The organism is Pseudomonas sp. SZ40, from assembly GCF_052958135.1.
Genome location: NZ_JBQWIF010000004.1, coordinates 55794 through 168524, shown reverse-complemented (window position 1 = coordinate 168524; position 112731 = coordinate 55794). Strand labels below are relative to the sequence as shown.

Sequence of the window (112731 nt, the reverse complement as noted above, 5' to 3'; positions counted from 1 at the left end):
GGTCAGCGGGGCTTGCAAGGAGTTGAAGTGATGAGCGATCTATCCGGTGCCGGCAAAGGCCTGTACGCCTCCTGGCAGGCGCTGCGTGTTGAACAGCCGCACCTGCGTGCCCGTGATGCGGCAGCGCAGCTGGGTGTCAGTGAAGCCGAGCTGACGGCCAGCCGACTGGGCGTGGATGCAGTGCGCCTGCGCCCCGAGTGGGCAACGCTGCTGCCTGCGCTGGGCGAGCTCGGCCAGGTCATGGCGCTGACCCGCAACGAGTCCTGCGTGCACGAGCGCAAGGGCGTCTATCGCGACGTGACGGTGACCGGCAATGGCCAGATGGGCCTGGTGGTATCCGCGGATATCGACCTGCGCCTGTTTCTCGGTGGCTGGGCCAGCGTGTTCGCCGTCGAGGAGCAAAGCCCGCGCGGAGCGATGCGCAGCGTTCAGGTGTTCGATCATCAGGGCATGGCGGTGCACAAGGTGTACCTCACCGAGTACAGCCAGCTGGCGGCCTGGGAGCCCCTGGTCGAGCGATTCCGTGCTGCGCAGCAACTGCCTGAACTCGAACTGAGGGCTCTGCCGGAGCCCGCGGCGCCGCGGGCGGACGAGCAGATCGATGTCGAGGCCCTGCGTGTCGGCTGGGCGACGCTCAAGGACACCCACCATTTCTTCGCCTTGCTGAAGACCCACGCTGCGACCCGCACCCAGGCCCTGCGCCTGGCAGGCGGCGAGTGGGCCGAGAGGTTGGCGCCCGATGCCCTGGCGGGCGTGTTCGAGCGCGCTGCGGCTGCCGAGGTGCCGATCATGGTGTTCGTCGGCAACCGGCATTGCATCCAGATCCATACCGGCCCGGTGAGCAACCTGCGCTGGATGGATACCTGGTTCAACGTGCTGGACCCGCAGTTCAACCTGCACCTCAAGGCCAACGACGTCCATCAACTGTGGCGCGTGCGCAAGCCGAGCAGCGACGGTGTGATCACCAGCTGGGAAGCCTTCGATGCCAATGGCGAGCTGATCCTGCAGCTGTTCGGTGCGCGCAAGCCGGGTGTGCCGGAACGCGAGGACTGGCGCCGCCTGGCGGAGGAAACCCCGGCCCTGCAACCCTGAAAGCAGAGGCAGCCGCCCTGTCTGCGGCTACACTGCCAGCCCTGGCCACCGACGTTTTGCAGTGGCTGGGATACGAATCGTGTTTTTCTGGAGCCTGATCCATGACCCGCCCTATCGCCGTATTCGCCCTGTTCGCCAGCCTGCTGTCGCCGCTGGTGGCGAGTGCCGACAACCTGCCTCAGCGCTGGGTCAGCGCGGGGGGCTCGCTCAGCGAGTGGGTCGTCGAGTTGGGGGGTGAAGGCAAGCTGGTGGGGGTCGACACCACCAGCCTGCACCCGGCCTCCCTGAAGGCATTGCCGAGTGTCGGCTATCAGCGCCAGCTGGCTGCCGAGGGCATCCTCGCGCTGCGTCCCGAGGTGCTGCTCGGCACCGAGGAGATGGGCCCGCCGCCGGTGCTGGCGCAGTTGGCAGCAGCCGGAGTGAAGGTGGAAACCCTGTCGGCTGAAGCCGACCTGCAGGCCCTGCATGGCAACCTGCAACGTATCGGCTCACTGCTCGGCGACGAAGCGCACGCCGAAAGCGTTTTCAACGCCTACCAGGCGCGCTTGAGCGAACAGGCCGACTGGGTCGCCAAGGCCCAGGCCGACGGCAAGACGCCCAGCGTATTGCTGCTGCTCGGGCATGCAGGCAGCAGCCCCATGGCGGGCGGGCAGGACACGGCTGCGGCCTGGATGATCGAGCACGCTGGCGGTAAGAACCTGACCAACCACGATGGCTACAAGGCGCTGTCCACCGAGGCGTTGCTGGCACTGGACCCCGAGGTGGTGATCTTCGCCGATCGCCGCCTGAGCGGTGACGAGGCCAAGCAGGCACTGCTCAAGCAGAACCCGGCGCTGGCTTCGACCAAGGCGGGGAAAGAAGGGCGCCTGGTGGCCATCGATCCTACCTTGCTGGTCGGCGGCCTCGGCCCACGCATTCCCGCCGGTCTCGCCGAGCTCTCGGCGGCCTTCTACCCTGGCCGTACGCCGCTTACCCCCGCGACCCCATGAGACCGCTGATCAGCCCGCGCTCACTGTTTATCGCACTGGGCCTGCTGCTCGCGCTCGCGTTGTGGCTGTCCTTGGCACTCGGGCCCGTCAGTCTGCCGCTGGGTGACACCTTGCGTGCCGCGCTGCGCCTGAGCGGGTTACCACTGGAAGGTGACGGCCTGCAGCAGGCCGAGCTGATTCTTGGCCAGATCCGTATGCCGCGTACGCTGCTGGGCCTTGCGGTCGGCGCCGTGCTGGCGCTGTGTGGTGTGGCGATGCAGGGGTTGTTCCGCAACCCGTTGGCCGATCCCGGTCTGATCGGCGTCTCCAGCGGTGCGGCGCTCGGTGCGGCTGTCGCTATCGTCGGTGGCGCGGCACTGGGCGGCATTCCCGAGCTGTTCGCGCCCTATCTGTTGTCGCTGTGCGCCTTTCTGGGCGGGCTGGTGGTTACCGCACTGGTCTACCGTCTGGGGCGGCGCAACGGCCAGACCAGCGTGACCACCATGCTGCTCGCCGGGATCGCCCTCAATGCGCTGGCATTCGCCTGCATCGGCCTGTTCACCTACCTGGCCGACGATGCCACCTTGCGCACCCTGACCTTCTGGAACCTCGGCAGCCTCAATGGCGCCAGCTACGCGCGCCTCTGGCCCCTGTTGCTGGTGACCCTCGCCGTGGCGCTGTGGCTGCCGCGTCGGGCCCAGGCGCTGAATGCCTTGCTACTCGGTGAGTCGGAGGCCCGCCATCTGGGCGTTGCGGTCGAACGGCTGAAGCGCGAGCTGGTGTTCTGCACCGCGTTGGGAGTCGGCGCGGCAGTGGCGGCGGCCGGAATGATCGGTTTCATCGGCCTGGTGGTGCCACACCTGGTGCGCCTGCTGGTCGGCCCGGACCATCGCGTTCTGCTGCCCGCTTCGGCGCTGGCCGGTGCCAGTCTATTGTTGCTGGCCGATCTGTTCGCGCGGCTGATCCTGTCGCCTGCCGAACTGCCCATCGGCATCGTTACCGCATTGATCGGTGCCCCGTTCTTTCTTTATCTGCTGCTACGGGGGCGCACCTGATGCTCAGCGCACGCAAGCTGTCGATCAAGCGCGGCGACAAACAGGTGCTGGCCGATATCGATCTGCAGTTGCAGCCCGGAGAGGTGCTGGGCGTGCTCGGTCCGAACGGTGCTGGCAAGAGCACCTTGCTCGGTGCCCTGTGTGGCGAGCTGGCGGCGGCAACGGGCGAAGTGTCGCTCGGCGATCGTCCATTGAGCGCCTGGCAGGGTGGGGAACGGGCACGACGCCTGGCGGTGCTGCCGCAGAGTTCGTCACTGAGCTTCGGTTTTGCGGTCCGTGATGTGGTGATCATGGGACGCATGCCCCATGACACTGGTCGTGACCGTGATGCGCAGATCGTCCGCGAGGCGCTGCAGGCAGCCGATGCCGAGCACCTTGCCGAGCGCAGCTATCTGCAATTGTCAGGTGGCGAGCGTCAGCGCGTGCACCTGGCTAGGGTTCTGGCCCAGCTGTGGCCTGGTGGTGCCGAGCAGACGCTGTTGCTCGACGAACCCACGTCCATGCTCGACCCTCTGCATCAGCACACCACGCTGCAGGCCGTGCGCCGTTTTGCCGAACAGGGCGCTGCGGTGCTGGTCATCCTCCATGACCTGAATCTGGCGGCGCGCTACTGCGACCGTCTGCTGCTGCTCAACGAAGGGCGAACCCACGCCATCGGCCTGCCCGCCGAGGTGCTGCGCGCCGAGCCGTTGCAGGCGGTGTTCGGTCTCGAGGTGCTGGTGCAGCAGCATCCCGAGCGGGGGCATCCGCTCATCGTTGCCCGCTGAAGGAAATTTTCATGCGTAGTCTTCTGTTGCTTGCCCTGTTGGTGCTCGCCGCCTGTCAAAGCCAGCCTGTTCTGGCGCCGCTGCCTGCGTGGCAAAGCCCGCAGGGACACGGGCATGCCGAGCTGGGGCAGATCGTCGATCTGCACAGTGGCGAGCGGCTGACGCCCGAGCAACTGGTGGCGCGGCTGGCCACGGCGCCCCGCGTACTGGTCGGCGAGCAGCACGACAACCCGGATCATCATGCCCTTCAGCTGTGGTTGCTGCATGCGCTGGAGCAACGCCGCGAGCAGGGCAGTTTGCTGCTGGAAATGCTCGCCTCGGGCCAGCAGCACCTGGCCGACGAGGTCGCGCAGCAACTGAGAGAAGGCAGACAGATCGATGATTTGCCCAAGGCGCTGGAGTGGAGTAACGGCTGGCCCTGGGCGTTGTATGGGCCGATCGTTCGTCATGGGTTGGCACAGCGCTACGGCTTGAGAGCTGCCAATCTAGACCGCGCCGAGATCATGGCCATCTACCGTGAGCAGCCTGTTCTGCAGGGCCAGGCCTCGACTGCCGCAGCGGTGCGAGAGCCGCTGCTGGAGCAGATTCGCGAATCCCACTGCGACAAGCTGCCGGTGAGTCAATTGCCGGCGATGCTGGCGGTGCAGCAACAACGTGACCGCCGCATGGCCGAACAGTTGCTGGCCGCGCCGCAGCCGGCGATGCTGTTCGCAGGCGCTTTTCATGTGCGGCGTGACTTGGGTGTGCCGCTGCACCTCGGTGACCTGGGCGCACCCGCTAGCGCCCAGGTGCTGATCCTGTCCGAGGTGGGCAAGTCGGTAACGGCGCAACAAGCGGACTACGTGTGGTACACCGCAGCGCTACCCGCCGAGGATCATTGCGCACGATTTCAGTAGCGCAAAATCCTCGTAGGGTGGATTAGGTGCTTGTTGCAGGGCGCAAGCGGCGCGTGGGGATCGTTGCGTCGTAGCCCACCATGGGCGTTACGGCGGATATCGTTTGGTGGGTTACGCGACGCGCCGAGATAGCGGTACTTGATACGGCTATACCTTGCGTCGCTAACCTGCGCGGCCCGACCCACCCTAAGGGCGTCGTCAGAAACCTTCCAGCACGATCTTGCCCTTCGCCTTGCCGCTTTCCAGCAGGGCATGGGCGCTGCGCAGGTTGTCGGCGTTGATGGTGCCGTAGTGTTCGCCCAGCGTGGTTTTCAGGGTGCCGGCGTCGACCAGATCGGCAACGCGGTCGAGCAGGCGGTGCTGTTCGATCATGTCGGCGGTTTCGAACAGCGAGCGGGTGAACATCAGTTCCCAGTGCAGGGAAATGCTCTTGCGCTTGAGTTTCATCACGTCCAGCGGCTGGAGCGGATCGTCGATCAGTGCCAGACGGCCTTGGGGCGCCAACGCTTCGACCAGTGCATCGTAGTGCTGGTCGGTCTGGGTCAGGCTGGCTACGTGTGTGACCTGAGGAATGCCGATACGCGCCAGTTCCTCGTTCAGTGGTTTGCTGTGGTCGATCACATGGTGAGCGCCCAGCTCCTGTACCCAGGCCTGGGTCTCCGGGCGCGAGGCGGTGCCGATCACGGTCAGCCCGGTGAGCTGCCGCGCCAGTTGCACCAGTATCGACCCGACGCCACCCGCAGCGCCGATGATCAGCAGGCTCTGGCCTTGGTCGACACTACCGCTGGTGACCTGCAAGCGGTCGAACAGCAGCTCCCAGGCGGTGATCGCCGTGAGCGGCATGGCGGCGGCTTCGGCGAAGGGCAGGCTGCGTGGTTTACGCCCGACGATACGTTCGTCGACCAGATGCAATTCGCTGTTGGCACCAGCGCGATTGATGGCGCCTGCGTAGGAAACCTCATCGCCGACCCTGAACAGCGTGACGTCGCTACCGACCGCCTTGACCACGCCGGCGGCATCCCAGCCCAGTACCTTGGCCTGGCCTTGCTCGGGGGCCACGTTACGACGGATCTTGGTGTCCACCGGGTTCACCGAGATGGCTTTGACCTCGACGAGCAGATCCCGTGGGCCGGGTGTCGGCGCATCCAGTTGCACGTCCTGCAGGGCTTGCGGGTTATCGATGGGCAACGACTGGTGATAGGCGACGGCTTTCATGGAGGAGTCCTGTAGGGGCGTGAGATGAGCGCAGCTTGCGCCATTCCATTGCTAGGAAAAACCAGATGAAGGTAGAGTCTCTTTCAATATTTTTTTGAAGATCGACGCCATGCTGCGTTTTGACGACCTGCAACTGTTCGTGCGCATCGCCGGGGAAGGTAGCCTGTCTGCCGCAGCCCGCCAGCTCGCTATCTCGCCTGCGGTGGCCAGCGCCGGCCTCAAGCGCCTGGAGCAGCAGTTGCAGGCGCGTCTGTTCGTGCGCTCGACCCGTAGCCTGCGGCTGACGGCCGAGGGGGAAGGTTTTCTCGAGCATGCCCGGCAGGCGTTGCAGAGCCTGGAGGCCGGACGCCAGCAGCTGGCCGGGAGCAAATCCGCCATCAGCGGGCCGCTGCAGCTCTCGGTGCCGTCCGATTTCGGCCGCAATACCCTGCTGCCGTGGCTCGAGACCTTCATGCAGACGCACCCGCAGGTGCAGTTGCGGCTGCTGCTCGGCGACCGGGTTACCGATCTGTTCCGCGAGCCCGTGGATATCGCCCTGCGTTACGGTGAACCGGAAGACTCGAGACTGGTGGCCTTGCCCGTGGCGCCAGGCAATCGCCGGGTGTTGTGCGCCGCGCCAGCCTACCTGCAGCGCCACGGCGAGCCGCGGCAGATCGGTGACCTGCGCGAGCATAACTGCCTGATCTACATGCTCGGCGGTCGCGCCTACGAGCGTTGGCGTTTTCATGAGGGGGACGCCGAGCACAGCCTGCAGGTCGCCGGCGACCGGCTCAGCGATGACGCCGATGTGGTGCGGCGATGGGCCGTGGCCGGGGCGGGCGTGGTGTACAAATCCTGGCTGGATGTGGCAGGCGACGTGCACGCCGGGCGCCTCACGGTCTTGCTGCCGGATCTGCAGGGGGAGCCGACGCCCCTCAATCTGATCTGCACCCACCGCGAGCAACTGAGCAAGCCGGTGCACCTGTTGCGCGATTTCGTCCAGGCGCGCTGCGCCGAACTGCTGGCGCAGGCTCCGTGGGCTCGCTAAGCTCTGCGGCAATCCACCGCAGCACCTGACACGCTACAGGCCCTAAAATCGCCGCCCATGAACCTGTCCCGCTCTGATCGCTCGTTGCTTGCCTGGGTGCTGTATTTCAGCGTCCTGTTCAGCGCGTTCGCCTGTGCCATCGGCCACGGGCAGATGACCGGTCTGCAGCTCAGCGGCATGGACGGCGGTTACTGCGCCCTGGCTGCCAGTGGCAGTGCTGGCATGGACATGGGCGGCGTCGATTCCGGCATGCCCATGCCCTCGACGGGCTCCGGTTGCCCGCTGTGCTCCACCTTCGTCGCCCTGGCGCTGGCTGCCTTCTTCGGCCTGCTGGGCTTGTTGCCACGCCAGCGCCCGACCAACCCTCGCCCCACTGCCGAACCCGGCGGGGCCGTGCGTTATCTCTGGCCATCGGCCAATCCTCGCGCTTCTCCGCTCACCGCCTGACTTCGTTTAGTTGTCTTTGCCTGCCGCGCGCTTTGCGTCGTGGGCAATTCGCTCATGCACAAGATCGGGCTCCCCATGAGAAACGCGACACCCTCGTTCTACAACCTGGCCTGGCGCTGGCATTTCTATGCCGGCCTGTTCGTCATTCCCTTCATGATCATGCTATCGGTGACCGGCATCGTTTACCTGTTCAAGCCCCAGCTCGATCAGTTGATGTACGCCGACCTGCTGCAGGTGCAGGCTGGCGGCCAGTCGCTGACAGCCGATGAAATGCTTGCTCGGGTGCAGGCGGTCTACCCCCAAGGCAGTGTCAGCCAATACCTGCCGCCGGTGGATGTCGACCGTAGCGCGCAGTTCGTCGTCGGGGTTGGCGAGCGCACCCGCAACGTCTTCGTCGACCCTTACAGCGGGGCCATCCTTGGTACTCAGGATGCCCACGACAATCTGCAGGCGCTGGCCCGTGCGGTGCACGCCGACCTGCTGATCGGTACGCCGGGAGATCGTTTGATCGAACTGGCGGCGGGCTGGGGCGTGGTGCTGGTGGTTTCCGGCCTGTATCTCTGGTGGCCGCGGGGGAGCAACAAGGCCGGTGTGCTGTGGCCACGGTTGTCGGCCCGTGGTCGCCTGTTCTGGCGCGACCTGCATGCCGTCACCGGTTTCTGGGGCGCCTTGTTGCTGCTGTTCATGCTGCTCACCGGGATGACCTGGACAGGCTTCTGGGGCAAGCAGTTCGCCGGTGCCTGGAACCACTTCCCGGCGGCCATGTGGGACGAGGTACCGACCTCGGACCGGCAGGCCGGTGAGCTCAACCAGAGTCATAAACAGACCGTGCCCTGGGCGCTGGAAAATACCCCGATGCCGGAGTCCGATCCCCATGCGGCGCACAATGGCGGTGCCATGCCGGCCTCCACGGCCAACCCGAGCGTCAGCTTGCAGCAGGTGGTCGATATCGCCAGCGAGCGTGGTGTTCATCCGGGTTACAGCATCACCTTTCCGGCCACCCCCACCGGCGTTTACACCATCGCGCTATTCGCTGACGACCCACGCCACGACGCCACGCTGCATATCGACCAGTACAGTGCCGTCGTCCTGGCCGATGTACGCTGGCGCGATTACGGCCTGGCGGCCCGCACCGTGGAGAGCGGGGTGATGCTGCACATGGGCAAGCTCTATGGTCTGCCGCATCAGTTGTTCATGTTCGTCGTCTGCCTGCTGATTCTGCTCAGTTCGGTCAGCGGGTTGATCATGTGGTGGCGTCGGCGCCCCAGCGGCAGCCTTGGCGTGCCGCCGTTGCGCCATGACCTGCCGCGCTGGAAGGTCGGCGTGGCGATCATGATCGTGCTCGGTGCGCTGTTTCCGCTGGTCGGTGTCTCGCTGCTGCTGATCTGGGCGCTGGACTTTCTGCTGCTGTCACGCCTTTCGGCACGTCGGTTGGCCTGATTTCAAGAGCGTGCCTGCGGGTACGTTCATTCATTCAAATCGCTTCATGGAGAGTTGCCATGTCACTGAAGAAAATCGTTCTAGCCGCCGCTTTGCTGGGCACCAGCCTGCTGGCCAACGCTCACCAGTACGATGCCGGCGAGTTGCATATCGATCATCCCTGGTCGCGGGAAATGCCGCCGGTGGCGCCGACCGCCGCCGCCTATTTCGTGGTGCACAACAAGGGCGCTCAGGATGATCGTCTGCTGTCGGTCGAGACGCCGGTAGCCGGCAAGGCGGAGATTCACGAGCATGCCCACGTGGGCGGCATGATGAAGATGCAGCAGGTTCAGAGCGTGGTGATTCCCGCCGGTGGCGAAGTCAAATTCGCGCCCATGGGGTATCACGTGATGCTGTTCAACCTGAAGCAGCAGGCGAAGAGCGGGGAGCGTTTTCCGCTGACCCTGACCTTCGAGAAGGCAGGCCAGGTGCAGGTCGAGGTGGCGGTACAGAAGGATGAGCCGGCCGCCGAAGGCGGGCATGACCATAAGGGGCATTGATCACACCTGCCGTGCGTGGCAACTTGCCTAACGGTTCTCGCTACGCCGTACTGAGGTGCTTTTTTCCACAAGGCTCACAGGCAACATCAATTGCCCCTTCGCGGCGTGCCCTCGGAGCAACGATGTAGCGAGGGAACCCCGGCGAAGCCGGGGCCGGATGTCGGGGCTAGACCTTTTGGTTTCTTTTGGGGCAATGCCAAAAGAAACCCGCTCGTCAGAGCGGAACTGAAGGCAAAAGCAACACGGTAATCCTGACTATCCACAGTGGACGGATAAAAGCGTCGTCCACCCTACACGGCGGCTGAGCGACGTTTCACACCAGTCGAGCGTCCAGGCTGTTCTGCGCCAGGCGCTTGGCCTGGTCTTCGCTCATGCCCAGACCCTCGTGCAGGGCGGCGAAGTTTTCGGTGACGTAGCCGCCGAAGTAGGCCGGGTCGTCGGAATTGACCGTGACCTTCACGCCACGCTCGAGCATGTCGAGGATGTTGTGCTGGCCCATGTGCTCGAACACGCAGAGTTTGGTGTTGGACAACGGGCAGACGGTCAGCGGGATCTGCTCGTCGATGATGCGCTGCATCAGGCGCTCGTCTTCGCTGGCGCGCACGCCGTGGTCGATGCGTTCGATCTTGAGCAGGTCCAGCGCTTCCCAAATGTACTCGGGCGGGCCTTCCTCGCCGGCGTGGGCCACCGCGTGCAAGCCTTCACTGCGGGCCTTGGCGAACACCCGCTCGAACAGCCGCGGCGGGAAGCCTTTCTCCGAACTGTCCAGGCCGACGCCGATGAAGGCGTCACGAAACGGCATGGCCTGCTCCAGAGTCTGGAAGGCCTGCTCTTCAGGCAAGTGGCGCAGGAAGGCGAGGATCAGACCATGGCTGATGCCCAGTTGCTTCTCGCCATCGACCAGCGCCTGCTTGATGCCGCGCAGCACCACTTCGAAGGGTATGCCGCGGTCGGTGTGGGTCTGCGGGTCGAAGAACGGTTCGGTGTGCACCACGTTCTGTGCCTTGCACTTGAGCAGGTAGGCCCAGGTCAGGTCGTAGAAATCCTGCTCGGTGCGCAGCACGTCGGCACCGCGGTAGTACAGATCCAGAAATTCCTGCAGGTTGTTGAAGGCGTAAGCCGCGCGTAGCGCCTCGACATCGTTCCAGGGCAGGGCGATGCGGTTGCGCTCGGCCAGGGCGAACAGCAGCTCGGGCTCCAGAGAGCCTTCCAGGTGCAGGTGCAGTTCGGCCTTTGGCAGGGCGTTGAGCCAGTCGTACATGGGACAATCTCGTTCATCAAACATGGCCGCGAAGTTTAACCCCACGGGCGCGGCCTTGCGGCATCGAGACGCCCGAGCGGTACGTGGGTTGAATTATTTACAGGATGTTGCAGTCGGAGCAGGATCGATCTGCCCCTCTCTGAAAGGAATCGCCCATGTTCAATGCCATCAAGCAGGAATACTGGCTGCTGCTGGCCGTACTCGCCGCGCTCATCGCGCTGCCGTTGGAGCACGCGCTGTTGGGGCATGGCCAGGGTGTTGCCCTGATCGCTGCGATCGCGCTGATCGGTGCCATCGTCTGCGCGTCTCTGCGCGTCGCTCACCACGCCGAGCAACTGGCGGAACGGGTCGGCGATCCGTACGGCACCATGATCCTCACCCTCTCGGCGGTACTGGTCGAGGTGGTGATTCTGGCGATCATGATGAGCAATGAGGCGTCGCCGACGCTGGTGCGCGACACCATCTATTCGGCAGTGATGCTCGACATCAACGGCATCCTCGGTCTGGCTGCGCTGATGGGAGGCATCAAACACGGCGAGCAGCCGTACAACGACGACTCGGCACGTAGCTACAGCGTGATGATCCTCACCGCCATGGGCATTTCCATGGTCGTGCCCGAGTTCATTCCCGAGTCGGACTGGAAAGCGTACTCGGTGTTCACCATCGGCGCCATGCTGGTGCTCTACGCCGTGTTCCTGCGCATGCAGGTAGGCCCGCACAGTTATTTCTTCAGCTACAGCTACCCGGAGAAGAAGAACCGCGGCGGCGGCGACGGCCACGGGGCCGGCGAGTCGCAGGTCAACGTCGCCTGGTCGGTGGGCGTGCTGGTGTTTGGCGTCGTGGTGATCGGCGTGCTTGCCGAGGTGATGTCCCAGGCCCTGGACGTGGGCCTCGAAGGTACCGGCGCACCACCGGTGTTGACCGCCATCGTGGTGGCGGGGATTTCCGCAGCGCCGGAAATTCTCACCGCATTGCGGGCAGCGCTGGCCAACCGCATGCAGTCGGTGGTCAACATCGCCCTCGGTGCGTCGCTGTCGACGGTGATTCTCACCGTGCCCGTGATGGAAGCGATGGCGCTGTACAGCGGCCAGCCGTTCCAGATGGCCATGACCCCCGTGCAGACGGTGATGGTGTTCATCACCCTGATCGTCTGCGCCATCAACCTCAACGACGGTGAAACCAACGCCATCGAGGGCATGACCCACTTCGTGCTGTTCGCCACGTTCATCATGTTGGCGATGTTGGGGCTTTAGGTTGGTGTCTTTGTCGCGGTATTGATGGATCGCGCCCCTGAAGCCAGCCTCGTATCCCGCGGGAGCGGGCCATGCGCGCGATAGATTCGCGGGCATGGCCCGCTCCTACGGTCGAAATACAAGGATGGGCGCCAGCCCCATCAAGTCATGGTCATTACCAATCGATCTTCTGACCCTGATAGTCGACGAAGTGGTGGCCGCCCTGGCCGGCAAAGCGTTCTACCTGCTCGATCAGACCGCGGCAGCTGTCGACCACTTCAACCATGGCACCATCGCCGCCCATGTCGGTCTTCACCCAGCCCGGGTGCAGTGACAGCACCGTCGGGCGCGGTTCCGGCAATTCGCAGACGAAGCTGTTGGTCAGCGAGTTCAGCGCCGCCTTGCTGGCCTTGTACAGCGCCAGGTTATTGCCCTCCGGATTGGCCACGCTGCCCAGCCCCGAGCTCATGAACGCCAGCACCCCGGTCTGTGGTCGCAGCTGACCCACCAGCTTCTCGGCCAGGCGAATCGGCGCCACCACGTTGGTCAGGAACAGCTGGCCCAGTTCTTCAGCCGTCGCGGCCGCAGCGCACTGGTGGCTCGGGCCGAGAATCCCGGCGTTGACGAACAGCAGATCGAACACCTGCCCGCTCAGCCGCTGCGTCAGCAGCCGCAGCGCGGCCGCGTCGTCGATATCCAGTGACTCGATCTGCACGCCTTGCAGTGCCTGCAGATCGATGGCCCGGGCGGGATCACGCACCGTGGCGGTGACCTGCCAGCCGTCGGCGTGCAACTGGCGCACCAGGCCCAGGCCGATGCCGCGGGAGGCACCGATGATCAAGGCAGTCCTGTTAGAGGGCATGAGGAAACTCCACGGGTTGGCAAGGGCGTCCAGCTTAGCAAGTACAGTGAAGTGTTACCTCTGGTTGCTACATATTCACTGACAAATCATGGGCTTAGATAAGCCGATCATAAAGGTTCGCGAAAGGTTGGCTTTCTAGAGTCCGCGCCTCGTGTCCGTGCCCGCACCGACTCACACAAGAAAAAGAGGAGAAATCGGTTTGTTGACCCTGATTGGCCTGTTGACCATCTTCAGCCTGGTTGCACTGCTGCTGAGTGGGCGTATGTCGCCCGTACTGCCATTGATCGTGGTGCCGCTGCTGGGGGCTTTCTGTGCCGGCTTCGGGCCGACGGAAATCTCGGTGTTCTTCACCGACGGCGTAGGTCGAGTGATCACCATCGCCACCATGTTCATCTTTGCCATCACTTTTTTCGGCGTGATGCAGGACACGGGGCTGTTCCGGCCCATCATCGGTTTCATGGTCAAACTGACCCGCGGCAATGTGATCGCCGTTGCCGTCGCTACCGCCATCATTGGCATGCTCGCGCACCTCGATGGTGCCGGGGCGACCACCTTCCTGCTGACCATTCCTGCGCTGCTGCCGCTGTACAAGCAGTTGCGCATGAGTCCGTATCTGATGCTGATGCTGCTGGCCATCGGCGCCGGTATCCTCAACATGGTGCCCTGGGCGGGCCCGCTGGGGCGTGCGGCAGCGGTCACCGGTATCGAGGTCACCGAACTGTGGCGGCCGCTGATCGCCGTCCAGGGCGTCGGGGTGGTGCTGCTGGTGGTGATGGCGGCTTTGCTGGGCTGGCGCGAGCAGCGCCGTATCGCCAGCACTGGCGGCACCCTTATCGAGGATGGCGAAAATGATCACACCGGCAACCCCGGCGAGATCAGCGCAGAAGAGCTTGCCCTCGAGCGACCGGGGCGCATGTGGATCAATGCCGGTCTGTTCCTGTGCGTGCTGGTGTCATTGTTCACCGGCATCCTGCCAGCAGGCTACGTGTTCATGATCGGCCTGAGCCTGGCGCTGCTGATCAACTACCCGAACGGCAAGCTGCAGATGCAGCGCATAGCCGCGCATTCCCCGGCGGCGTTGAGCATGGGCATGATCATTCTGGCAGCAGGCTCGATGCTCGGCATTCTGGCTGGCACCGGAATGCTGTCTTCGATCGCCCAGGATCTGGTCAAGGTGCTGCCCGAGCCCATGGTCGGGCAACTGCACCTGATCCTGGGGTTCTTCGGCTTGCCCATGGAGTTCCTGCTCAGCACCGACGCCTATTACTTCGGCCTGCTGCCCGTGGTACTGGAAGTGGTCGACAGCCATGGCGTGGAAGCCGCCAGCGTGGTCTACGCGCTGATGATCGGCAACATCATCGGCACCTTCATCAGCCCGTTCTCGCCGGCCTTGTGGCTGGCACTGGGCCTGGCTCGCCTGGAGATGGGCCAGCACATCCGCTATTCCTTCTGGTGGATGTGGATCTTCTCGCTGTTGTTGCTTGGCGTTGCATGGGTGCTGGGATTGTTCTGAGGGAATGTGGCGCCGCCTGTGCGGCGCCATCCCATCCAGCCGGTCAGCGGCCGAGACGCTGCAGTTCGTCCGACTCGACCACTCGCAATCCTTCACCTTCTTCGAGAGCCAGGCGCCACAACGCGCGGGCGAGGGCGGTCACTTCGATGGCGCGGTGCTTGCCTGGCAGCCAGCGCATGAAGGGCGCCGCCAGGCGTTCACCGAGGCGGAACTCGTTGCGTGGGCCAAGCAGCAGGGAGGGGCGGGCCAGGGTCAGTTGCGGCCAGCCCTGGGCCTTCAACGCTTCTTCGGTTTCGCCCTTGATGCGGTTGTAGAACACCGACGAGCGCGGGTCCGCGCCAATCGCGCTGACCACCACTAAGTGCCGCGCGCCCAGTTCAAGGGCGCGCTTGCCGAAAGCCACAACCAGGTCGTGATCGACCGCCCGGAAGGCATCCTGCGAACCCGCCTGTTTGATGGTGCTGCCCAGGCAGCAGAACGCCGTTTGCACGGTGCCATCCAGCGTGGGCAGCAGCTCGAGCAGTTCCCCGACCGGGTTTTCCAGGTGGGGATGTTCGGCCAGCGGCCTGCGACTCGGGGCCAGCACACGCTCTACGGTCGGTTCGTTGAGCAAACGGTCGAGCAGGTGTTCGCCGGTCATGCCGGAGGCGCCTGCCAGAAGAATGTGCTGGGGGGTCAGATACATGGTCGATCCTCGACTGCTGTTCGATACGTAGTTTAGAGGGCGGCGGCGGATTTATCGTTCAAGGCCGCTTCGCTTTGCTGTCGACGCAGGGCATTCCAGTGCTCCAGTACGGCAGGCGGCGCCCATATCTGCGGCTCGGACGGCTCGAAACCGTCGGCTTGCTCGCGTTTGGCGACGGCAGCGCTGGCCAGCTCGAAGGCGCGTTGCAGGTCGTCTGTCTCCTGCAGGGCTTCGGCGAACAGCGCGCGGCCGAAATAGGTGAAGTCGGCTTCTTCCGAGCAGCCGAACGACACCCGGTCAGCCCGTGCAGCGGTCATCAGCATGGTTTTGTCGTCCTTCAGGGCGGGGATGAAGCCCCCGGAGTAGCAGGCGGAAATCACCACCACCTTGTGGCGATCGGCCAGCGGTTGCAGCAGTGTCGCCAACTCGTCGGCGGGCAGGTCGGCCAGTTGCAGGCGTGGCTGATCCAGGTTCAGTTCATGGCCCCGCGAGCCGTGGCTGGTCAGGTAGATGAACACCAGGTCTTCCGGACCGCTGCGTTCGGCGATGGCGCGTACCGCGCGGCGCAGGTTTTCCCGGGTTGCCAGCGGGCGGTCGGCCAGGTGATCGCGGTGGTTGGCCAGGGTGATGCGGCCATAGGCGGAAAAGCGCCCTGCGAGCAGGTCGGCGACGTAGTCGGCCTCGCGCAGGAACACGCTCTGCTTGCCGTCGCCGGCCAGGGTCAGGGCGTAGAGTTCGCTGCGTGGAGTGGACGCTGGCAGTGCGGCGATGGCCTGGTCGAGCAATTCGCCCTGTTTCAGCAGGCCGATTTCCAGCGGGTCCGGCAGGGCCTGGCCGTTTTCGTCACGCACGCGCAGGCCGCGCCGCCAAGTGCCTTGCTGGCGGCTGCCGTCGGCGAGGGTCAGGGTGCCTTCGCCATGGAAGCGGCCGTTGGCGAAGCCGCCGTCGAAGCGGCTGCCATCAGGCTGCTGCAGGTGACCTTCGCCCTGATAACGCCACTCCTTGAACTGCCCGTGGTAGCGCTCGCCATCGGCGCCGGTGTACTCGCCCTTGCCGTTGAGCGCGCCCTCAGCGAAGGTGCCACTCCAGACATTGCCCGCTGCGCTCTGGTAGCGGCCTTTGCCGTGGAACAGGCTGTTGCGCAGTTCGCCGTCGTAGCTGTCGCCGTCGCTGCCCTGGTAGTTGCCGTCGCCCTTGAGTTCTCCACTCACGAAGTGGCCAGAGAGCTGATTGCCGAGTTCGTCCTGATGCACGCCCTGGCCGTCGGGCAGGCCTTTTACGAACTGGCCCTGAAATCGGCTGCCGTCGGCTTGTTCGAGCGTACCCAGACCGTGAAAGCGGCCATCACGGAACTGCCCACGGTAAGTCTGTCCGGCTTCCTCCAGCGTGCCTTCGCCACTGAAGCGACCCTTGGCGAAGCCGCCGCTATAGCGGCTGCCGTCTGCGCGCTTCAGCGTGCCCTGGCCCTCGAATGTGCCTGCGACGAATTCGCCGACATAATGCTCGCCACTGGCGCCGTGCCATTCACCGCCACCGTGGCGCAGGCCGTCGAGGAAGTATCCGGTGAACCAGCTGCCGTCGGGGTAATCCAGACGGCCCTTGCCTTGTAGCAGGCCGTCGACCACATTGCCGTGATAGCGCGAACCGTCCGGCAGCGTCGCATCGGGGGGTAGAAGGGGCGTGCTCTGGCTGCAGGCGGCGAGGGAGAGAACCAGAGCCAGGGGCGCGAGGCGAAACATGCGGGGACGTCCAGGTCGGATGAGCGATGCGGCCAGTATGCCGCAAAGCGTCCGCCCACGCCCAGGCAGCCAGGGCGCCCCTGCCGATGAGTCACGGCCACTGTTAAGCCGCCGCCGTTACCTGCCTATAATGGCCGCCTTGTAGGGTGGTGCGTCCCGCTTGGGGCACCTGCCCAGCGTCTGAGGGGAGTCTTCATGCTGCTTCGTGGCCTGTTCTGGCTGGTGCTGTGCCAACTGCTCGGCACGGCGATCAATGCGCTGTTCCTGCCCATGCTGCCAGGGCCGATTCTCGGCATGCTGCTGCTGGTTGTGTTTCTGCTTTGTCGTGGTCAGGTCGACGAGCCGATCCAGCAGGCCGCCGGCAGCCTGCTCAAATACCTGCCGCTGTTGCTGGTGCCGCCTGCCGTCGGGGTGATGGCCTACGCGGAGGCGATCGTCGCCGACTTCTGGGCGGTGATCGGTGCGCTGGTGCTTTCCTTGATCCTGTCCCTGGTGTTCGCCGGCTGGATGATGCAGAAACTGATCGAGCGCCAGACGCGCCGCCGGGGGGAGGGATGACGCTCGACTGGCACGGCGCCTGGATGGCCGTCACCCACCACCCGCTGTTCGGCGCCGGCATCACCCTCGGCGCCTATCAATTGGCTATCGCTGCTTACGAGAAAACCCGCTGGGTATTCCTGCAGCCGGTACTGGTATCGACCCTGCTGGTCATCGCCATTCTGCTGCTCTGTGGGCTGACCTTCAGCGAGTACAAGAGCGGTGCCGAGGCGCTGACCATTTTCCTGGGCCCTGCCACCGTCGCGCTGGCCGTGCCGCTGTACCTCAACCTGCGACGTATCCGTCAGGTATTCTGGCCCACCGTGCTGACCCTGCTGATCGCCGGGGTGGTCGCTACCGTCCTTGGTGTCGCGCTGGCCTGGATGCTGGGTGCCGAGCACAACATGCTGATGAGCATGGCGCCCAAGTCGGTGACCTCGCCAATCGCCATGCTGGTGGCCAGCCAGATCGGCGGCTTGGCGGCGCTGGCCGCGGTGTTCGTGATGATCACCGGCGTGCTGGGGGCGATCATCGGGCCGTCGCTGCTGCGCTGGTGTGGCGTCCATCACCACGCCGCCGTGGGCATGGCCCTGGGCATGACCGCCCATGCGGTCGGCACCTCGCGAGCCATGCAGGAAAGCGAGGAATGTGGCGCCTTCGCGGCTCTGGCCATGAGCCTGATGGGCGTGTTCACGGCCATCCTGCTGCCATTGGCAATCGTCTTCCTGAATTGAGAACCGCAATGACCCTACCCCTGTTTCCGCTGCATACCGTTCTGTTTCCCGGCTGCGTGCTGGATCTGCAGATATTCGAAGCACGCTATCTGGACATGATCAGCCGCTGCATGAAGCAGGGCGAAGGCTTCGGCGTGGTGTGCATCGTCGAGGGGGCCGAGGTGGGCGACGCTGCCGAGCGCATCGCGCAGGTGGGCTGCGAAGCGATCATCAGTGATTTCCAGCAGCGTCCCAATGGCCTGCTGGGCATTCGCGTGCAGGGCGGCCGACGGTTCCGCGTCAATCAGGCTCAGGTGCTGCCGGACAAACTGACGCTGGCTCGGATCGAGTGGCTCGAAGAGCAGCCCCAGCGCCCGCTGGACGAGGAACACGCCGACCTGCAGGCACTGCTGGGCGCCCTGGCCGAGCACCCGATGGTCGCCAGCCTGGACATGGGCGGCAGCGCCGACAGCCAGGCCGAACTGGCCGACAAGCTCGGCTATCTACTGCCGTTCAGTGCTGAGCAGAAAATCGCCTTGCTGGCCGAGCCAGACGCCACTCGGCGGCTGGACATGCTGCAGGAACTGGTCGAGCAACTGCAGGGCGACGGTCCGGCTCAATAACGGTAGATCTCCACACCTTCCGACATTCGCCACAGCGCCATGCTGGTGAGCAGCAGGGCGCAGCTTGGCACGATCATCCACCAGACCTTGGCTGGCAGCGGAGGCAGCGAGGCGAAACGCTGCATCAGCGCCAGGCTCATTGCGCACAGGCTGCTGGCCAGCAGGGCGCCAGCGATGATGTCGCTCGGCCAGTGAACGCCCAGATAGACCCGCGACAGGGCGATGCTGAGTGCCGGCAGGCAGGCGAGCAGTATCCAGGTCAGGCGCAGGCGCGCAGGTTGCCCACGGCCAGCGAGCACGGCGGTGGCCAGGAAGAATGCGAAGGCCGCCGAACTGTGTCCGCTGGGAAAACTGTAGGTGTGCAGGGGCTCGAGCAGGATTTCAGGGCGCGCGCGCTCGAACAGCCCCTTGAGGGTGCCATTGGCCAGGGCGGTGCTGAGCATGGCGCCGCCTGCGAACAGCAGAGCCTGCCATTTGCGGGCAAGCAGCAGCAACACGCAGAGCAGGGCGGCGACCGCCAACTGCACGTCGAAGTCGCCGAAGTGAGTGATCGCCACCGCTACGTAGTCGAAGCGCGGGTTGCGCTCTTCCTGGATCAGCGTCATCAGGCCCTGATCCAGCTGGATCAGATGCGGCCAGCCGATGAACAGGGCGATCAGCAGAATGGTGCCAAGGCCCGCCGCGATCAGGCTGGCCTGTCGCTGTTCGCGCAGGCTGCTCTGGATGGTCAGTACCAGCAGCAGTGCCAGGCCTGCGGCGACCACCGCGGCCTGGGGCCAGAAGCCCTCGGGCAGCGGCAGGCGCAGGGCGGCGCCGGCGGCCCAGCCCGGCACCAGGTAGGCGACTGCCCAGCCTGCGGCGGCGAGCATGCTGACGGCGATGAAACGGCCGATCGGCATGCTCAGCATGCCAGCGACCATCGGCAGCATCGGCCGCAGCGGGCCTATGTAGCGGCCGAGCAACAGGCTGGCGACACCATAGCGTTCGAAGTAGGTTTCCGCGCCGCTGAGCCACTGCGGATGGCTGCGCAGGCCCGGCAGGCGCCGGATGTCCTGGTGGAAGTAACGACCCAGGGCGTAGGAAATGGCGTCGCCAAGCAGGCCGCCGAAGTACGCCAGCGCCAGGGTTTCCCACAGGCTCAGGGCGCCATTGCCGGCCATCACGCCGACGGCGAACAGCAGTACGGTGCCGGGAACGATGATGCCGACGATGGCCAGGCATTCGATGCAGGCGATCAGGAAGATCGCCAGGCCCAGCCATTGCGGGTTGGCCGCAAGCCAGGTAGTCAGACTATCGAGCCACTCGCCCATGTATGGACACCTTATAAATGAGAAATCGCAGCCTTCGACCCATCCATCCGAAAAGCGGTTCCTTCGCCATGTACGTCATGGTTGGCCGGGCTGGCGCGGGCGATCATAGCAACAAGGCCCGGCAGAGAGGCAGATGCGCGTATGTCGCAATCGGCTTCGGCTCGCCGCTTGCAGCTGGAAACAACCATCTGCCAGGCGCCGCTGTGCGCGGAGCGGCATGACCGCTATAATCAGCAACTTTTTCCAACTGCCAGACCTGAGTTGCCATGACCGAGTCCGTGCTTGACTACATGACCCGCCTGGGCCGTGCCGCCCGCCAGGCTTCGCGCGTGCTCGCGCGGGCCAGCACCGCACAGAAGAACCAGGCCCTGCAGGCCGCTGCCGACGCACTCGACGCCTCGCGCGCCGAGCTGGTTGCCGCCAATGAACGGGATCTCGCCGCTGGCCGTGCCAACGGCCTCGAGCCGGCCATGCTCGATCGTCTGGCGCTGACCCCCAAGGTCATCGACAGCATGATCGAAGGCCTGCGTCAGGTTGCCACGCTGCCCGATCCCATTGGCGAGATCCAGGGCATGCGTTATCTGCCGTCCGGCATTCAGGTCGGCAAGATGCGCGTGCCGCTGGGCGTGATCGGCATCATCTACGAGTCGCGGCCCAATGTGACCATCGATGCGGCCAGCCTGTGTCTGAAGTCCGGCAACGCCACCATTCTGCGGGGCGGCTCCGAGGCCATTCATTCCAATCAGGCCATCGCCCGCTGCATTCAGGCTGGCCTGGCAGAAGCCGGCTTGCCGGCCAGTGCGGTACAGGTCGTGGAAACCACCGACCGCGCCGCCGTGGGCGCGCTGATCACCTTGCCGGAATTCGTCGATGTGATCGTGCCGCGTGGCGGCAAGGGGCTGATCGAGCGCGTCAGCCGCGAAGCCAAGGTGCCAGTGATCAAGCATCTGGATGGTGTCTGTCACGTTTATGTCGATATCGCCGCTGACCTCGACAAGGCCATCCGCGTCTGCGACAACTCGAAGACTCAGCGCTATTCGCCGTGCAACACCATGGAAACCCTGCTGGTGCATGCCGATATCGCTGCACGCGTGCTGCCGCCGCTGGCGGCCATCTATCGTGACAAGGGCGTCGAGCTGCGTGGCGACGCGCAGACCCGCTCGCTGCTGGGCAACGACGTACTGGAAGCCAGCGAAGACGACTGGTATGCCGAGTACAACGCACCGATCCTGGCGATCCGCGTGGTCGATTCGCTGGAAGCGGCCATCGAACACATCAATACCTACGGCTCGCAGCACACCGACGCGATCATCACCGAAAACTTCAGTGATGCCCGGCGTTTCCTTACCGAGGTGGACTCCAGTTCGGTGATGGTCAACGCCTCGACGCGTTTCGCCGATGGTTTCGAGTACGGCCTGGGCGCGGAGATCGGCATTTCCACCGACAAACTGCACGCCCGTGGTCCGGTTGGTCTTTTAGGGCTGACCAGCGAGAAGTACGTGGTATTCGGCGACGGTCACGTGCGCACCTGATGGCCAACCGCAAACGCATCGGGCTGTTGGGCGGTACCTTCGATCCGGTGCATATCGGCCATCTGCGCGGCGCGCTGGAGGTGGTCGAGTTCATGGGGCTGGATGAGTTGCGGTTGATCCCCAGTGCGCGGCCGCCGCACCGGGAAACCCCGCAGGTCGGGGCGCAGGACCGCCTGGCGATGGTCGAGCACGCCGTGGCGGGATTGCCATCGTTGCGGGTGGACGATCGCGAGCTGCAGCGTGACAAGCCGTCCTACAGCATCGACACCCTGGAGTCGCTGCGTGCCGAGCTGGCAGCGGACGACCAGTTGTTTCTGATTCTGGGCTGGGATGCCTTTTGCGGCTTGCCAGCCTGGCACCGTTGGGACGAGTTGCTGCGCCACTGCCATATTCTGGTGTTGCAGCGCCCGGATGCCGACAGCGAGGCAAGCGAACCGCTGCGTGACCTGCTGGCAGCGCGTAATATCGCCGACCCGCTGGCGCTGCACGGGCCGGCGGGGCAGATTTCTTTCATCTGGCAGACACCGCTGGCGGTGTCTGCCACGCAAATCCGTTCGCTACTGGCGAATGGCCGGTCGGTGCGCTTTCTGGTGCCCGATGCGGTGCTGGCTTATATCAATGCCCATGGACTGTACCGTGGGTAAATCGAACACGAGGCAAACGAGTTAGTTATGACGAAGCAAACCATGCACAGTGAAGACCTGGTCAAAGTGGCCATCGCAGCACTGGAAGAGATCAAGGCGCAGGACATCACCACCATCGATGTGCGCGAGAAGACCAGCATCACCGATTACATGGTGATCGCCAGCGGTACCTCGAGCCGTCACGTCAAGTCGCTGGTCGACAACGTGCTGGAAAAGACCAAGGAACAGGGCGTGCGGCCGATCGGCAGCGAAGGCCTGGACAGCGGCGAATGGGCACTGCTCGACCTGGGCGATATCGTCGTTCACGTGATGCTGCCGACCGCTCGCCAGTTCTACGACCTCGAGCGTCTGTGGCAGGGTGCCGAGCAGAGCCGCGCGCAGCAAGGCGTCGAGCGCGAGTAAGGTAAGCCGGTCGTGCGTATCAAACTGATCGCTGTCGGCTCGCGCATGCCGCGCTGGGTCGAAGATGGCTGGCAGGAGTATGCCAAGCGCATGCCGTCCGAGCTGTCCCTGGAGCTGGTGGAAATTCCCCTGACCACGCGTGGCAAGAATGCCGACGTGGCGCGGATGATCCGTCAGGAAGGTGAAGCCATGCTGGCCAAGGTGCAGCCCGGGGAACGCATCGTCACCCTGGAAGTCGAAGGGCGACCCTGGAGTACCGAGCAGTTGGCGGTCGAACTGGACAAGTGGCGTCTCGATTCACGCACCGTCAACCTCATGGTCGGTGGCCCGGAAGGGCTAGCGCCGGAAGTCCAGGCGCGCAGCGAGCAGCGCTGGTCGCTGTCGCCCCTGACCTTGCCCCACCCGCTGGTACGGATACTGGTCGGCGAACAGATCTATCGTGCCTGGACGGTGTTGTCCGGTCACCCTTATCACAAGTAGTCAGCAGTCCCGATGCCCCAGCCGATTCGCCTAAAAGACCACGAGAAGGACGCGCGCCTCATTCGCAAGCGCGCGCTGGTCGGTGGCGCGGTGTTTCTGGCGCTGACGCTGGTGCTGATCGCCCGCATGTATTACCTGCAGGTGATCCAGTACGAGTATCACTCCACGCTGGCCGAGAACAACCGTATCCACGTGCAGCCGATTCCGCCCAACCGGGGGCTGATCTACGACCGCAACGGGGTGATCATCGCCGATAACCGGCCCAGCTTCAGCCTCAGCCTGACCCGCGAACGGGCGGGTGACTGGGAGCAGGTGCTGGACGTGATCGTCGAGGTGTTGCAGCTCACCCCCGACGATCGCGAGCTGTTCGAACGGCGCGTGCGTCAGGGCCGTCGGCCGTTCGAGCCGGTGCCCGTGCTGTTCGAGCTCAGCGAGGAGCAGATCGCCCGGCTGGCGGTCAATCAGTTCCGCCTGCCCGGCGTCGAGGTGGTGGCGCAACTGGTGCGGCACTATCCGCAGCGCGAGCATTTCGCCCATTCGGTCGGTTACGTGGGGCGTATCAACGAGCGTGAGCTCAAGGAGCTCGACCCGGTCGAGTACAGCGGCACTCACCATATCGGCAAGACCGGCATCGAGCGTTTCTACGAGGACCAGTTGCACGGCAAGGTCGGCTACGAAGAAGTCGAGACCAACGCCCGCGGCCGCGTGCTGCGCGTGCTCAACCGCACCGACCCATTGCCTGGCAAGGATGTGATGCTGACCCTCGACGTGCACTTGCAGGAAGTCGCCGAGCAGGCGCTTGGCGGTCGACGCGGCGCGGTGGTGGCGATCCAGCCGTCCACCGGCGAGGTGCTGGCGATGGTCAGTCAGCCGAGTTTCGACCCCAACCCCTTCGTCACCGGGATCAGCTTCAAGGCTTATGCAGAGCTGCGCGACTCCATCGATCGGCCGCTCTATAACCGTGTGCTGCGTGGTCTGTACCCGCCGGGGTCGACCATCAAGCCGATGGTGGCGGTCGCCGGCCTGGATGCCGGGGTCATTACCCCGACCTCACGGGTGTTCGACCCGGGCTTCTATCAGTTGGCCAACCACAGCCACAAGTACCGCAACTGGAACCGTACCGGCGATGGCTGGGTGGATCTCAACCTGGCGATCATGCGGTCCAACGACACCTACTTCTACGACCTTGCCCACAAGATGGGCATCGATCGCCTGCACGACTACATGACCCGCTTCGGGATTGGTCAGCGGGTGTCTCTGGACATGTTCGAGGAGACCGCCGGCCTGATGCCCTCGCGGGACTGGAAGCGAGCGCGTTATCGTCAGCCCTGGTATCCGGGTGAGACGCTGATCCTCGGCATCGGCCAGGGGTACATGCAGGCCACCCCGTTGCAGTTGGCCCAGGCCACCGCGCTGGTGGCGACCAAGGGCAAGTGGATTCGCCCGCACCTGGCGAGGACCATCGACGGCAGTCTGCCCCATGATCCGGATCCGATTCCTGATATCGTGCTGCGTGATCCCAAGTACTGGGATTACGCCCGTCTCGGCATGGAGGCGGTGATGCACGGTGCACGGGGAACGGCGCGCAAGGTCGGCGATGCCGCGGCCTACCGGATCGCCGGCAAGAGTGGCACGGCGCAGGTCGTGGCCATCAAGCAGGGCGAGAAGTATGACCGCAGCAAGGTGCAGGAACGCCATCGTGACCACGCCCTGTTCGTCGGTTTCGCCCCGGCGGACAATCCGCAGATCGTCGTCGCGGTGATGGTCGAGAACGGTGAGTCCGGCTCCGGCGTCGGCGCGCCCGTGGTCAAGCAGGTGATGGATGCCTGGCTGCTGGACGAAACCGGTAAGCTCAAGGCCGAATACGCCCCGCCCGGTGCCACGGCACCGCTCAACGTAGAGGTGAAGCATCCATGAGCCTGACCGGTAGCTTCGACCGCACGCTTTCCACCGACGACGTTCTGCGTCGCCGCTCCAGCCTGCTGCAGCGTCTGCACATCGACGGCATTCTGTTGCTGCTGCTGTTGCTGCTGGCCACCGGCAGTCTGTTCATCCTCTATTCGGCCAGCGGCAAGAACCTGGATCTGCTGATGAAGCAGGCCAGTTCCTTCGGTATCGGGCTGGTGGCGATGGTAGTGATCGCCCAGTTCGAGCCACGCTTCATGGCCCGCTGGGTACCGCTGGGCTACCTGTGCGGCGTTGGCCTGCTGGTGGTGGTCGACGTCATGGGCCACAACGCCATGGGCGCCACGCGCTGGATCAACATCCCCGGGGTCATCCGCTTCCAGCCGTCGGAGTTCATGAAGATCCTGATGCCGGCGACCATGGCCTGGTACCTGTCAAAGCGCACGCTGCCGCCGAACCTCAAGCACGTGGCCGTGAGCCTCGGGCTGATCGTCACGCCCTTCGTGCTGATTTTGTTGCAGCCCGACCTCGGCACCTCGCTGCTGATTCTCGCGTCCGGTGCCTTCGTGCTGTTCATCGCCGGGCTGCAGTGGCGCTGGATCGCGGGTGCCGTCGCAGCCATCGCGCCAATTGCCGTGGCCATGTGGTTCTTCGTCATGCATGACTACCAGAAGCGCCGCGTACTGACCTTCATCAACCCGGAGAGCGATCCGCTCGGTGCCGGCTGGAACATCATCCAGTCCAAGGCCGCGATCGGCTCTGGTGGGGTGTTCGGCAAGGGCTGGCTGCTCGGCACTCAGTCGCACCTGGACTTTTTGCCGGAGAGCCATACGGACTTTATCATTGCCGTTCTGGCCGAAGAATTCGGACTGATTGGTGTCTGTCTGTTGCTGCTCTTGTACATTCTGTTGATTGCACGCGGTCTGGTGATTACCGTGCAAGCGCAGACACTGTTCGGTAAGCTGCTCGCCGGTGGTTTGACCATGACCTTCTTCGTCTATGTCTTCATCAATATCGGCATGGTCAGTGGTTTGTTGCCGGTAGTGGGTGTGCCGCTGCCGTTCATCAGTTATGGCGGCACGTCATTGATTACGTTGTTGTCGGGTTTCGGAATTCTGATGTCCATCCACACGCACCGTAAGTGGATCGCTCAGGCTTGATTGGGGTTATGAATTCAATGCAGATTTTGCGTGGCTGGGCCGCACGACATGCACAGTGGCTGGCGGTTGCCGGCCTGTTCGGGGCTCCACAGGCGATGGCTGCCAACGAGTACGCGAATTCGCCGCAAGTCGGCGAATTCATCACCGAGATGACCCGTGACTACGGCTTCGCCAGCGAGCAACTGAGCACGCTGTTCACCGGTGTGGAACGCAAGCAGGCGATTCTCGACGCCATTTCGCGTCCGGCCGAGCGGGTCAAGCCGTGGAAGGAATATCGCCCGATCTTCATTACCGACGCACGCATCAACAAAGGTGTGGCGTTCTGGAACGAGCACGCTGAAGCCCTGTCGCGTGCCGAGAAAGAATACGGCGTGCCTGCCGAGATCATCGTCGCCATCATCGGCGTGGAAACTTCCTACGGTGGCAATACGGGCAGTTACCGGGTGATCGACGCGCTGTCGACCCTGGCTTTCGACTACCCGCCACGTGCGCCTTTCTTCCGCAAGGAGCTGCGCGAGTTCCTCATGCTGACCCGTGAAGAGCAGGTCGACCCGGCCAGCCTGAAAGGCTCCTATGCGGGTGCCATGGGCCTGCCGCAGTTCATGCCGAGCAGCTTCCGCGCCTATGCGGTGGACTTCGATGGCGACGGGCATATCAATATCTGGAGCAACCCGACCGATGCCATCGGCAGCGTTGCCAGCTACTTCAAGCGTCACAACTGGCAGCCGGGCCAACCGGTGGCTAGTCTTGCCACGGTCAAGGGCGATCAGGCCGAGCAGGGCCTGAGTGCCGGCCTCGATCCGGAAAAGAACGTAGGCGAGCTGCGCGCGCTGGGCTGGTCGAGCAATGACGTATTGGCCGATGATCTGCCGGTAACCGCGTTCCGCCTCGAAGGCGCCGAGGGTGCCGAGTACTGGATCGGCCAGCCGAACTTCTATGTCATCACCCGCTACAACCGCAGTGTGATGTACGCCATGGCGGTCAATCAGTTGTCCGAGTTGCTGGTTCAGGCCCGAGGTGCCAATCAATGACGGGTTTGCCGTTCAAGCTGGCTGCGTGCGGCATCCTTGCGCTGATGCTGGCCAGTTGCTCTTCCAGTCGCGCGCCGACAGGCACGTCGCCGGTGCAGGCTTCAAGTGGGGGAATGTCCGGTCCAAGTGATTTCAACCGCCCGCACAAAGACGGCGCGCCCTGGTGGGACGTTGACGTCTCGAAGATTCAGGACGCCATCCCGATGCCGCATTACGGCCCGGTGAAAGCCAGCCCTTACGTGGTGTTCGGCAAGCAGTACTACCCGATCTCCGATGCCCGTCGCTACAAGGCGACGGGCCCGGCTTCCTGGTACGGCACCAAGTTCCACGGTCAGGCCACCGCCAACGGCGAGGCCTACGACCTGTACGGCATGACCGCCGCGCACAAGACCCTGCCACTGCCCAGCTACGTGCGAGTGACCAATCTGGAGAACGGCAAGTCCGTGATCCTGCGGGTCAACGACCGCGGCCCGTTCTATTCCGACCGCATCATCGACCTGTCTTTCGCTGCGGCCAAGAAGCTCGGTTATGCGGAAAAGGGCACCGCCCAGGTGCATGTCGAAGGCATCGACCCGGCGGAATGGTGGGCTCAGCAAGGCCGCCCGGTGCCGATGGTGCTGGCGCAGCCGCAGATGGCCAAGGTCCAGCCCGCACAGGTTGCCCAGTTGCAGGCCGCCAGCGCACCGGTCGAACAGTATTCGCCGCCACCGCAGCAGCATGCCGCCGTCACCGTGCCGGTGCAGATCGACTCAAAAAAAAACGCTTCAGCCGCAGCGTCTGGCCTGTATCTCCAAGTGGGAGCCTTCGCCAATCCCGACGCTGCGGAGCTCCTGAAGGCCAAGTTGAGCGAGTCGGTGAGTGCCCCGGTATTCATCAACTCAGTGGTGCGCAACCAGCAGATACTGCACCGCGTGCGACTGGGCCCGATCAACAGCCAGGGCGAGGCTGACCGAGTGCGAGACAGCATTCGCGTCGCCAACCTCGGGCAAGCGACTCTGGTCAAGGCGGACTGAGGGGCGTAGCCCTTCGACACTGGCAACTAATTGGCCAGCCGCCTGACTAAGCAGTGAATCGCCGCCACCGTGCGGCGATGACAGTTCATATTTGCCCGCAAGGGCCTGTTCGACCATCAGCGATTTAGAGAGACGGATGAAAATCACCAGCTTCGCGCAACACATCTTCCTGTCACTTACGTTGCTCGGCGCCTCCAGCGCTTGGGCCAACCAGGCGCCGCTGCCGGCTCCGCCGCAGCTGGCAGCCAAGTCCTACGTGCTGATGGATGGTGCCAGTGGCAACATCCTGGTCGAGAACAACGGTGACGAGCGCCTGCCGCCAGCCAGCCTGACCAAGCTGATGACCGCCTACATCGCCACCCTGGAAATCCGCAACGGCAAGATCGGCGAGCAGGACATGGTCACCATCAGTGAGCATGCCTGGCGTACCGGTGGTGCCGCTTCCGGTGGTTCCACCATGTTCCTGCCGGTGAACAGTCAGGCCACGGTCGACGACCTGCTGCATGGCATCATCATTCAGTCCGGCAACGACGCCAGCATCGCCATCGCCGAGCACATCGCCGGTAGTGAGGACGCCTTCGCGGACATGATGAATGCCACCGCCGAACGCCTGGGCATGAAGAACAGCCACTTCATGAACGCCACCGGCCTGCCGCACCCGGAGCACTACTCCAGTGCCCATGACATGGCCATCCTGGCGCGCGCCATCATCAATGAAGATGCCGAGCACTATGCGATCTACTCGCAGAAAGAGTTTCTCTGGAACAACATCAAGCAGCCCAATCGCAACCTGCTGCTGTGGCGCGACCGTACCGTCGATGGCCTGAAGACCGGCCACACCAACGAAGCTGGCTTCTGCCTGGTAGCTTCGGCCGTGCGCGATGGTGCGCGGATGATCACATCGGTATTCGGTACCGACAGCGAACGTGCTCGTGCCGCTGAAACCCAGAAGCTGCTGACCTATGGTTTCCGCTTCTTCGAAACCCGCACCTTCTATCAGAAGGGCGCCGAGCTGGCCCAGGCGCAGGTCTGGAAAGGCCAGACCTCTCAGGTCAAGGCTGGTCTGGCTCAGGATCTGACCCTGACCCTGCCCAAGGGCCAGCTTGAGAAGCTGCAGGCCAGCATGACCCTCAACCCGCAGATCACCGCTCCGATCGCTCAGGGCGACGTGATCGGCAAGGTCGAGGTGAAGATGGGTGACCAGGTGGTGCACAGCGCCGATCTGGTGGCGTTGGAAGCCGTCGAGGAAGGTGGCTTCTTCCGCAGCCTGTGGGATAGCATTCGGCTGTTCTTCTACGGGTTGTTTAACTGACGGCTCGCCCCCATGTTGCGATGAACGCCCTCGATCCGAGGGCGTTTCATTTTGGATCAGTGAACATCATGACCGATACCGACGTACAAGCTCCGAAAATCGAATTCCCCTGCCCGAACTACCCGATCAAGGTGATCGGCGAGGCCGGTGACGGCTTCACCGACATGGTGATCGAGGTCATCCAGCGCCATGCGCCGGATCTCGATGCTGGCACTCTGGTCACGCGGGACAGCCGCAACGGCCGCTTCCTGTCCGTGCAGGTGCTGATCACCGCTACCGGCGTCGAGCAGCTGCAGTCTATCCATGTAGACCTGCGCGCCACCGGCCGCGTGCAAATGGTGCTGTAGTGGCGGCAGCCGACCTTATCGTGCGTCATCTCGGGGTGGTGGATTACCTGCCTACCCTGGAAGCGATGCGCACCCTGACTGCCGAGCGCGACGATGCCACGCCGGACGAGATCTGGCTGCTGCAGCATCCGCAGGTGTTTACCCAGGGGCAGGCGGGCAAGCCCGAGCATCTGCTGGCGCCTGGTGACATTCCGGTGATCCAGGTAGAGCGCGGTGGGCAGGTGACCTATCACGGGCCAGGCCAACTGGTGGCCTACCTGATGCTGGATCTGCGTCGTCTGGACCTGGGCGTGCGTGAGTTGGTCAGTGCCATGGAGCAGGCGCTGGTCGACGTTCTGGCGAGCTACGGCGTCGAGGCGGCGCCAAAGGCAGATGCGCCGGGTGTCTACGTCAATGGCGACAAGATCGCTTCGCTGGGGCTGCGTGTGCGCCGTGGCTGCTCATTTCACGGCCTGGCGCTCAACGTCGATATGGACATGCGCCCGTTCCAGCGCATCAACCCGTGCGGCTATGCAGGCTTGAAGATGACGCAACTGAGGGATCAGTTGGGCACGCCGCCGACTTTCGGCGAGGTCGCCGAGCGTCTCGAGCAGGCTCTTCGTCAGCGCCTGGGGTATGGGTGTTAAAGGGCGGCTTTTGCTCTAGCGCAGCTGTCGTAGATCGATCTGCCTGGGTATCGCTGCGCTCAACGCCAGGCCATGGACGATTGAGCGTGGCGATAGCCGGGTGATCAGTTGACGTTCAGCGCCGGAATCAGGCTGGTGTCGACCTGTTGGCCAGGCACCGGTACGGGTGCTGCAAGGCCCAGGTTGTTCTTCTCGAACACCTTGTCTGCCCGATAGCTAGAACGCACCAGAGGGCCTGCCGCCACTTCCATGAAGCCCATCTGCAGGCCGATCTCGCGGAAGCGGTTGAATTCGTCCGGGCTGACCCAGCGTTTTACGGGCAGGTGATTGCGGGTGGGTTGCAGGTACTGGCCAAGGGTGAGGATATCCACACCCACGGCGCGCATGTCCTGCATCGCCTCGAACACTTCGTCGTCGGTCTCGCCCAGGCCGAGCATCAGGCTGGTTTTGGTGAGCACGTCCGGACGATGGCGCTTGGCGTGGGCCAGCACGTCGAGGGTCTTGCGGTAACCGGCGCGGGGGTCGCGTACTTCACGGGTCAGTCGATTGACCGTCTCGACGTTCTGGGCGAACACTTCGAGGCCGGAGTCCACCACGCGCTCGATGGAGGGCAGGTCGCCGTCGAAATCGGGGGTCAGCGCTTCCACCACCACTTGCGGTGTGTTGGCCTTGATCGCCTGTACACAGGCGGCATAGTGCGCGGCACCACCATCTGGCAGGTCATCGCGATCCACCGAGGTCAGCACGATATAACGCAATGCCATCAGCTCCACCGACTTGGCGGTATTCTGTGGCTCTTCCTTGTCCAGCCAGCCATTCGGGTTACCGGTGTCCACCGCACAGAAGCGGCAGGCGCGGGTGCAGACCGAGCCCATCAGCATGATCGTCGCCGTACCGTTGGACCAGCACTCACCCATGTTCGGGCAGTGGGATTCCTGGCAGACGGTGCTCAGGCGGTGCTCGCCGACGTTGCGCTTGACCGCTTCGAAACGGCTGCCGCCCGGCGCCTTGACCCGCAACCAGCTCGGCTTGGGCTCATAGACCTTGGCTTCAGTCGAGGCGCGGCGCTTCTGGCCGTCCTTGATCGCGGTAATACCCTGTGCAGTACGGAATTTGTCGCCGCTGGCAACGGGTTTGGTCGGGGCAGTATCGGACATCGAAAATCTCGGCTCCGGTAGGGGCTGCGGTGGCGGATGGGCAGCTTTTGGCTGCCGCAAAGTGTATCACACACCGCTGCGGCGAGCGCCTGACCGTCCGCTCCGTTACCGGCCCCGGCCCCCTCGATCAGGCTGTTGGCAGCTTGGCGATGACCTTGATCTCGAACTGGAAGCCATACAGCCAAGTCACGCCCACGCAGGTGATGTTCGGATGCGGTGCCTCGCCCCAGTATTCTGGAACGACCTCCCAGATGGTCTCGAAGCGTTCTTCGGGATTGACGATGAACACCGTCACATCGACGACGTCATCGAAAGTGCAGTCGGCCGCTTCGAGAACCGCGTTGAGGTTCTCGAAGGCCAGGCGAACCTGAGCTTTCAGATCCGGCTCGGGGGAGCCATCGGGGCGGCTGCCAACCTGGCCGGATACGAACAGCAAACCATTGGAGCGCACGGCGGGTGAATAGCGGTTGCGTTCATAAAGGGCCTGACGGCCGGCGGGGAAAACCACGTCGCGAGTAGTCATGTTGTCTCCTGTGGGCAATCGCCCCGTTGAAGTGATGGGTTCACTCTAGGCATGCTGCTGCGCTGGATAAACCGGCCAGTTCGATCAACACTGTTTGGCAAACCCAAACAATCAGCGGTGGCAGAGTGGATCGATTCGACGCGATGAGGGCCTTCGCACGGGTAGTGGAGGCCGGTAGCTTCACCAAGGCGGCCGATACGCTGCACATGAGCAAGACCAGTGTCACGCAGTTGGTGCAGCAGCTCGAGGCGCGGCTGCGGGTGCGGCTGCTGAACCGTACGACGCGCAAGGTCAACGTCACTGCCGATGGCGCCGCCTATTACGAGCGGGTGGTGCGCCTGCTGGCCGATATGGACGACGCCGAAACCAGTCTCTCTGATGCCACCAGCATGCCGCGCGGGCGGCTGCGGGTGGATGTGCCCAGCCCGTTCGCGCGGATGATTCTGGTGCCGGCATTGCCGGCCTTCCATGCGCGTTATCCAGATATCCAGCTCGATCTCGGGGCGAGCGACCGTCTCGTCGATCTGCTGGGCGAGAACGTCGATTGCGTGATCCGCGGCGGCGAGATCACCGACCAGTCACTGATGGCGCGCCGCATCGGCGACCTGCAGTCGGGAGTGTATGCCGCTCCCAGTTACCTGCAGCGATATGGCACGCCCCAGCACCCGCAGCAACTCGCCGGTAGCCACCACCGTATCGTCGGTTTCAAGCGGGCGCGGGCCGGCAAGCTGTTCTCCTACCGGATGCACCGCGAGGGTGAAAGCGTCGACGTGGAAGGCCGTTATGTACTGGCGCTCGACGATGGTAACGCCTACCTGGCTGCCGGGTTGGCGGGGCTGGGCGTACTTTGGCTGCCGAACTACATGTCGCGCGAGCATGTGCAGCACGGCGAGCTGGTCGCCGTTTTCGAGGGCTGGCAGTTCGAGCCGATGCCGATGTACATCGCCTATCCGCCGAACCGTCACGTCAGTGCCAAGTTGCGGGTGTTCATGGATTGGGTCGTCGAACTGATGGCGCTGCATGCCCCGGTCATCGATCGAAGTGGGCGCGCTGATCCTTTACGTTAAACTGCGCGCTTCGCTTTCTCGATGGCCTCGCTGCATGTCCCGACCTTCCCGCCCTGCGTCCCGTCCGTATCGTGTGCCCAAGGCACCGCCTGCCGAGTCGCGCCTGATCGTGCTGAACAAGCCATTCGACGTGCTCACCCAGTTCAATGACGATCAGGGGCGCGCCACGCTCAAGGACTTCGTCGCGGTGCCGGGTGTGTATCCGGCTGGCCGTTTGGACCGCGACAGTGAAGGGTTGCTGCTGCTCACCAACGATGGTCAGTTGCAAGCGCGGATCGCCGATCCCCGGCACAAGCTGGCCAAGACCTATTGGGTGCAGGTCGAAGGCGAGCCCAGTGCCGAGCAGTTGCAGCAACTGCAAGCGGGTGTGCAGCTCAACGATGGGCCGACCCTGCCAGCCGACGCCCGTCTGCTCGATGAGCCTGAGTTGTGGCCGCGCAACCCGCCGGTGCGCTTTCGCAAAAGCGTACCGACTGCCTGGCTGGAGCTGGTGATCCGAGAAGGGCGCAACCGTCAGGTACGGCGCATGACCGCTGCCGTGGGGTTACCCACCCTGCGTCTGGTGCGCGTGCGTATCGGCCCCTGGTCGCTGGAGGGTTTGCAGCCGGGCGAATGGCGGGAAGTGCCGGCGACGCTCACGCACTAGACCTCTGTCAGCCATCGTATCCGGCCCTGATGACGCTGATGCCCTTGATCAGTACCTCGCGCCAGCCCTGCAGGGTTGCCGTGTCAGCCTGTCTGTCATGCTCCATGATGGTCTTGAGCAGCGACTCCAGCCACAGATCGTAAAGCTCCGGGCGGATGTCCATGGCTGCCCGCGCATGGGTGCAGCCCAGGGCGCGCAATTTGCTGTCGGGCATGCCGCGGGCGTGCATCACTAGGTTGAGAATGCCCTGTCGCAGGAGCAGCTTCTGCGCTGCCATGTCGGTATTGACGAATTTCTCGCGAATCGCCGGCGAACTGTCGAGGAAGTATCGGTAGAAATCGTCGAAAAAGGCGGGGCTGGCACAGCAGCGTCCGTAACTCTGCATGACGCGATCTGTAGCGTTCATGTGTTTCTCCATGGGGGCGAGGCAGTAAGCGGTGTGGCGGCGTGCGCCTAGTTCCTGAGCGTGTGGGTAGTGGTGCATTCTTGCTGGTGCGCCGATGGGGCTTCGTCAACGTCCAGGCCGCCGATCAGCAGGGGCATCATCCGTTCTTCGAAAGCTTCCGATTCCATCGCGGCCTTGTCGCCGTGGGCGCAGGCGAGCCGTACCGCGGGCTGTCCTAGGCACAAAAAGCGTGTGGATATTACACGCTGGCAGGCCGCGATGCGTAGTTCCCTATTGGTCGTAGGGTTTTTAGCTGCGCAAGTGCTGGAGCGGCAGTTGGGTACTGGACAGGATCTGCTGCAGCACGAAGCTCGAGCGCACGCTGGAAACGCCATCGATGCGCGTCAGGGTGCCGAGCAGCAGCTTCTGGTAATGATCCATGTCGGGTACCACCACCTTGAGCTGGTAATCGGCGTCCATTCCGGTGACCAGACAGCATTCCAGCACTTCAGGGCACTTGCGGATTTCTTCCTGGAAGTGCTCGAAACGCTCGGGCGTGTGGCGGTCCATGCCGATCAGCACGTAGGCGGTCAGGCTCAGGCCAAGTTTCTTGCGATCGAGCAGGGCGACCTGCTGCACGATGTAGCCGTCATCCTCCAACTGTTTGACCCGTCGCGAGCAGGGGGAGGGGGAGAGGCCGATACGTTCGGCCAGGTCCTGATTGGACAGGGTCGCATCGCGTTGCAGTTCGGCAAGAATGTTCAGGTCGTAGCGGTCGAGTTTGTTCATGCTCAGGCTTATTTGTCGTTTGATTGCGCTAGATATTGATCGATTAACGTAAAATTGCGCAAGTGATGCTTATGCGAGCAATATTTGCAATTTATGGTCGTGCTGTCGGGCGTAAGCTTTATCTCAGTTTCAAGGCCCGGACGACACGTCCACCCGGCTCGCCCAATCAGGAGAGCTGGCGCCGCCGACCCCACCGGGTCGTCACGGCACCCGGGTCCGCACTGCCCAACCAGGCGGGCGAGGAAAGCGGCGACAGAATTGCCAGCACAGGACATCTACGAAAGGGGAGGCCGAGAGGTCTCCCCTTTCTTCTTCGCGTGTCTCAATGACCGCCGCAGCACTTCTCCCAGTGTTTCTTTTTCGATGTCTGGCCGATGCCCGGGTTGAAGGCGTTGGTCGGATCCAGCTCGCGGTAGAAATCCGCCAGCGCTGGCTTGGCGATATACAGGTGACCGACGTTGTGCTCGGCCGGGTACTCGGCACGGCGTTCATCGAGGAGCGTCCACATGGCGTGCTCCATGGCGATCGGGTCGACGCCCTTCTTGACGATGTAATCCTGATGGAACACGTGGCAGAAGAAGTGCCCATAGTAGAGCTTGTGGATGATCTGCCCTTGCATCGCTGCCGGCAGCGTCTCGACCCAGTCACGGTCATTGCGACGCAGGGCGATATCCAGGGCGAGGATGTCTTCGACGCTGCTGCGGTGCGCCTCGCGGTAGCGGATCGCCGCGCCAGCGATGGCGAAGCGGTGCAGGAATGCCTTGCGGCCCTCGTCGGCGTCGCATTCGAAAAAGGCACCGCTGCGGCGTTGCCCGAAGTATTCGCTCAGAAAGGCGCGGGTCTGCTCCAGGCTGTCGTTGGCAACTCGGACGAGCAGGTGATGCTCATAGCGGTCGCGGTATTGGCGCATGCGCAGTGGCAGGTGGCTGGGCAGCAGATTCATCAGCAGCTGAATCGCCCGGTCACTGATGCCTCGTAGGCCGAAGCGCTCGAAGAAGCCATCGACACGGCTCTTCAGCGCGAAGGCCGCAGGGACCTTGGCAGTGCCGAACCTGTCGATGAGCAGAAAGGTGTCCTTGCCATACTTTTCGCCGATGTCGAAGGCGGTGCGGTGGATGTACTCGCCGGCAATGGGCAGGCTTGGCAGCTGGCTGAGCAGGTGGCGGCGTATCTCTGTGAGGTCGTGCGGGTCGTTGCTGCCGATATAGAAGACGGTGCTCGGCTCCTTGGCGAAGGTATCCAGGCGCACGGCGAACAGGCACAGCTTGCCGGCCGAGCCGGAGGCCTCGAACAGTCGTGAGGGGTCGGCATTGAAGCGTGCCGGTGTATCGGCGTCGACGTCGCGTACGTAGTCGCCATAGCTGCCGTCGGAGGCCCTGCCGGTACCGTCATTGCTGACCTGAAACGGGCTGTAGTCGCCACGTTGCAGGCGGGTGAGGATTTCCTCGGGGCTGTTGCCCAGGTCGATGCCCAGGTGATTGATCAGCGCCAGCGTACCGTCTTCCATCACCTGTGCGTACAGTGCCTGTTCGGTGTAGGCCGGGCCGCGGCGGACCAGCGAGCCTCCCGAGTTGTTGCACACGCCACCCAGAACCGAAGCGCCGATGCACGAGGAGCCGATCACCGAGTGGGGCTCGCGGCCAAGCGGTGCCAGTGCCTGCTCCAGGCGATCCAATGTGGCGCCGGGCAGGCAGACCACCTGCTCGCCGTCATTGATCAGCTGCACACCGGTTATGCGCAGGGTGCTGATCAGTACGATCTCGCGATCGTAGTCGTTGCCATCCGGTGTCGAGCCTCCGGTCAGGCCCGTGTTGGCCGCCTGCATGATGACGATGCGATTGGCGGCGACCGCCGCCTGCAGGACCCGCCACTGCTCCAGCAGCGTGCCCGGCCGGACCACGGCCAGCACGCTGCCGTCGCCAGTGCGATGGCCCTTGCGAAAGCGCCGGGTGCTTTGCTCGTCGGTGAGTACATGCTCGCTGCCCACCGTTTCACGCAGAGTCGCCAGCAGGGTGTCTCGGCTGATCGATGGCATTGCTCAGCGCTCCCGAACCAGTGACTCGGCGCTGATCTGCGCAATCGATCTGGCACCGGTCAGCACCATGGCCACGCGCATTTCTTTCTCGATCAGGTTCAGCAGGTTGCTCACACCCGCGCCGCCAGCGGCAGCCAATGCATAGACGAAGGCGCGGCCAAGCATCACGGTATCGGCGCCCAGGGCGATCATGCGCACCACGTCCAGGCCGCTGCGAATGCCCGAGTCGGCGAGGATCTTCAGATCGCCCTTCACCGCGTCGGCGATGGCCGGCAAGGCGCGGGCGCTGGACAGCACGCCATCGAGCTGGCGACCACCGTGGTTGGAGACGACGATGCCGTCGGCGCCGAACTTGACTGCATCGCGTGCATCTTCCGGGTCAAGAATGCCCTTGATCACCATCGGGCCGTCCCAGAACTCACGGATCCACTCCAGGTCCTTCCAGGAAATCGACGGGTCGAAGTTGGCACCCAGCCAGCCGATGTAATCGGCCAGGCCGGTGGGGCTGCCCCGGTAGGCGGAAATGTTGCCCAGGTCGTGGGGCTTGCCCAGCAGGCCAACGTCCAGCGCCCAGGCGGGATGAGTGAAGGCTTGCAGCATCCGGCGCACGGCCGCGTTGGCGCCGCTCATGCCCGAATGGGCGTCGCGGTAGCGCGCACCCGGTGTCGGCATGTCGACGGTGAATACCAGGGTGGTGACGCCGGCGGCCTTGGCGCGCTCGAGGGCGTTCTTCATGAAGCCGCGGTCTTTCAATACGTACAACTGAAACCACATGGGGCGGTTGATCGCTGGTGCCACTTCCTCGATCGGGCACACCGACACGGTGGAGAGCGTGAAGGGAATGCCCTTGTCGGCTGCCGCTTTGGCTGCCTGCACTTCACCACGGCGGGCGTACATGCCGGTCAGCCCGACGGGGGCCAGGACTACCGGCATCGACAATGTCTCACCGAATAGCTGGGTTTCCAGGCTCAGCTCGGACATGTTCTTCAGCACGCGCTGGCGCAGGGCGATGCTGGCGAGGTCCTCGACGTTGCGCCGCAGCGTGTACTCGGCATAGGCGCCGCCGTCGATGTAGTGGAACAGGAATGGCGGCAGGCGTCGCTGGGCAGCGGCGCGATAATCGGTGGAGGCAGAAATGATCATGGGCTTGATTCCGTATCTGGGCTGACGCGTCAACCTGTTGTCAGCGCCAAGGCCCTGGCTCTGCCGAGGGCTTTGGAGTTGTTGCGCTGTGTTCGGTGGATCTATCGTTTTGCTGAGTTCCAGAGGATAGGGCAGCACGCCATGTGCTGCCCTGTGCGCGACTCAGTGGACGATCATGCCGGTCAGCCAGTAGGCCTGAGCCAGTGTGATCAGGCCGACGAAGGTGGCGAAGATCAGGCTGTGCTTGAGGGTGAAGCGGAACAGATCGGACTCCTTGCCGACCATGCCGGTCGCAGCGCAAGCCACGGCGATGGACTGCGGCGAGATCATCTTGCCGGTCACGCCACCGCTGGTATTGGCAGCCACCAGCAGGGTGTCGCTGACGCCGATCTGGTGCGCCGTGGTGGCTTGCAGCGAGCCGAACAAGGCGTTGGAGGACGTGTCCGAGCCGGTCAGGAACACCCCCAGCCAGCCGAGGAAGGGCGAGAAGAACGGGAATGCCGCACCGGTGCCGGCAAGTACCAGCGCCATGGTGGTCGACATGCCCGAATAGTTGGTGACGAACGCGAACGCCAGCACCATGCCGATGGACAGGATAGGCCAGCGCAACTCGTAGAAAGTTTCTTTCAGTGTGGTAAGACCAATTCTGAAATTGATCTTCAACACCAGCATCGATAGCACCGCCGACAGGAAGATGGCCGTACCGGTAGCCGACACCGGATCGAGCTTGAACACCGCCGCGATGGGGGTTGGATTGGCAACGATCGGGGCGACCTTGATCACCAGTTGATCCAGGTACGGGATTGGCAGCATGAACACCAGGTTGTCCAGCGCGCCACCTGGGGCGAACAGTGCCTTGAAGGGTTTCAGGGTCCACACCGTGACCATGGCGGTGAGGATCAGGAAGGGCGACCAGGCCTTGAGGATCTCGCCCAGGCTGTAGGGCGATGGCGTGGTGCTGCGTACGCCGCCGAACCCGCCAGCCACTGCTGCACCACCGGAAACGCCAGCGATCTGGCTGGCGGCGGCCCGCCTGGGCTGCCAGACCTTGAGGAACAGGGTCAGGCACACCAGGCTGACCAGTGCCGAGGTGATGTCCGGCAGTTCAGGGCCGATGTAGTTGGAGGTGTAGTACTGGGTGATGGCGAAGCTCACGCCAGCGACCAGCGCCGCCGGCCAGGTTTCCCTGATGCCTTTCCAGCCATCCATCATCGCCACCAGCCAGAACGGCACTATGATCGACAGCAGTGGCAGTTGGCGACCGGTCATGGCGCCGATCTTGAAGGCGTCGATGCCGGTGACCTGGCCAGCGACGATGATCGGAATGCCCAGGGCGCCAAAGGCCACCGGTGCGGTATTGGCGATCAGGCACAAGCCAGCGGCGTAGAGCGGGTTGAAGCCCAGGCCGACCAGTAGGGCAGCGGTGATGGCCACCGGTGCGCCGAAGCCGGCGGCACCTTCGAGGAATGCACCGAAGGAGAACCCGATCAGCAGCACCTGCAGACGCTGGTCGTCGGTGATCGACAATACCGAGCTGCGGATGACTTCGAACTGGCCGCTCTTGACCGTCAGTTTGTACAGGAACACGGCAGCGACGATGATCCAGGCGATGGGCCAGAGGCCGTAGGCGAAGCCGTAAGCGGCAGCGGCCAGGGCCTTGTCTACCGGCATGCCGAATGCGGCGATGGCGATGATCACCGAGAGTCCCAGGGTGATGCTGCCCGCCACGTGGCCCTTCATGCGGAAGACGGCCAGGGCGAGAAAAAAGAAAATGATCGGAACGACCGCCGCCAGCGCGGACAGGCCGAGGCTGCCGAGCGGGGTGTACAACTGTTGCCATGTTTGCATGGTGAAGGCTCGCTGATTGTTGTTGGTATCGCCGGGTCGCAAGCTGCCATTGGTTATCGGTGACGGCAGGTGTGGCGCTGCAACCGGATCGTTATTATTGGTAAGACCAATTTACAAAAGAGGCGAGCCAGGATAATTTCTTTCCTTCGGGTGCGTCAATTTGTGTCGCTGCTACTTTGGTAGAAGGCGCGCTCCAAGCGTTGAGCTTGTGATGACGCAGGGCTCTGGTTAGGCTGCACAGGTTTCCTGGCGGGCAGCCGATCTGCCGCCGTCTTCGCGATGCAATGGAGCATTGAACGCATGAATTTTGGTCCGTTGCGGCAGAGGCGTTTGTCAGACGACATCGTCGAGCGTCTCGAAGCGATGATCCTCGAGGGCACCCTGAAGGCCGGTGAGCGGCTGCCTGCAGAGCGCGTGCTCGCCGAGCAGTTCGGTGTCTCCCGCCCCTCACTGCGTGAAGCCATCCAGAAGCTCGCCACCAAAGGCTTGCTGAGTAGTCGGCAAGGTGGCGGCACCTACATTTGCGAGAACCTTGGATCGACCTTCAGTGATCCGCTCATGCACCTGCTGGAAAGCAATGCCGACGCTCAGCGCGACCTCCTCGAGTTCCGGCATACCCTGGAGGGCTCCTGCGCGTATTACGCGGCGTTGCGTGCTACCGATGTGGATCGCCAGCGGCTGAGTGGCGCGTTCGAACGTCTGCAGGATTGCTATGGGCGTGCTGGTGAAGTGACGCGTGCCGAGGAGGGGGCGGCCGACGCCAGCTTCCATCTGGCCATCGCAGAGGCCAGCCACAATGCCGTGCTGCTGCACACCATTCGGGGCCTGTTCGACCTGCTCAAGCGCAACGTGGTGACCAATATAGGCGGCATGTATGCCCTGCGCGGGGAAACCCGCGGCATGCTCAATGCCCAGCACCGGGCGCTTTACGAAGCGATCATCGAGGGGCGGGCCGAAGAGGCGCGAGCCCTTTCGAACCGGCATATCGATTACGTTCAGGAGGTCCTGGCCGACGTGCTGCAGCAGGAAGTCCGCGAGCAGCGCGCGCAGCGGCGCCAGGGGCTCTAGGGCGCATCATCCCCGGGGGGCGGTAGCGTTTCGCGCTCGTGGGGTTGGTGGCGCGAGGCGTCTAAGGCAAGTCGTCACTGTTATCCGGGCGCCATCTAACCCACCAGGCGATATCGGCCATGTGCCGGCAGGTGATGGGGCGTATAAAGCGGCGGATGGGTGGGGATGACCCACCCGGCAAGCCGTGCGGGTGGGTCGACAAGGCGGTACCGCAGCTCGGCGCTGCGCTTACTCGTCTTTGCCCTTGCTGCGCATGGCGCGCTGCACTTCGCGGTCGGCGTCGCGTTCTTTCTCGGTGTGGCGCTTGTCGAAATCCTTCTTGCCCTTGGCCAGGGCGATTTCGCACTTCACCAAGTGCTGCTTCCAGTACAGCGACAGGGCCACGCAGGTGTAGCCTTTCTGCTGAACCGAACCGAACAGCTTTTCCAGCTCGCGCTTGTTCAGCAGCAGCTTTCGCGTACGCGTCGGGTCGGCGATAACGTGGGTGCTGGCGGTTTTCAGCGGCGTGATGTGGCAGCCCATCAGCCAGGCTTCGTCGTCCTTGAGCAGCACGTAGCTGTCGACCAGCTGGGCCTTGCCGGCGCGCAGACTTTTCACTTCCCAGCCGGCCAGAGCCAGGCCGGCCTCGAAGCGGGACTCGACGAAGTAGTCGTGCATCGCCTTCTTGTTCTGGGCGATGCTGCCTTGCGGATGTTTCGTTTGTTTAGCCATAGGCGGCGCATTATATGGAGTATGACGTCGGTGCGCCATTGATCCTCATGCTTCTCACGCTAAAAGTGCTGCGTCAGCAGTGCGCTTGAGCCCTCAGGATGAATCCTCGACAATATGTGCACTTCTCGTCTTGCGGTCGATGCTCGTCGGTATGCCGTATCGCCCTGTGGCAGCGCTGTAATGCGATGCCACCAACCGTGGAAACCTATTGTTATGAGCACTCACATTCAACGCTCGGCCTTGCTGCCCTATCCGGCGCAGGCGCTGTATGACCTGGTCAACGATGTCGCGCGCTACCCGGAGTTTCTGCCCTGGTGTGCATCGAGCGAAGTACTCGAGGTCAGTGATACGCACATGCGTGCCAGTCTGGAAGTGGCCAAGGCCGGGCTGAGCCAGCGTTTTACCACCCGCAATGTGCTGGTGCCAGGACAGTCCATCGAGCTGAATTTGGAAAGCGGGCCCTTCGAGCATTTCCATGGGCAGTGGGTATTCAAGGCGCTGGGCGAAAAGGCCTGCAAGATCAGTCTCGATCTGACCTTCGATTACGCAGGCCCGATCGTACGCGCGGCCCTCGGCCCGCTGTTCAATCAGGCGGCCAACACCATGGTCGACGCATTCTGTCAGCGTGCCAAGCAACTCCATGGCCAGTGATCGAGTGTCGGTGGAAGTTGTCTTCGCCGCGCCTGACAGGCAATTTCTTCTAACTCTGCAGCTGCCAGCCGGCAGTACGGTGCGTCAGGCTGCGCTGCAGTCGGGCTTGCACGAGCATGTTGCCGATCTGGATCTGGCGGGTGCGCCCCTGGGGATATTTGGCAAGGCGGTGGCGTCGCCCGAGACTCGCTTGCTGGAAGAGGGGGATCGCGTCGAGATCTATCGTCCGCTGCTCGCCGATCCCAAAGACGTACGCAAGCGTCGAGCAGCTCAGGCTGTCGAGCGGGCAAAACTGGCGCAAGACCGTAACGGGCGTTGAGCTGGGCGAGCAGGCAGTGGATGCCGCAGTTTCGTTCGAGCAATAAAAAGCCCCGGCACTGGCCAGGGCTTTTTCATACGGGAGCACTTACTGGGGGGAGGTTTCCAGTGGCTCCGGCGTCGGTACCGGTACGGTTTCGACGTTATCCACATCACGCTGGATCTGTTCGAGCAGCGAGCCAGGGGCTGCAGGTTCATCCTGCTGCTCGGTCGGCGCAGTCTGCGGAGCGCCGTCACGGCCGAGGATCGCGTCATCACGGCTGACGCCTGGCATGAAGTCACCGGACAGGCCGACCAGCTGGTCGTCGCCGTTGAACACGACGCTTACGCGCTCTTGCTGACGCTGGCTGCCGCCAGCCTGCATGCTGTACAGGTAATCCCAGCGGTTGGCGTGGAAGGTGTCGGTCAGCAGGGGATTGCCCATGATAAACCGCACTTGGCGTCGGGTCATTCCCGGCCTCAACTGGTCTATCATGTCCTGCGTGACGACATTGCCCTGTTGGATGTCGATTTTATAAACCCCGGGGAATGAGCAACCGGCGAGTGCGATGAGCCCCATGAACATGAGGCTGGTCAGCAGGAGTTTGGTTTTTTGCATCGGTGGGCGTCTTCCACTATCTTGGCTGGGCAACGTAAACCCCGATCATACCCGCAATAAGGGAAGCTGCGAAGCGCTTCCGCGAGAAAGCAGACCATGGTTGAAAATAGCGAACTCCGCAAAGCTGGCCTGAAAGTGACCCTGCCACGGGTCAAAATCCTGCAGATGCTCGACTCTGCCGAGCAGCGTCACATGAGTGCAGAGGATGTTTACAAGTCCCTGATGGACGCCGGTGAAGATGTCGGTCTGGCCACTGTTTACCGGGTTCTGACCCAGTTCGAAGCGGCCGGCCTGGTGGTACGCCACAACTTCGACGGCGGCCATGCCGTATTCGAATTGGCCGACGGTGGTCACCACGATCACATGGTGTGCGTGGATACCGGCGACGTGATCGAGTTCTTCGATGCCGAAATCGAAAAGCGTCAGAAAGAAATCGTTCGTGAGCACGGTTTCGAGCTGGTTGATCACAATCTGGTTCTGTACGTGCGCACCACTGGCGTTAAAAAGTAAGTACGACCCGTAGTGAAAAAGGCGACCCTGGGTCGCCTTTTTCATGCCTGTAATAAAGTGTTGCGAATACTAGCTCTGCGCGTTGCTGACCAGCTTGCGGGCGTGGGCCAGCGACTCTTCGGTAAGGTCGATGCCGCCGAGCATGCGGGCGATCTCTTCAACGCGTTGGGCGTCGCTCAGCTTGCTGACCGCGGTGCGGGTCGCGTTGTTGCCGCGCACCTTGTGTACGAACAGGTGTTGGTGGCCCTGGGCGGCGACCTGCGGCAGGTGGGTGACGGTAAGTACCTGGCCACGGTTGCCCAGACGGCGCAGCAGTTGACCCACGACTTCGGCGGTAGGTCCGCCGATACCGACGTCCACTTCATCGAATACCAGCGTCGGTACCCGTGAGGTCTGCGCGGTGATCACTTGGATTGCCAGGCTGATACGCGAAAGCTCGCCACCCGAGGCCACCTTGGCCAGTGCCTTGATCGGTTGGCCCGGGTTGGCACTGACCAGAAACTCCACCTGCTCGAGACCATTGGCGTTCGGTTCGCTGCTGATGTTTTCCTGCAGTTGAATGCTGAAGCGACCGCCGGGCATGCCCAGTGTCTGCATTTCCTTTTCCACCGCCTTGCTCAGTTTGCCTGCCGCTTTGTGTCGGCGGGCGCTCAGTTCGGCAGCCTTCTCCTGATAGTGTCGGCCATAGGAAGCCAGCTCCTCGCTCAGGCGCTCGGTGGCCTGGTCATCGGCATTCAGGCCTTCCAGCTCGTCGAACAACTGCTGCTGCATGGCGGGCAGTTCGCTGGGGTGAATGCGATGCTTGCGCGCCAGTGTATAGATGGTGTCCAGGCGCTCTTCCAGTTGTTGCTGGCGCTGCGGGTCGGCCTCGAAATGGTCGAGAAAACGATTCAACTCACCCACCGCCTCTTCGACCTGAATCTGTGCGCTGGCGAGCAGGTTGGCGGCTTCGTTGAGCGCGCCCGGTTGGCCTTGCACGCCGCTGAGTCGGCTCAGGCTATTGGTCAGGGCGGACAGCACGTTGCCGGCATCGCTCTCGCTGCATTGCTCGATGACCTGGCGGCAGGCGGCGAGCAAGCCTTCGGCGTTGGTCAGGGCCTTGTGGTCCTGTTCGAGCTGCTCCAGCTCGTTGTCGCCTAGCCCAAGGTTCTCCAGCTCTTCCAGCTGATAACTGAGCAGTTGATGGCGCGCACGCTGTTCATCGCCCTGTGAGGCGAGGCGTTCGAGTTCGCTGCGTGTCTGCTTCCAGCGCTGTGCGGCCAGGTGCACCTGGCGGGCCAGTTCCTGGGCGTTGGCGTATTCGTCGAGCAGGCGGCGATGGGTGTCGGCCTTGAGCAGCGACTGGTGTTCATGCTGGCTGTGGATGTCGATCAGCAGCTCGCCCAGCGCCTTGAGGTCACCGAGCGGGCAGGGGGTGCCGTTGATGTAGCCCCGCGAGCGGCCTTCGGCGGTGATCACGCGGCGCAAGATGCAGGGGCCGTCGGTGTCCAGGTCGCGCTCGGCGAGCCAGTCGTGGGCTTCGGGAATGTCGCCCAGGTCGAAGCTGGCGAGAATGTCGGCCTTGTCGGCACCTGGTCTCACTACGCCGCTGTCCGCGCGATCGCCCAGGGTCAGGCCGAGGGCGTCGAGCATGATCGATTTGCCAGCGCCGGTTTCGCCGCTGATGACGCTCATTCCGCGATCCAGTTCCAGATCGAGGTGTTCGACGATGGCGTAATTGTGTACGGACAGGTGCACCAGCATGGCGTGGCCTCCCAGAATTTTGTCTGGTTATTTATACAGTGTTTTGTCTGTGAGTGGCAATCCTGTGTCCTCTGTCGTGCAGTGATGTGGTTGCGCCCCTTGAAACCCTACGAATCGTCCTTATATAGGCGGCAGACGCGCGAGTTGAGGCTCGTCGATTATTCAGAGGAGAAGTGCATGGCTGACGAACAGAACCTGGATCCGCAGACTCCCGAGGCCGAAGCGAATGACGCTGCGCCGAGTGATGACCTGGCTGCTCGCGTGCAAGCGCTCGAAGAGCAACTGGCGGCTGCGCAGGATCAGTCGCTGCGCATGGCTGCCGATCTGCAGAACGTGCGCCGCCGCGCTGAGCAGGATGTCGAGAAGGCGCACAAGTTCGCCCTCGAGAAATTCGCCAACGACCTGTTGCCGGTGGTCGATAGCCTGGAGCGTGGTCTCGAGCTGTCCAGTGCCGATGACGAATCGATCAAGGCGGTGCGCGAGGGCATGGAGCTGACGCTCAAGTTGCTGCTCGATACCCTCAAGCGTCATCAGTTGGAAGCCATCGACCCGCATGGTGCGCCGTTCAATCCGGAGCACCATCAGGCCATGGCCCTGCAAGAGAGCACCAACGTCGAGCCCAACAGCGTGCTCAAGGTGTTCCAGAAGGGCTACATGCTCAACGGTCGCCTGCTGCGTCCGGCCATGGTCGTGGTCAGCAAGGCACCGGCCGAGACTCCGCCGTCCATCGACGAACAGGCTTGAAATCGGCGGGCGAGCCCCCATTTATTAAGTCAAGCGTATTAGTGCTACCGCAGCGGTCACGACAGCGCTGCGGATATATCAAAGTTTCGGGAGAGTGAAATGGGCAAAATTATCGGTATCGACCTGGGGACCACCAACTCCTGCGTCTCCATTCTTGAAAACGGCAACGTCAAGGTCATCGAGAACGCCGAAGGCGCGCGTACCACGCCGTCGATCATCGCTTACGCCAACGATGGCGAGATCCTGGTCGGCCAGTCCGCCAAGCGTCAGGCCGTGACCAACCCTCACAACACCCTGTATGCGGTGAAGCGCCTGATCGGCCGTCGTTTCGACGAAGAAGTCGTACAGAAAGACATCCAGATGGTCCCGTACAAGATCGCCAAGGCGGACAACGGTGACGCCTGGGTCGAGGTCAATGGCCAGAAGATGGCACCGCCGCAGATCTCGGCTGAAATTCTCAAGAAGATGAAGAAGACCGCCGAAGACTATCTCGGCGAAGCGGTCACCGAAGCGGTCATCACCGTTCCGGCCTACTTCAACGACAGCCAGCGCCAGGCAACCAAGGATGCCGGCCGCATCGCCGGTCTGGACGTCAAGCGCATCATCAACGAGCCTACCGCGGCTGCGCTGGCCTATGGCATGGACAAGGCCAAGGGCGACCACACCGTGATCGTCTATGACCTGGGCGGCGGTACCTTCGACGTCTCGGTGATCGAGATCGCTGAAGTCGACGGCGAGCACCAGTTCGAAGTACTGGCCACCAACGGTGACACCTTCCTCGGTGGCGAAGACTTCGACATCCGCCTGATCGACTACCTCGTCGACGAGTTCAAGAAAGAAACCGGCATGAACCTCAAGGGCGACCCGCTGGCCATGCAGCGCCTCAAGGAAGCCGCCGAGAAGGCCAAGATCGAGCTGTCCTCGAGCCAGCAGACCGACGTCAACCTGCCGTACATCACTGCAGACGCCACCGGTCCCAAGCACTTGAACGTGAAGATTTCCCGCGCCAAGCTGGAATCGCTGGTCGAAGATCTGGTACAGCGCACCATCGAGCCGTGCCGCATCGCCTTGAAAGACGCCGGCATCGACGTCGGTTCGATCAACGACGTGATCCTGGTCGGCGGTCAGACCCGCATGCCGCTGGTGCAGAAGCTGGTTACCGAGTTCTTCGGCAAGGAAGCACGCAAGGACGTCAACCCGGACGAAGCCGTTGCCATGGGCGCTGCCATTCAGGGCGCGGTACTGGCTGGCGACGTCAAGGACGTGCTGCTGCTGGACGTTTCCCCGCTGACCCTGGGTATCGAAACCATGGGCGGTGTGATGACCGCGCTGATCGAGAAGAACACCACCATCCCGACCAAGAAGTCGCAGGTGTTCTCCACCGCCGACGACAACCAGAGCGCGGTGACCATTCACGTGCTGCAGGGTGAGCGCAAGCAGGCCGGTCAGAACAAGTCCCTGGGCAAGTTCGACCTGGCCGAGATTCCGCCAGCTCCGCGTGGCGTACCGCAGATCGAAGTGACCTTCGATATCGATGCCAACGGCATCCTGCACGTCGGTGCGAAAGACAAGGCGACCGGCAAGACCCAGTCCATCGTGATCAAGGCCAACTCGGGCCTGTCCGATGATGAAATCGAGCGCATGGTGCGTGACGCCGAGGCCAATGCCGAGGAAGACCGCAAATTCGAAGAACTGGCCACCGCCCGTAACCAGGGCGACCAGCTGGTTCACGCCACACGCAAGATGCTCACCGAAGCGGGCGACAAGGCCACTGCGGACGAGAAAGCGGCCATCGAAACGGCCCTCGGCGAGCTGGAAGTTGCCGTCAAGGGTGACGACAAGGCGGCCATCGAAGCGAAGATGAATGCCCTGTCCGAGGCAACCACGCCACTGGCGCAGAAAATGTATGCCGAACAGCCGCAGCCAGGTGCTGCCGGTGCGGCGGCGGATGCCGGTGAAACCAAGGGCTCTGCGGACGACGTTGTCGACGCCGAGTTCGAGGAAGTCAAGGACAACAAGTAAGCCCCGGCTTGCCTGTGTTTGCGCCCTGCCGCACTACTGTGCGCCAGGGCGATCCGCCGCGCGGGGGCTTGCTCCCGCGTTGGCGTGTCTGGACGGTACGAATTTTGAGAGTGTTAGAAATCCATGTCTAAACGTGACTACTACGAAGTGCTCGGGGTCGAGCGCGGTGCCAGCGAGGCGGAGCTGAAGAAGGCCTACCGCCGCCTGGCGATGAAGCATCACCCCGATCGCAACCCCGGCGACAAGGCTGCCGAAGACGCCTTCAAGGAGGCCAACGAGGCCTATGAAGTGCTGTCCGATGCGGGCAAACGCAGCGCTTACGATCAGTACGGTCATGCCGGTGTCGACCCACAAATGGGTGGCGGTGGCGGCTTTGGCGGTGGCAGCGCCAACTTCTCCGATATCTTCGGCGACGTGTTCAGCGATTTCTTCGGTGGCCAGCGTGGCGGTCAGCGCGGCGGTGCGCAGCGCGGCAGCGACCTGCGTTACACCCTGGAGCTGGATCTCGAAGAGGCAGTGCGTGGCACCACGGTGACCATTCGCGTGCCGACTCTGGTCAACTGCAAGGTGTGCGAAGGCTCCGGCGCCAAGAAGGGCACCACTCCGGTCACCTGCACCACGTGCGGAGGCATCGGTCAGGTGCGCATGCAGCAGGGTTTCTTCTCTGTGCAGCAGACCTGCCCGCGCTGCCACGGCAGCGGCAAGATGATCACCGACCCTTGTGGTTCCTGCCACGGTCATGGCCGTGTCGAAGAGCACAAGACGCTGTCGGTCAAGGTACCGGCTGGTGTCGATACCGGTGACCGCATTCGTCTGTCCGGCGAGGGCGAGGCGGGCACCATGGGTGGTCCGGCTGGCGATCTGTATGTGGTCGTCAACGTGCGTGAGCACGCGATCTTCCAGCGCGACGGCAAGCATCTGTACTGCGAAGTACCGATCAGCTTCGCCGATGCAGCGCTGGGCGGCGAGCTGGAAGTGCCGACCCTCGACGGTCGGGTCAAGCTGAAGATCCCGGAAGGCACGCAGACTGGCAAGCTGTTCCGCCTGCGTGGCAAGGGCGTGGCTCCGGTGCGCGGCGGCGGTGCTGGCGACCTGATGTGCAAGGTGGCGGTGGAAACACCGGTCAACCTGGATCGTCGTCAGCGCGAGCTGCTCGACGAGTTCCGTCAGTCCCTGGCGGGCAACAGCTCGCACTCGCCCAAGGCCAATGGCTGGTTCGAAGGCGTCAAGCGCTTCTTCGGCGATCTCTGAAACCAGCCGCACGCTGCAAGTCGGGCGACCAGAAATGGCGTGTCCGGCTCGTAGCTTGAGGCTCGCAGCGTGGAGCTGTTGTTATGCGAATTGCAGTCACAGGCGCCGCCGGGCGCATGGGCAAGAACCTGATCGAAGCCGTGCAGCAAGCCGAAGGTGTCAGCCTCGGCGCGGCGCTGGCACGTCCCGAAAGCACGCTGCTGGGCGCTGATGCCGGCGAGCTGGCCGCGGTCGGCAAGCTGGGTGTGGCCGTTGGCGGCGATCTGCACGGTGTGCTCGATCAATTCGACGTGCTGATCGATTTCACTCACCCCTCGGTGACGCTGAAGAACCTGGAGCTCTGCCGGCAGGCAGGCAAGGCCATGGTCATCGGCACCACCGGTTTCAGTGCTGCTGAAAAGCAGTTGCTGGTCGAGGCGGGCAAGGATATTCCCATCGTCTTCGCCGCCAACTTCAGCGTGGGCGTCAACCTGTGCCTCAACTTGCTCGATACCGCTGCGCGGGTGCTGGGTGACGACGTGGACATCGAGGTCCTCGAGGCTCACCACCGCCACAAGGTCGATGCGCCGTCCGGTACTGCGCTGCGCATGGGGGAGGTCATCGCCAACGCATTGGGGCGTGATCTCGACAAGGTCGCGGTCTACGGGCGTGAAGGTCAGACTGGCGCTCGTGCCCGCGAAACCATCGGGTTCGCCACGGTGCGCGCCGGCGACGTGGTCGGCGATCACACCGTGCTGTTCGCTGCCGATGGCGAGCGTGTGGAAATCACTCACAAGGCTTCCAGTCGCATGACCTTCGCCAAGGGGGCCGTGCGGGCTGCTTCCTGGCTGCGCGGTCGTTCTGTCGGGCTGTACGATATGCAGGACGTGCTGGGTCTGAAGTGACCCGGATCGGGGTGCGCGTCGAGCCCCTTCGGCAAGCGCCAGGGTGGCTCGGGGCGCAGCGATGCGCCTTGTTGCCGGTTCCTTCAGCCCGCCGTGAATCGGATTTCAGGTTTTTGCCTCTCTATGCCTTTCGAAAAACCGGGTTTTCCTGTAAGCTTTTCGCTTTAGTGTGTCCACTAAAAGTTGCGCAGAATGAATCAATCAAAAAAGCGGGATGACCTTCACACGTCATCCCGCTTTTTTACAATCTGCGTTTGCTCCACGATCTACGGGAGGTCTTCTTGAGTAAGCCAGCCATACTCGCCCTTGCTGACGGCAGCATTTTTCGCGGCGAGGCCATCGGGGCCGACGGCCAGACTGTCGGGGAGGTGGTGTTCAACACCGCCATGACCGGCTATCAGGAAATTCTCACCGATCCGTCATACGCCCAACAAATCGTCACGCTGACCTATCCACATATCGGCAATACCGGCACCACGCCGGAAGACGCCGAGTCGGATCGCGTCTGGGCTGCCGGCCTGATCATTCGTGATCTGCCGCTGACCGCCAGCAACTGGCGCAACAAGCAGTCCCTGTCCGATTACCTCAAGGAAAACGGCACCGTCGCCATCGCCGGTATCGACACTCGCCGCCTGACCCGCATCCTGCGCGAGAAAGGTTCGCAGAACGGCTGCATCCTGGTCGGCGCTGACGCCACCGAGGAAAAGGCTCTGGAACTGGCGCGTGGCTTCCCGGGCCTCAAGGGTATGGACCTGGCCAAGGAGGTCAGCTGCAGCGAGCGCTACGAGTGGCGCTCCAGCGTCTGGAACCTCAAGGATGACAGCCATCCCGAGATTGCCGCCAGCGAGCTGCCTTATCACGTCGTCGCCTACGATTACGGCGTCAAGCTGAACATCCTGCGCATGCTGGTCGCTCGTGGCTGCCGCCTTACCGTGGTGCCGGCGCAAACCCCTGCCAAGGATGTACTGGCGCTCAATCCCGATGGGGTGTTCCTGTCCAACGGCCCGGGCGATCCCGAGCCCTGCGATTACGCCATTCAGGCGATCAAGGACGTGCTCGAGACCGATATTCCGGTATTCGGCATCTGCCTTGGCCACCAATTGCTGGCGCTGGCCTCCGGTGCCAAGACCCTGAAAATGGGCCACGGCCACCATGGTGCCAACCACCCGGTGCAGGATCTGGACACTGGCGTGGTGATGATCACCAGCCAGAACCACGGTTTTGCCGTGGATGAGAACAGCCTGCCGAGCAATCTGCGCCCGATCCACAAGTCGCTGTTCGACGGCACCCTGCAAGGCATCGAGCGTACCGACAAGGACGCCTTCAGCTTCCAGGGTCACCCCGAGGCCAGCCCGGGTCCCAACGATGTCGCCCCACTGTTCGACCGCTTCATCGAAGCCATGGCCAAGCGCAAATAGACGAGTCGTCTGGAAAGCGTAGCGAGCGCTGTCTGGGCAAGGCCCCCGGCACGCAACGACGAGACAGTACATGTGTCAGTACGGCGAGCAAGTGAGTACCGCGCAACGCAGCCCAGATAGCGCGCAGTAGCTTTCAAGATGACTCGCCGACTGACCTAAGGATTCGAGAGAGAACATGCCAAAACGTACAGACATCAAAAGTATCCTGATCCTCGGTGCCGGCCCCATCGTCATCGGCCAGGCGTGCGAATTCGACTATTCCGGCGCCCAGGCCTGCAAGGCCCTGCGCGAGGAAGGTTTCCGCGTCATTCTGGTGAACTCCAACCCGGCCACCATCATGACCGACCCGTCGATGGCCGACGCCACCTACATCGAGCCGATCAAATGGGCCACCGTGGCCAAGATCATCGAGAAGGAGCGTCCTGACGCGCTGCTGCCGACCATGGGTGGCCAGACCGCGCTGAACTGCGCCCTGGACCTCGAGCGTCATGGCGTGCTGGAAAAATTCGGCGTCGAGATGATCGGTGCCAATGCCGACACCATCGACAAGGCCGAAGACCGTTCGCGGTTCGACAAGGCGATGAAAGACATCGGCCTTGCCTGCCCGGTTTCGGGCATCGCCCACAGCATGGAAGAAGCCTACGGCGTGCTCGAGAAGGTCGGCTTCCCGTGCATCATCCGTCCGTCCTTCACCATGGGCGGTACCGGTGGTGGCATCGCCTACAACCGTGAAGAATTCGAGGAAATCTGCGCCCGTGGTCTGGACCTGTCGCCGACCCGTGAGCTGCTGATCGACGAATCGCTGATCGGCTGGAAGGAATACGAGATGGAGGTGGTCCGCGACAAGAAGGACAACTGCATCATCGTCTGCGCCATCGAAAACTTCGATCCGATGGGCGTGCACACCGGTGACTCGATCACCGTCGCACCGGCCCAGACCCTGACCGACAAGGAATACCAGATCCTGCGTAACGCCTCTCTGGCGGTGCTGCGCGAGATCGGTGTGGAAACCGGCGGCTCCAACGTGCAGTTCGGCATCTGCCCGGATACCGGTCGTATGGTGGTCATCGAGATGAACCCGCGTGTGTCGCGTTCCTCGGCACTGGCCTCCAAGGCGACCGGTTTCCCCATCGCCAAGATCGCCGCCAAGCTGGCGGTGGGTTACACCCTCGACGAGCTGTCCAACGACATCACCGGTGGTCGTACCCCGGCGTCGTTCGAGCCGGCCATCGATTACGTGGTCACCAAGATCCCGCGCTTCGCCTTCGAGAAATTCCCCAAGGCCGACGCCCGCCTGACCACCCAGATGAAATCCGTCGGTGAAGTCATGGCCATCGGCCGTACCTTCCAGGAATCCCTGCAGAAAGCGCTGCGTGGCCTGGAAGTTGGCGTGTCCGGTTTCGATCCCAAGCTCGACCCGGCCGATCCCGAAGCTGAAAGCACCCTCAAGCGCGAGCTGATCGTGCCGGGCGCGGACCGCATCTGGTACGTCGGCGACGCTTTCCGTGCCGGCAAGACGGTCGAAGAAGTGTTCGAGCTGACGCGCATCGACGAGTGGTTCCTGGTGCAGATCGAAGATCTGATCAAGGACGAGCAGCGCATCCAGACCCTGGGCCTGTCCAGCATCGACCGTGACCTAATGTTCAGCCTCAAGCGCAAAGGCTTCTCCGATGCGCGCCTGGCGGCGTTGCTCGGTGTCACCGAGAAGAACCTGCGCAGCCATCGCCACAAGCTCAAGGTGCTGCCGGTCTACAAGCGTGTGGACACCTGCGCTGCCGAGTTCGCGACCGATACCGCCTACATGTATTCGACCTACGAGGAAGAGTGCGAGGCCAATCCGAGCAGCCGCGACAAGATCATGATCCTCGGCGGCGGCCCGAACCGCATCGGCCAGGGTATCGAGTTCGACTACTGCTGCGTGCACGCCGCGCTGGCCATGCGTGAAGACGGTTACGAGACCATCATGGTCAACTGCAACCCGGAAACCGTCTCCACCGACTACGACACATCCGATCGCCTGTACTTCGAGCCAGTGACCCTGGAAGACGTACTGGAAATCGTCCGCGTCGAGCAGCCCAAGGGTGTGATCGTCCAGTACGGCGGTCAGACGCCGTTGAAACTGTGCCGCGCCCTGGAAGAGGCCGGCGTACCGATCATCGGCACCAGCCCGGACGCCATCGACCGCGCCGAAGACCGCGAGCGTTTCCAGCAGATGGTGCAGCGCCTGGGCCTGCGTCAGCCTGCCAACGCCACCGCCCGTAGCGAAGAAGAGGCGCTGACGCTGTCCAAGAACATCGGTTACCCGATGGTGGTCCGCCCATCCTATGTACTTGGTGGCCGGGCGATGGAAATCGTCTATCAGGAAGAAGAGCTCAAGCGCTACATGCGCGAAGCGGTGAAGGTCTCCAACGACAGCCCGGTTCTGCTCGATCGCTTCCTCAACTGCGCCATCGAAGTCGATATCGATGCGGTGTGCGATGGTGAGCAGGTCGTCATCGGCGCCATCATGCAGCACATCGAACAAGCGGGTGTGCACTCCGGTGACTCCGCCTGCTCGCTGCCACCTTACTCGCTGCCGGCACACATCCAGGACGAGATCCGCGACCAGGTCAAGAAAATGGCCCTGGAGCTCGGCGTCGTCGGCCTGATGAACGTGCAGATGGCCGTGCAGGGTGAAGACATCTACGTGATCGAGGTCAACCCGCGCGCGTCGCGTACCGTGCCGTTCGTGTCCAAGTGCATCGGCGAGTCGCTGGCCAAGGTGGCGGCGCGCGTGATGGCTGGCAAGACGCTGGCAGAAATCGGCTTCACCGAAGAAATCATCCCGCCGTTCTTCAGCGTCAAGGAAGCGGTATTCCCGTTCAACAAGTTCCCGGGCGTTGACCCGATTCTCGGCCCGGAGATGAAGTCCACTGGCGAAGTGATGGGCGTCGGCGACACGTTCGGTGAGGCCTTCGCCAAGGCGCAGCTGGGCGCTAGCGAGATTCTGCCGAACTCCGGCTGTGCGTTCATCAGCGTGCGTGATGATGACAAGCCGCTGGCCGAGCAGGTCGCCCGCGATCTGATCAGCCTGGGCTTCGAGGTCGTCGCCACCTCCGGTACCGCCAAGGTGATCGAGGCTGCCGGTTTGCCGGTACGTCGCGTGAACAAAGTGACCGAAGGCCGTCCGCACGTGGTCGACATGATCAAGAATGACGAGGTCACCCTCATCATCAATACCACCGAAGGTCGTCAGTCCATCGCGGACTCCTACTCCATTCGTCGTAACGCTCTGCAGCACAAGATCGCCTGCACTACCACCATTGCGGCGGGTCAGGCGATTTGCGAGGCGCTGAAGTTCGGCCCCGAGAAGACCGTACGTCGTTTGCAAGACCTGCACGCAGGAATCAAGGCATGAACAAGTACCCCATGACCGTGGAGGGCGCTCGCGCCCTCGAGGAAGAGCTGGCCCACCTGACCAAGGTAGTCCGGCCCAAGCTCAGTCAGGACATCGGCGAAGCACGCGAGCTGGGTGACCTGAAGGAAAACGCCGAGTACCACGCTGCACGCGAGCAGCAGGGCATGGTCGAAGCGCGCGTTCGCGATATCGAAGGCCGTCTGCAGAACGCGGTGGTGATCGATGTGACCACCATCGCCCATACCGGCAAGGTGATCTTCGGTACTACCGTGGAAATCGCCAACGTCGAGACCGATGAAAGCGTGTCCTACCGGATCGTCGGTGAAGACGAAGCCGACATCAAGCAGGGCAAGATTTCCGTCGGTTCGCCCATTGCCCGTGCCCTGATCGGCAAGGAAGAGGGTGACGTGGTGGCGGTGAGCACCCCTAGCGGTCTGATCGAGTACGAGATTGTCGAAGTTCGTCACATCTGACCTGGCGCCGTCCGACATGGCTGCAGGTATCTGGATGCTGCTGCAAACCCTTTGGGTGGGCGGCATCTGGATACTGCACTTCATGGTGGTGCCGGGGCTGTACAGCGTGGGGCTGGCGTCGCTGCTGATCGAAGAGATCGCTGGCGTGCTGATGCCGCAGATGGTGCTCATCACCCTGGTCTGCGTGCTCGTTCAGGCTGGTCTGCTCGTTAGGCTGCGTCGCCTTTCGTCGCTTTGGGGCGAGCGCCGCGGGCAATTTCTGCTCGCGGTGCTGGCAATCGCTTCGGCCTTGCTGGCTTCGCTCGTGCTCTGGCCAGATGCCATTCGCTGGCAGCTGTTCAGCTACTTGCTGCTGGCGTTCTTCGGCCTGCTGCTGGTGCTGCAGCCCGTGCCGCGAACGGTCGCGAAAGCCGACCCGGCGGTCGGCTGATCCGCTGATTCAGCCCTGAAAGCGGCTGATGTTGGACAGGTTGCGATTGGCCTTGGGGTTCTTGCGGTAGATCAGCGCCATTTTTCCGATTACCTGCGCCAGGTCGGCCTTGCTGGCCTTGCACAGCTCATCGATCACCGCCAGGCGGCTTTCGCGCTCGGTGATGCGCAGCTGAATCTTGATCAGTTCATGATCGTTCAGGGCGCGCTCCAGCTCTGCCAATACGCCTTCGGTAACACCGTTATCGGCAACGATCAATACCGGTTTCAGGTGGTGGCCGATAGATTTGAACTGTTTCTTCTGCTCTTGAGTGAGCGGCATAATCTGAACCCTGCGTCTTAATCTGGGGAAAGCGGGCTATTTTAACCGAGCCGCTTGAAGACCGCCCAGTTATTCATTCTGTTCTTCCGAGGTGTTGTGTGGCCCGTTCCAAGACCAGCCAGCGTTGGCTGAAAGAGCATTTCGACGATCCCTACGTCAAAATGGCGCAAAGGGACGGCTACCGTTCACGTGCCAGCTACAAGCTGCTGGAGGTGCAGGAGAAGGATCGCATCCTGCGCCCGGGAATCACCGTGGTCGACCTCGGTGCGGCCCCGGGCGGCTGGTCTCAGGTCACCAGTCGGGTGATCGGCGACAAGGGGCGGCTGATCGCCTCGGACATCCTGGAAATGGACAGCATCCCGGATGTCACCTTCATTCAGGGCGACTTTACCGACGATGCGGTGTTCGCACGCATCCTCGAGGCTATCGACAATCATCCCGTAGACCTTGTGATTTCCGATATGGCCCCCAATATGAGTGGAGTCAGGGAATCGGATCAGCCGCGCGCCATGTACCTGTGCGAGCTGGCGCTGGATCTGGCTACCCGAGTGCTGCGCCCCGGTGGTGATTATCTGATCAAGATTTTCCAGGGCGAAGGTTTCGACGAGTACCACAGGCAGGTTCGTGGTCTGTTCGAGAAGGTGCAGATGCGCAAGCCGCTGTCATCGCGCGGGCGCTCCCGCGAGCAGTACATGCTGGCGCGTGGATTCAAAGGGCAGCGTGAAGAGTAAAACCAAAGGCCTGGTTGTCAGTCCAAGCCGATACGCGCATCGTAACGGGCAGATATCTCATAAAGGGTTACAGACGGTGTCAGCCACGAGCGAGCGTTTGTAGTAAGTTAGATCGGTATATAACTGGTCGTCATGCGAAGCACGCTTCGGCAAGGGGCCTGCTTCAGAGGGTAGCTAATTGAACGACATGGCAAAGAATCTGATCCTGTGGCTGATCATCGCCGCCGTCCTGGTTACGGTGATGAATAATTTCTCCAGCCCGAGCGAGACGAACAAGCTCAATTACTCGGAGTTCATCCAGCAGGTTCAGGATGGTGGGGTCAAGCGCGTAACCGTCGATGGCTACATCATCAGCGGCATGCGTTCCGACGGCACGTCGTTCGAAACCGTGCGCCCGGCGATCCAGGACAATGGCCTGATCAAGGATCTGATGGACAACAATGTCGAGATCGTTGGCAAGCAGCCTGAACAGCAGAGCATCTGGACCCAGTTGCTGGTCGCCAGCTTCCCGATTCTGGTGATCATCGCGGTGTTCATGTTCTTCATGCGCCAGATGCAGGGCGGTGCAGGCGGCAAGGGCGGGCCGATGAGTTTCGGCAAGAGCAAGGCGCGCCTGCTCTCCGAAGACCAGGTCAAGACCACCTTCGCCGACGTCGCGGGCTGCGACGAGGCCAAGGAAGAAGTCAGCGAGCTGGTCGAGTTCCTGCGTGATCCGGGCAAGTTCCAGCGCCTCGGCGGCCGTATCCCTCGCGGCGTGCTGATGGTCGGCTCCCCGGGTACCGGTAAGACCCTGCTGGCCAAGGCCGTTGCCGGCGAAGCCAAGGTGCCGTTCTTCACCATTTCCGGTTCCGACTTCGTGGAAATGTTCGTGGGTGTCGGCGCCTCCCGTGTGCGTGACATGTTCGAGCAAGCCAAGAAACACGCGCCCTGCATCATCTTCATCGACGAGATCGACGCCGTTGGTCGCCATCGTGGCGCCGGCATGGGTGGTGGTCACGACGAGCGCGAGCAGACCCTCAACCAGTTGCTGGTAGAGATGGACGGCTTCGAAATGAACGATGGCATCATCGTCATCGCCGCGACCAACCGTCCGGACGTGCTCGATCCTGCGCTGCTGCGCCCGGGCCGCTTCGACCGTCAGGTGGTCGTCGGTCTGCCGGACATCCGTGGTCGTGAGCAGATCCTCAACGTGCACATGCGCAAGGTGCCGATGGGCGAAGACGTCAAGGCTGCGGTCATTGCCCGTGGTACGCCTGGCTTCTCCGGTGCCGATCTGGCCAACCTGGTCAACGAGGCATCGCTGTTCGCCGCTCGCTCCGGCAAGCGCGTCGTCGAGATGAAAGAGTTCGAACTGGCCAAAGACAAGATCATGATGGGCGCCGAGCGCAAGACCATGGTCATGTCGGACAAGGAGAAGCTCAACACGGCGTTCCACGAGGCGGGTCACGCCATCGTCGGTCGTCTGGTGCCCGAGCATGACCCGGTTTACAAAGTGTCGATCATTCCCCGTGGCCGCGCCCTGGGCGTGACCATGTTCCTGCCGGAAGAGGATCGCTACAGCCTTTCCAAGCGCGCGCTGATCAGCCAGATCTGCTCGCTGTACGGCGGCCGTATCGCGGAAGAAATGACCTTGGGCTTCGACGGTGTCACCACCGGCGCGTCCAACGACATCATGCGCGCCAGCCAGATCGCCCGGAACATGGTCACCAAGTGGGGCCTGTCCGAGAAGCTCGGCCCGCTGCTGTATGCCGAGGAAGAGGGTGAAGTGTTCCTGGGCCGTGGTGGCAGCGGTCAGAGCAGCAACATCTCTGGCGAAACCGCCAAGCTCATCGATCTCGAGGTGCGCAGCATCATCGACCATTGCTACGACACGGCCAAGCGCCTGCTCGAAGAGAATCGCGACAAGCTCGACGCCATGGCCGAAGCACTGATGAAGTACGAGACCATCGATGCCGATCAGATCGACGACATCATGAGCGGTCGCACGCCGCGCGAGCCACGTGACTGGACGGGTGGCGGTAACGATACCGGTACGCCGATAGCCAAGTCGGATGAGGCTGATCGTCCCGAAAAACCAATCGGCGGTCCTGCTGCCGAGCTGTAAGGCTTTTCATGTCCCATGCAATACCCCGGAACCGGCTGCCTTGTGGCAGCCGGTTTCTTGATTTGACCCGTCCCCAGGTGATGGGGATCCTCAACGTAACCCCCGATTCGTTCTCCGACGGTGGCCGCTTCGCCATGCGCGACGCGGCGTTGCGCCATGCCGAAAGCATGGTGCTGGCCGGGGCGACGCTGATCGATGTTGGCGGTGAGTCCACTCGGCCGGGCGCCGATCCCGTGTCCGTGGAGCAGGAGCTCGCGCGCGTGGCACCCATGGTGGAAGCCATTGCCGCTGAGCTGGACGTGATCGTCTCCGTCGACACCTCGACGCCGGAAGTCATTCGCGAGTCGGCCAGGCTGGGTGCCGGACTGATCAACGACGTGCGCTCGCTACAGCGTGACGGTGCGCTTCAGGCGGCTGCTGACAGTGGCCTGCCGGTTTGCCTGATGCACATGCGTGGCGAACCCACGACCATGCAGCAGAGCCCGCAGTACGAGGATGTACTGGATGCCGTGGCGGACTTTCTGCGCGAGCGGCTGGCCGTCTGCGAAGCGGCGGGCATACCTGCGCAGCGCATCGTTCTGGATCCGGGTTTCGGTTTTGCCAAGACCCTCGAGCACAACCTCAGCCTGTTCCGCCGTATGCCGGCGTTGCAGGCTTTTGGTCTGCCGCTACTGGTAGGCGTTTCACGCAAGAGTATGATTGGCGCTGTGTTGGGTCGCGAGGTCGACGGGCGCCTGTATGGCAGTCTGGCCCTGGCGGCGTTGGCCGTTGCCAAGGGTGCGAGCATTTTACGCGTTCACGACGTGGCGGAAACCGTCGATGTGGTGCGCATGGTCGCCGCAGTCGAAGCGGCGCAGTAATCAGAAAAAGGGAGTTGTCGTTTTGAGTCGCAAGTATTTTGGCACCGACGGTATTCGTGGGCGCGTCGGTCACTATCCCATTACCCCCGACTTCATGCTCAAGCTCGGCTGGGCCGCGGGCATGGCCTTTCGCAAGCAGGGCAAGTGCCGGATTCTGATCGGCAAGGATACGCGCATCTCCGGATACATGTTCGAGTCGGCCCTGGAGGCAGGTCTGTCTGCTGCAGGTGCTGACGTCATGCTGCTCGGGCCGATGCCGACGCCGGCGATCGCCTACCTGACGCGTACCTTCCATGCCGAGGCGGGCATCGTCATCAGTGCATCGCACAACCCGCACCACGACAACGGCATCAAGTTCTTCTCCGGGCAGGGCACCAAACTGCCTGACGAGGTCGAGCTGATGATCGAAGAGCTGCTCGATGCGCCGATGACGGTGGTCGAGTCCGAACAGCTCGGCAAGGTATCGCGGATCAATGACGCCGCGGGGCGCTACATCGAATTCTGCAAGAGCAGTGTGCCGACCAGTACCGACTTCGCTGGCTTCAAGATCGTTCTCGATTGTGCCCATGGTGCGGCCTACAAGGTCGCGCCCGCCGTGTTCCAGGAGCTCGGTGCCGAAGTTTCGGTGCTTTCCGCTCAGCCCAACGGCCTGAACATCAACGCCGATTGCGGCTCGACCCATGTCGAAAACCTGCAGGCCGAGGTCGTGTCGCGCCAGGCGGATCTGGGTATCGCCTTCGATGGCGACGCCGATCGGGTGCTGATGGTCGATCACACCGGGGCTGTGGTGGACGGTGACGAACTGCTGTTCATCATCGCTCGTGATCTGCAGGCGCGTGGCAAGCTGCAGGGTGGGGTGGTCGGCACCCTGATGAGCAACCTGGGCCTCGAACTGGCCCTCGACGAACTGCAGATTCCCTTCGTGCGCGCCAATGTGGGTGACCGTTACGTGATCGCCGAGCTTCTGGAGCGCGGCTGGCAGCTGGGTGGCGAGAACTCTGGGCATCTGGTGTGCTTCCAGCACGTCACCACGGGGGATGCGATCGTCGCGGCGCTGCAGGTACTGCTCGCCATCCGTCGACGTGGGCAGAGCCTTGCCGAGGCGCGTCAGGGCCTGCGCAAGTGTCCGCAAGTGCTGGTCAACGTGCGTTTCGGAGGTGGTGTCGACCCGCTCAAACATCCCGACGTCCAGGCTGCCAGCGACAGCGTGACGGAGCGCATGGCCGGGCGCGGCCGGGTGTTGCTGCGCAAATCCGGTACCGAGCCGCTGGTGCGGGTGATGGTGGAGGGTGAGGACGAAACTCAGGTACGAGCCTATGCCAATGAATTGGCTGAGGTTGTCTCTCGAGTCTGTGTCTGATTCGGCTTGCCAGTCCACAATCGGTTGGGTAACATCTGCGCCCTCTTTGACCAACGAGGTAAAGCATGCGCCGCTCAATGGTTGCTGGTAACTGGAAAATGCACGGTACCCGCGCCAGTGTCGCAGAGCTGATCGATGGTCTGAATCGGCAGGTGTTGCCTGCCGATGTCGATGTTGCCGTGTTCCCTGTCAGTGTTCATCTCGGTCAGGTTGTCGAGGGATTGGCTGGTGTTGCCGTGTCGATTGGCGCGCAAGACTGTGCAGTCGAGGCGGGGCAGGGTGCGTTGACCGGAGAGGTGTCGAGCGAGCAATTGCGCGATGCCGGTTGCAAGCTCGTGCTGATCGGCCATTCCGAGCGTCGCCTGATTCTGGGTGATAGCGAGGAGCAGGTGGTGCGCAAGTTCGCGGCGGCCCAGGTTGCCGGGCTTGTTCCGGTTTTGTGTGTGGGGGAAACCCTCGAGCAGCGCGAAGCGGGTGAGACGCTTGCGGTCGTAGGGCGTCAGCTCGACAGCGTGATGGATGCGCTGGGTGTCGCGGTGCTTTCGAGTGCCGTGGTGGCGTACGAGCCGGTCTGGGCTATTGGTACCGGGCTGACGGCGTCGCCCGAGCAGGCGCAGGACGTGCATGCGGCGATTCGTGCTCGGGTCGCTGGCAAAGATGCGGATGTGGCGGGTGCTTTGAGAATTCTTTATGGCGGCAGTGTCAAGGCCGCCAATGCAGCCGAGCTTTTCGGCATGCCAGATATCGATGGGGGGCTTGTGGGTGGAGCCTCTCTGAATGCGGATGAGTTCGGTGCGATCTGTCGCGCTGCAGGAAACTAAGAATATGCTGGAAACAGTCGTTGTGGTTCTTCATCTGCTGGGCGCGATCGGTGTGGTTGTGCTGGTTCTGCTGCAGCAGGGTAAAGGTGCCGATGCAGGTGCTTCGTTTGGTGCTGGTGCTTCGAATACCGTTTTCGGTAGTCAAGGAACTACTACCTTTCTGAGTCGAGTTACTGCTATACTCGCCACCGCTTTTTTCATTACCAGCTTGGGTTTAGCTTACTTTGCTAATCAAAAGTCTGATACGCTTGGCCAGGCTGGTCTGCCTGATCCGGCAGTGATGGAAGTGCCGCAGGAAAGCAAGCCTGCAGCAGAAGATGTACCGGTGCTTGAGCAACAACAAGCGCCAGCTTCGGGGCAGCAAGACGTACCTCAAACCCCTGAAGAGCAGTAAGCGTTAATTTGCCGAGGTGGTGGAATTGGTAGACACGCTACCTTGAGGTGGTAGTGGCCATAGGCTGTAGGGGTTCGAGTCCCCTTCTCGGTACCAATTGAACAGAAGAGCCCGCAGCATGCGGGCTTTTCTGTTTCTGGGGGTTGGTTGACCCGCGGGGCGGTTCAGCCGTATAATCCGCTCCCAGTTTTGAAGCGGGATGGAGCAGTCCGGTAGCTCGTCGGGCTCGTCGCCCGAAAGTCGCTGGTTAACTCCAGCACCCGCATCCAGTTGTAGCGGAGCCCCTTTCAAGGGGCTTTTTGCTAGCTGGTTGACAGATTTGCCGTCGCACGGACGGTTTTATGGATGGGCGTTTCGCCCATTTTTCATTTGCACAGCATGCGCGAGGGGTTCGGGTGTCGAGCAAGCTAGAACAGTTGCAGGCCTTGGTGGCCCCGGTAGTCGAAGCGCTTGGCTACGAGTGCTGGGGTATCGAGTTCCTGTCTCAGGGGCGGCATTCGCTGCTGCGTATCTACATCGATCATGCCAATGGCGTTCTCATCGACGATTGCGAGAAAGTCAGTCGGCAGATCAGCGGTGTTCTCGATGTCGAGGATCCCATTGCGGCGGAGTACACCCTCGAGGTCTCGTCGCCAGGCATGGATCGACCGCTGTTCACGTTGGCGCAGTTCGCCAGTCACGCCGGCGAGCAGGTAAAAATCAAGTTGCGCTCGCCGTTCGAAGGGCGCCGCAACTTTCAGGGTCTGCTCCGCGGTGTGGAGGAGGAAGACGTGGTGGTGCAGGTGGATGACCACGAGTTCCTTTTGCCGATCGATCTGATCGACAAGGCCAACATTATCCCCCGGTTTGATTGAGACACGGATCCCGCGGGATTCGCGGAATGCGTGGATCCCAATGGATTGCGAAAGGCGAGGCGTACGATGAGCAAAGAAGTACTGCTGGTTGTTGAGTCGGTATCCAATGAAAAGGGCGTACCGGCCGCTGTGATTTTCGAGGCGCTCGAGTTGGCGCTGGCCACAGCGACCAAGAAACGTTTTGAAGATGAAGTCGAACTGCGCGTGGCGATCAATCGCCAGAGTGGCAGCTATGAGACCTTCCGTTGCTGGACCGTTGTCGAGGAAGAACACTTCGACGATCCCGCGCATCAGGTGACCACCGACATGCCGCGTGCTGTCGAGGCGAATGCCAAGGTCGGTGATGTACTCGAAGAAAAGATCGAGTCCATCGAGTTCGGGCGCATCGCTGCGCAGACCGCCAAGCAGGTCATCGTGCAGAAAGTGCGCGAGGCCGAGCGTGCCCAGGTCGTCGAAGCCTATCGCGAGCGTCTTGGCGAGATCATCGCCGGCACCGTGAAAAAGGTCACCCGTGACAATGTCATCGTCGATCTGGGTGCCAACGCTGAAGCGTTGCTGGCTCGCGAAGACATCATCCCGCGTGAAACTTTCCGAGTCGGCGTGCGCTTGCGTGCCCTGCTCAAGGAAATCCGCACCGAGAACCGCGGCCCTCAGCTGATTCTGTCGCGTACCGCGCCGGAAATGCTGATCGAGCTGTTCCGCATCGAAGTGCCGGAAATCGCCGAAGGCCTCATCGAGGTCAAGGCTGCTTCTCGTGATCCGGGCTCGCGAGCCAAGATCGCGGTGCGTTCCAAGGACAAGCGTATCGACCCGCAGGGTGCCTGCATCGGTATGCGCGGTTCGCGTGTGCAAGCGGTTTCCGGCGAGTTGGTCGGTGAGCGCGTGGACATCGTGCTGTGGGACGACAACCCTGCGCAGTTCGTCATCAACGCCATGTCGCCGGCCGAAGTCGCGGCGATCATCGTTGACGAAGACGCTCACGCCATGGACATCGCCGTTGGCGAAGACAACCTGGCGCAAGCGATTGGCCGTGGTGGTCAGAACGTACGCCTGGCCAGCCAACTGACCGGCTGGACGCTGAACGTGATGACCGAAGCGGACATTCAGGCCAAGCAGCAGGCCGAGACCGGCGACATCCTGCAGAGCTTCATCGACGAGTTGGAAGTCGACGAAGAGCTGGCCCAGGTGCTGGTCGAAGAAGGCTTCACCAGCCTGGAAGAAATCGCTTACGTGCCGATGGAAGAGATGCTCAGCATCGATGGTTTCGACGAAGAAATCGTCAACGAACTGCGCTCGCGAGCGAAGGATCGTTTGCTGACCAAAGCCATCGCCACAGAAGAAAAGCTGGCAGACGCCCAGCCGGCCGAAGACCTCCTCGAAGTCGAGGGTATGGACAAAGGCCTGGCGCAGGAACTGGCAGTGCGCGGTGTGGTTACCCGCGAAGACCTGGCCGAGCAGTCTATTGACGACCTGCTCGACATCGACGGCATCGACGAAGAGCGTGCCGGCAAGCTGATCATGGCCGCCCGAGCCCACTGGTTCGAGTAAGTTTTACGGCCTGAGGAGAGAAGTGCATGACGCAAGTCACGGTGAAAGAACTGGCCCAAGTGGTCGACACACCGGTAGAGCGCCTGCTGCAGCAGATGCGAGAGGCGGGTTTGCCGCACAGCAGTGCCGAGCAAGTTGTCACCGATAACGAGAAGCAGGCCCTGCTTGCTCATCTGAAGAGCAGCCACGGCGAGAAGAAAGCCGACGCGCCGCGCAAGATTACCTTGCAGCGCAAAACCACCAGCACCCTGCGGGTCGCTGGCAGCAAGACCATCAGTGTTGAAGTGCGCAAGAAGAAGACCTTCGTCGAGCGCAGCAACGAAGAGATCGAAGCCGAGAAGCAGCGTGCGCTCGACGAGCAGCGTGCCGCGGCGGAAGCCGTTCGCCTGAAGGCCGAGGAAGAAGCCAAGCGCAAAGCCGAAGAAGAGGCCAAGCGCCAGACGTCTTCGCCAGCCGCCGAGCAGGCGCCTGTGGTTGAAGCCGTCGCGCCGACGCCGACCATTGCCCCTGTCGCAGCCCCTGCTGCCGATGAGCGCAAGAAGGACGAGCCGCGTCGCCCTGACAAAGCCCGTAACGACGACGCTGATCGCCGTGGCGGTGATCGCAAGACCACCCAGCATCGCCCGACCGTCAAGGAAAAGGCGCCTGCTCCACGTGTCGCTCCGCGTACCACCGACGAAGAAAGCGATGGCTTCCGTCGTGGTGGCCGTGGCAAGGCCAAGCTGAAGAAGCGCAACGCTCACGGTTTCCAGAGCCCAACCGGCCCTATCGTGCGCGAAGTGAAGATCGGCGAGACCATCACCGTGGGCGACCTCGCCCAGCAGATGTCGGTCAAGGCTGCTGAAATCATCAAGTTCATGTTCAAGCTGGGTACGCCGGCGACCATCAACCAGGTGCTGGATCAGGAAACTGCCCAGCTGGTTGCTGAAGAACTGGGCCACAAAGTGACCCTGGTCAGCGATACCGCGTTGGAAGACTCCCTGGCCGAGTCCCTGAAGTTCGAGGGTGAAACGTTCTCTCGCGCTCCAGTGGTGACCGTCATGGGTCACGTCGACCATGGTAAGACCTCGCTGCTCGACTACATCCGTCGCGCCAAGGTTGCTTCCGGTGAAGCGGGTGGTATCACCCAGCACATCGGCGCCTACCACGTGGAAACCGAGCGCGGCATGGTTACCTTCCTCGATACCCCGGGTCACGCCGCATTTACCGCGATGCGTGCCCGTGGTGCCAAGGCTACCGATATCGTGATTCTGGTTGTCGCGGCGGACGACGGCGTGATGCCGCAGACCATCGAAGCCGTTCAGCACGCTGTGGCTGCCGGTGTACCGCTGGTTGTCGCCGTGAACAAGATCGACAAGCCGGGCGCCGATCTCGATCGCATCCGTAGCGAACTGTCGGTGCATGGCGTGACCTCGGAAGAATGGGGCGGTGACACGCCGTTCGTACCTGTCTCGGCCAAGGTCGGTACCGGTGTGGACGAGCTGCTCGAGGCTGTTCTGCTGCAGGCCGAAGTTCTGGAACTCAAGGCAACCCCGTCGGCCCCAGGCCGCGGTGTGGTGGTCGAGTCCCGTCTGGACAAGGGCCGTGGTCCGGTCGCTACCGTACTCGTCCAGGACGGTACGCTGCGTCAGGGCGACATGGTGCTGGTCGGTTCGAACTATGGCCGCATCCGCGCCATGCTCGACGAGAACGGCAAGCCGATCAAGGAAGCTGGTCCGGCGATTCCAGTCGAGATCCTCGGTCTCGACGGTACACCGGAAGCCGGTGACGACATGACTGTCGTCGCTGACGAGAAGAAAGCGCGTGAAGTTGCGCTGTTCCGTCAGGGCAAGTTCCGCGAAGTGAAGCTGGCGCGTGCCCATGCTGGCAAGCTGGAGAACATCTTCGAGAACATGGGTCAGGAGGAGAAGAAGACGCTCAATATCGTCCTCAAATCCGACGTCCGTGGCTCGCTGGAAGCGCTGCAGGGTTCGCTCGGCGGTCTGGGTAACGACGAAGTGCAAGTGCGCGTCGTCGGTGGCGGGGTGGGTGGTATCACCGAGTCCGACGCCAACCTGGCACTGGCTTCCAACGCCGTACTGTTCGGTTTCAACGTGCGTGCCGATGCGGGCGCTCGGAAAATCGTCGAGCAGGAAGGTCTGGACATGCGTTACTACAACGTCATCTACGACATCATCGAGGACGTCAAGAAGGCGCTCACCGGTATGCTCGGCAGTGACGTTCGCGAGAACATCCTCGGTATCGCCGAAGTCCGTGACGTGTTCCGTTCGCCGAAGTTCGGTGCGGTCGCCGGTTGTATGGTGGTCGAAGGTACCGTTTACCGTAATCGTCCGATCCGCGTATTGCGCGACGACGTGGTGATCTTCGAAGGCGAGCTGGAATCCCTGCGTCGCTTCAAGGACGATATGGCCGAAGTGCGTAACGGCATGGAGTGCGGTATCGCTGTGAAGAGCTATAACGACGTCAAGGTCGGCGACAAGATCGAAGTGTTCGAGAAAGTCCAGGTGGCTCGCAGCCTGTAATCGCGAGTCGCAACACGCAACGCCCGGCCCCGCATTCGCGCGGCCGGGCGTTTGCCGCTTTTGAGTCCGATGCTTTTTCAGGCGTCGAGGCGAGTGGAAGGTAGCAAAGATGGCAAAAGACTATAGCCGTGCCCAGCGCATCGGCGACCAGATTCAACGCGAGTTGGCGCAGCTGATTCGCACCGAAGTCAAAGACCCGCGCCTGGGTGGCCTGGTAACCGTCACGGCGGTCGACGTCAGCCGCGACGCCAGCCATGCCAAGGTGTTCGTCACCATCATGGGCGCCGAGCCGCAAGAAGGTGTCGACCCTATCGTGCAGAGCCTCAAGGTGCTCAACGACGCCAGTGGTTTCCTGCGCATGCAGTTGGGCAAGGCGATGAAGCTGCGTAGCGTGCCGAACCTGCGCTTTCACTACGATGAGAGCGTGATTCGCGGTGCTCAGCTGTCGGCGCTCATCGAGCGTGCGGTGACCGAGGACAGCAAGCACGGCGACACCGATACCGAAGCCAAGGAGTAACTACGTGGCTCAGGTAAAACGTATTCGTCGCAAGGTCGACGGCATCATCCTGCTCGACAAGCCCAAGGGCTTCAGCTCCAACGCTGCACTGCAGAAGGTGCGCTGGCTGCTCAATGCCGAGAAGGCCGGACATACCGGCAGCCTTGATCCATTGGCGACTGGTGTGCTGCCGCTGTGCTTCGGCGAGGCGACCAAGTTCTCCCAGTACCTGCTCGATGCCGACAAGGGTTACGAGACGGTCATGCAGCTTGGCGTCACCACCACCACGGCCGATGCCGAGGGTGAGGTGCTCGAGCGTCGTGACGTGAATGTCGCGGCGGCCGATATCGAAGCGCTGTTACCGCGTTTTCGTGGCGACATCAGCCAGATCCCGCCGATGTACTCGGCACTCAAGCGCGACGGCCAGCCGCTTTACAAGCTGGCGCGGGCAGGAGAAGTAGTGGAGCGCGAGGCGCGTTCTGTTACTATTGCGCGCCTGGAGTTGCTCGACTGTGCCGCCGACAAGGCGAGCCTGGCGGTCGACTGCAGCAAAGGGACCTATATCCGTACCCTGGTCGAGGACATCGGTCAGTTGCTGGGGTGTGGTGCTCACGTCGCGGAGCTGCGTCGCGTCAAGGCCGGTCCGTTCGGTCTGGTGCAGACGGTCAGCCTCGAAGAGCTCGAGCGTGTGCATGCCGAAGGTGGCAACGAGGCGGTTGATCGCTTCCTGCAACCGGTGGACAGTGGCCTCGAACATTGGCCGCTGCTGAGCTTCTCGGAGCACAGCTCGTTCTATTGGCTGCAAGGGCAGCCCGTCCGTGCGTCGGACGCGCCGAAGTTCGGCATGGTGCGGGTACAAGATCACAACGGTCGCTTCATCGGTATCGGTGAAGTGAGCGAAGACGGGCGCATTGCGCCGCGTCGTCTGATTCGGTCTGCATGACCGTGGCGAGTCGCTCAAACGGCTCGTATCGAGGGTGGCTGTCAATAGGCACGGTCATTGCTCCTTTAAAAACACGGGAAGCGATTCCCGGCCTATTGAGACTGTCGTTCACGACAATCTCCAGATGAGAGGATGCCCACATGGCACTCAGCGTTGAAGAAAAAGCTCAGATCGTTAACGACTACAAGCAAGCCGAAGGCGACACCGGTAGCCCGGAAGTTCAGGTTGCTCTGCTGTCCGCTAACATCAACAAGCTGCAAGGCCACTTCAAGGCCAACGGCAAAGACCACCACTCGCGTCGTGGCCTGATCCGTATGGTCAACCAGCGTCGTAAGCTGCTGGATTACCTGAAGGGTAAAGACACCAGCCGTTACAGCGCCCTGATCGGTCGCCTGGGTCTGCGTCGCTAAGCAATGCTTATGCGCCGTTGACCGCAAAAGCTGGAAGTGGGCTCGCCCCGCTTCCAGCTTTTGCGTTTATGCTTCACCCGTTTTATGGCTTCAGCCATTTTGGACAGCGCCGGGCCGATTCCCGAAGCGACTGCCCACGAATTCGCAAGAAACCGTTTCCCCAAAGGCAACAGAGAGAAGGAAAACACCGTGAACCCGGTAATCAAGAAATTCCAATTCGGTCAGTCGACCGTCACCCTCGAGACTGGCCGTATCGCCCGTCAAGCCTCCGGCGCAGTGCTGGTCACCGTTGACGACGACGTCGCCGTACTGGTCGCCGTAACCGGCGCCAAATCTGCCGACCCGAGCAAAGGCTTTTTCCCCCTGTCCGTGCACTACCAGGAAAAAACCTACGCTGCCGGCAAGATCCCGGGTGGCTTCTTCAAGCGTGAAGCGCGCCCGAGCGAGAAAGAAACCCTGACCTCGCGTCTGATCGATCGCCCGATCCGTCCGCTGTTCCCGGAAGGCTTCCAGAACGAAGTGCAGGTCATCTGCACCGTGATTTCCACCAGCAAGAAAACCGATCCGGACATCGCTGCGATGATCGGTACGTCGGCTGCCCTGGCAATCTCCGGTATTCCGTTCAATGGTCCGATTGGCGCTGCGCGCGTCGCTTTCCACCCGGAAACCGGCTACCTGCTGAACCCGAACTACGAGCAGCTCAAGGCCTCCAGCCTGGACATGGTCGTGGCCGGCACCAAAGACGCGGTACTGATGGTCGAATCGGAAGCCAAAGAGCTGACCGAAGACCAGATGCTGGGTGCCGTGCTGTTCGCCCATGACGAATTCCAGGTGGTTATCCAGGCCGTTACCGAGCTGGCTGCCGAAGCCGCCAAACCGACTTGGGACTGGCAGCCGAAAGCGGAAAACACCTCCCTGCTGTCGGCTATCCGTAGCGACTTCGGTGACGCGATTTCCCAGGCTTACACCATCACCATCAAGCAAGACCGTTATGCGCGTCTGGGCGAGCTGAAAGATCAGGTGGTCGCCAAGTTCTCCGGTGAAGAAGGCCAGCCTTCTGCCGGTGAAGTGAAAGAAGCCTTCGGCGAAATCGAATACCGCACCGTGCGCGAGAACATCGTCAACGGCAAGCCACGTATCGATGGTCGTGACACCCGTACCGTGCGTGGCCTGAACATCGAAGTCGGTGTGCTGGACAAGACCCACGGTTCGGCGCTGTTCACCCGCGGCGAAACCCAGGCGCTGGTCGTTGCCACCCTCGGTACCGCCCGTGACGCACAGCTGCTGGACACCCTCGAAGGCGAGCGTAAAGACCCCTTCATGCTGCACTACAACTTCCCGCCGTACTCGGTGGGCGAGTGTGGCCGCATGGGCGCCACTGGTCGTCGTGAAATCGGCCACGGCCGTCTGGCTCGTCGTTCGGTACAGGCCATGCTGCCAGCTGCCGACGTGTTCCCGTACACCATTCGCGTGGTCTCGGAAATCACCGAGTCCAACGGTTCCAGCTCCATGGCTTCGGTTTGCGGTGCTTCCCTGGCGTTGATGGACGCTGGTGTACCGATGAAGGCGCCGGTCGCCGGTATCGCCATGGGTCTGGTCAAGGAAGGCGAGAAATTCGCCGTTCTGACCGACATCCTCGGCGACGAAGATCACCTCGGCGACATGGACTTCAAAGTGGCCGGTACCGCCAATGGCGTCACCGCGCTGCAGATGGACATCAAGATCCAGGGCATCACCGAAGAGATCATGGAAATCGCTCTGGGCCAGGCCCTGGAAGCGCGCCTGAATATCCTCGGCCAGATGAATCAGGTCATTGCTCAATCCCGTAGCGAACTGTCGGCCAACGCGCCAACCATGATCGCCATGAAGATCGACCAGGACAAGATTCGCGACGTCATCGGTAAAGGCGGCGCCACCATCCGCGCGATCTGCGAAGAAACCAAAGCCTCGATCGACATCGAAGACGATGGCTCGATCAAGATCTTCGGCGAAACCAAGGACGCTGCAGAGGCCGCGCGTCAGCGCGTTCTGGGCATCACCGCGGAAGCCGAGATCGGCAAGATCTACGTCGGCAAGGTTGAGCGCATCGTCGACTTCGGTGCCTTCGTCAACATCCTGCCGGGCAAGGACGGTCTGGTGCACATCTCCATGCTCAGCGATGCGCGTGTCGAGAAAGTCACCGACATCCTCAAGGAAGGTCAGGAAGTCGAAGTGCTGGTACTGGACGTCGACAACCGCGGCCGCATCAAACTGTCCATCAAGGACGTCGCTGCTGCCAAGGCTTCGGGTGTCTGATCCGGGCTAACGCCGCTGCTACGAGAAAGCCAGTCAGGGTGACCTGACTGGCTTTTTTATTGCCGCTCGTTTTTGCATTTGCAGGCGCTGCGTTAATGTGGCGCTTTTCGCGGAGAAGCTCATGGCATCACCTATTCTGGTAGCGGCTCAATGCGCGGTGCAGGCTGGCGATCTCGCTGCCAACCTTGCTCTGCATCTGGATTTCATGCGGCGCGCTCGCGAGCTGGGCGCGGCCCTGATTGTCTTCCCCGAACTATCGCTTAGCGGATACGAGCCAGCTCTTGCCTCTGCGCTGGCGCAGACCGCTGACAGTCCTTTGCTCGACCCGTTGTGCAGCCTGGCCATAGAGGCTGCGATGACGGTCGTGGTCGGTTTGCCGCTGCGTGTCGCTGGCCATGACAAGCCGCAGATCGCTGCCTGCATTCTTCATCCTGACGGCTCACGTGCCATCTACACGAAGCAATATTTGCACGCGGGCGAAGAGCAGTTTTTCATCGCAGGCCAAGGTGGTGCGCTACTGCTTATTGAGGACAACTTGGTGGCCTTGTCGGTGTGTGCCGATTTCGCCCATGGCGATCATCCCGCACAAGCTGCTGAGCATGGCGCGCAGGTGTATGCGGCCAGTGTTCTTATCGGTGAAGGCGGTTATCCCCGCGACAGCGCGCTGTTGCAAGGCTACGCACAGCATCACGCGATGGCGGTGCTGATGGCCAATCATGGTGGCCCGACGGGAGGCTGGGCTGCAGCGGGGCGCAGTGCGTTCTGGAATGAGCAGGGGAGCTGTATCGTATCGACGGCGGGAGTGGGCAATCGCCTGCTGGTCGTCTCCAGGCAGCCGGATGGATGGCACGGGCGTGACATTGCGTTATCCGGTTGATGCCTAAAAGCCAGATATAAAAAACGCCAGTCAGGGTATGCCTGGCTGGCGTTTTCGTTGGGGCGCTGTGCTGATCAGTCGGTGTACTGGAACAGCTTGATGATCTTCTGTACACCCGAAGTGCTCTGCACCACGTTGCTCGCGGCGTTGGCCTCCTGACGGCTGACCACGCCCAGCAGGTAGACGACGCCGTTTTCGGTGATGACCTTGATACGGCTGCCAGGAACGCCGCTGTCGGCGAGCATCTGGGTCTTGATCTTGGTGGTCAGCAGCGAGTCGTTGCTGCGTGCCAGCAGCGAGCTTGGCTGCTGAACCTGCAGTTCGTTGTGTACCTTGCGCACGCCTTGCACGGTGCGCGCGGCCTGCTCGGCAGTGCTCTTCAGTTCAGCGCGCGGAGTTTGCCCGGCGATCAGGATCACGCCGTTGTAGCTGGTCACCACGATGTGCGAGGTGGGGCTGGCCAGGTCGGCGTGGGCGCGGGTGATGGCGTTGGCGACATCGGGGCCGACGAACTGGTCGTCGATCTTGTTGCCGATGCTGCGGCTGCCGCAACCGCCAAGGATCAGGCTGATTGCCAAGGCGGCGAAGATCAGTGGTGAACGGGTCATTCTTCACTCCCAAACAGTTGACTGTCGATAAGGTCGCACAAGCAGTGGATGGCCAGCAAATGGACTTCCTGAATGCGTGCCGTGACCTTGGACGGCACGCGAATTTCCACATCTTCGGGGAGCAGCAGCGAGGCCATGCCGCCGCCGTCGCGGCCGGTCAGGGCGACCACGGTCATTTCCCGATCGTGGGCGGCCTGAATGGCCTGGATCACGTTGGCCGAATTGCCGCTGGTGGAGATCGCCAGCAGCACGTCGCCAGGTTGGCCCAGTGCACGAATCTGCTTGGAGAAGATTTCGTTGTAGCTGTAGTCGTTGGCGATCGAGGTGATCGTCGAGCTGTCGGTGGTCAGTGCGATGGCAGGCAGGCTCGGGCGCTCGCGTTCGAAACGGTTGAGCAGTTCCGAAGAGAAGTGCTGAGCATCGCCAGCGGAACCGCCGTTGCCGCAGGAGAGAATCTTGCCTTCGCTGAGCAGTGCCTGAACCATCACCTGGCTGGCGTGTTCGATGAAGGGCGGCAGCACCTCCATCGCGTGGTGCTTGGCTTCGATGCTGGCTTGGAACAGCTGGCGAATACGGGCTTGCATATCCATGTGGATGTTTGACCTTGACTGTAACGGTACGCCGAGCCGTGTGGCGCGCAGCGCTGTCGTTGAAAATTGGCGGTGAACCGGAGCTGTCGCAGCAAGCCGGGGCTCAGCTGTCGAAGGCGTTCCTGATCCACTCCAGTGGTGCGGGTTTGCCATGGCCTATGGCTATGACATCGAAACGACAAGGATGTTTGGCCCAGCGCTTCTCTTGCTGCAGAAACTGTGTCGCCGTGGCGATCAGCTTGTCGCGCTTGCGCCTGTCGACACTCTCGATCGCACCGCCCCAGGCGCTGTGCTTGCGGTAGCGCACTTCGGCGAATACTACTGTATCGCCGTCGAGCATGACCAGATCGAGTTCGCCACGCTGCCCCCGCCAGTTCTGGGCAATGGGCTGCAGGCCGTGAGTTTCGAGATGCTCGCGGGCGAGGGCTTCAGCCGCCCGCCCGCTGGCATGTCGTGGGTCGTCGCTCAAAGCGGTGTGTCGGGCAGGCGCTGGATTTGCCCGCCACGGATTTCCGCCCAGGGCAGTTGGCGCTCGACCCGCTGCGCCGGGTTGAGGCTCAGGCTGCCGGAGAGGCCATCGACACGGCTGTCCGGCAGAGCCTTGAGCTGGCCCAGGCGCGGCGCCAGGCGGAAGGCGTCGACGCCCATGGCGTACAAGCGGCCCATGCTGCCACCAGCCTGCGGCCACTGATTATTGACCTGCTGGCGCAGTGGGTCGTTGGCGTCCAACAGCCAGGGTGTTTCGCAGAAGCGAATGCCGTCGAGGTCGCGGTACTGGGCGGCGTTCATGCTGCCGTTGAACAGGTGCGAAGTGGCATAGACCGGTACTTCGCCAGCGTACTGGTAGGCCAGGGTCGGTTTGATCTGCTGAGCCTGTTGCGGGGTGGCGGCAAGGAAGATGAAGTCGACATCCTGGCGGCGGCTGGGCGCGGCGCCGGAAGTCGAGCCGCTGCCGCTGAGCTGGAACAGGTTGGCGATCTGCCGGGCCATGTCCACCGGCTGGTCGATGTGTTCGGCGCCGAGAAAGGTGCCGCCAGCGGCCTGCCAGCTCTGCTGGAACGCGGCCAGGACGCGGTCGCCCCAGTCACCTTTGGGGACCAGTGCCACGGCGCTGCGCTTGCCATCGGCCCAGGCGCGGCGGGCGACTTCACGGGCTTCGTCTTCGGCTGCCAGGCCGAACTGGAACAGTTGATCCGGGCTTTCCGCGCTGGCTTCGCTGTAGTTGAGGGCCAGGGTGGTGATCGGCAGTTGCTCGCGATTGCCCAGTTGGGTCACCAGGTTCTTCTCGAGCGGGCCGACCACCAGTTGCACGCCATCGGCCTGCGCCTGGCGGTAGAAATCATCCAGGGAGGTCAAACGGGCGCTGTCGTACAGCTGGATTTGCGGCTGCTTCTCGCCGCTTTGCTGGGCCTGGTAATGGGCGGCGAGGAAGCCGTCACGCAGGGCGCGGGCCACGGATGCCAGTTGGCCTTCCTGAGGCAGCAGCAGGGCGATCTTCTCCAGCGGCTGGCTGGACAGCGCCTGCAGGTCGGCCAGGGCCTTCGGCAACTGCTGGGCGGCGGGGTGGTTGGGGTGTTGAGCCAGCCAGTTATCGATGGCGCCTTGCTGTTGTTGCAGGGTACCGACCGTCTTGGCCACCTGCGCCAACGACAGCCAGCCCGCCAGATCGGCATCGTCAGCGCTGGGCGCCGGCTCGGCCGGCAGGCTGGAGACCAGGCTCCAGATTCGATCCTGGTTGCGCTGTGCCTCGTCGCCGCTGAGCAGCGGCGCGATGAATACGCGCTCGCGAGCTGCAGCAAGAATCTGGCCGTCCTTCTCGAGTGCGTTGGCGCGGGTCAACTGTGTGCGTGTCTGCTGCTCGACCGGCAGTTCACCGAGGCGCTCGAGGCTGGGATGGGCGAGGGCGCTGAGCGCCGACTTGGCATCGTTGCGGGTCAGGGCCAGTTCGGCAGCGAGCGTGCTGGCGAAGATCTGCTGGGCCGGCTTCAGGGTCTGCAGGTCGACCTGGGCGAGAATACCGCTGGCGCGCTCGGCGTTGCCTTGCTTGTAGGCCAGGTCGGCGGCGGTGAGGCGCAGCAATTGCGCGTCTTCGCTCTGGCTGGTACCGGCCTGCTGGAGCATCTGCTCGAGGCTGGCTTGAGGTGTGCGAGGCAGTTCGCCGAGGTTGGAGGTGGGCGAGCTGCTGCAGGCAACGAGCAAGCCGGCAAGGCAGAGTGCAGAGAGCGGACGCAGGCAGGCGATCATGTAAGCGATTCCGGTTCTTGAGCAAATGAACGCGCAATTGTACCCAAGGCACGCCGCCGGCGCGATCTCGAAGGTGTTAACGGGTGCGCAGACAGCGGTATCGCCTGTCGCGAACCCCTCGTTTGTCGCACGCGTTACAATGGGCGCTTTCCGATTAGATGAGGCGCCGCCGTGACTGCTAGTGAAGCTCCCCGTTCCACCACGGGCACCTTGTTCGTGGTGGCGACGCCTATCGGCAATCTCGATGACCTCAGCACGCGGGCGCTCAAGGTGCTGAACGGTGTTGCGCTGATCGCCGCCGAGGATACCCGGCATTCCGCGCGCCTGATGCAGCACTTCGGTATCGGCACGCAGCTGGCTGCCTGCCACGAGCACAACGAGCGTGACGAGGGCAGCCGCTTTCTCGAGCGTCTGCGGGCGGGCGAGGATGTCGCATTGATTTCCGATGCCGGCACGCCACTGATCTCCGATCCCGGTTATCACCTGGTGCGGCAGGCGCGTGCTGCGGGTATTCGCGTGGTGCCGGTGCCGGGCGCTTGCGCGTTGATCGCCGCCTTGTCCGCTGCCGGGTTGCCTTCCGATCGTTTCGTCTTCGAAGGTTTTCTGCCCTCCAAGAGCGTGGGGCGGCGTACCCGTCTGGAGCTGGTGCGCGAAGAGCCGCGCACGCTGATCTTCTATGAAGCGCCGCACCGCATTCTCGAATGCCTGCAGGACATGCGCGACGTGTTCGGTGGCGAGCGCCAGGCGCTGTTGGCGCGTGAGCTGACCAAGACCTTCGAAACCCTGCAGGGGTTGCCACTCGATCAGTTGTGCGAATGGGTGGCGGCAGATGCGAATCAGCAGCGTGGCGAGTGTGTGGTGCTGGTGGCGGGCTGGCAGGCGCCCGAAGAGGAGGCCGCGGTCAGTGTCGAAGCGCTGCGCGTGCTCGATCTGCTGCTCGCCGAGTTGCCGCTCAAGCGTGCGGCGGCACTGGCCGCGCAGATCACCGGGGTGCGCAAGAACCTGCTTTATCAGGCCGCGTTAGAGCGTCAGCAGGACGTTTGAACTTGTTCTCAGCGTATCCCTGCGGTTACCCTAGTCGGCGGAGAGTCGATCGGACAGTCGCTGCCGTGCTTCGTTCGCGAAGTGTGGGGGAGGAAAGTCCGGGCTCCATAGGGCGGAGTGCCAGGTAATGCCTGGGGGGCGTGAGCCTACGGAAAGTGCCACAGAAAATAACCGCCTAAGCGCTTCGGCGCCGGTAAGGGTGAAAAGGTGCGGTAAGAGCGCACCGCACGGCTGGTAACAGTCCGTGGCTAGGCAAACCCCACTCGGAGCAAGACCAAATAGGGTTCCATTGGCGTGGCCCGCGCTGGAACCGGGTAGGTTGCTAAAGACGTACAGTGATGTCCGTCGTAGAGGAATGACTGTCCTCGACAGAACCCGGCTTATAGATCGACTCTCCACCTCCTTTCGCTTTACGCTCCATCCTCTCGTTTCTAATACCGAAAAGATCTTACTCTTAACAAACTACTTTAAGTTTGTGGGGTAGGCGTCTGTATGTCTTTGTTTTTACCCCGACTCTCGCTCCGAGAGCTCAGTCCCGCTCCCTCCTTTAACCGCTAAATCTCCGTTCTATAAGGACTTTTCCGTTCTGGCGCGCCTTGACGGTGGGGTATGCGCGTTCCTATAGTGTGCCCCGGTGGTGAAAAGTGGCATGAAGTGGGTTTTTTTGGATGCAGATGGCTAATTAAGGGGAAACGCAGCAGTGTTTCGCGGAGCTAACGCCATAAGTCTCGACGCCAAAGGGCGACTCGCGATGCCTAGCCGGTATCGGGACGAGCTCGTGTCGCGTTCGGCTGGCCAGCTCATCGTTACCATTGATGCCATCGATCCCTGCCTGTGTGTCTACCCGCTGCCGGAGTGGGAAATCATCGAGAACAAGCTGCGTGAGCTGGCGTCCTTCCGTGAGGAAAACCGCCGCCTGCAGCGTTTGCTGATTGGTAATGCCGTCGACCTCGAGCTGGACGGTAGTGGTCGTTTTCTGGTTCCGCCGCGTTTGCGCGAGTACGCCAAGCTGGATAAGCGCGCGATGTTGGTGGGGCAGCTAAATAAATTTCAACTGTGGGATGAGGACTCCTGGAATGCCGTGGCAGACGCCGATCTGGCCGCCATCAAGCAACCGGGTGCTCTTTCCGATGACTTACGTGACCTGATTCTGTGACCATGACCAGTACCTTCCGCCATATTACCGTGTTGCTCGAGGAGGCCGTAGACGGCCTCTCGTTGCGCGCGGATGGCTGCTATGTGGACGGTACCTTCGGGCGGGGGGGGCACAGCCGGCTGATTCTTGATCGGATCGGACCAGGCGGTCGCTTGCTGGGATTCGACAAGGATCCCCTCGCAATCGCGACTGGAAATACGCTGGCGGCCGAAGACGGCCGCTTTGTCGTTGTGCAGCGCAGCTTTGCGGAACTTGCCGACGAGCTCGCTGTCCGCGACCTCGGTGGCCGCGTCAGTGGCGTGCTGCTGGATCTGGGGGTGTCGTCCCCGCAGTTGGACGACGCCGAGCGCGGCTTCAGTTTCCTCAATGACGGCCCGCTGGACATGCGCATGGACCCGACGCGCGGCGTCAGTGCTGCGCAGTTCATTGCCACTGCAGATGCCGACGAAATCGCGCGGGTCTTCAAAGAGTATGGCGAAGAGCGTTTCGCCAAGCGCATGGCTCGTGCCGTGGTGGAGCGTCGTGCCGAGCAGCCCTTCGAGCGCACCGGCGATCTGGCTCAGGTACTGACTGTCGCCAACCCCGCCTGGGAAAAGGGCAAGAATCCGGCTACCCGGGCTTTTCAGGGCCTGCGCATTCACGTCAATAACGAGCTGGGTGACCTGGAGCGTGGCCTCGACGCTGCGCTGGAAAGCCTGGAGGTCGGTGGTCGTCTGGTGGTGATCAGCTTCCACTCTCTGGAAGACCGCATCGTCAAACTGTTCATGCGCAAGCACGCCAAGGGCGAGATGGACAAGTTGCCCCGCGACCTGCCGATCATCCCCAAGGCCTTCGAGCCGCGCCTGAAGCTGATCGGCAAGCCGCAGTTCGCTTCCGAGGCCGAGCTCAAGGCCAACCCTCGCTCGCGCAGCGCCGTGATGCGCGTTGCGGAGAAGCTGCGATGAGCGGCGTGCTCGCCAAGCGTTTCCCCAAGGGCAGCCTGCTGATGCTGGTGCTCTTCGTTGCCGTGCTCGGTTCCGCGCTGGCGGTGTCCTACAGCGCGCACTGGAACCGTCAGTTGCTCAATGGCCTGTACGCCGAACTCAGCGTGCGCGACAAGGCGCAGGCCGAGTGGGGGCGGCTGATTCTCGAGCAAAGCACCTGGACCGCTCACAACCGTATCGAGACCCTGGCCAGCGAACAGCTGAAGATGCGCATCCCCGACGCCGCCGAAGTGCGCATGGTGGCGCCATGATGAAGCTCGAGGGGGCTCTCTACCCGTGGCGCTTCCGCCTGGTCATGCTGCTGATGGCAGTGATGGTCGCAGCGATCGCTGCGCGTATCTTCGAACTGCACGTATTCGACCACGACTTCCTCAAGGCCCATGGCGATGCGCGCAGTGTTCGGCACATTCCGATTCCCGCGCACCGCGGGCTGATCACCGACCGCAATGGCGAGCCACTGGCTGTCAGTACACCGGTCACCACGCTGTGGGCCAATGGCAAGGAACTGCAGGCCGGCAAGGCTCAGTGGCCGGTGCTCGCGGCTGCGCTCGGCCAGGAGCCGAATGCTTTCGCCACGCGTCTGCAGGCCAACGCCGAACGCGAGTTCATGTACCTGGTCCGTGGTCTGACCCCGGAGCAGGGGCAGCGTGTGCTCGACCTCAAGGTGCCGGGCGTTTACCCGATCGAAGAGTTCCGCCGCTTCTACCCGGCCGGGGAAGTGACCGCCCACATGGTCGGCTTCACCGACATCGATGACCGCGGTCGCGAAGGCGTCGAGCTGGCGTTCGAGGACTGGCTGGCTGGCGTGCCCGGCAAGCGGCAGGTGCTCAAGGACAGGCGTGGTCGCCTGATTCGCGACGTGCAGGTGACTCAGAACGCCAAGGCCGGCAAGGCCCTGGCGCTTTCCATCGATCTGCGTCTGCAATATCTGGCTCACCGCGAACTGCGCAACGCGCTGGTCGAATTCGGTGCCAAGGCCGGCAGCCTGGTGATGGTCGACGTGAAGACCGGCGAAATCCTCGCCATGGTCAACCAGCCGACCTACAACCCGAACAACCGCCGCAATCTTCAGCCGGCTGCCATGCGCAACCGGGCAATGATCGATGTGTTCGAGCCAGGCTCCACCATGAAGCCGTTCTCCATGAGTGCTGCTCTGGAGACCGGGCGCTGGAAGCCTACCGACAAGGTCGATGTGCAGGGCGGTACGCTGCAGATCGGTCGTTACACCATCAAGGACGTCTCCCGTGCGCCGGAAGGCGTGCTCGACCTGACGGGCATTCTCATCAAGTCCAGTAACGTCGGCATGAGCAAGGTCGCCTTCGACATCGGCGGCGCTGCCATTTATGACGTCATGCAGCAGGTCGGCCTCGGCCAGGACACCGGCCTGAGCTTCCCGGGGGAGCGCGTCGGTAACCTGCCCAACCACCGCGAGTGGCGCAAGGCCGAGACCGCGACGCTGTCCTATGGCTATGGCCTCTCGGTTACCGCTGTGCAACTGGCCCATGCCTACGCCGTACTGGGCAACAGCGGGCGCAGTGTGCCGATGTCGCTGACCCGTACCGATCGTGTGCGCGACAGCGTGCAAGTGATCCCGGAAGACGTCGCCCACACCATGCAGGGCATGCTGCAACAAGTGATCGAGGCACCAGGTGGTGTATTCCGTGCCCAGGTGCCGGGTTACCACGTGGCTGGCAAGAGTGGTACCGCGCGCAAGACCGCTTCCGGTACCAAGGGCTATCAGGCCAATGCCTACCGTTCGCTGTTCGCCGGCTTCGCTCCGGCCAGCAACCCGCGTATCGCCATCGCCGTGGTCATCGACGAGCCGAGCAAGAGCGGCTACTACGGCGGCCTGGTATCGGCGCCGGTATTCAGCCGCGTCATGGCCGGTGGCCTGCGCCTGATGAACATCACCCCGGACAATCTGCCCGAGACTGCAGCGGCGAAAGCCGAAGCGCCGACGGCGACCAACAATGGAGGGCGCGGCTGATGCCCATGCCATTGAACCAGTTGTTGCCTCAGGCAAGCAGCGGCGTACTGATTCGTGAACTGACGCTGGACAGCCGTCAGGTGCGCCCGGGCGATTTGTTCCTGGCCGTTCCCGGCACTCGTCAGGATGGTCGCGTGCACATTGCCGACGCGATTTCCCGTGGTGCCGCTGCGGTTGCCTACGAAATCGATGGTTCGCTGCCAATGACCGCGGAGAGCGCCGAACTGGTCGCTATCAAGGGGCTGGCAGGGCAGTTGTCGGCGATTGCCGGGCGCTTCTATGGCGAGCCGAGCCGTGGCCTGCACATGGTCGGTATCACCGGCACCAACGGCAAGACCAGTGTCAGCCAGTTGCTGGCCCAGGCGCTGGATCTGCTCGGCGAGCCCTGCGGCATCGTCGGCACCCTCGGCAACGGGTTTTATGGCGCTCTGGCTCAGGGGCTGCACACCACGCCCGATCCTATCGGCGTGCAGGCGACCCTGGCCGGGCTGAAGAAGAACGGTGCCCGGGCGATCGCCATGGAAGTATCGTCCCACGGTCTGCATCAGGGCCGTGTCGCCGCGCTGGACTTCGACGTGGCAGTGTTCACCAACCTGTCGCGCGATCACCTGGACTATCACGGCTCGATGGAAGCCTATCAGGCGGCCAAGTCGGCCCTGTTCGCATGGCCGAGCCTGCGCGCCCGGGTGATCAATCTGGACGACGCCACAGGCCGCAAACTGGCCGAGGACGAGCGCGAGTCGCGACTGATCGGTTACAGCCTGGAAAACGAAAGCGCCTACCTGTTCTGCCGTGACATTCATTTCGATGATCAGGGCGTGCGCGCCACATTGGTCACGCCACGGGGCGAAGGCAGCCTGCGCAGCTCGCTGTTGGGGCGCTTCAACCTCAGCAACCTGCTGGCGGTGGTCGGTGCGCTGGTGGCCATGGACTACCCGCTGGACGAGATTCTCAAGGCCCTGCCACGTCTGCAAGGGCCGGTCGGGCGCATGCAGCGCCTGGGTGGCCAGCAGGCACCGCTGGTGGTGGTCGATTACGCCCACACCCCGGACGCTCTGGAAAAAGTACTGAGTGCGCTGCGCCCGCATGTCACCGGTCGTCTGCTGTGCCTGTTCGGCTGTGGCGGGGATCGTGATCGTGGCAAGCGTCCGCTGATGGCCGAAGTCGTCGAGCGCCTGGCCGATGCCACGCTGGTCACCGACGACAATCCGCGCAGCGAGGCGCCCGAGCAGATTTTCGAGGATATCCGTGCCGGTCTGCGCAGCGCGGATCAGGTGCGTTTCGTCCATGGCCGTGGCCGTGCCATCGCTGAGCTGATCGGCGAAGCCGCGGTGGGCGACGTGGTGGTGCTGGCTGGCAAGGGCCACGAGGACTACCAGGAAATCGACGGCGTGCGTCAGCCGTTCTCCGATTTGCAGGAAGCTGCTCGCGCACTCGCGGCATGGGAGGCGGCACATGCTTAAGGCGCTGCGTTTGAGTGAAGTGGCCGGGCCATTGAACGGTCGCCTGGTTGGCGAAGATCGCGCTTTCGATGCCGTCAGCACCGATAGCCGCAGTATCGTGCCCGGCCAATTGTTCATCGCCCTGAGCGGCCCGCGTTTCGACGGTCATGACTACCTGGCGCAGGTCGCTGCCAAGGGCGCCGTGGCGGCGCTGGTCGAGCGGGAAGTGCCGGATGCCGGTTTGCCACAGTTGGTAGTCGGCGATACGGCCCTGGCCCTCGGTCAGCTGGCTGCCTTGAATCGCCAGGCATACGGTGGCCCGTTGGCGGCCGTGACCGGCTCCAGTGGCAAGACCACGGTCAAGGAAATGCTCGCCAGCATCCTGCGCGCTGCCTTCATGGATCTGGGCGGCACCGTGCTGGCCACCCGTGGCAACCTGAACAACCAACTCGGCGTGCCATTGACGCTGCTGGAGCTGGCGCCCGAGCACAAGGGTGCCGTGATCGAACTCGGCGCTTCCGGTATCGGCGAGATCGCCTACACCGTCGGCCTGACTCAGCCCCAGGTAGCGATCATCACCAATGCCGGCAGCGCTCACGTGGGCGAGTTCGGCGGGCCGGAGAACATCGTGCTGGCCAAGGGCGAGATCCTCGAAGGGCTGGCCGAAGGTGGTGTGGCCGTGCTCAATCGCGATGACGTGGCCTTCGAGCGCTGGGTCAAGCGCGCTGCCGGTCATCGCGTGCTGAGCTTCGCCCTGCGCGACGTCAACGCCGATTTCCATGCCAGCGAGCTGAGTCGCGATCCGCGCGGTTGCCCGTCCTTCAGCCTGTATTGCCACGACGGCCAGGCCCGCGTGCAACTGAACCTGCTGGGTGAGCACAACGTCGCCAATGCGCTGGCTGCTGCAGCGGCCGCCCATGCCCTGTCGGTGCCGCTGATGGCCATCAAGAACGGTCTCGAGAGCCTGTTGCCGGTCAAGGGCCGGGCCGTGGCGCAACTGGCGCAGAACGGTGCCCGGGTGATCGACGATACCTACAACGCCAACCCCGCCTCGATCTGCGCCGCCATCGACATCCTCGCCGGCTTTTCCGGCCGCAAGGTGCTGGTGCTGGGGGATATCGGCGAGTTGGGTGCCTGGTCGGAGCAGGGCCACCGCGAAGTTGGCGAATACGCGATCGGCAAGGCGGACGTTCTGTACGCGGTCGGGCCGCAGATGAAACACGCCGTTCAGGCTTTCGGTAGCCAAGCTCGGCATTTCGCCGACCAGGCCGCGTTGATCGCTGCGGTCCGCGCCGAACCCGGCGACAGCACCATTCTAATTAAAGGTTCACGCAGCGCCGCGATGGAAAACGTCGTGGTCGCGCTGTGTGGCGATAGCGGGGAGAGTCACTAAATGCTGCTGCTGCTGGCAGAGTATCTGCAACAGTTCCACAAGGGCTTCGCGGTCTTTCAGTACCTGACGCTGCGCGGGATTCTCGGCGTGCTCACGGCGCTGACACTGTCGCTGTTCCTAGGCCCCTGGATGATCCGTACCCTGCAGATTCGGCAGATCGGTCAGGCCGTGCGCAACGACGGCCCGCAGTCGCACCTGTCGAAGAAAGGCACGCCGACCATGGGCGGTGCGCTGATCCTCTCGGCGATCGCCGTCAGCACCCTGTTGTGGGCTGACCTGAGCAACCGTTACGTGTGGGTGGTGCTGATCGTTACCCTGCTGTTCGGTGCCATCGGTTGGGTCGACGACTACCGCAAGGTGATCGAAAAGAATTCCCGGGGTCTGCCTAGCCGCTGGAAGTACTTCTGGCAGTCGGTGTTCGGCCTGGGCGCGGCGACCTTCCTTTATATGACTGCGCAGACGCCGATCGAGACCACCCTGATCGTGCCGTTGCTCAAGGATGTCAGCATCCCGCTGGGCATCGGTTTCGTGATCCTGACCTACTTCGTCATCGTCGGCTCCAGCAACGCGGTTAACCTGACCGATGGCCTCGATGGCCTGGCCATTCTGCCAACCGTCATGGTCGGTGGCGCCCTGGGCATCTTCTGCTATCTGTCGGGCAACGTGAATTTCTCCGAGTACCTGCTGATTCCCTATGTGCCGGGGGCGGGTGAGCTGATCGTGTTCTGCGGTGCGCTGATTGGCGCCGGCCTGGGCTTCCTGTGGTTCAACACCTACCCAGCGCAGGTGTTCATGGGCGACGTGGGTGCGCTGGCGCTGGGCGCTGCACTGGGCACAATCGCCGTGATCGTGCGTCAGGAAATCGTGCTGTTCATCATGGGCGGCGTATTCGTCATGGAAACCCTGTCGGTGATCATCCAGGTCGCCAGCTTCAAGCTGACCGGCAAGCGCGTGTTCCGCATGGCACCGATTCACCACCATTTCGAGTTGAAGGGTTGGCCCGAACCACGGGTCATCGTTCGTTTCTGGATCATCACCGTCATTCTGGTGTTGATCGGCCTCGCTACTTTGAAACTGCGTTGAGGACAGCATGAGCCTGATCGCTTCCGACCAATTCCGCATCGTTGTCGGCCTCGGCAAGAGCGGCATGTCCCTGGTGCGCTACCTTGCGCGCCAGGGCGTGCGCTTTGCCGTGGTCGATACCCGTGCCAATCCGCCGGAGCTGAGCACCTTGCGTGAGCAGTTCCCGCAGGTCGAGGTGCGTTGTGGCGAGCTGGACGCGGAGTTCCTCGGTCGTGCCAGCGAACTGCTGATCAGCCCCGGTCTGGCCGTGGCCACACCGGCGTTGCAGGAGGCGGCCAAGCGTGGCGCCAAGTTGTCCGGAGACATCGACCTGTTCGCCCGCGCCGCCAAGGCGCCGATCATCGCCATCACCGGCTCCAACGCGAAGAGTACCGTGACCACCCTGGTCGGCGAGATGGCGGCAGCGGCCGGCCGCAAGGTCGCCGTGGGCGGCAACCTCGGCACGCCAGCGCTGGACCTGCTCGACGACGACGTCGAGCTGTATGTCATCGAGCTGTCCAGCTTCCAGCTGGAAACCACAGAATTGCTCAACGCTGAAGTGGCTACCTGCCTGAACGTCAGCGAAGATCACATGGATCGCTACGCCGATCTGCCTGCCTATCACCTGGCCAAGCACCGCGTGTTCCGCGGCGCGCGCCAGGTGGTGGTGAACCGTGACGACCCGCTGTCACGGCCGATGATCGCCGATCAGGTGCCGTGCTGGAGCTTCGGTCTCGGCAAGCCGGACTTCAAGCGTTTCGGCCTGCTCGAGGAAAACGGCGAGAAGGCGCTGGCCTATCAGTTCGAGGCCTTGCTGCCAGTGCGCGAGCTGAAAGTGCGTGGTGCCCACAACCAGTCCAATGCCCTGGCGGCGCTGGCGCTCGGCCACGCCGTGGGCCTTCCGATGGCGGTCATGCTCGATACCCTCAAGGGCTTCACCGGCCTGCCGCACCGCTGCCAGTGGGTCGGTGAGCGCGCGGGCGTGAGCTATTACGACGACTCCAAGGCCACCAACGTGGGTGCCGCTCTGGCGGCCATCGAAGGTCTGGGCGATGACATCGCCGGCAAGCTGGTGCTGATCGCCGGTGGCGACGGCAAGGGCGCCGACTTCTCCAGCCTGCGCAAGCCGGTAGCGGCCCATTGCCGCGCCGTGGTGCTGCTCGGCCGTGATGCCGAGCGTTTGGCAGCGGTGCTCGAGGGGGCGGTGGACATCGTTCGTGTCGATACCTTGCAGGCGGCGGTCGAGCAGGCTGCGGCCATCGCCCAGAGTGGTGACGCGGTACTGCTGTCGCCAGCCTGCGCGAGCCTCGACATGTTCAAGAACTTCGAAGAACGCGGGCGCCTGTTCGCCCAGGCCGTGGAGGCGCTCGTCTGATGCTGTCCTTCCTGCGCCCTTATCCGTCCCCGCTGTTCAGCCGCCGTGGCCTGGACATGGACTTCCCCATGCTCGCCGGCTGCCTGGCGTTGCTCGGCCTGGGGCTGGTGATGATCTCCTCGGCTTCTACCGAAGTGGCAGCGGTCAACACGGGTAGCCCGCTGTACTACATGATCCGCCACCTGGTGTATCTGGTGATCGGCCTCGGTGCTGCTGGCGTGGTGCTGATGGTGCCGTTGGCCACCTGGCAGCGGCACAGCTGGTTGTTGCTGCTGATCGCCATCGCCCTGCTGGTGATGGTGCTGGTTCCCGGCATCGGCCGCGAAGTCAACGGCGCACGACGCTGGATCGGCTTCGGTGCCTTCAACATTCAGCCCTCGGAGATCGCCAAGGTCTTCGTGGTGCTCTATCTCGCCGGTTATCTGGTACGTCGCCAGGAAGAGGTGCGCGAGAGCTGGGCCGGTTTCTTCAAACCGTTCGTGGTATTGCTGCCGATGGCCTTCCTGCTGCTGCTGGAGCCGGACTTCGGTGCCACCGTGGTCATGATGGGCTCGGCAATGGCCATGCTGTTCCTCGGTGGCGTCGGCCTGTTGCGCTTCGGCCTGATGGTGGCTCTGGCAGTGGGCGCGGTGTTCGTGCTGGTGCAGACCCAGGAATATCGCCTGCAGCGTCTGATCACCTTCACCGACCCCTGGGCCGACCAATATGGTTCCGGCTACCAGCTGACCCAGGCACTGATCGCCTTCGGTCGAGGCGAATGGCTGGGCGTGGGGCTGGGCAACAGCATCCAGAAACAGTTCTACCTGCCGGAAGCGCACACCGACTTCGTGTTCTCCGTACTGGCCGAGGAGCTTGGCCTGGTCGGTGCGCTGGCGACCGTCGGCCTGTTCGTGTTCGTCAGCGTACGGGCCTTGTACATCGGTCTGTGGGCGGAGCGCGCCAAGCAGTTCTTCTCCGCCTATGTGGCCTTCGGTCTGGCTTTCCTGTGGATTGGTCAGTTCCTGATCAACATCGGTGTGAACATCGGCCTGTTGCCCACCAAGGGCCTGACCCTGCCATTCCTCAGCTACGGCGGCAGCTCTCTGGTGATCTGCTGCGTCAGCCTGGCGCTGCTGCTGCGCATCGAGTGGGAAACGCGCAATCAGCTGGGTAACGAAGACGTCGAATTCGACGAATCGGATTTCCCCGAGCCCGCTATCGGCAAGGAGGCTGCTCATGGCCGGTAACGTGCTGATCATGGCGGGCGGCACCGGGGGGCATGTGTTCCCGGCCCTGGCCTGCGCACGCGAATTCCAGGCGCGCGGTTACCGCGTGCACTGGCTGGGCACGCCGCGTGGTATCGAGAACGAGCTGGTGCCGGCTGCCGGTCTGCCGCTGCACCTGATCAACGTCAGCGGTCTGCGCGGCAAGGGCAAGCTGTCGCTGTTCAAGGCACCGCTGCAGCTGCTCAAGGCGCTGTTCCAGGCTCGCAAGGTGGTGCGTGAGCTGCAGCCGGTCTGTGTGCTCGGCATGGGCGGTTACGTGACCGGCCCTGGCGGCCTGGCTGCGCGGCTGGCTGGCGTGCCACTGATCATTCACGAGCAGAATGCAGTGGCTGGTACCGCCAATCGCAGCCTGGTGGCATTCGCCAGCCGGGTCTGCGAGGCTTTCCCCGACACCTTCGCGGCATCGGACAAGCGTCGTACCACCGGCAACCCGGTGCGCGAGGAGCTGTTCCTGGAAACGCCCCGCGATTCCCTGACCGGTCGTCGCCCGCGTCTGCTGATTCTGGGCGGCAGCCTGGGCGCCGAGCCACTCAACAAATTGCTGCCGGAGGCGCTGGCGCGGGTATCTGCCGAACTGCGGCCGGAAGTGTTCCATCAGGCGGGCAAGCAGCACGCCACGGTGACTGGCGAACGTTACACCGCTGTGGGCGTCGAAGCGCAAGTCGCGCCGTTCATCAGCGACATGGCCCGCGCCTATGCATGGGCCGATCTGGTGGTTTGCCGCTCCGGCGCGCTGACCGTCAGTGAACTGGCTGCTGCCGGTCTGCCGGCTTTCCTGGTGCCGTTGCCCCACGCGATCGACGATCACCAGACGCGCAATGCCAGCTATCTCGCGAAGGATGGTGCCGCCGTCCTTCTGCCCCAACGCTCCACTGACGCTGCCGATCTGGCAGCGCAGCTGACCGAGGTCTTGATGCACCCCGAACGACTCAAAGAAATGGCCAGCACGGCACGTCGCCTGGCCAAGCCCGATGCCACCCGTAGCGTTGTCGATGTTTGCCTGGAGGTGGCCCGTGGCTAAGTCTCCCGCAGCGGTCAAGGCAGAAGTGCGGCGCATGCGCCGTATCCGCCGTATTCATTTCGTCGGCATCGGCGGCGCTGGTATGTGCGGCATCGCTGAAGTACTGCTCAACCTCGGTTACGAAGTTTCCGGCTCCGACCTGAAAACCTCGTCGGTCACCGAGCGCCTGGAAAACTTCGGTGCCCACATCTTCATCGGTCACCGTGCCGAGAACGCCGAGAATGCCGACGTGCTGGTGGTTTCCAGTGCCATCAACACCTCCAACCCGGAAGTCGCTACCGCTCTCGAGCGGCGCATTCCGGTGGTGCCGCGTGCCGAAATGCTCGCCGAGCTGATGCGCTACCGTCACGGTATCGCCGTGGCCGGTACCCATGGCAAGACCACCACCACCAGCCTGCTGGCTTCGGTGTTCGCTGCCGGTGGCCTGGACCCAACCTTCGTGATCGGTGGTCGTCTGAACGCCGCCGGCACCAATGCGCAGCTCGGCACCAGCCGCTACCTGATCGCCGAAGCCGACGAGAGCGATGCCAGCTTCCTGCATCTGCAGCCCATGGTCTCGGTGGTCACCAACATCGACATGGACCACATGAGCACCTATGAGGGCGACTTCAACAAACTGAAGAAGACCTTCATCGAGTTCCTCCACAACCTGCCGTTCTACGGCCTGGCCGTGGTCTGCGTGGATGATCCGGTGGTTCGCGAGATTCTCTCCCAGGTGGGCCGCCCGACCGTGACCTACGGTTTCAGCGAAGACGCCGACGTGCGTGCCATCAACGTGCGTCAGCAGGGCATGCAGACCTTCTTCACGGTGCTGCGTCCGGACTGCGAGCCGCTCGACGTGTCGGTGAACATGCCCGGCAATCACAACGTGCTCAACGCTTTGGCGACCATCTGTATCGCCACTGATGAAGGCATCAGTGACGAAGCCATCGTGCAGGGGCTGTCGCAGTTCCAGGGTGTCGGTCGCCGCTTCCAGGTCTATGGCGAGCTGCCGGTCGAAGGCGGTCAAGTGATGCTGGTCGACGATTATGGCCATCACCCGCGCGAAGTCGCGGCAGTGATCAAGGCCGTACGCGGCGGTTGGCCAGAGCGCCGTCTGGTGATGGTCTACCAGCCGCACCGTTTCAGCCGTACCCGTGACCTGTACGACGATTTCGTTCAAGTGCTGGCCGATGCCAACGTGCTGCTGTTGATGGAAGTCTATCCGGCTGGCGAAGAGCCGATTCCGGGTGCCGACAGCCGTCAGCTGTGTCACAGCATCCGCCAACGCGGTCAGCTGGATCCCATTTATGTCGAACGTGGCGCCGAGCTGGCGCCGCTGATCAAGCCGCTGCTGCGTGCCGGCGACATCCTGCTTTGCCAGGGTGCCGGCGACATTGGCGGGGTTGCCCCACAACTGCTGCAAAGCCCGCTGTTCAGCGTGCAAGGTCAAGGGAAATGAGTGCCGATACTCTGAAATCTCAACTGCCGGTCGCGGCGTTCGGCCGAGTGGCCGTGCTGTTCGGCGGCAAGAGCGCTGAGCGCGAAGTCTCGCTGAAGTCCGGCAATGCCGTGTTGTCCGCGCTGCAGAGTGCGGGCGTGGATGCCTTCGGCATCGACGTGGGGGATGACGTCCTCGAGCGCCTGCTCAACGAGAAGATCGACCGTGCCTTCATCGTGCTGCACGGCCGTGGTGGTGAAGACGGCAGCATGCAGGGCCTGCTCGAATGCGCCGGTATTCCCTACACCGGCAGTGGCATCCTGGCCTCTGCCCTGGCCATGGACAAGCTGCGCACCAAGCAGGTATGGCAGAGCCTCGGTCTTTCCACGCCGCGTCATGCGGTACTGGCCAGTGCCGAGGATTGCCGCCGCGCGGCTGCCGAGCTGGGTTTCCCGCTGATCGTCAAACCGGCCCACGAGGGTTCCAGCATCGGCATGGCCAAGGTCGCCGATGTCGAGGCGCTGATCGCTGCCTGGCAGGACGCTGCCGTCTACGACAGCCAGGTGCTGGTCGAGCAGTGGATCCACGGCCCCGAATTCACCATCGCCATGTTGCGCGGCGAAGTGTTGCCGCCCATCGCGCTGGGCACGTCGCACAGCTTCTACGACTACGATGCCAAGTACCTGGCCAATGACACCCAGTACCGGGTTCCCTGCGGTCTGGATGCCGACAAGGAGGCCGAACTCAAGGCGCTGACCGCCAGGGCCTGTGAGGCCGTGGGCACTCAGGGGTGGGCTCGCGCCGACGTGATGCAGGACGCCGAAGGGCGCTTCTGGCTGCTCGAGGTCAATACCGTACCAGGCATGACCGACCACAGTCTGGTGCCGATGGCCGCGCAGGCTGCCGGTCTGGACTTCCAGCAACTGGTGTTGGCGATCCTTGCCGACAGTGTCGAGGCCCGGGGGTAATCATGAGCGCCGTCTTGCGTCATCAGCCAGGTACCGCCCGAGCGCCCATGCGCGGCAAGGCCGTGCCGCGCGGCGCCAGCCGTCTGGTGGCGAAGGAGCCGATCAGCCTGCGTTTGCCGCGACCCAATTTCAGTCTGTTCAAGCGCATCACCTGGCCGGTGCTATTGCTGGTGCTGGGTTTCGGCGCTTATGAGTTGTCACTTCGCCTGCTGCCTTACGCGGATCGGCCGATCGCCAAGATCAGCGTGGAAGGCGATCTGAGCTACATCAGCCAGCAATCGGTGCAACAACGCATTGAACCTTTTGTCAGCGCGAGCTTCTTCAGTGTCGACCTTGTCGGTATGCGTCACGAACTGGAGCAGATGCCGTGGATCGCCCACGCCGAAGTACGTCGCGTATGGCCCGATCAGGTGATGGTGCGTCTGGAAGAGCAACTGCCGATCGCCCGTTGGGGTGACGAAGCGCTGCTCAACAACCAGGGGCAGGCATTCGCGCCGAAAGAACTGGCGCATTACGAGAATCTGCCACAGCTGTACGGCCCGAAACGGGCCCAGCAACAAGTCATGCAGCAGTATCAGGTGTTGAGCCAGATGCTGCGACCAATGGGATTCACCGTGGCACGCCTGGAGTTGCGTGAGCGCGGCAGCTGGTTCCTGTCCACCGGGCAGGGGATCGAAGTGCTGCTGGGACGCGACCATCTGGTGGAAAAAATACGTCGTTTCGGCGCCATCTATAGCAAGGCGCTGAAGGATCAGAAAGACAACATCGCGCGGATCGATCTGCGCTACGCCAACGGCCTCGCCGTTGCGTGGCACGAGCCGCCGGCACCCGTAGCGGCCGAAACCGCTGCGGTGCAGTGAATCAGGAGAGAAGGCAAGAGTCATGGCAAACGTGCAGAGCGGCAAGATGATCGTCGGCCTCGACATCGGCACCTCCAAAGTGGTGGCGCTGGTGGGTGAGGTGACCGCTGATGGTCAGCTGGAAATCGTCGGCATCGGTACTCACCCATCGCGCGGCCTGAAGAAGGGCGTGGTGGTCAATATCGAGTCCACGGTGGCCTCGATCCAGCGCGCGGTCGAAGAAGCCCAGCTAATGGCGGGTTGCCGCATCCATTCGGCCTTCGTCGGCGTCGCCGGCAATCACATTCGCAGCCTCAACAGCCACGGCATCGTCGCCATCCGCGACCGGGAGGTCAGCAATGCCGACCTGGAGCGCGTGCTCGACGCCGCTCAGGCCGTTGCCATTCCCGCTGACCAGCGTGTTCTGCACACCCTGCCGCAGGATTACGTGATCGATAACCAGGAAGGCGTTCGTGAGCCGCTGGGCATGTCCGGTGTGCGCCTGGAAGCCAAGGTACACGTGGTGACCTGTGCGGTGAACGCGGCGCAGAACATCGAGAAGTGCGTGCGCCGGTGCGGCCTGGAAGTCGATGACATCATCCTCGAACAGCTCGCATCCGCTTATGCGGTGCTGACCGACGACGAGAAGGAACTGGGCGTTTGCCTGGTCGACATCGGCGGTGGCACCACTGATATCTGCATCTTCACCGAAGGCGCGATTCGGCATACCGCGGTGATCCCGATCGCTGGCGATCAGGTCACCAACGATATCGCCATGGCCCTGCGTACCCCGACTCAGTACGCCGAAGAGATCAAGATCCGTTATGCCTGCGCCCTGGCCAAGTTGGCTGGCGCTGGCGAGACCATCAAGGTGCCGAGCGTAGGCGATCGCCCGCCGCGCGACCTGTCGCGCCAGTCGCTGGCTGAAGTGGTCGAGCCGCGTTACGACGAGCTGTTCACCCTGATTCAGGCCGAACTGCGTCGCAGCGGTTACGAAGATCTGATCCCGGCAGGCATCGTGCTCACCGGTGGTACCGCGAAGATGGAAGGGGCGGTCGAGCTGGCCGAGGAAATCTTCCACATGCCGGTACGCCTCGGTGTGCCCCACAGCGTCAAGGGGCTCAGCGACGTGGTGCGCAATCCTATTTATTCGACGGGCGTTGGCCTGTTGATGTACGGCCTGCGCAAGCAGTCCGACGACATCCCGATGCCCGGCAACGGTAGCTACGGCGATGAAACTAAAACCCCGGTACTGGAACGGCTCAAACGCTGGATTCAGGGCAACTTCTAATGTTGGGCGGCGCGTGCACGGGCGTGTGCGGCGTCATCAGGCAGTAGGCGTAAAAACTAGAAAATACAGGAGAGAGACCATGTTTGAACTCGTAGACAACCTTCCGCAAAGCGCGGTCATCAAGGTTATCGGTGTCGGTGGTGGTGGCGGCAACGCCGTCAATCACATGGCCAAGAGCAACATCGAAGGCGTCGAATTCATCTGCGCCAACACCGATGCTCAGGCACTGAAGAACATCGGTGCACGCACCATCCTGCAACTGGGCACTGGCGTGACCAAGGGCCTGGGCGCTGGTGCCAATCCGGAAGTGGGTCGTCAGGCCGCTCTGGAAGACCGTGAGCGTATCGCCGAAGTGCTGCAGGGCTGCGACATGGTATTCATCACCACGGGCATGGGCGGTGGTACCGGTACCGGTGCTGCGCCAGTGATCGCCGAAGTGGCCAAGGAAATGGGCATCCTGACCGTCGCGGTAGTGACGCGTCCGTTCCCGTTCGAAGGCCGCAAGCGTATGCAGATCGCCGATGAAGGCATCCGCGCGCTGCAGGAAAGCGTCGACTCGCTGATCACCATCCCCAACGAAAAACTGCTGACCATCCTCGGCAAGGACGCCAGCCTGCTGTCCGCCTTCTCCAAGGCCGATGACGTGCTGTCCGGTGCCGTACGTGGTATCTCCGACATCATCAAGCGTCCGGGCATGATCAACGTCGACTTCGCCGACGTGAAGACCGTGATGAGCGAAATGGGCATGGCGATGATGGGCACTGGCTGCGCCAGCGGTCCGAACCGTGCACGTGAAGCGACCGAAGCGGCCATTCGCAACCCGCTGCTCGAAGACGTCAACCTGCAGGGCGCTCGCGGCATCCTGGTGAACATCACCGCCGGTCCTGACTTGTCCCTGGGTGAGTACTCCGACGTGGGTAACATCATTGAACAATTCGCCTCCGAGCACGCCACCGTCAAGGTTGGTACCGTGATCGATCCGGACATGCGCGACGAGCTGCACGTGACCGTGGTTGCCACCGGTCTGGGCGCGCGCATCGAGAAGCCGGTCAAGGTCGTCGACAACACCGTTCAGGTGGCTGCCGCTCAGTCCAGCGCTCCGGTCGCTGCGCCGATTCGCAGTGAGCAAAGCGTCAATTACAAAGATTACGAGCGCCCGACCGTACAGCGTCAGAGCCATGGTGGCGCTGCCACTGCGGCGAAGATGAACCCGCAGGATGACCTGGATTATCTGGACATCCCCGCGTTCCTGCGCCGTCAGGCAGATTGATGAAATCTATCAGGAGTATAAGGGTGATTGGTGTTCAGCAAAGGTCGGTTCTGCTATCATCGCCAGCCTTTGTTGAAAACAATTCGCACCTAGCGCTATAGCGGCCAGACCCATGATCAAACAACGCACCCTGAAGAACATCATCCGCGCCACGGGTATCGGCCTGCACTCCGGGGAGAAGGTTTACCTGACCCTGAAGCCGGCTCCGGTTGACACCGGCATCGTGTTCCGTCGCACCGACCTCGATCCTGTAGTAGAGGTCACCGGTCACGCCCTGAACGTCGGTGAGACCACCATGTCGACCACGCTGGTCAATGGTGATGTCAAGGTGGATACGGTAGAGCACCTGCTGTCAGCCATGGCTGGCCTGGGTATCGATAACGCCTACGTCGAGCTCTCTGCCTGTGAAGTGCCGATCATGGATGGCAGCGCTGGGCCCTTTGTTTTCCTGATTCAGTCGGCTGGTCTGCAAGAGCAGGACGCGCCCAAGAAGTTCATCCGCATCATCAGTGAAGTGACCGTAACGGACGGCGACAAGCGCGCCACCTTCGTTCCGTTCGATGGCTTCAAGGTGAGCTTCGAGATCGATTTCGATCACCCGGTGTTCCATGACCGTACCAAGACGGCGAGTGTGGATTTCTCCAGCACGTCGTTCGTCAAAGAGGTCAGCCGTGCCCGCACGTTCGGTTTCATGCGTGATATCGAATTCCTGCGTTCGCACAATCTGGCCCGTGGCGGTAGCGTGGACAACGCCATCGTGGTGGACGAATTCGGTGTGCTCAACGAAGACGGCCTGCGTTACGAGGACGAATTCGTCAGGCACAAGATTCTCGATGCCATTGGTGATCTCTATCTGCTCGGCAACAGCCTTATCGGTGAGTTCCGCGGCTACAAATCCGGCCATGGCCTGAACAACCGCCTGCTGCGCGCTTTGATCGCACAGCCGGAGGCTTGGGAAGTGGTCACATTCGAAGACGCCGATACCGCACCGATTTCTTACATGCGCCCAGCTGCGGCGATGTAAGGCACTCTCCTTGTTTTATCTTCAAGGCCACCTTCGGGTGGCCTTTTTTTATTGCGGTATTTTTATCGTTTTTGCAGATGCCTACCGACATATGCAGTAGCCACGGCTACCGGCTCGGTGCATGGCGTGACAGTTTTCCGGCGGCACTCAGGTGCTCTGATAACCGCTTGATGAGGTTTACGAATCGCTGCGTCGGCGATGGTTCGCCAGACGTTCCAGGGCCTCACGCAGGCGAGGGTCGGTGACCCCGGCGGCGGTTTCCTGGATGCTGTCAGCGGCGCTGTCGGAGAGCTCGAAGGGGCGGGGAGGCTCGCGCCTTTCGGCGGTAGGAGGTTGCACCTTGAAGAGTATTTTCGTTAAGGTCGCGAACGTTTCGAGCGCCTGCAACTGCCTTTGCAGGCGCCGCTGTTGATAACGCAGCCGGGTGGCCCAGTGGCCATCGGTGACGATTAAAAGCAGACAGCCTTCTCGCCAGGATGCCACGTGACAGTGTTCCCGAGCGGCAGGTTGTAGCTGGCTTTCCAGCAACTGCTGCAGGTGATCGATCCGCTGGGCCTGATTGAACAGGGCTTTGAGCGGCTTCGCCTCGCGCAGCAGTGCGGCAGGAGCCTTGGCCGGCAAGGGACGAAAACTCATGGCGGGAAGCCTGCAAATTCTTGGGGCCGTCATGGTAGCAGAACCTTGCTGACCACTCTGGTTCCACCTTTTTTACATGGGGATGTCATGCACATCATTTTGCTCAGTCGACGTCACGGCGCCGCACGTTCGCTCAGTCTCGATCTGCGCTGGCTGGCGATCGGCCTGGCGTTGTTGGTCGCGTTGGCGGTTGGCGGAGGTGCCGCAGTGGGCGCCTGGCTGGCACCGAAGCCGACAGGGCTGCCGGAAAGCGTCGAGATCACTCAGGCTCTCGATGCCCAGCGTGACGAAGTGGGTGCGGTGCGTATCGATGCACAGCGCCAACTGGATGCATTCGCCGCCCACGTCGCCGAGCTGCAGGCCCGGCTGACTCGGCTCGATGCTCTTGGCGAGCGGCTTACCGAGCTGGCGGAGCTGGACGCCAGCGAGTTCGATTTCTCCCTCGGCGTCGGTCAGGGTGGGCCTGAAGAGCCCATTGGGGGCGCTGCCTACGCGCCGCCACCGTTCATGAGTTCTCTGGATGAGCTGGCAATGCGCATGGACAGCCGCGAGCAGCAGCTCGAGGTGCTGGAGCAGTTGCTGGCCGATCGGCGTATCGATGAGGCGGTGATGCTCTCGGGCCATCCGGTGCTGCAGGGGTACGTGTCGTCGCCATTCGGTCATCGGGTCGATCCGCTGACCGGGCGTGCCAGTGTGCACAAGGGCGTGGATTTCGCTGCCAAGGCGGGCAGCGATGTGGTCGCGGTCGGCGCTGGCGTGGTGACTTTCGCCGGGCGTCGCAACGGCTATGGCAACACCGTGGAAATCAGCCATGCCGATGGCTATGTCACGCTGTATGCGCACAACCGCAGCAATCGTGTGCAGGTCGGTGACCTGGTTCAGCGCGGTCAGGCCATCGCAACGGTGGGCAGTACCGGGCGCTCGACGGGCAATCACGTTCACTTCGAAGTCAGCCGTAACGGGCAACTGGTCAATCCGCACAGTTACATTGCGCGAGTCAGCGACGAAGAGTGATGAGGGTGGTCGCTGCCAACTTCGTGCAGCAGCCGATGGCCCTGTGCCAATAACGCCGCTTTCATCCATTCCGTTTCCGGGTAGAATGCCCCCTTCGCACGCAGCCATGAGGGCTGCATGGGCGACTCACGGGGCCGCCCTCCATCCATAGCGTGGAAGATCCTGTCGATATGTTTGCGCCTTTGTTGAAAAAACTCTTTGGAAGCAAGAACGAGCGTGAGGTCAAGCGCCTGCTCAAGGCGGTTCAGGCCGTCAATGCATTCGAGGAGCAGATGCTCGCACTCTCCGATGAGCAACTGCGCGCCAAGACCGAAGAATTCAAGGCCCGCCTGGCCAAAGGCGAAACCCTGGATCAACTGTTGCCCGAAGCCTTTGCCGTCGCCCGCGAGGCTGGCAAGCGCGTGATGGGCATGCGCCACTTCGACGTCCAGTTGATCGGTGGCATGACCCTGCATGAAGGCAAGATCGCCGAGATGCGTACCGGTGAGGGCAAGACCCTGGTCGGCACCCTGGCCGTCTACCTCAACGCCCTGGAAGGCAAGGGCGTGCACGTGGTCACGGTCAACGACTACCTGGCTCGCCGTGACGCCAACTGGATGCGTCCGCTGTATGAATTCCTCGGTCTGTCGGTCGGCATCGTCACCCCGTTCATGCCGCCAGACGAGAAGCGCGCCGCTTATGCGTCCGATATCACCTACGGCACCAACAACGAATTCGGTTTCGATTACCTGCGCGACAACATGGCGTTCAGCGTGGAAGAGAAATTCCAGCGCGAGCTGAATTTCGCCGTGATCGACGAAGTCGACTCGATCCTCATCGACGAGGCGCGTACACCGCTGATCATCTCCGGCCAGGCCGAAGACAGCTCCAAGATGTACACCGAGATCAACAAGCTGATTCCTCGTCTCAAGCTGCACATCGAGGAAGAAGAGGGCGTGGTCACTCAGGAAGGCCATTACAAGGTCGACGAGAAGAGCCGCCAGGTCGAACTCAACGAGGAAGGTCATCAGGTCATCGAAGACATGCTGACCCAGGCAGGTCTGCTGGCCGAGGGCGAGAGCCTCTATTCGGCGCACAACCTCGGCCTGCTGACCCACGTGTATGCCGGCCTGCGCGCTCACACCCTGTTCCAGCGCAACGTCGAGTACATCGTGCAGAACGGTCAGGTGATCCTGATCGACGAACACACCGGTCGTACCATGCAGGGCCGTCGCCTGTCCGAAGGCCTGCACCAGGCCATCGAAGCGAAGGAAGGCGTGAACATCCAGGCCGAGAGCCAGACGCTCGCCTCGACCACCTTCCAGAACTATTTCCGCCTGTACAACAAGCTGGCGGGAATGACCGGTACCGCTGATACCGAAGCCTTCGAATTCCACCAGATCTACGGTCTGGACGTGATGGTCATTCCGACCAACAAGCCGATTTCCCGTAAGGACTTCAACGACCTGGTCTACCTGACCCAGGAAGAGAAGTACGCGGCGATCATCAACGACATCAAGGAATGCCAGGCCCAGGGCCGGCCGATCCTGGTCGGTACCGCGACCATCGAGACGTCCGAGTACGTGTCGCGCTTGCTGGAGCAGGAAGGCATCGAGCACAAGGTGCTCAACGCCAAGTTCCACGAGAAGGAAGCCGAGATCATCGCCCAGGCCGGTCGCCCAGGCGCACTGACCATCGCGACCAACATGGCCGGTCGTGGTACCGACATTCTGTTGGGCGGCAATTGGGAAGTCGAAGTGGCGGCGCTGGAGAACGCCACTCCCGAGCAGATCGCCCAGATCAAGGCCGACTGGCAGAAACGTCACCAGCAGGTACTCGAGTCGGGTGGCCTGCACGTGATCGCGTCCGAGCGTCACGAATCGCGCCGTATCGACAACCAGCTGCGTGGCCGTGCCGGTCGTCAGGGTGATGCCGGCTCCAGCCGTTTCTACCTGTCGCTGGAGGACAGCCTGATGCGCATCTTCGCCTCCGATCGGGTGAAGAACTTCATGAAGGCGCTGGGCATGCAGGCCGGCGAAGCCATCGAGCACCGCATGGTGACCAACGCCATCGAGAAGGCGCAGCGCAAGGTCGAAGGCCGCAACTTCGACATGCGCAAGCAATTGCTCGAGTTCGATGACGTGGCCAACGAACAGCGCAAGGTGATCTACCACATGCGCAACACCTTGCTGACCGCCGACAACGTTGGCGAGACCATCGAGGACTTCCGCAAGGAAGTGTTGGACAACACCATCAACGCCCACATGCCGCCGCAGTCGCTGCCTGAGCAGTGGGATATCGCCGGTCTGGAAGAGGCGCTGTACGCTGGCTTCAACCTGCGCCTGCCGATCCAGCAGTGGCTCGACGAAGACGACAAGTTGTACGAGGACACGCTGCGCGAGCGCATCCTCAAGGAGCTGATCGAGGCTTACAACGAGAAAGAGACCCAGGCCAGTGCCGAGGCTCTGCGTACCTTCGAGAAGCAGATTCTGCTGCGTGTACTCGACGACCTGTGGAAAGACCACCTGTCGACCATGGATCACCTGCGTCACGGTATTCACCTGCGCGGTTACGCGCAGAAGAACCCGAAGCAGGAATACAAGCGCGAGTCCTTCACCCTGTTCCAGGAACTGCTCGACTCCATCAAGCGCGATGCCATCCGCGTGCTCTCGCACGTGCAGGTTCGCCGCGAGGATCCGGCCGAGGAAGAAGCCCGTCTGCGTCGCGATGCCGAAGCCCTGGCTCAGCGCATGCAGTTCCAGCACGATGAAGTTTCCGCGCTCGAAGAGCCTGAAGCCGAAGCGCAGGATGGCGGCGATGTCGCGGTTGCCAGCGCCCCCGTGCGTGCCGAGCAGAAGATCGGTCGCAACGAGCTCTGCCCGTGCGGCTCCGGCAAGAAGTACAAGCACTGCCACGGTCAGGTCAACTGAGAACCTGAACACGACTAGCTGCGCGTCGGCCCTGCGGCGTTGAAAACAGGCTCGGAATGCTCATGTACAAAAGTACACTCCGCTTCCTCGCCTGTTTTCGCCTTGCAGGTCTCTAGCTCGCAAGGTCGTGATCAGGTTCTTTACCTGAGCTGTAAAATCCCAACGCCGCGAGGGCTAGCCTCTTCGCGGCGTTTTCGCATCGAACATGCTGTGCAATTCCACCTAATTCGAGGAGCTTCCCCATGGCTGTTGGTCTTGGCCCGCTGTCTACCCTGCACCCGGTTCCAGGTTTCGAACTGGGCATCGCCTCCGCCGGCATCAAGCGCCCTGGGCGCAAGGATGTGGTGGTGATGCGCTGTGCCGAAGGCAGCAGCGTGGCAGGTGTGTTCACCCTCAACGCGTTCTGCGCGGCGCCGGTGATCCTGGCCAAGAAACGCACGTCCGGCAGCGTTCGCTACCTGCTGACCAATACGGGCAATGCCAATGCCGGCACCGGCGAGCCGGGCCTGCAGAACGCCATGCGTACCTGCGCCAGTCTGGCCGCCCTGGCCGGTGTGGACGAGAGCGAAGTGCTGCCGTTCTCCACCGGGGTGATCGGTGAGCCGCTGCCGGTGGAAAAGATCGAGGGTGCGCTGCAGGCCGCTCTGGATAACCTCTCGGTGAACAACTGGGCCGATGCCGCTACCGGCATCATGACCACCGATACCCTGCCCAAGGGTGCCAGCCGCCAGTTCAGCCATGAAGGCGTGACGGTCACCGTCACCGGCATTAGCAAGGGCGCCGGCATGATCAAGCCGAACATGGCCACCATGCTCGGCTACATCGCCACGGACGCCAAGGTCGCCCAGGGCGTGCTGCAGGATCTGCTGCGCGATGCGGCGAACAAGTCGTTCAACCGCATCACCATCGACGGCGATACCTCCACCAACGATTGCTGCATGCTGATCGCCACCGGTCAGGCAGCGCTGCCGGAAATCACCCAGGCCAGCGGGGCGCTGTTCGCGGCCCTCAAGCAGGCGGTGTTCGAGGTGTGCATGGACGTGGCCCAGGCCATCGTGCGTGACGGTGAAGGCGCGACCAAGTTCGTCACCGTGCAGGTCAACGGGGGGGCGACGCATCAGGAGTGTCTGGATGTCGGCTATGCCGTGGCCCATTCGCCGTTGATCAAGACCGCGTTGTTCGCCTCCGACCCCAACTGGGGGCGCATCCTCGCGGCCGTCGGCCGCGCCGGTGTGGCGCAGCTCGACGTCAGCAAGATCGACGTGTTCCTCGGTAATGTGTGCATCGCCAGCAAGGGTTGCCGGGCCAGCAGCTACACCGAGGAGCAGGGCTCGGCGGTGATGGCCGAAGCGGAAATCACCATCCGCATCGAGCTGGGTCGCGGCACCTGCAGCGAGACCATCTGGACCACCGATCTGTCCCACGAGTACGTGAAGATCAACGCCGAATACCGCACCTGAGGTAGGCCATTCCCAGGCTTCGCGCGGATCGATGGTCCGCACCTGCTTGCCTCTCGAGGTTTGCAGTCGGTAGCTGGCCCCCATTCCGCTCGCGCATGGCCCCATGAGCGAGCGGAATTTGCCTTCACGGCAGGTAGCGGCGAAGCTGTCGCTCTGTTTCTTCTGACCGCCGGAGAGCGCACATGCCGCTGCAATTGCTGATAGGCAACAAGAACTACTCGTCCTGGTCGCTACGCGGCTGGTTGCTGGCCGAACTCAGTGGCGCGGACTATCAGGAAACCCTGGTGCCGCTGTTTCGTGCCGATACTCACGCGCGCCTGCAGGCCCATTCGCCGACCGCCAAGGTGCCAGTGCTCAAGACCGATGACGCCGGGGTGATCTGGGACTCTCTGGCCATCGCCGAGTACCTGGCAGAGCGCTTTCCCGAGGCTGCCATGTGGCCCCGTGATGTAGCGGCTCGGGCCATGGCGCGTTCCGTCTGCGCGGAAATGCACAGCGGTTTCGGCGCGTTGCGCAGTCATATGCCCATGGACATGCAGCGCAATACGCCGCTGGCCAGCATTGCCGATGACGTGCAGGGCGATATCCAGCGGGTCATCGCCTTGTGGGCAACCTGTCGTCAGCGTTTTGGCCAGAGTGGCCCTTATCTGTTCGGTGAACTGAGCATCGCCGACGCCTATTTCGCGCCGGTGGCCAGCCGCCTGCGTAGTTATGCCGTGCAACTGCCCGAAGATGCCGCGGCCTATGTGGAAACCATTTTTCAGTGGCCGGCGTTCCAGCGCTGGTTGCAGGCAGCCTTGAAGGAGTGAACGTGAAGCGCGTGCATGTAGCGGCAGCGGTGATTCGTGGTGAGGATGGTCGCATCCTCATCGCCAGGCGTCCCGACGACAAGCATCAGGGCGGGCTCTGGGAGTTTCCGGGGGGCAAGGTCGAGGAGGGCGAGGCCGTGCTGGCTGCTTTGTCCCGCGAGCTGCACGAGGAGTTGGGCATTCGCCCGGAAAGTGCACGGCCACTGATCCAGGTGCGCCACGACTATGTCGACAAGCACGTCCTGCTGGACGTCTGGGAGGTCAGCCGTTTCAGTGGCGAGCCTCACGGCGCCGAAGGTCAGCCACTGGCCTGGGTGAGTGCCCGGCAGTTGGGCGATTACGATTTCCCGGCTGCCAACCGGCCAATCGTGGCGGCCGCCCGTTTGCCCGAGCAGTACCTGATCACCCCGGATGGCCTGGATGGGCCGCAGTTGCTGGCGGGCATTCGCGCAGCCATCGGCCGTGGCGCGCGGCTGATCCAGTTGCGTGCCCCGGCGATGTTCGATGCTCAGTACCGGGATCTTGCCGTGGACATCCAGGGGCTGTGCGCCGGCAAGGCGCAATTAATGCTCAAGGGGCCCCTGGAGTGGCTTGGCGATTTTCCCGCTGCCGGCTGGCACCTGACGGCCGAGCAATTGCGCAAGTATGCCGCCAAGGGGCGTCCGCTGGCGGCGGACCGCTGGCTGGCGGCGTCCTGCCACAGCGCCGAGGAGTTGCAGTTGGCGGCACAGATCGGCGCCGATTTCGTCACGCTGTCGCCGTTGCAGGCGACCCAGAGCCACCCCGATGCACAGCCCTTGGGCTGGGAGCAGGCAACCGAGCTGCTGCAGGGCTTCAACCAGCCGTGTTACTTGCTCGGTGGAGTCGGCCCGCAGCACAGCGAGCAAGCCTGGCAGGCCGGCGCGCAGGGCGTTGCCGGAATTCGCGCCTTCTGGCCCGAGCAATAACCACGATCTGCTGCCTGTTTCGGGCGGCAGTACGTCTGTCCGTTTTCGCTGAGAGTTCTCCGGCCCATGGCCTCGGTCTTCAATGTCATCCTGCCGGTCTTCGCGCTGATCCTCGCCGGCTTCGCCTGTCGGCGGCTGGGTCTGCTTGGCGCCACGGCGGCGTCCGAGATAAACCGCATGGTGGTCTGGCTGTGCCTGCCGGCGCTGCTCTTCGAGGCCATGGCGACGGTCGTCTGGGAGGCGATCTGGCAGCCGGGGTTCATCCTCGCCTATGGCATCGCCACTCTGGGTATCTTCGCCGTGGTGTTGCTGTGGCGCCTGCGCCGTACCGGCAGCCTGGCCGATGCCAGCGTGCAGGGGCTGAGCGCCTCCTATGCGAATACCGGTTACATGGGCATCCCGCTGTGTCTGCTGGTGTTCGGCGATGCAGGCATGGAGCCGGCACTGATTGCCTGCCTGATCGTCATCTGCGTGCTGTTCGCCCTGGCGGTGGTGTGCATCGAAGTTGGCTTGCAGAACGAAAAGAGCGTCCTGCTGGCGGTACGCAAGGTCTCTATCGCGTTGCTGAAGAACCCCATCGTCATGGCGCCGCTGCTCGGTGCGCTATGGGCGACGACGGCGCAGCCGCTGCCCGGGCCGCTGCACCAGTTTCTCAAGTTGCTCGCCGCCGCTACCGGCCCCTGTGCGCTGATCGCGCTGGGACTGTTCCTGGCGCAGCGGCGGGAGGGCGCGCAGCAGCGCGGTATCGGCCTGGTGCTGATCAAGCTGATCGCTCATCCGCTGATCACCTGGGTGCTCGCCGTCCATGTTTTCCGCCTGCCACCCATGTGGACTCATGCCGCCTTGCTGCTCAGTGCACTGCCCACCGGCACCGGGCCATTCATGCTTGCCGAGTTCTATCGGCGTGAAGGCACCCAGGTGTCGAGTACCATCCTGCTGTCGACCCTGGGGTCGCTGGTGACGCTGTCGATCTGCCTGTACCTGATCGCCCCCCGATAACCGCTCCCGGAGCCTTTGCATGTCCGCATCCGATCACCCGTCCGGCTCCTTGCGCCCCAGCACCCTGCATCTGCCGGCGGGGCCCTGGGCGACCGTGCTCGATTGTCTGTGCGCGCACTTCCCGGCGATTTCACGAGAAATCTGGCTGGAGCGCATGGCGAGGGGCCGGGTGCTGGATGCGCAGGGCGCGCCCATCACTGCCGATCACCCCTACCGGGTCGGCTTGCGTGTGCACTATTTTCGTGAGGTGCCAGCCGAGCCGCTCATCCCGTTCGAGGAGGCGATCCTGCATGCCGACGACCATCTGCTGGTTGCCGACAAGCCTCATTTCCTGTCAGTGATGCCGGCAGGCGCCTATGTCGAGCAGACCTTGCTGGCACGGCTGGTCAAACGCACCGGCAATGCCGATCTGGTGCCGCTGCACCGTATCGACCGGCATACCGCCGGGCTGGTGCTGTTTTCCACCAATGCGCAGACGCGGGGGCGCTACCAGGCGCTGTTTCGCGAGCGCCACATCGACAAGCGTTATGAAGCGCTGGCGGCGCCTTTGCCGCAGGTGCGGTTTCCGTTACTGCGCGAGACCCGTTTCGAGGCGGGCGAGCCGTTCTTCCGCATGCGCGAAGCGCCGGGCGTGGCCAACACCCGCACGCGCATCGACGTACTCGAACGACGCGCTGACTGCTGGCTGTACGGCCTCGAGCCGGTCACCGGCAAGAAGCACCAATTGCGGGTGCACATGGCTGCATTGGGGGCGCCGATCCTCAATGACCCCTTCTATCCCGAGGTGAGCAGCAGCGAAGGTGACCCCGACGATTACAGCCGGCCGCTCAAGCTATTGGCCCGCGGCTTGTCGTTTGCCGATCCGTTGAGCGGTGAGCCGAGGCGTTTCGAGAGCGTCCTCAGGCTTTAGCGGCCGCCTGCCAGAGCACTTCGTCGACGCCCTGGCGCCTGGCGATCAGCCGTGCCGCCACGAACAGCAGGTCCGACAATCGGTTGATGTAGGCCAGCAGCTCGCCACGCAGCGGTTCGATGGCATTGAGCTGCCCGCAACGGCGCTCGGCGCCGCGCGCGCCACTGCGGCACAGGTGAGCCTGGGCGATCAGTCGCGAGCCACCCGGCAGGATGAAGTTCGTCAGTGGTCCCACTTCCTCGTTCCAGCGATCGATGGCCGTCTCCAGGCGTTCGATCTCGACGGCCTGCAGCGCCTGGTAGTCCGGCATGGCCAGTTCGCCACCCAGATCGAACAGGCGATGCTGACAGGGCGCCAATACCTCGATCAGCTCGGCGAAACCCGGGTAGCGGGGCTGCTGCTCGATCAGCTCGGCCAGCAGCAGCCCAAGTTGGCTGTTCAGGGTGTCCACTTCGCCGATGGCTTCGATGCGTGGGTGATCCTTGGCGACCCGGCGCCCGTCGGCCAGCCCGGTTTCTCCGGCATCGCCGGTGCGTGTGTAGATTTTCGACAGTCGATAGCCCATGGAGTCTCCGTGGCGAGGGTTCAGCTACTGATACCGATGGGCAGGCGCAGGGTGAAGCAGGTGCCCTGGCCGGTGCGTGAGTGCACTTCCATCTGGCCCTTGTGATTGTTGGTGACGATGAAGTAGGAGACGGAAAGCCCCAGACCGGTGCCCTGGCCGACCTCCTTGGTGGTGAAGAAGGGTTCGAAGATGCGCTTGCGCACCGCCTCCGGGATGCCCACGCCGTTATCCTCCACCTGCACTTCGGCCCATGGCGGCGCCAGGCGTGTGCGCAGGATGAGCTTGCCAGGGACGCTGTCGTCGTCGCGCAGGTGGATGGCCTGGGCGGCGTTCTTCAGCAGGTTGAGCAGCACCTGTTCCAGTTCGTTGGCGATGCCGGGGATAGGCCCCAGTGCCGGATCGAACTCGCGCTGAATCATCAGGCTCTTGAAGTCGAAGCTTTCGGTCAGGTCGAAGTCGTTGCTGGCGATTTCCACGGCCTGGTCGATCAGCGCCGGCAACTGGCAGGGTGCCAACTGGCGGTTGCTGAGGCGGCTGAAGCTGAGCATGTGGGTGACGATCTTCGAGGCTCGCGTGCCGGCCTGCTGGATGCCGTCGAGCAGCATGGGAATCTCCCGCGCCGTCAGGTACTGATCGATGGCTGGCAGGCTGACGCCAGCCACTTCGGCCTGTTCCTGATTGCGCGGCAGTTCGGGGGACAGACGTCGACGGATGTTCTGCACGTTGTGCAGGATGGCGCCCAGCGGGTTGTTGATCTCGTGCGCCATGCCGGCGGCCAAACCGCCGACGGAGAGCATCTTCTCCGACTGCACCATGACCTCTTCGAGGTTGAGGCGCTGGGTGATGTCGTCGATGCGGATCACCACGCCGCGGCCGATGCTGCCGATCAGCGGGTAGAAGGTCAGGGCGTAATGGTGAGGCTCGTCATCGCGGATCCAGGTAACCCGCTCGATCTTCTCCACCCGGTGCTGTTCGGCCGTGCGCTTGAGCTTGGACAGATAGGGTTTGAGCAGCGGAAAGGCGAGAAACACCGGCTGGTTCACCGCCTCGTCCAGGGAGGTGCCGGACAGGGCGCTGGCTTCCTGATTCCATTGCGCGACGTAGAGCTGTTCGTCCAGAGCGATCAAGGCCGAGGGCATGGAGTCGATGATGCTGTTGAGGTAGTTCTGGAAGCCGGTGAGCTTCTTCTCGATCTTGCTGCGGACCTGCACCTCGAGTTCCAGCTTGCGGTTCGACAGGCGGGTTTCCTCGGCCAGACCCTGGGCCTGGTTGTAGGCCTCCTCGGAATCGTCACGGGCGCGCTTGAGCTGCTGTTCACGGGCCTCGATGCGCGTCAGCATGGTGTTGAAGGCTTCGGCCAGGCTGCCGATTTCATCCTGATTGCCGCGCCGCGCCCGCAGCGAATAATTTTCTTCGCGGGTGACCTGGCGGGTCAGCTCTTCCAGTCGCTTGATCGGGCTGGTGACCAGGCGGCGGATCTGCCGCGCCACCAGCAGCCACAGCACCAGACTGAAGCCGAGGATCACCAGGCTGGCGGTGACGGTGCCGGTGTAGAACGCACCAGGCAGTTCGCTGGAGGCGACCAGCAGCAGGTAGCCGGGTGGCGCATCGGCCTGCGGCAGCTGGACCAGCTGGTTGGCGCGAAATTCGCCCAGGCGCCAGTGGTCGAGGTCGTCGACCCGCGATGGCAGCTGCAGTTTTTCGCCGCGCTGCAACTGCGCCAGGCTGTCGCCGTTGGCGTCGTAGATCACCGCGGCACGCAGCGGCGCGTAGCCGTCCAGGCGTTTCAGCAGATCGCCTGCGGCCTGCCGTGAGCTCAGGGCTTCGTGACTCAGGGCGGGGCTGGCGATCAGTCGGCTGAGGGTTTGCAATGCCTGGGGGGCAACGCTCTCCTGAGAAATCCAGTAGGCGGCGCTGATGAAGGTCATGTTGGCCACCACCAGCACTGCCGCCAGTAGCACCAGCAGGGCAGCGAGCAGTTTACGGCCAACGGGTAGATTCTTCAGGCGGTGGCGCAGGCGCATTGGGTTTTGTCGTATTGGCAGGTAAGGGGGCAGGTTAGGGCCTGTTAACCGTTGCGCGCAAGCGTCGACGGCCCCGGTTCGGGCTCAGTGGCGCGGTAATCCGCGGCTGTGCAGATAGGCGAGCAGGCGTTGCTGCAGGGCATGCAACCGTGGCAATGACAGGCCATGGCGGTCACCCGCCGTGCAGGCGTAGCCGAGCAGATAGCTGACTTCGGTGCGCCGGCCCCCGGCGACGTCCTGGTACATGGACGAGTAATTGGCCGCGGTGGCCTCGATCACCCGCCAGACGTCGGCCTGAAGGTGTTCAGCCGCTTCGGCCTGACCGCAACCGCGCAGCAGAACCTCCAGCTCGGCACATAGCCCGTCGACGTCCTCACGGTAGCCGGCAAGCTCGCCATTGCGGCAGCCATGCAGGACGGTCAGCGGGTTGATCGCGCAGTTGAGCGCCAGCTTGCGCCACAGGCGCGCGAGAATGTCCGGGCTCCAGGTATGAGCAATGCGACTGCGCTGCAGGTCGATCAACCAGCTCGGCGCGGTGATGTCGGCGGGGTCTCCGATCCAGGTATGCCCCTGGCCGGCGAACACCACGCGCCAGTCACCGTCGCGAAAAGCCCCTTCGGTACTGGAGGCGAACAGACAACGCCGGCCGGGGAGCCTTTCGAGCACTTCGTCCTGGCTGCCCAGGCCGTTCTGCAGCAGGATCACTTCGGCGCCCGGGGCGAGGCGATGGGCGACACGCTCGATCGCGTCCGCTGCATCGTAGGCCTTGCATGCCAGGAGCAGGCGCTCGATGGGCGTGTCGTCAGCGAGGCTGCGCGCCGGGATGACGTGCTGGCTGGCGTGGTCTCCCTCCACCAGGGTCAGTGCACCCGTCTGGCGATAGGACGCCAGGCGCCGTTCATCGCGCAGGATCAGTTGCACCGGCACGCCGGCACGAGACAGGCGCGCGGCCCACAGGCTGCCCAGGCTGCCTGCGCCGAGCACGTGCCAACTCATGTGCGTGGCAGACGGACCGCGGTGACGCGGCCGCTGGCGTGGGCCTCGGGAAGCAGGCGCGCGGCGAGGTCGAGCAGTTGTTGCTGTTCCATGGGCATGGCCTTGCCATCCAGCCCGACCACGGCAATGCCGGCCTTGAGCGAGATGAAGCCTTCGCTGGTCTTGAAGGCCTTGAGGTTGAGGCCTTCATGCAGCCGCTTGAAGCTACTTGGCGAGCATTCCTGAAGGTCTTCGAGCAGGGTGATGAGGGCGAAGTGACGGTCATCCAGGCTCACCAGCACATCCAGTGGGCGCACCAGCTGTTGCAGGCGGCGGGCCACGCTGCGCAGCAGCTCGTTGTGGAAGGTCGTGCCATGTCGGGCACTGAGTTCATCGACGCCCTGCAAGCCAATCAGCAGGTAGCACAGGGCACCACCACGCGATTCCACCTGGCGTAGGCTGTCGGCCATCTTCTGCTTCAGGTAACGGGTGTTGCCCAGGCCGGTGAGGGGATCGACCAGGTTGCGTTCTTCCAGGCTGGCGATGTTCTGCAGCAGCAGGGCGTTTTCCTGCAGCAGGCGTTGCAGGGTGTTGCACAGGCGTTCGGCGGCGAACACCCGTGGCAGCAGTTGTTCGTTCATCGCCGACTTGCTGATGAAATCATCGACGCCGCGGTCGAAGGCTTCGTTCAGCACGTTCTCGCCCTCCTTGCCGGTCAGCAGGATGATGTAAGTGTAGTGCTCGGCCGCTTCGTCGAGCTGGCGCACTCGTCCGGTCAGTTCGAGGCCGTCCATTTCTGGCATCAGCCAGTCGGCCAGCAGCACGCTGGCTGGGCGTTGTTCGAGGTTGCTGATGGCTTCCGCAGCGCTACTCGCGAAGCGTACGTCCTGATAGCCAGCCTGGCTCAGCGCCCGGCCGATGATGGCACTGGAAAACTTGGCATCGTCCACCACCAGAATGCTGAGATGGGGGTTGGGCATGGATGGCACTCACAGGCAAGAAAACGGGTCGAGGGGGGGAGTAACCAATACAACGCCGAACGGTCTGTATCAGAGCGGATATAATGATCGCGCCAATTTTATCGTCAAGCCATCCGCGCGATTTGCGGAGAACTTATTCACGATCTCGCGAACTGGCGCCCAGCCGGATCAAGACTCCAGGCGAAACAATCGCAAGGAGTCGACACCGGCTTGCCCCACTCACGATAGATCGAGAATGACATTCCGACCACAATCGCGCCTTTTATCAGGAGTAATTCCATGCCCTCGTTCGACGTGGTGTCGGAGCTGGATAAACACGAACTCACCAACGCCCTGGATAACGCGGCCAAGGAGTTGGAGCGGCGCTTCGATCTGCGCGGCAAATGCAGTTTCGAGGTCAAGGACAAGGCGGTCACGTTGACTGCCGAAGCCGATTTCATGCTCGAGCAGATGCTCGAAATCATTCGTTCCTGCCTGATCAAGCGCAAGATCGATGGTCAGTGCATGGAAACCAAGGATGCCTATGCATCCGGCAAGGTGGTCAAGCAGGAGGTCGAGTTCCGCGAAGGCATCGACAAGGAACTGGCGAAGAAGATCGTCGCGCACATCAAGGACGCCAAGCTCAAGGTGCAGGCCGCCATTCAGGGCGAGCAGGTGCGGGTAACCGGCAAGAAGCGCGATGACCTGCAGGACTGCATCGCCTCCCTGCGCGGCAAGAATTTCGAGATGCCTCTGCAGTACAACAACTTCCGCGACTGACGGAATATGGGTGTCTTGCTCGGTCAGGATTATTGAACCTGACCGTGGCAACGACGTCGCACATTCTGTAACGCTCTCGCGAACGCCATGGTTGGGGTCCGTTGACGTTTCATGCAGCAACGCAGCTTGCGCCGAGACGTCAGCTCAGGCTGGTGAGGATCTGCCATGGCGTTTTCGTTTCACGCCCTAGAAGGAGTGCCAGATGGATATGAGCGTCGACCAGTTGGTCGTCATGTCGCAGGCCTGGATCCCGGTGTTGCTGCAGTACAGTGGCAAGCTGACCCTGGCCATCTTCACCTTGCTGATTGGCTGGTGGCTGATCAGCAAACTCACCAACAAGGTCAGCGCATTGATGGACGGCCGCAAGGTCGACCGTGCCCTGAGCAGCTTCATCGGCAGCCTGGCCAGCATCATCCTGAAAGTGCTGTTGATCATCAGCGTCGCTTCGATGATCGGTGTGGAAACCACCTCGTTCATCGCCGTGATCGGTGCTGCCGGTCTGGCCATCGGCCTGGCGCTGCAGGGCAGCCTGGCGAACTTCGCCGGCGGTGTGTTGATCATGCTGTTCCGCCCGTTCAAGGCCGGTGACTTCATCGAGGCTCAGGGTGTTTCCGGTTCCGTCGATTACATCCAGATCTTCCACACCGTGTTGCGTACCGGCGACAACAAGGTGGTGATCGTGCCCAACGGCACGCTGTCCAACGGCATCATCACCAACCACTCACGGCAGACGACCCGCCAGGTGCTGTACGACGTGAAGCTCGATTATGACGCTGACCTGTCGAAGGCCCGAGACGTGTTGCTGGCGCTGTCCAAGGACGCGCGGGTGCATCAGGATCCGGCACCGGTCGTGGTGGTGTCCAGCCTGGGCGAGACCTCGATCAACCTGTCGCTGCGCATGTGGACCTCGGCCGGCGACTACTGGCCGGTGATCTTCATGCTCAATGAAAGCGTGCGTGATCGCCTGCGTGCCGAGGGTGTCGAACTGGCGCAGCCACCACGCATGGTGCAGGTGCAGCAGCAGGGCAGGGCGGGTTGATAGCAGCCCCTCTGCCAGACATGAAAAAGCCGACGGTCGTCGGCTTTTTCATGGGCCGAAGTCAGGCTTCGGGCTTCTCGGGTTCGCTGCTCGGCGCCATCGGCCGGCCGCCATGGCGGTGCCACTGGACCAGGATCAGGATCAGGGTCGGAACGCCCATCAGCGCGGTGATCAGGAAGAAGTCGGCATAGCCGTACTTTTCCACCAGCACGCCCGAGTAGCCGCCGATCAGGCGTGGCAGCAGCAGCATGATCGAGCTGAGCAGGGCGTACTGGGTGGCCGAGAACTTCAGGTTGGTGAGGCTCGACAGGTAGGCGACGAAGGCGGCAGTGGCCAGCCCCGAGCTGAAGTTGTCGGCGGAGATGGTGAAGATCAGCATCTGCAGATCCGCGCCCATGCCGGCCAGCATCAGGAACAGCAGGTTGGTCGCCGCCGAAGCCACGCCGCCGATGAAGAGGATCGGCATGATGCCGAAGCGCACGATCAGCAGGCCGCCGGCACCGGCACCGACCAGGGTCATGATCAAGCCGAATAGCTTGCTGACGCTGGCGATCTGATCCTTGGTGAAACCCTGGTCGATGTAGAACACGTTGGCCATTACGCCCATCACCGTGTCGGACATGCGATAGGTGGCGATCAACCCAAGCAGCAGCAAGGCCTGCCAGCGGTAGCGCAGGATGAAGTCGTTGACCGGAGTCAGCACGGGAGCCAGGCCGCGGCGGCCGAAGGTCGACAGGCACAGGCAGGTGAGGATGGTGTAGAGGATGGCGCGCAGGAAGGCACGGTCCTCGAGCAGCAGATCCAGCAGGGTGGCTTCACCGGTGATCAGGCTGGGGAAGTCGGTGTTGTACAACTGGGTGAACATGGCCGGTACCGAGACCAGCAGGACGATCAGCACCAGCACCGAAGCGATCTGGTGGCTGAATCCGTACTTGGCGGCTGCCAGCTGGGTCTTCAGGGAAACGTCGGGCTCCTTCATCCACAGGCTGGTGAGCAGGCCCGG

General features: G+C 62.8%; 106 protein-coding genes, 2 tRNA genes, 1 other RNA gene and 1 pseudogene (1 of these 110 cut by a window edge). 83 read left to right on the top strand and 27 right to left on the bottom strand.

Annotation, left to right across the window (positions count from 1 at the left end; all coding sequences use genetic code 11):
* The first annotated feature begins 30 nt into the window (after positions 1 to 30).
* From ACT9T4_RS05815 to ACT9T4_RS05795, 5 genes are all read left to right on the top strand, one after another.
* Positions 31 to 1092, top strand: a complete 1062-nt coding sequence (locus tag ACT9T4_RS05815; RefSeq protein ID WP_179539925.1) for a hemin-degrading factor — start codon at positions 31 to 33, stop codon at positions 1090 to 1092.
* A 101-nt stretch (positions 1093 to 1193) separates the two neighbouring features.
* Positions 1194 to 2081, top strand: a complete 888-nt coding sequence (locus tag ACT9T4_RS05810; RefSeq protein WP_179539926.1) for a heme/hemin ABC transporter substrate-binding protein — start codon at positions 1194 to 1196, stop codon at positions 2079 to 2081.
* Positions 2078 to 3115: a FecCD family ABC transporter permease gene (locus ACT9T4_RS05805; protein ID WP_042554840.1), complete on the top strand. Its 1038-nt coding sequence runs from the start codon at positions 2078 to 2080 to the stop codon at positions 3113 to 3115. The genes ACT9T4_RS05810 and ACT9T4_RS05805 overlap by 4 nt, the downstream gene beginning before the upstream one ends.
* Entirely contained in the window at positions 3115 to 3882 is a 768-nt protein-coding gene (locus ACT9T4_RS05800; RefSeq protein WP_179539928.1) for a heme ABC transporter ATP-binding protein, read from the top strand. Before ACT9T4_RS05805 ends, ACT9T4_RS05800 begins: the two co-directional genes overlap by 1 nt.
* 11 nt (positions 3883 to 3893) lie before the next feature.
* The gene (locus ACT9T4_RS05795) at positions 3894 to 4778 is read left to right on the top strand and encodes a ChaN family lipoprotein (RefSeq protein WP_042554842.1); all 885 of its coding nucleotides are present in this window, start codon (positions 3894 to 3896) and stop codon (positions 4776 to 4778) included.
* Positions 4779 to 4976: 198 nt separating this feature from the next.
* Here ACT9T4_RS05795 and ACT9T4_RS05790 read toward each other — a convergent pair whose 3' ends face one another.
* Positions 4977 to 5993 (bottom strand): zinc-binding alcohol dehydrogenase family protein, encoded by a 1017-nt coding sequence (locus tag ACT9T4_RS05790; protein WP_499115950.1) that lies wholly within the window; start codon positions 5991 to 5993, stop codon positions 4977 to 4979.
* 109 nt (positions 5994 to 6102) lie between these two features.
* On the opposite strand from ACT9T4_RS05790, the gene ACT9T4_RS05785 reads away from it, so the two are divergent.
* From ACT9T4_RS05785 to ACT9T4_RS05770, 4 genes are all read left to right on the top strand, one after another.
* Positions 6103 to 7020: a LysR family transcriptional regulator gene (locus ACT9T4_RS05785; RefSeq protein WP_499115948.1), complete on the top strand. Its 918-nt coding sequence runs from the start codon at positions 6103 to 6105 to the stop codon at positions 7018 to 7020.
* Between the two features lie 57 nt (positions 7021 to 7077).
* A complete protein-coding gene (locus tag ACT9T4_RS05780; protein ID WP_499115947.1) occupies positions 7078 to 7467 on the top strand; it encodes a DUF2946 domain-containing protein in 390 nt (129 codons plus the stop codon).
* A 75-nt stretch (positions 7468 to 7542) separates the two neighbouring features.
* Positions 7543 to 8907, top strand: a complete 1365-nt coding sequence (locus ACT9T4_RS05775; protein WP_499115945.1) for a PepSY-associated TM helix domain-containing protein — start codon at positions 7543 to 7545, stop codon at positions 8905 to 8907.
* 59 nt (positions 8908 to 8966) lie between these two features.
* Entirely contained in the window at positions 8967 to 9446 is a 480-nt protein-coding gene (locus ACT9T4_RS05770; RefSeq protein WP_042554847.1) for a copper chaperone PCu(A)C, read from the top strand.
* A 313-nt stretch (positions 9447 to 9759) separates the two neighbouring features.
* On the opposite strand, the gene ACT9T4_RS05765 is transcribed toward ACT9T4_RS05770, so the two are convergent.
* The gene (locus ACT9T4_RS05765) at positions 9760 to 10707 is read right to left on the bottom strand and encodes an adenosine deaminase (protein ID WP_179539933.1); all 948 of its coding nucleotides are present in this window, start codon (positions 10705 to 10707) and stop codon (positions 9760 to 9762) included.
* A gap of 155 nt (positions 10708 to 10862) precedes the next feature.
* Between ACT9T4_RS05765 and ACT9T4_RS05760 the strand changes: the two genes are divergently transcribed.
* Positions 10863 to 11960, top strand: coding sequence for a calcium:cation antiporter (locus ACT9T4_RS05760; RefSeq protein WP_042554849.1), 1098 nt, complete (start codon positions 10863 to 10865; stop codon positions 11958 to 11960).
* A 154-nt stretch (positions 11961 to 12114) separates the two neighbouring features.
* On the opposite strand, the gene ACT9T4_RS05755 is transcribed toward ACT9T4_RS05760, so the two are convergent.
* Positions 12115 to 12801 carry an SDR family oxidoreductase gene (locus tag ACT9T4_RS05755; protein WP_179539935.1) on the bottom strand — a complete coding sequence of 229 codons (687 nt, stop codon included), beginning with the start codon at positions 12799 to 12801 and terminating at the stop codon, positions 12115 to 12117.
* Between the two features lie 199 nt (positions 12802 to 13000).
* On the opposite strand from ACT9T4_RS05755, the gene ACT9T4_RS05750 reads away from it, so the two are divergent.
* Complete coding sequence (locus ACT9T4_RS05750) at positions 13001 to 14314, top strand: CitMHS family transporter (RefSeq protein ID WP_179539936.1); 1314 nt, start codon at positions 13001 to 13003, stop codon at positions 14312 to 14314.
* Between the two features lie 43 nt (positions 14315 to 14357).
* Here the strand turns inward: ACT9T4_RS05750 and ACT9T4_RS05745 are convergent, their stop codons facing one another.
* Together ACT9T4_RS05745 and ACT9T4_RS05740 are read right to left on the bottom strand one after the other, a co-directional pair.
* Positions 14358 to 14999, bottom strand: a complete 642-nt coding sequence (locus tag ACT9T4_RS05745; RefSeq protein ID WP_499115941.1) for an oxidoreductase — start codon at positions 14997 to 14999, stop codon at positions 14358 to 14360.
* 32 nt (positions 15000 to 15031) lie between these two features.
* Positions 15032 to 16738 carry a C13 family peptidase gene (locus ACT9T4_RS05740; protein WP_499115939.1) on the bottom strand — a complete coding sequence of 569 codons (1707 nt, stop codon included), beginning with the start codon at positions 16736 to 16738 and terminating at the stop codon, positions 15032 to 15034.
* A 195-nt stretch (positions 16739 to 16933) separates the two neighbouring features.
* Between ACT9T4_RS05740 and ACT9T4_RS05735 the strand changes: the two genes are divergently transcribed.
* From ACT9T4_RS05735 to ACT9T4_RS05725, 3 genes are read left to right on the top strand one after another with little or no spacing between them, the layout of a single operon-like run.
* Entirely contained in the window at positions 16934 to 17296 is a 363-nt protein-coding gene (locus tag ACT9T4_RS05735; protein ID WP_499115937.1) for a CidA/LrgA family protein, read from the top strand.
* Positions 17293 to 18009, top strand: a complete 717-nt coding sequence (locus tag ACT9T4_RS05730; protein WP_042554855.1) for an LrgB family protein — start codon at positions 17293 to 17295, stop codon at positions 18007 to 18009. Before ACT9T4_RS05735 ends, ACT9T4_RS05730 begins: the two co-directional genes overlap by 4 nt.
* An 8-nt stretch (positions 18010 to 18017) precedes the next feature.
* Positions 18018 to 18611, top strand: coding sequence for an LON peptidase substrate-binding domain-containing protein (locus ACT9T4_RS05725; protein WP_499115935.1), 594 nt, complete (start codon positions 18018 to 18020; stop codon positions 18609 to 18611).
* Here ACT9T4_RS05725 and ACT9T4_RS05720 read toward each other — a convergent pair.
* Positions 18605 to 19921 (bottom strand): bifunctional DedA family/phosphatase PAP2 family protein, encoded by a 1317-nt coding sequence (locus ACT9T4_RS05720; protein WP_499115933.1) that lies wholly within the window; start codon positions 19919 to 19921, stop codon positions 18605 to 18607. The two genes, ACT9T4_RS05725 and ACT9T4_RS05720, sit on opposite strands and share 7 nt — an antisense overlap.
* 266 nt (positions 19922 to 20187) lie before the next feature.
* Here ACT9T4_RS05720 and ACT9T4_RS05715 point away from each other — a divergent pair, with 266 nt between their 5' ends.
* From ACT9T4_RS05715 to lipB, 11 genes are all read left to right on the top strand, one after another.
* The gene (locus ACT9T4_RS05715; RefSeq protein ID WP_499115931.1) at positions 20188 to 21453 is read left to right on the top strand and encodes a glutamate-5-semialdehyde dehydrogenase; all 1266 of its coding nucleotides are present in this window, start codon (positions 20188 to 20190) and stop codon (positions 21451 to 21453) included.
* Positions 21453 to 22097, top strand: a complete 645-nt coding sequence (gene nadD, locus ACT9T4_RS05710; protein ID WP_499115929.1) for a nicotinate-nucleotide adenylyltransferase — start codon at positions 21453 to 21455, stop codon at positions 22095 to 22097. The genes ACT9T4_RS05715 and nadD overlap by 1 nt, the downstream gene beginning before the upstream one ends.
* 42 nt (positions 22098 to 22139) lie before the next feature.
* Complete coding sequence (gene rsfS, locus ACT9T4_RS05705; protein WP_042554985.1) at positions 22140 to 22499, top strand: ribosome silencing factor; 360 nt, start codon at positions 22140 to 22142, stop codon at positions 22497 to 22499.
* Between the two features lie 12 nt (positions 22500 to 22511).
* On the top strand, positions 22512 to 22979 hold the full coding sequence (rlmH, locus tag ACT9T4_RS05700) for a 23S rRNA (pseudouridine(1915)-N(3))-methyltransferase RlmH (RefSeq protein ID WP_042554860.1): 468 nt from the start codon (positions 22512 to 22514) through the stop codon (positions 22977 to 22979).
* 12 nt (positions 22980 to 22991) lie between these two features.
* Entirely contained in the window at positions 22992 to 24896 is a 1905-nt protein-coding gene (mrdA, locus tag ACT9T4_RS05695; protein WP_179539939.1) for a penicillin-binding protein 2, read from the top strand.
* 44 nt (positions 24897 to 24940) lie between these two features.
* Positions 24941 to 26044, top strand: coding sequence for a rod shape-determining protein RodA (gene rodA, locus ACT9T4_RS05690; protein WP_179540167.1), 1104 nt, complete (start codon positions 24941 to 24943; stop codon positions 26042 to 26044).
* A 17-nt stretch (positions 26045 to 26061) separates the two neighbouring features.
* A complete protein-coding gene (mltB, locus tag ACT9T4_RS05685) occupies positions 26062 to 27075 on the top strand; it encodes a lytic murein transglycosylase B (RefSeq protein ID WP_042554986.1) in 1014 nt (337 codons plus the stop codon).
* Positions 27072 to 28088, top strand: a complete 1017-nt coding sequence (locus ACT9T4_RS05680) for a septal ring lytic transglycosylase RlpA family protein (RefSeq protein ID WP_042554863.1) — start codon at positions 27072 to 27074, stop codon at positions 28086 to 28088. The genes mltB and ACT9T4_RS05680 overlap by 4 nt, the downstream gene beginning before the upstream one ends.
* A gap of 136 nt (positions 28089 to 28224) precedes the next feature.
* The gene (locus tag ACT9T4_RS05675; protein ID WP_042554864.1) at positions 28225 to 29400 is read left to right on the top strand and encodes a D-alanyl-D-alanine carboxypeptidase family protein; all 1176 of its coding nucleotides are present in this window, start codon (positions 28225 to 28227) and stop codon (positions 29398 to 29400) included.
* Between the two features lie 68 nt (positions 29401 to 29468).
* Positions 29469 to 29747 (top strand): DUF493 domain-containing protein, encoded by a 279-nt coding sequence (locus ACT9T4_RS05670; RefSeq protein ID WP_042554865.1) that lies wholly within the window; start codon positions 29469 to 29471, stop codon positions 29745 to 29747.
* Complete coding sequence (gene lipB, locus ACT9T4_RS05665) at positions 29747 to 30373, top strand: lipoyl(octanoyl) transferase LipB (protein ID WP_042554866.1); 627 nt, start codon at positions 29747 to 29749, stop codon at positions 30371 to 30373. The genes ACT9T4_RS05670 and lipB overlap by 1 nt, the downstream gene beginning before the upstream one ends.
* A gap of 104 nt (positions 30374 to 30477) precedes the next feature.
* On the opposite strand, the gene lipA is transcribed toward lipB, so the two are convergent.
* Positions 30478 to 31530: a lipoyl synthase gene (gene lipA, locus ACT9T4_RS05660; protein WP_042554867.1), complete on the bottom strand. Its 1053-nt coding sequence runs from the start codon at positions 31528 to 31530 to the stop codon at positions 30478 to 30480.
* A gap of 127 nt (positions 31531 to 31657) precedes the next feature.
* Entirely contained in the window at positions 31658 to 32053 is a 396-nt protein-coding gene (locus tag ACT9T4_RS05655) for a RidA family protein (protein ID WP_042554868.1), read from the bottom strand.
* 125 nt (positions 32054 to 32178) lie between these two features.
* Between ACT9T4_RS05655 and ACT9T4_RS05650 the strand changes: the two genes are divergently transcribed.
* Both ACT9T4_RS05650 and ACT9T4_RS05645 read left to right on the top strand, forming a co-directional pair.
* Complete coding sequence (locus ACT9T4_RS05650; protein WP_499115927.1) at positions 32179 to 33120, top strand: LysR family transcriptional regulator; 942 nt, start codon at positions 32179 to 32181, stop codon at positions 33118 to 33120.
* A gap of 73 nt (positions 33121 to 33193) precedes the next feature.
* Entirely contained in the window at positions 33194 to 33766 is a 573-nt protein-coding gene (locus ACT9T4_RS05645; protein WP_179540168.1) for a pseudouridine synthase, read from the top strand.
* Between the two features lie 7 nt (positions 33767 to 33773).
* On the opposite strand, the gene ACT9T4_RS05640 is transcribed toward ACT9T4_RS05645, so the two are convergent.
* The gene (locus ACT9T4_RS05640; protein WP_042554871.1) at positions 33774 to 34172 is read right to left on the bottom strand and encodes a globin; all 399 of its coding nucleotides are present in this window, start codon (positions 34170 to 34172) and stop codon (positions 33774 to 33776) included.
* A gap of 41 nt (positions 34173 to 34213) precedes the next feature.
* On the opposite strand from ACT9T4_RS05640, the gene ACT9T4_RS05635 reads away from it, so the two are divergent.
* A complete protein-coding gene (locus ACT9T4_RS05635; RefSeq protein WP_179539946.1) occupies positions 34214 to 34390 on the top strand; it encodes a hypothetical protein in 177 nt (58 codons plus the stop codon).
* A 70-nt stretch (positions 34391 to 34460) separates the two neighbouring features.
* On the opposite strand, the gene ACT9T4_RS05630 is transcribed toward ACT9T4_RS05635, so the two are convergent.
* The 4 genes from ACT9T4_RS05630 to ACT9T4_RS05615 all read right to left on the bottom strand — a co-directional run bounded on the left by ACT9T4_RS05630 (position 34461) and on the right by ACT9T4_RS05615 (position 39966).
* Positions 34461 to 34940, bottom strand: coding sequence for an Lrp/AsnC family transcriptional regulator (locus tag ACT9T4_RS05630; RefSeq protein WP_042554872.1), 480 nt, complete (start codon positions 34938 to 34940; stop codon positions 34461 to 34463).
* 322 nt (positions 34941 to 35262) lie between these two features.
* Positions 35263 to 36975 carry a D-lactate dehydrogenase gene (dld, locus tag ACT9T4_RS05625; protein WP_499115926.1) on the bottom strand — a complete coding sequence of 571 codons (1713 nt, stop codon included), beginning with the start codon at positions 36973 to 36975 and terminating at the stop codon, positions 35263 to 35265.
* 3 nt (positions 36976 to 36978) lie between these two features.
* The gene (lldD, locus tag ACT9T4_RS05620; protein WP_179539948.1) at positions 36979 to 38118 is read right to left on the bottom strand and encodes an FMN-dependent L-lactate dehydrogenase LldD; all 1140 of its coding nucleotides are present in this window, start codon (positions 38116 to 38118) and stop codon (positions 36979 to 36981) included.
* Positions 38119 to 38280: 162 nt separating this feature from the next.
* Positions 38281 to 39966 (bottom strand): lactate permease LctP family transporter, encoded by a 1686-nt coding sequence (locus ACT9T4_RS05615; protein ID WP_042554987.1) that lies wholly within the window; start codon positions 39964 to 39966, stop codon positions 38281 to 38283.
* 300 nt (positions 39967 to 40266) lie between these two features.
* On the opposite strand from ACT9T4_RS05615, the gene ACT9T4_RS05610 reads away from it, so the two are divergent.
* Positions 40267 to 41034 (top strand): GntR family transcriptional regulator, encoded by a 768-nt coding sequence (locus tag ACT9T4_RS05610; protein ID WP_499115923.1) that lies wholly within the window; start codon positions 40267 to 40269, stop codon positions 41032 to 41034.
* Positions 41035 to 41262: 228 nt separating this feature from the next.
* Here ACT9T4_RS05610 and smpB read toward each other — a convergent pair whose 3' ends face one another.
* Entirely contained in the window at positions 41263 to 41745 is a 483-nt protein-coding gene (smpB, locus tag ACT9T4_RS05605) for an SsrA-binding protein SmpB (RefSeq protein ID WP_042554876.1), read from the bottom strand.
* Positions 41746 to 41958: 213 nt separating this feature from the next.
* On the opposite strand from smpB, the gene ACT9T4_RS05600 reads away from it, so the two are divergent.
* Both ACT9T4_RS05600 and ACT9T4_RS05595 read left to right on the top strand, forming a co-directional pair.
* Positions 41959 to 42396 (top strand): type II toxin-antitoxin system RatA family toxin, encoded by a 438-nt coding sequence (locus tag ACT9T4_RS05600; protein ID WP_042554877.1) that lies wholly within the window; start codon positions 41959 to 41961, stop codon positions 42394 to 42396.
* The gene (locus tag ACT9T4_RS05595; RefSeq protein ID WP_499115922.1) at positions 42386 to 42715 is read left to right on the top strand and encodes an RnfH family protein; all 330 of its coding nucleotides are present in this window, start codon (positions 42386 to 42388) and stop codon (positions 42713 to 42715) included. The genes ACT9T4_RS05600 and ACT9T4_RS05595 overlap by 11 nt, the downstream gene beginning before the upstream one ends.
* An 87-nt stretch (positions 42716 to 42802) precedes the next feature.
* On the opposite strand, the gene ACT9T4_RS05590 is transcribed toward ACT9T4_RS05595, so the two are convergent.
* Entirely contained in the window at positions 42803 to 43312 is a 510-nt protein-coding gene (locus ACT9T4_RS05590; RefSeq protein ID WP_042554879.1) for an outer membrane protein assembly factor BamE, read from the bottom strand.
* Positions 43313 to 43408: 96 nt separating this feature from the next.
* Here ACT9T4_RS05590 and fur point away from each other — a divergent pair, with 96 nt between their 5' ends.
* A complete protein-coding gene (gene fur / locus ACT9T4_RS05585; RefSeq protein WP_042554880.1) occupies positions 43409 to 43822 on the top strand; it encodes a ferric iron uptake transcriptional regulator in 414 nt (137 codons plus the stop codon).
* A gap of 69 nt (positions 43823 to 43891) precedes the next feature.
* Here fur and recN read toward each other — a convergent pair whose 3' ends face one another.
* Positions 43892 to 45565: a DNA repair protein RecN gene (gene recN, locus ACT9T4_RS05580; RefSeq protein ID WP_042554881.1), complete on the bottom strand. Its 1674-nt coding sequence runs from the start codon at positions 45563 to 45565 to the stop codon at positions 43892 to 43894.
* Positions 45566 to 45742: 177 nt separating this feature from the next.
* Here recN and grpE point away from each other — a divergent pair, with 177 nt between their 5' ends.
* From grpE to ACT9T4_RS05540, 8 genes are all read left to right on the top strand, one after another.
* On the top strand, positions 45743 to 46309 hold the full coding sequence (gene grpE / locus ACT9T4_RS05575; RefSeq protein ID WP_042554882.1) for a nucleotide exchange factor GrpE: 567 nt from the start codon (positions 45743 to 45745) through the stop codon (positions 46307 to 46309).
* Positions 46310 to 46408: 99 nt separating this feature from the next.
* A complete protein-coding gene (gene dnaK, locus ACT9T4_RS05570; RefSeq protein ID WP_042554883.1) occupies positions 46409 to 48331 on the top strand; it encodes a molecular chaperone DnaK in 1923 nt (640 codons plus the stop codon).
* A gap of 123 nt (positions 48332 to 48454) precedes the next feature.
* Positions 48455 to 49582, top strand: coding sequence for a molecular chaperone DnaJ (gene dnaJ / locus ACT9T4_RS05565; RefSeq protein WP_042554884.1), 1128 nt, complete (start codon positions 48455 to 48457; stop codon positions 49580 to 49582).
* A gap of 83 nt (positions 49583 to 49665) precedes the next feature.
* Complete coding sequence (gene dapB, locus ACT9T4_RS05560; protein ID WP_499115918.1) at positions 49666 to 50466, top strand: 4-hydroxy-tetrahydrodipicolinate reductase; 801 nt, start codon at positions 49666 to 49668, stop codon at positions 50464 to 50466.
* A 281-nt stretch (positions 50467 to 50747) separates the two neighbouring features.
* Positions 50748 to 51884, top strand: coding sequence for a glutamine-hydrolyzing carbamoyl-phosphate synthase small subunit (gene carA, locus ACT9T4_RS05555; protein ID WP_179539951.1), 1137 nt, complete (start codon positions 50748 to 50750; stop codon positions 51882 to 51884).
* A 175-nt stretch (positions 51885 to 52059) separates the two neighbouring features.
* On the top strand, positions 52060 to 55281 hold the full coding sequence (gene carB, locus ACT9T4_RS05550) for a carbamoyl-phosphate synthase large subunit (protein ID WP_042554887.1): 3222 nt from the start codon (positions 52060 to 52062) through the stop codon (positions 55279 to 55281).
* Positions 55278 to 55754, top strand: coding sequence for a transcription elongation factor GreA (gene greA / locus ACT9T4_RS05545; RefSeq protein WP_042554888.1), 477 nt, complete (start codon positions 55278 to 55280; stop codon positions 55752 to 55754). The genes carB and greA overlap by 4 nt, the downstream gene beginning before the upstream one ends.
* On the top strand, positions 55732 to 56184 hold the full coding sequence (locus tag ACT9T4_RS05540) for a DUF4149 domain-containing protein (RefSeq protein WP_499115915.1): 453 nt from the start codon (positions 55732 to 55734) through the stop codon (positions 56182 to 56184). The genes greA and ACT9T4_RS05540 overlap by 23 nt, the downstream gene beginning before the upstream one ends.
* A 9-nt stretch (positions 56185 to 56193) precedes the next feature.
* Here ACT9T4_RS05540 and yhbY read toward each other — a convergent pair whose 3' ends face one another.
* Positions 56194 to 56505 (bottom strand): ribosome assembly RNA-binding protein YhbY, encoded by a 312-nt coding sequence (yhbY, locus tag ACT9T4_RS05535; protein ID WP_042554890.1) that lies wholly within the window; start codon positions 56503 to 56505, stop codon positions 56194 to 56196.
* Positions 56506 to 56603: 98 nt separating this feature from the next.
* On the opposite strand from yhbY, the gene rlmE reads away from it, so the two are divergent.
* The 16 genes from rlmE (at position 56604) to ACT9T4_RS05455 (ending at position 72720) form a co-directional block, all read left to right on the top strand.
* Complete coding sequence (gene rlmE / locus ACT9T4_RS05530) at positions 56604 to 57236, top strand: 23S rRNA (uridine(2552)-2'-O)-methyltransferase RlmE (protein WP_042554891.1); 633 nt, start codon at positions 56604 to 56606, stop codon at positions 57234 to 57236.
* Between the two features lie 187 nt (positions 57237 to 57423).
* Positions 57424 to 59340 (top strand): ATP-dependent zinc metalloprotease FtsH, encoded by a 1917-nt coding sequence (gene ftsH, locus ACT9T4_RS05525; RefSeq protein ID WP_042554892.1) that lies wholly within the window; start codon positions 57424 to 57426, stop codon positions 59338 to 59340.
* A gap of 8 nt (positions 59341 to 59348) precedes the next feature.
* Positions 59349 to 60200 (top strand): dihydropteroate synthase, encoded by an 852-nt coding sequence (gene folP / locus ACT9T4_RS05520; protein ID WP_082045829.1) that lies wholly within the window; start codon positions 59349 to 59351, stop codon positions 60198 to 60200.
* Positions 60201 to 60222: 22 nt separating this feature from the next.
* Complete coding sequence (glmM, locus tag ACT9T4_RS05515; RefSeq protein ID WP_499115912.1) at positions 60223 to 61560, top strand: phosphoglucosamine mutase; 1338 nt, start codon at positions 60223 to 60225, stop codon at positions 61558 to 61560.
* A 65-nt stretch (positions 61561 to 61625) separates the two neighbouring features.
* Complete coding sequence (tpiA, locus tag ACT9T4_RS05510; RefSeq protein ID WP_042554895.1) at positions 61626 to 62381, top strand: triose-phosphate isomerase; 756 nt, start codon at positions 61626 to 61628, stop codon at positions 62379 to 62381.
* Positions 62382 to 62385: 4 nt separating this feature from the next.
* On the top strand, positions 62386 to 62775 hold the full coding sequence (secG, locus tag ACT9T4_RS05505; RefSeq protein WP_042554896.1) for a preprotein translocase subunit SecG: 390 nt from the start codon (positions 62386 to 62388) through the stop codon (positions 62773 to 62775).
* Between the two features lie 10 nt (positions 62776 to 62785).
* Positions 62786 to 62871 (top strand) — tRNA-Leu (locus tag ACT9T4_RS05500).
* A 97-nt stretch (positions 62872 to 62968) separates the two neighbouring features.
* Positions 62969 to 63044 (top strand) — tRNA-Thr (locus tag ACT9T4_RS05495).
* A 126-nt stretch (positions 63045 to 63170) separates the two neighbouring features.
* Entirely contained in the window at positions 63171 to 63629 is a 459-nt protein-coding gene (rimP, locus tag ACT9T4_RS05490) for a ribosome maturation factor RimP (protein ID WP_042554897.1), read from the top strand.
* Between the two features lie 66 nt (positions 63630 to 63695).
* Positions 63696 to 65177: a transcription termination factor NusA gene (gene nusA / locus ACT9T4_RS05485; protein WP_042554898.1), complete on the top strand. Its 1482-nt coding sequence runs from the start codon at positions 63696 to 63698 to the stop codon at positions 65175 to 65177.
* Positions 65178 to 65203: 26 nt separating this feature from the next.
* Positions 65204 to 67699: a translation initiation factor IF-2 gene (gene infB / locus ACT9T4_RS05480; protein WP_042554899.1), complete on the top strand. Its 2496-nt coding sequence runs from the start codon at positions 65204 to 65206 to the stop codon at positions 67697 to 67699.
* A 109-nt stretch (positions 67700 to 67808) separates the two neighbouring features.
* Positions 67809 to 68216, top strand: coding sequence for a 30S ribosome-binding factor RbfA (gene rbfA / locus ACT9T4_RS05475; RefSeq protein ID WP_084304366.1), 408 nt, complete (start codon positions 67809 to 67811; stop codon positions 68214 to 68216).
* A gap of 4 nt (positions 68217 to 68220) precedes the next feature.
* Complete coding sequence (truB, locus tag ACT9T4_RS05470; protein ID WP_499115909.1) at positions 68221 to 69138, top strand: tRNA pseudouridine(55) synthase TruB; 918 nt, start codon at positions 68221 to 68223, stop codon at positions 69136 to 69138.
* A gap of 140 nt (positions 69139 to 69278) precedes the next feature.
* Positions 69279 to 69548, top strand: a complete 270-nt coding sequence (gene rpsO / locus ACT9T4_RS05465) for a 30S ribosomal protein S15 (protein ID WP_042554902.1) — start codon at positions 69279 to 69281, stop codon at positions 69546 to 69548.
* 189 nt (positions 69549 to 69737) lie between these two features.
* Positions 69738 to 71843 (top strand): polyribonucleotide nucleotidyltransferase, encoded by a 2106-nt coding sequence (gene pnp, locus ACT9T4_RS05460; RefSeq protein WP_179539956.1) that lies wholly within the window; start codon positions 69738 to 69740, stop codon positions 71841 to 71843.
* A gap of 121 nt (positions 71844 to 71964) precedes the next feature.
* Positions 71965 to 72720: a carbon-nitrogen hydrolase family protein gene (locus tag ACT9T4_RS05455; RefSeq protein ID WP_499115908.1), complete on the top strand. Its 756-nt coding sequence runs from the start codon at positions 71965 to 71967 to the stop codon at positions 72718 to 72720.
* A gap of 74 nt (positions 72721 to 72794) precedes the next feature.
* Here the strand turns inward: ACT9T4_RS05455 and ACT9T4_RS05450 are convergent, their stop codons facing one another.
* The 4 genes from ACT9T4_RS05450 to ACT9T4_RS05435 all read right to left on the bottom strand — a co-directional run bounded on the left by ACT9T4_RS05450 (position 72795) and on the right by ACT9T4_RS05435 (position 76162).
* Positions 72795 to 73328 carry a BON domain-containing protein gene (locus ACT9T4_RS05450; RefSeq protein ID WP_179539957.1) on the bottom strand — a complete coding sequence of 178 codons (534 nt, stop codon included), beginning with the start codon at positions 73326 to 73328 and terminating at the stop codon, positions 72795 to 72797.
* Positions 73325 to 73918: a phosphoheptose isomerase gene (locus tag ACT9T4_RS05445; RefSeq protein ID WP_042554905.1), complete on the bottom strand. Its 594-nt coding sequence runs from the start codon at positions 73916 to 73918 to the stop codon at positions 73325 to 73327. Before ACT9T4_RS05445 ends, ACT9T4_RS05450 begins: the two co-directional genes overlap by 4 nt.
* Positions 73919 to 74021: 103 nt before the next feature.
* On the bottom strand, positions 74022 to 74387 hold the full coding sequence (locus tag ACT9T4_RS05440; RefSeq protein ID WP_042554906.1) for a YraN family protein: 366 nt from the start codon (positions 74385 to 74387) through the stop codon (positions 74022 to 74024).
* On the bottom strand, positions 74384 to 76162 hold the full coding sequence (locus ACT9T4_RS05435) for a penicillin-binding protein activator (RefSeq protein WP_499115907.1): 1779 nt from the start codon (positions 76160 to 76162) through the stop codon (positions 74384 to 74386). Before ACT9T4_RS05435 ends, ACT9T4_RS05440 begins: the two co-directional genes overlap by 4 nt.
* Positions 76163 to 76333: 171 nt before the next feature.
* On the opposite strand from ACT9T4_RS05435, the gene rsmI reads away from it, so the two are divergent.
* The 18 genes from rsmI to lpxC all read left to right on the top strand — a co-directional run bounded on the left by rsmI (position 76334) and on the right by lpxC (position 95702).
* Complete coding sequence (rsmI, locus tag ACT9T4_RS05430; protein ID WP_499115905.1) at positions 76334 to 77206, top strand: 16S rRNA (cytidine(1402)-2'-O)-methyltransferase; 873 nt, start codon at positions 76334 to 76336, stop codon at positions 77204 to 77206.
* 41 nt (positions 77207 to 77247) lie between these two features.
* Positions 77248 to 77605, top strand: an RNA gene (gene rnpB, locus ACT9T4_RS05425) — RNase P RNA component class A.
* Positions 77606 to 77906: 301 nt separating this feature from the next.
* Positions 77907 to 78362 (top strand): division/cell wall cluster transcriptional repressor MraZ, encoded by a 456-nt coding sequence (gene mraZ / locus ACT9T4_RS05420; RefSeq protein ID WP_013792660.1) that lies wholly within the window; start codon positions 77907 to 77909, stop codon positions 78360 to 78362.
* A 2-nt stretch (positions 78363 to 78364) separates the two neighbouring features.
* Complete coding sequence (gene rsmH / locus ACT9T4_RS05415; RefSeq protein ID WP_042554909.1) at positions 78365 to 79306, top strand: 16S rRNA (cytosine(1402)-N(4))-methyltransferase RsmH; 942 nt, start codon at positions 78365 to 78367, stop codon at positions 79304 to 79306.
* Positions 79303 to 79596 carry a cell division protein FtsL gene (gene ftsL / locus ACT9T4_RS05410; RefSeq protein ID WP_042554910.1) on the top strand — a complete coding sequence of 98 codons (294 nt, stop codon included), beginning with the start codon at positions 79303 to 79305 and terminating at the stop codon, positions 79594 to 79596. Before rsmH ends, ftsL begins: the two co-directional genes overlap by 4 nt.
* Entirely contained in the window at positions 79596 to 81332 is a 1737-nt protein-coding gene (locus ACT9T4_RS05405) for a peptidoglycan D,D-transpeptidase FtsI family protein (RefSeq protein ID WP_179540169.1), read from the top strand. Before ftsL ends, ACT9T4_RS05405 begins: the two co-directional genes overlap by 1 nt.
* Positions 81332 to 82795: a UDP-N-acetylmuramoyl-L-alanyl-D-glutamate--2,6-diaminopimelate ligase gene (locus ACT9T4_RS05400; protein WP_499115901.1), complete on the top strand. Its 1464-nt coding sequence runs from the start codon at positions 81332 to 81334 to the stop codon at positions 82793 to 82795. The genes ACT9T4_RS05405 and ACT9T4_RS05400 overlap by 1 nt, the downstream gene beginning before the upstream one ends.
* On the top strand, positions 82788 to 84167 hold the full coding sequence (locus ACT9T4_RS05395) for a UDP-N-acetylmuramoyl-tripeptide--D-alanyl-D-alanine ligase (RefSeq protein ID WP_499115900.1): 1380 nt from the start codon (positions 82788 to 82790) through the stop codon (positions 84165 to 84167). Before ACT9T4_RS05400 ends, ACT9T4_RS05395 begins: the two co-directional genes overlap by 8 nt.
* The gene (mraY, locus tag ACT9T4_RS05390; RefSeq protein ID WP_042554914.1) at positions 84168 to 85250 is read left to right on the top strand and encodes a phospho-N-acetylmuramoyl-pentapeptide-transferase; all 1083 of its coding nucleotides are present in this window, start codon (positions 84168 to 84170) and stop codon (positions 85248 to 85250) included.
* A 7-nt stretch (positions 85251 to 85257) separates the two neighbouring features.
* The gene (gene murD / locus ACT9T4_RS05385; protein ID WP_179539961.1) at positions 85258 to 86604 is read left to right on the top strand and encodes a UDP-N-acetylmuramoyl-L-alanine--D-glutamate ligase; all 1347 of its coding nucleotides are present in this window, start codon (positions 85258 to 85260) and stop codon (positions 86602 to 86604) included.
* The gene (gene ftsW, locus ACT9T4_RS05380; RefSeq protein ID WP_499115897.1) at positions 86604 to 87830 is read left to right on the top strand and encodes a putative lipid II flippase FtsW; all 1227 of its coding nucleotides are present in this window, start codon (positions 86604 to 86606) and stop codon (positions 87828 to 87830) included. Before murD ends, ftsW begins: the two co-directional genes overlap by 1 nt.
* Positions 87820 to 88890 carry an undecaprenyldiphospho-muramoylpentapeptide beta-N-acetylglucosaminyltransferase gene (gene murG / locus ACT9T4_RS05375; RefSeq protein WP_499115895.1) on the top strand — a complete coding sequence of 357 codons (1071 nt, stop codon included), beginning with the start codon at positions 87820 to 87822 and terminating at the stop codon, positions 88888 to 88890. The genes ftsW and murG overlap by 11 nt, the downstream gene beginning before the upstream one ends.
* 34 nt (positions 88891 to 88924) lie before the next feature.
* Complete coding sequence (gene murC / locus ACT9T4_RS05370; protein ID WP_218878766.1) at positions 88925 to 90331, top strand: UDP-N-acetylmuramate--L-alanine ligase; 1407 nt, start codon at positions 88925 to 88927, stop codon at positions 90329 to 90331.
* Positions 90328 to 91278 (top strand): D-alanine--D-alanine ligase, encoded by a 951-nt coding sequence (locus ACT9T4_RS05365; protein WP_179539963.1) that lies wholly within the window; start codon positions 90328 to 90330, stop codon positions 91276 to 91278. Before murC ends, ACT9T4_RS05365 begins: the two co-directional genes overlap by 4 nt.
* Entirely contained in the window at positions 91278 to 92138 is an 861-nt protein-coding gene (locus ACT9T4_RS05360) for a cell division protein FtsQ/DivIB (protein ID WP_156152743.1), read from the top strand. Before ACT9T4_RS05365 ends, ACT9T4_RS05360 begins: the two co-directional genes overlap by 1 nt.
* Before the next feature lie 22 nt (positions 92139 to 92160).
* Positions 92161 to 93408 (top strand): cell division protein FtsA, encoded by a 1248-nt coding sequence (gene ftsA / locus ACT9T4_RS05355; protein ID WP_042554921.1) that lies wholly within the window; start codon positions 92161 to 92163, stop codon positions 93406 to 93408.
* A 79-nt stretch (positions 93409 to 93487) separates the two neighbouring features.
* Positions 93488 to 94678, top strand: a complete 1191-nt coding sequence (gene ftsZ, locus ACT9T4_RS05350; protein WP_042554922.1) for a cell division protein FtsZ — start codon at positions 93488 to 93490, stop codon at positions 94676 to 94678.
* A gap of 112 nt (positions 94679 to 94790) precedes the next feature.
* A complete protein-coding gene (lpxC, locus tag ACT9T4_RS05345; protein ID WP_042554923.1) occupies positions 94791 to 95702 on the top strand; it encodes a UDP-3-O-acyl-N-acetylglucosamine deacetylase in 912 nt (303 codons plus the stop codon).
* Positions 95703 to 95879: 177 nt separating this feature from the next.
* Here lpxC and ACT9T4_RS05340 read toward each other — a convergent pair whose 3' ends face one another.
* Positions 95880 to 96338, bottom strand: coding sequence for a DciA family protein (locus ACT9T4_RS05340; protein ID WP_499115892.1), 459 nt, complete (start codon positions 96336 to 96338; stop codon positions 95880 to 95882).
* A gap of 87 nt (positions 96339 to 96425) precedes the next feature.
* Between ACT9T4_RS05340 and ACT9T4_RS05335 the strand changes: the two genes are divergently transcribed.
* From ACT9T4_RS05335 to ACT9T4_RS05305, 7 genes are all read left to right on the top strand, one after another.
* Positions 96426 to 97352, top strand: coding sequence for a M23 family metallopeptidase (locus ACT9T4_RS05335; RefSeq protein WP_042554925.1), 927 nt, complete (start codon positions 96426 to 96428; stop codon positions 97350 to 97352).
* A 170-nt stretch (positions 97353 to 97522) separates the two neighbouring features.
* Positions 97523 to 100261, top strand: coding sequence for a preprotein translocase subunit SecA (gene secA / locus ACT9T4_RS05330; protein ID WP_042554926.1), 2739 nt, complete (start codon positions 97523 to 97525; stop codon positions 100259 to 100261).
* A gap of 242 nt (positions 100262 to 100503) precedes the next feature.
* Entirely contained in the window at positions 100504 to 101721 is a 1218-nt protein-coding gene (gene argJ / locus ACT9T4_RS05325) for a bifunctional glutamate N-acetyltransferase/amino-acid acetyltransferase ArgJ (RefSeq protein WP_179539965.1), read from the top strand.
* 182 nt (positions 101722 to 101903) lie between these two features.
* Positions 101904 to 102530, top strand: coding sequence for a glutathione S-transferase family protein (locus ACT9T4_RS05320; protein ID WP_499115889.1), 627 nt, complete (start codon positions 101904 to 101906; stop codon positions 102528 to 102530).
* A gap of 2 nt (positions 102531 to 102532) precedes the next feature.
* Positions 102533 to 103477: a Nudix family hydrolase gene (locus tag ACT9T4_RS05315; protein WP_042554929.1), complete on the top strand. Its 945-nt coding sequence runs from the start codon at positions 102533 to 102535 to the stop codon at positions 103475 to 103477.
* A gap of 66 nt (positions 103478 to 103543) precedes the next feature.
* Positions 103544 to 104476 (top strand): AEC family transporter, encoded by a 933-nt coding sequence (locus ACT9T4_RS05310; RefSeq protein ID WP_499115887.1) that lies wholly within the window; start codon positions 103544 to 103546, stop codon positions 104474 to 104476.
* 19 nt (positions 104477 to 104495) lie between these two features.
* On the top strand, positions 104496 to 105386 hold the full coding sequence (locus ACT9T4_RS05305; protein ID WP_499115886.1) for an RluA family pseudouridine synthase: 891 nt from the start codon (positions 104496 to 104498) through the stop codon (positions 105384 to 105386).
* On the opposite strand, the gene ACT9T4_RS05300 is transcribed toward ACT9T4_RS05305, so the two are convergent.
* From ACT9T4_RS05300 to ACT9T4_RS05285, 4 genes and pseudogenes are all read right to left on the bottom strand, one after another.
* Positions 105376 to 105951 (bottom strand): cob(I)yrinic acid a,c-diamide adenosyltransferase, encoded by a 576-nt coding sequence (locus ACT9T4_RS05300; protein WP_179539967.1) that lies wholly within the window; start codon positions 105949 to 105951, stop codon positions 105376 to 105378. The two genes, ACT9T4_RS05305 and ACT9T4_RS05300, sit on opposite strands and share 11 nt — an antisense overlap.
* Positions 105952 to 105971: 20 nt before the next feature.
* Positions 105972 to 107975 carry a sensor histidine kinase gene (locus ACT9T4_RS05295; RefSeq protein ID WP_042554933.1) on the bottom strand — a complete coding sequence of 668 codons (2004 nt, stop codon included), beginning with the start codon at positions 107973 to 107975 and terminating at the stop codon, positions 105972 to 105974.
* A gap of 84 nt (positions 107976 to 108059) precedes the next feature.
* Positions 108060 to 108971, bottom strand: coding sequence for a putative 2-dehydropantoate 2-reductase (locus ACT9T4_RS05290; RefSeq protein ID WP_179539968.1), 912 nt, complete (start codon positions 108969 to 108971; stop codon positions 108060 to 108062).
* A pseudogene (locus ACT9T4_RS05285) lies at positions 108968 to 109936 on the bottom strand (response regulator); the annotation flags it as partial. The pseudogene ACT9T4_RS05285 and the gene ACT9T4_RS05290, both read right to left, overlap by 4 nt.
* Positions 109937 to 110209: 273 nt before the next feature.
* Between ACT9T4_RS05285 and ACT9T4_RS05280 the strand changes: the two are divergent.
* Together ACT9T4_RS05280 and ACT9T4_RS05275 are read left to right on the top strand one after the other, a co-directional pair.
* Positions 110210 to 110689, top strand: a complete 480-nt coding sequence (locus ACT9T4_RS05280; protein ID WP_042554936.1) for a YajQ family cyclic di-GMP-binding protein — start codon at positions 110210 to 110212, stop codon at positions 110687 to 110689.
* Between the two features lie 202 nt (positions 110690 to 110891).
* Positions 110892 to 111728: a mechanosensitive ion channel family protein gene (locus ACT9T4_RS05275; protein WP_499115882.1), complete on the top strand. Its 837-nt coding sequence runs from the start codon at positions 110892 to 110894 to the stop codon at positions 111726 to 111728.
* 61 nt (positions 111729 to 111789) lie between these two features.
* Here ACT9T4_RS05275 and ACT9T4_RS05270 read toward each other — a convergent pair whose 3' ends face one another.
* Positions 111790 to 112731 carry the 3' portion of an AmpG family muropeptide MFS transporter gene (locus tag ACT9T4_RS05270; RefSeq protein WP_042554938.1) on the bottom strand. 603 nt of this gene lie beyond the right edge of the window, so 942 of the gene's 1545 nt are visible here — the last part of the coding sequence; its start codon lies beyond the right edge, outside the window — the gene reads right to left on this strand; it ends in the stop codon at positions 111790 to 111792.

Bases quoted from the DNA above. Each gene is read 5' to 3' on its own strand.
- ACT9T4_RS05815 (WP_179539925.1), top strand. From the start codon at position 31: ATGAGCGATCTATCCGGTGCCGGCAAAGGCCTGTACGCCTCCTGGCAG.
- ACT9T4_RS05810 (WP_179539926.1), top strand. From the start codon at position 1,194: ATGACCCGCCCTATCGCCGTATTCGCCCTGTTCGCCAGCCTGCTGTCG.
- ACT9T4_RS05805 (WP_042554840.1), top strand. From the start codon at position 2,078: ATGAGACCGCTGATCAGCCCGCGCTCACTGTTTATCGCACTGGGCCTG.
- ACT9T4_RS05800 (WP_179539928.1), top strand. From the start codon at position 3,115: ATGCTCAGCGCACGCAAGCTGTCGATCAAGCGCGGCGACAAACAGGTG.
- ACT9T4_RS05795 (WP_042554842.1), top strand. From the start codon at position 3,894: ATGCGTAGTCTTCTGTTGCTTGCCCTGTTGGTGCTCGCCGCCTGTCAA.
- ACT9T4_RS05790 (WP_499115950.1), bottom strand. From the start codon at position 5,993: ATGAAAGCCGTCGCCTATCACCAGTCGTTGCCCATCGATAACCCGCAA.
- ACT9T4_RS05785 (WP_499115948.1), top strand. From the start codon at position 6,103: ATGCTGCGTTTTGACGACCTGCAACTGTTCGTGCGCATCGCCGGGGAA.
- ACT9T4_RS05780 (WP_499115947.1), top strand. From the start codon at position 7,078: ATGAACCTGTCCCGCTCTGATCGCTCGTTGCTTGCCTGGGTGCTGTAT.
- ACT9T4_RS05775 (WP_499115945.1), top strand. From the start codon at position 7,543: ATGAGAAACGCGACACCCTCGTTCTACAACCTGGCCTGGCGCTGGCAT.
- ACT9T4_RS05770 (WP_042554847.1), top strand. From the start codon at position 8,967: ATGTCACTGAAGAAAATCGTTCTAGCCGCCGCTTTGCTGGGCACCAGC.
- ACT9T4_RS05765 (WP_179539933.1), bottom strand. From the start codon at position 10,707: ATGTACGACTGGCTCAACGCCCTGCCAAAGGCCGAACTGCACCTGCAC.
- ACT9T4_RS05760 (WP_042554849.1), top strand. From the start codon at position 10,863: ATGTTCAATGCCATCAAGCAGGAATACTGGCTGCTGCTGGCCGTACTC.
- ACT9T4_RS05755 (WP_179539935.1), bottom strand. From the start codon at position 12,801: ATGCCCTCTAACAGGACTGCCTTGATCATCGGTGCCTCCCGCGGCATC.
- ACT9T4_RS05745 (WP_499115941.1), bottom strand. From the start codon at position 14,999: ATGTATCTGACCCCCCAGCACATTCTTCTGGCAGGCGCCTCCGGCATG.
- ACT9T4_RS05740 (WP_499115939.1), bottom strand. From the start codon at position 16,738: ATGTTTCGCCTCGCGCCCCTGGCTCTGGTTCTCTCCCTCGCCGCCTGC.
- ACT9T4_RS05735 (WP_499115937.1), top strand. From the start codon at position 16,934: ATGCTGCTTCGTGGCCTGTTCTGGCTGGTGCTGTGCCAACTGCTCGGC.
- ACT9T4_RS05730 (WP_042554855.1), top strand. From the start codon at position 17,293: ATGACGCTCGACTGGCACGGCGCCTGGATGGCCGTCACCCACCACCCG.
- ACT9T4_RS05725 (WP_499115935.1), top strand. From the start codon at position 18,018: ATGACCCTACCCCTGTTTCCGCTGCATACCGTTCTGTTTCCCGGCTGC.
- ACT9T4_RS05720 (WP_499115933.1), bottom strand. From the start codon at position 19,921: ATGGGCGAGTGGCTCGATAGTCTGACTACCTGGCTTGCGGCCAACCCG.
- ACT9T4_RS05715 (WP_499115931.1), top strand. From the start codon at position 20,188: ATGACCGAGTCCGTGCTTGACTACATGACCCGCCTGGGCCGTGCCGCC.
- nadD (WP_499115929.1), top strand. From the start codon at position 21,453: ATGGCCAACCGCAAACGCATCGGGCTGTTGGGCGGTACCTTCGATCCG.
- rsfS (WP_042554985.1), top strand. From the start codon at position 22,140: ATGCACAGTGAAGACCTGGTCAAAGTGGCCATCGCAGCACTGGAAGAG.
- mrdA (WP_179539939.1), top strand. From the start codon at position 22,992: ATGCCCCAGCCGATTCGCCTAAAAGACCACGAGAAGGACGCGCGCCTC.
- mltB (WP_042554986.1), top strand. From the start codon at position 26,062: ATGCAGATTTTGCGTGGCTGGGCCGCACGACATGCACAGTGGCTGGCG.
- ACT9T4_RS05680 (WP_042554863.1), top strand. From the start codon at position 27,072: ATGACGGGTTTGCCGTTCAAGCTGGCTGCGTGCGGCATCCTTGCGCTG.
- ACT9T4_RS05675 (WP_042554864.1), top strand. From the start codon at position 28,225: ATGAAAATCACCAGCTTCGCGCAACACATCTTCCTGTCACTTACGTTG.
- ACT9T4_RS05670 (WP_042554865.1), top strand. From the start codon at position 29,469: ATGACCGATACCGACGTACAAGCTCCGAAAATCGAATTCCCCTGCCCG.
- lipA (WP_042554867.1), bottom strand. From the start codon at position 31,530: ATGTCCGATACTGCCCCGACCAAACCCGTTGCCAGCGGCGACAAATTC.
- ACT9T4_RS05655 (WP_042554868.1), bottom strand. From the start codon at position 32,053: ATGACTACTCGCGACGTGGTTTTCCCCGCCGGCCGTCAGGCCCTTTAT.
- ACT9T4_RS05640 (WP_042554871.1), bottom strand. From the start codon at position 34,172: ATGAACGCTACAGATCGCGTCATGCAGAGTTACGGACGCTGCTGTGCC.
- ACT9T4_RS05630 (WP_042554872.1), bottom strand. From the start codon at position 34,940: ATGAACAAACTCGACCGCTACGACCTGAACATTCTTGCCGAACTGCAA.
- dld (WP_499115926.1), bottom strand. From the start codon at position 36,975: ATGCCATCGATCAGCCGAGACACCCTGCTGGCGACTCTGCGTGAAACG.
- lldD (WP_179539948.1), bottom strand. From the start codon at position 38,118: ATGATCATTTCTGCCTCCACCGATTATCGCGCCGCTGCCCAGCGACGC.
- ACT9T4_RS05615 (WP_042554987.1), bottom strand. From the start codon at position 39,966: ATGCAAACATGGCAACAGTTGTACACCCCGCTCGGCAGCCTCGGCCTG.
- ACT9T4_RS05610 (WP_499115923.1), top strand. From the start codon at position 40,267: ATGAATTTTGGTCCGTTGCGGCAGAGGCGTTTGTCAGACGACATCGTC.
- smpB (WP_042554876.1), bottom strand. From the start codon at position 41,745: ATGGCTAAACAAACGAAACATCCGCAAGGCAGCATCGCCCAGAACAAG.
- ACT9T4_RS05600 (WP_042554877.1), top strand. From the start codon at position 41,959: ATGAGCACTCACATTCAACGCTCGGCCTTGCTGCCCTATCCGGCGCAG.
- ACT9T4_RS05595 (WP_499115922.1), top strand. From the start codon at position 42,386: ATGGCCAGTGATCGAGTGTCGGTGGAAGTTGTCTTCGCCGCGCCTGAC.
- ACT9T4_RS05590 (WP_042554879.1), bottom strand. From the start codon at position 43,312: ATGCAAAAAACCAAACTCCTGCTGACCAGCCTCATGTTCATGGGGCTC.
- fur (WP_042554880.1), top strand. From the start codon at position 43,409: ATGGTTGAAAATAGCGAACTCCGCAAAGCTGGCCTGAAAGTGACCCTG.
- recN (WP_042554881.1), bottom strand. From the start codon at position 45,565: ATGCTGGTGCACCTGTCCGTACACAATTACGCCATCGTCGAACACCTC.
- grpE (WP_042554882.1), top strand. From the start codon at position 45,743: ATGGCTGACGAACAGAACCTGGATCCGCAGACTCCCGAGGCCGAAGCG.
- dnaK (WP_042554883.1), top strand. From the start codon at position 46,409: ATGGGCAAAATTATCGGTATCGACCTGGGGACCACCAACTCCTGCGTC.
- dnaJ (WP_042554884.1), top strand. From the start codon at position 48,455: ATGTCTAAACGTGACTACTACGAAGTGCTCGGGGTCGAGCGCGGTGCC.
- dapB (WP_499115918.1), top strand. From the start codon at position 49,666: ATGCGAATTGCAGTCACAGGCGCCGCCGGGCGCATGGGCAAGAACCTG.
- carB (WP_042554887.1), top strand. From the start codon at position 52,060: ATGCCAAAACGTACAGACATCAAAAGTATCCTGATCCTCGGTGCCGGC.
- greA (WP_042554888.1), top strand. From the start codon at position 55,278: ATGAACAAGTACCCCATGACCGTGGAGGGCGCTCGCGCCCTCGAGGAA.
- yhbY (WP_042554890.1), bottom strand. From the start codon at position 56,505: ATGCCGCTCACTCAAGAGCAGAAGAAACAGTTCAAATCTATCGGCCAC.
- ftsH (WP_042554892.1), top strand. From the start codon at position 57,424: ATGGCAAAGAATCTGATCCTGTGGCTGATCATCGCCGCCGTCCTGGTT.
- folP (WP_082045829.1), top strand. From the start codon at position 59,349: ATGTCCCATGCAATACCCCGGAACCGGCTGCCTTGTGGCAGCCGGTTT.
- tpiA (WP_042554895.1), top strand. From the start codon at position 61,626: ATGCGCCGCTCAATGGTTGCTGGTAACTGGAAAATGCACGGTACCCGC.
- secG (WP_042554896.1), top strand. From the start codon at position 62,386: ATGCTGGAAACAGTCGTTGTGGTTCTTCATCTGCTGGGCGCGATCGGT.
- nusA (WP_042554898.1), top strand. From the start codon at position 63,696: ATGAGCAAAGAAGTACTGCTGGTTGTTGAGTCGGTATCCAATGAAAAG.
- infB (WP_042554899.1), top strand. From the start codon at position 65,204: ATGACGCAAGTCACGGTGAAAGAACTGGCCCAAGTGGTCGACACACCG.
- rbfA (WP_084304366.1), top strand. From the start codon at position 67,809: ATGGCAAAAGACTATAGCCGTGCCCAGCGCATCGGCGACCAGATTCAA.
- rpsO (WP_042554902.1), top strand. From the start codon at position 69,279: ATGGCACTCAGCGTTGAAGAAAAAGCTCAGATCGTTAACGACTACAAG.
- ACT9T4_RS05455 (WP_499115908.1), top strand. From the start codon at position 71,965: ATGGCATCACCTATTCTGGTAGCGGCTCAATGCGCGGTGCAGGCTGGC.
- ACT9T4_RS05450 (WP_179539957.1), bottom strand. From the start codon at position 73,328: ATGACCCGTTCACCACTGATCTTCGCCGCCTTGGCAATCAGCCTGATC.
- ACT9T4_RS05445 (WP_042554905.1), bottom strand. From the start codon at position 73,918: ATGGATATGCAAGCCCGTATTCGCCAGCTGTTCCAAGCCAGCATCGAA.
- ACT9T4_RS05435 (WP_499115907.1), bottom strand. From the start codon at position 76,162: ATGATCGCCTGCCTGCGTCCGCTCTCTGCACTCTGCCTTGCCGGCTTG.
- rsmH (WP_042554909.1), top strand. From the start codon at position 78,365: ATGACCAGTACCTTCCGCCATATTACCGTGTTGCTCGAGGAGGCCGTA.
- ftsL (WP_042554910.1), top strand. From the start codon at position 79,303: ATGAGCGGCGTGCTCGCCAAGCGTTTCCCCAAGGGCAGCCTGCTGATG.
- ACT9T4_RS05405 (WP_179540169.1), top strand. From the start codon at position 79,596: ATGAAGCTCGAGGGGGCTCTCTACCCGTGGCGCTTCCGCCTGGTCATG.
- ACT9T4_RS05400 (WP_499115901.1), top strand. From the start codon at position 81,332: ATGCCCATGCCATTGAACCAGTTGTTGCCTCAGGCAAGCAGCGGCGTA.
- ACT9T4_RS05395 (WP_499115900.1), top strand. From the start codon at position 82,788: ATGCTTAAGGCGCTGCGTTTGAGTGAAGTGGCCGGGCCATTGAACGGT.
- mraY (WP_042554914.1), top strand. From the start codon at position 84,168: ATGCTGCTGCTGCTGGCAGAGTATCTGCAACAGTTCCACAAGGGCTTC.
- murD (WP_179539961.1), top strand. From the start codon at position 85,258: ATGAGCCTGATCGCTTCCGACCAATTCCGCATCGTTGTCGGCCTCGGC.
- ftsW (WP_499115897.1), top strand. From the start codon at position 86,604: ATGCTGTCCTTCCTGCGCCCTTATCCGTCCCCGCTGTTCAGCCGCCGT.
- murG (WP_499115895.1), top strand. From the start codon at position 87,820: ATGGCCGGTAACGTGCTGATCATGGCGGGCGGCACCGGGGGGCATGTG.
- murC (WP_218878766.1), top strand. From the start codon at position 88,925: ATGCGCCGTATCCGCCGTATTCATTTCGTCGGCATCGGCGGCGCTGGT.
- ACT9T4_RS05365 (WP_179539963.1), top strand. From the start codon at position 90,328: ATGAGTGCCGATACTCTGAAATCTCAACTGCCGGTCGCGGCGTTCGGC.
- ftsA (WP_042554921.1), top strand. From the start codon at position 92,161: ATGGCAAACGTGCAGAGCGGCAAGATGATCGTCGGCCTCGACATCGGC.
- ftsZ (WP_042554922.1), top strand. From the start codon at position 93,488: ATGTTTGAACTCGTAGACAACCTTCCGCAAAGCGCGGTCATCAAGGTT.
- lpxC (WP_042554923.1), top strand. From the start codon at position 94,791: ATGATCAAACAACGCACCCTGAAGAACATCATCCGCGCCACGGGTATC.
- ACT9T4_RS05340 (WP_499115892.1), bottom strand. From the start codon at position 96,338: ATGAGTTTTCGTCCCTTGCCGGCCAAGGCTCCTGCCGCACTGCTGCGC.
- ACT9T4_RS05335 (WP_042554925.1), top strand. From the start codon at position 96,426: ATGCACATCATTTTGCTCAGTCGACGTCACGGCGCCGCACGTTCGCTC.
- secA (WP_042554926.1), top strand. From the start codon at position 97,523: ATGTTTGCGCCTTTGTTGAAAAAACTCTTTGGAAGCAAGAACGAGCGT.
- argJ (WP_179539965.1), top strand. From the start codon at position 100,504: ATGGCTGTTGGTCTTGGCCCGCTGTCTACCCTGCACCCGGTTCCAGGT.
- ACT9T4_RS05320 (WP_499115889.1), top strand. From the start codon at position 101,904: ATGCCGCTGCAATTGCTGATAGGCAACAAGAACTACTCGTCCTGGTCG.
- ACT9T4_RS05310 (WP_499115887.1), top strand. From the start codon at position 103,544: ATGGCCTCGGTCTTCAATGTCATCCTGCCGGTCTTCGCGCTGATCCTC.
- ACT9T4_RS05305 (WP_499115886.1), top strand. From the start codon at position 104,496: ATGTCCGCATCCGATCACCCGTCCGGCTCCTTGCGCCCCAGCACCCTG.
- ACT9T4_RS05300 (WP_179539967.1), bottom strand. From the start codon at position 105,951: ATGGGCTATCGACTGTCGAAAATCTACACACGCACCGGCGATGCCGGA.
- ACT9T4_RS05295 (WP_042554933.1), bottom strand. From the start codon at position 107,975: ATGCGCCTGCGCCACCGCCTGAAGAATCTACCCGTTGGCCGTAAACTG.
- ACT9T4_RS05290 (WP_179539968.1), bottom strand. From the start codon at position 108,971: ATGAGTTGGCACGTGCTCGGCGCAGGCAGCCTGGGCAGCCTGTGGGCC.
- ACT9T4_RS05280 (WP_042554936.1), top strand. From the start codon at position 110,210: ATGCCCTCGTTCGACGTGGTGTCGGAGCTGGATAAACACGAACTCACC.
- ACT9T4_RS05275 (WP_499115882.1), top strand. From the start codon at position 110,892: ATGGATATGAGCGTCGACCAGTTGGTCGTCATGTCGCAGGCCTGGATC.